Genomic DNA, 115,343 nt, shown 5'->3' with positions numbered 1-115,343 from the left:
GATAACTTGTACACTTGTATTACTTAATTTCATAACACCTTTTGCACCAGCACGTTTTAATGCTGCTTCATTTACTTGACCAGCATCTTTTACTTGTAAGCGTAGACGTGTTGCACAGTTATCAATAACTGTTAAGTTTTCTTTTCCGCCTAAAGCTGCTACGTAAGTTTCACCAATTGAACCTGCAACTGGTGCATCACCATCTTCAACTAACTCATCGTCATCTTCACGACCAGGAGTTTTTAAATCGAACTTCTTAATTAAGAAGTAGAATACTATGAAATAAATTGCTGCGTAAATTAAACCGATACCTGCTAGTAAGACTGGTTTTGTTGCAATACCGAAGTTTAAAGCATAATCGATTGCACCGGCACTAAATGAGAAACCATCATGAATGCCAAGTGATGTTGTAATGAATAAAGAAAGACCTGTTAGTACAGCATGAATACCATATAATACTGGTGATAAGAACATGAATGAGAATTCAATAGGCTCTGTAATACCAGTTAAGAATGAAGTTAATGCTAGACCAGCTAACATACCAGTAACTGCTTTACGCTTTTCTGGTTTAGCAGCTGCAATCATTGCGAAACATGCTGCTGGTAAACCGAACATCATAACTGGGAAGAAACCAGTCATAAACATACCTGCTGTTTTGTCACCTGCAAGGAAACGAGCAATATCACCATTAACAACATTACCTGCTGCATTTGTAAAGTCCCCAAATACAAACCAGAAGTATGTGTTCATTACGTGGTGTAAACCAATTGGGATTAATAAACGGTTTAATAAACCAAATAATCCTGAACCAATTGCACCTAAATTAACAATTCCATGAGCTAATGCATCAATACCATTTTGAATTGTTGGCCAAATTTGTGCAAATAGAATTCCTAATATCAGCATCACAACTGATGTAACAATTGGAACGAAACGTTTTCCAGCAAAGAAACCTAACCATTCTGGAAGTTTAATCTTATGGAATTTATTATAAAGAAGTCCTGCTATAACACCAACAATAATACCACCTAAAACTTTCATATCTACTTTAGTCGATAATTCAGCAGCCTTAGATACTTGTGTCATTGTATCTGCAAGCTTAGATGGATCTACATTTGCGCTATTACCTATTAAATCTTGGACTTTACCTAATTTACCTTGTAATTCAGCAGTTGAATACCCTTTGCTAAGTGCATCAATACTATTTTTCATAACAAGATAACCAATTGCACCTGCAAGACCTGCTGCACCACTACCATCCACTGAAAGACCGATTGCAATACCAATTGCAAAAATAAGTGCTAAGTTATCAAAAACTGCTGCGCCGGCCTGTGCCATAACAGGAATATCAAATACATCTGGTTGCCCTAAACGAAGCAATAATCCTGCTGCTGGTAGTACTGCGATCGGAAGCATTAACGCTTTACCAATACGTTGTAAAAACTGCAACATTTTAATTCCCCCTAATTAAATTTATGAAATCGTTATCATTATAAGTACGCTTTAGAAAACGCTTTCTATTACATAACCATAATAACATATAGTTGTATAGATGTGTAGTTTTTATTTCTGAACTTTTTATGGATAAATCTCCTATTTCCAAACTGTTATATAAAAGGAAAATTCTCCTTTTTAAAATACAGAATACTCGAAACGAAAGACCTATTATATCACATTGAACTTTCGTTTTATCATTCCACTTTTTCATGTTATTATTTATTTCCGAGCATATCGGGAAAAGTAAACTTAGTTAATTCAAAATAGGAGCGTTGGTACTATGCAGTGCATTGAAACAAACAACTTACAACAGTTGTTAGAACAAGTAAAACCATATACGAAAAAAGGCAAACTTGCTACTTATATCCCCGAACTAGGAAATGCAAATCCAGACGATTTAGGGATTGCCATTTTCCATAAAGAAACAGAATATATCCATGCAGGCAACTCACAAACACTATTTACTCTTCAAAGTATTTCCAAAGTAATTACACTTGCCCTTGCCCTTTTAGACCGTGGTGAAGAATATGTATTTTCTAAAGTTGGAATGGAACCAACGGGTGACCCATTTAATTCTATTATTAAGTTAGAAACGACAAGTCCGTCCAAACCCCTTAATCCAATGATAAATGCAGGAGCATTAGCTATTACAAGCATGTTAGCAGGAAAAGATAACGAGGAAAAAATGGAACGTATTCTTCACTTTGTACGTGAAATAACAGATAATCCTACTATTAATTATTCCTCTAAAGTTGCCGATTCAGAACTAGAGACAGCTTATCTAAACCGTTCACTTTGTTATTATATGAAACAAAACGGAATTATCGATTGTGATATTGAAGAACTTATGGATTTATATACTCGTCAATGCGCAGTTGAAGTAAACTGCATCGATTTAGCACGTATCGGCTTAATTTTTGCAATGGATGGATATGATCCATATAAAAAGAAACAAATCATCCCTAAACATATTACAAAAATTTGCAAAACATTTATGGTCACATGTGGTATGTATAACGAATCTGGTGAATTTGCAATTCGTGTTGGTATTCCTGCAAAAAGCGGTGTAGCCGGTGGTATTTTTGGCTGCGTAAAAGGAGACATGGGAATCGGTATTTTCGGACCAGCTTTAGATGCAAACGGAAATAGTATTGCTGGTTTTAAAATTCTTGAACTTCTTTCTGCTCAAGAAGGTTGGAGCATTTTTTAATCGCGAGTTATCCTGCTATACTAGCAGGATTTTTTATTTCGCCAAAACCTCAATTTTGTCAGTTATCAATCTTCTTATAAAAACAGTGCTGAAAGTTTCTCTATATCATGCATATTTGTTCCCCCCTCCTGAATAATATAGTACAACCTAGCGCTATATGTGGAGGTGTGAAAGATGAAACTAATATTTCAAATGGGAAAACAACCTGTTCTTGAAAAAACAATCCTTCTTTTTATATTGAGTATTGTAGAAAGCTTGAAGTTAAAAGTTGTTTCACTCGACGAAGCTCACCGATACATATTCAATTTAGAAGTACTTGAATTATTAATGGATCGGAACATCGATGATCAAGTACTTGAACTTATTCATTTCGGGATGGGACTTGAAGACATTTATCACGTGCTTCCTGAAGAACTTGAGCATACGATTGAGGAATTAAAATGGCTTTGCATTCAAGTATTAAGTGAGTACAGTATGCATGAAGAATCGGAACAATTAATTGAAGATATACGGTAAAAAAGCACCTATGTAGGTGCTTTTAATGTTTTTTTAAACTATTTTTATACGCCTCAATATTTACTGGTAGCTCTTCCTCTTCCAAAGTATGTTCATTTACATCTTTATGAATGAACGCACCTTTAGGTGGTTGATGATCATGCCCTTTTTTCTTATGATCAAATGCTTTCCCGCGTCCCATACAAATCCCCCTTTCTTAAAAGAAATCCGTATTAGTATGGAGAAAAGTACGTCGATATATGCAATCCTTTGCTGTATTTCCAAGGAAATACTCGAACCTTGTTTTCTACTCTCCTTACAACAACTGATCAATCCCAATAAGAATTAATAACACTCCTGCGATAACTGTCGCCCACTTTCCTAAGTATTCTGCTAAAAATCGTTTCCCTACATACGCAAAGCCACTAATACAAATAAAACTAAACACCCCTGAAATAGTTGCTGTAAGCCAAAGGTTCAAATTTGTTATCCCAGCATCAAATCCACCTGCAATATTATTAATAGACAACGCAATCCCTAATACAATTGCTTCTGAAAAACTAATTGTTTTAGAACCATCAAAATCTGCTTTTTCTGGATCACGTAAAATTCCCATAAGTACATTACCATCTTTAGAGCCTACGGTATTTCTTTGCCCCAAGAAAGGCTGGCACAAAATAAACACCCCGATTATCCCTAAAACGATTGCTCCAATCAGGTTTGCTGTAAACTCTGAAATAAATAACGCGATCCAGTTCCCAAAAAATCCAGCTAATAAAGTAAATAAAAACCCAAAAAATGCGATGATAAAATTGTTGAACCACGAAATTCTAATTTTACGAATGCCATATGCAATCCCAACACCTGCATTATCTAAATTAGAAGCAATCCCGATTAAAAAAATTGAAAATAGACCTGCCGTACTCATAAATAGCCACCCCTTTTCCTCACTTTTCCATGCATCTTATGAAAATGTTGAGCAACTGTGCCTGTCTGTTTCATATACATGTAATAAATGCTCAACATTTTTTCAACAATAAAAAGGAGTGCCTTCGCTATGCCTAAAGAAAATCCAAATGAGCGGCTTAGTAGATTAATAAAAAAACTTTTAAAAGAACGTGCCTTATCTATGCGCCAACTCGGAATGCTTACAAATATTGATCCCGCAACAATCTCAAGAATTATGAATGGTAAACAACCGCCAAAACAAAAACACCTACAAAAATTCGCAGAATGTCTGCAAGTTCCACCCCAATTGTTATTTGATGAAATGTATCCTGATTCTCCTCACATTAATAAAGAAAAGACGGATATGTACACATCTCTTGATACAATTCAGCAAACTCTGCAATCCTCTAACTTATTCGATTTCGACTACACAACAACCCGCGTAAAACAAGAACTTGAAAACTATGAACGATATGCTCAAACAACAGAAGGTGAAAAGCGCATTCATGAAAGTTTCGCGAGCAAGTTAGAACAAATTGATAGTGCTGGCCCTTTCATTGAACAATTAACAGATATGTATCAACAATTTTGCAATGAAACGATTCCAAAAGAAGAGCGTGCAGTTCTTGGTGGCGCATTACTGTATTTCATTTTATCGACAGATATTATTCCCGACTATCTCTTTCCAATTGGCTATTTAGATGATGCGATTGCTGTTGAATTAGCAAAAGAGAAATTAATGGAACTAAAGCGAAAGACATAGAAAAATAAAGAACTATTTCAGTTGTTTCTATTTAACTCTGAAATAGTTCACTAAAAAATCGTACAAGTATACATACCTGTACGATTTCAACATACTAATCTATTTTTTCATATGACACCATTCATATATAAATGCTGTTATTACTTTTGTAAATTCAATTAACTGCTCTACTTCTACTTTCTCATTTATTGAATGAGCTTCCTCTAATGTGCCTGGTCCGTAAATAACAGCCGGAATATGAAATTCACTAAACCAACCACCATCCGTTACCGTTGCAGACATATCTAAAATTGCGTTTTTAGAAAGAATTGATTCATGTACTGAGCTAAGCGTTTTTACAGCTGTATGTTCACTATCTATTTCTAAAGAAGGGAAAATTTCGCCACGATCCACAATCATTGATTCTCCGCCCCACTTAAATTGTGGTGGATTTTCACTTAGCCATGGATCGGCAGCTGCTACTTTACCGATATACTCTTCAATTTCTTTTATTATTTGTTCATGTGTTTCATTCGGATAAAAGTGCACTGTTATCCATAACCGGCACTCATCCGCAATAAAAGCTGCATGTCTTCCACCCTCAATAACAGCTGGATTAATTGTTGTTGTTCCAGACGGATAGCCTTCATATGTTTTCATAACTGCCCAATGACGCTCTAATTCTTGTAAACTTTGCACAATTTTCATCATTTTTTCAATTGCACTCGCTCCAAATAAACGTCCTCCAGCATGAATCATTTGCCTACGCGTTGCATCATGAAACGTTTGAGGGCTTTTCACAGTAATCCAGCCAGTAATTACGCCGCCCTGTCCTTGCATATGTAAATTACTCGTATCCACTACGACTGCAAAATCAGCATCATAACCTCTTTTGCAGCATTGAAGTGTACCAGCTTCTCCAACTTCTTCTCCAATTACGGATTGAAAGATTAAATCTCCAGGTAATTCAATACCAGCTTCTTGTAATAGCTGAATAGCAAATAGCGCTCCAGCTAGTCCCCCTTTCATATCAGCTGCACCACGTCCAACTAACCAACCATCTTTTATAAATGGCTCAAACGGATTTGTTTCCCACGCCTCATCTGCCGATACTTCAGCTACATCCATATGTCCATTAATAATAAGACTTTTATATGAGTCACTTTTTGCCCCTTTTTTCACACCAACAACGTTCGGATCATTAGGATATACATCCCATTTATCAACACTAAAATTTTGTTCTCTTAGAAACTCTGCAACAAATTGTTGTGCCTCATTTGTATTTCTCGCCGGCGGTGCTGGTGTTTCAAAACGAATTAAATTCTTTGTAAGCTCTAGTAACTCATCTTTTCGTAAATCAATCTGCTCTAATAGCTGTGAAACTTTTTTATTCATCGCTAATTCCCCTTTACATACGTAGTATGTTTCCAACTTTATTTTCACAAAAAAAGAGACTGTTTACAAATCTTACAGTCTCCAAATTAATTCATATTAGAAGCTCTCTACTTCCGTCGTATTTGTCTTTTCAATATGTTCTACTTTACGTGCCTTATTTCTTGTCGCACGGTAAAACAGTAAACAAACAATCATAAATGGAATTCCGCAATACAATGCCATTCTTTGCTCTGGAATAAAGGCCATACCAATAATTACTGTTACATTTAATACTAGTGCAAGCAGTGGTACGAATGGATACAGAGGTGTTTTAAATTTCAATTCTTTCACATCCCCGCCCTGCTTTATGTATGACCTCCTAGCTAATAAGTTAGATAGAGCAATAGATGCCCAAACTAATATCGCCCCGAACCCAGCAATAGAAAGTAGCCATAAATAAACTGTATCTTCCGCATAAATACCTGATAGTAATGAAAGGCAACCTACAATTGTACTTACAATCAATGCATAAATAGGAACACCGTTTTTAGATAACTTACCAAAAATCGGACTAATCATTCCTTGATTAGACATAGACCATAGCATACGAGAAGTTGCATATAATCCTGAATTCGCAACGGATAGAACCGCTGTAATGATAACAAAATTTATAATATCTGCTGCATAAGGAATACCAATTTTATCAAATACAACTACAAATGGACTTTCTATTACTCCTGCTTGTTGCCAAGGGAATAGTCCAGCAAGAATAAAAATAGATAGTACAAAGAAAACAAGTATACGCCAAACTGTATTGTTAATTGCCTTCGGGATTGTTTTCTCTGGATTTTCACTCTCACCTGCTGCAATACCGACTAGTTCCGTTCCTTGGAAAGAAAAATTAACTGCAATCATCGTAATTAAAATAGCTGATAATCCATTTGGGAACAATCCACCATAATCAGTAAAACTAGAGAACATCGGTGCTGGCTCATTTCCTTTCATATCTAGAAAACCAAACATTGCTGCCCCGCCCAAAATAATAAATGCAATGATCGTAATTACTTTAATACTTGCAAACCAAAATTCAACTTCCGCAAAACTTCTTGAAGATAACGCATTAATAGCAAAGAGGAGTAACGCAAACACTACGCACCAAATCCATGAAGGTACATCTGGAAACCATCGCTTCATTAAAATACTAACTGCAATTAGTTCAATCCCTATCGTAGCTGACCAGTTTAACCATGACATCCATCCAACTACATAACCCGCTGCAGGGGAAATATGCTTCGTAGCATACGTTTGATAAGATCCTGCGTCAGGCATTGCAACAGCTAACTCTCCAAGACAGAGCATCGTTAAATACATAACAAATCCTCCAACAAGATATGCTACAATCGCTCCTCCAGGCCCAGCTTCATGAATTGTATACCCAGATCCTAAAAAAAGACCGGTACCAATAACGCCTCCAAGTGCAATCATAAATATGTGCCTGCTTTTCAATTCTCTTTTTAATCCTTGATTTTGATTCATCATATAAATCCCCCCTTTTCACTTTGTAAACCCATTTAATGTAAGCGTTTTTAAAATTATTCACCGTAAAAATAATGATTTAAAAGAGCAAAAATACACGTCACTTACATTAATCACTGCCTGTTACTAAAAGGTCATCCCTTACTGTTATTAATAACTTTTGATCAGCAATAGCTTGTCCTTCTACTACTTCTAATGATTCAATATAACCACTGATCCCTATCTTAATTTCTACTTTCTGTTTATCTATTGTTTCAATTAATGCTAATTTCTCCCACTCATATACGTAAGAACTTTCCGTAACAAATAACTTCTCTACTTTCCCGTAACAAGGACTATACACGCATTCTATAACCGTCTTCACTTTATACACTCCTCCTTCTTATTAGTTGGTACTGAAACGTTGCATATCCCTCCTTTAGATATATCAATTATTATTTATGCAAAATGCGTACCAATCTCCAATTCCTATTTAAAATGAAGGTTTCTCAAAAAAAAAACTTCATAACCGCAAAATTTTTCTATCATTTCAGAGATTTTAAAAGGAAAATAGCAAAAAATTTTTGCGATTTTATAAGAATTTTAATAAAATTATAAAAAGTCAGTCTTCATAGGGTGGAATGAGGAGAAGATAATCTATGCGTACAGAAGAAATTAATTTAAAACAGATCATTGAAATGAATATGCTATATGAAACTTTACTCAATGAACTCGACATCGGAATTCATATTATTAATGAGGAAAGTAAGACGATTATCTATAACCGCAAAATGATGGAAATTGAATCAATGGAGCGCTCAGATGTGCTATATAAAAGTCCTTTAGAAGTATTCGCATTTGAGGAAAATAAAAATAGTACTCTTATAGAGGCATTAAAATTTGGAAAAACAAAGAAAAATATAAAACAAACGTATTTTAACAATAAAGGACAAGAAATTACAACGATTAACGATACTTTCCCTATAATAGAAAATGGAAAAATTAAAGGCGCTATTGAAATATCAAGAGAAATTAGTAACTTAAAGCAAACGATAAAAATAGGTCCTTCTCGAAAACAAAGCACTAAATTTACCTTTGATCACATAATTGGTGATTCTGAAGCCATTCAATCAATCATTACAGAAGGAAAAAGAGTAATTCGTACATCTTCCTCCATACTTCTAGTAGGAGAAACAGGCACTGGTAAAGAACTATTTGCACAAAGCATCCATAATGAAAGTCAGCGTTCAACAAAACCCTTTATTTCACAAAACTGTGCCGCTATACCTGATACCTTAATGGAAAGCCTACTATTTGGCACAAATCGAGGTGCCTTTACAGGAGCAATAGATAAATCAGGCTTATTCGAAGAAGCAAACGGAGGAACTTTGTTATTAGATGAAATCAATTCATTAAGCCCAATACTTCAAGCTAAGTTGCTGCGGGCTATACAAGAAAAAACAATACGAAGAATCGGAGGTACACACGAAAAAGAAATTGATGTTCGCATTATAGCAACTATCAATGAAGATCCCTTTGAAGCCATCGCACATAATCGATTAAGAGAAGACTTATATTACCGATTAAGCGTCGTTACTTTATGTCTTCCGCCTTTACGTGAAAGAAAAGAAGATATTCCAGCTCTTGTTCAGCACTTTATTGAAAAATATAATACTCAATTCGGGCTCAACGTAACCGATGTAGATGTAAATGTAAGAGAATTTTTCTATGCATACGATTGGCCTGGAAACGTACGGGAGTTGGAACATATAATTGAAGGTTCCATGAACTTGATAGAAGATGAAACCATCATTACAGCGTTTCATCTTCCTACTCGCTTTCGCGAACGAATAAAAACAGAATTCAATATGCAACATGCACTAACTACTCACAATACTGATGCACCTAAAACTTTAAAACACACAATAGAAAAAATGGAAAAGAACTACATTAACCAAATTCTTAAAGAGAATCATGGCAACATCTCACAAGCTGCAAAATTTTTAGGATTAAGTAGGCAAAACTTACAATATCGAATTAAAAAACTGCATTTACACATATGAAATAAACATGTCTCCAAGTGTAAAAATAAATTGGTAAAATATGTTATAATAAACATATAACATGCTAGAAAGGGGCTATATATATGAGTAATGATAAAAAATTAAAGTTATTACAATACTTATACTTTTTCCCTGCCATGCTCTGTATGATGTTATTCATTAATGCCGATGTAAGCAGCTCTCCTTATGCAAAGCTATTAGGAACAATTTTTGGCTCCTTTGCAGCTATTATGCTTGCTGCTTTTTGGAATTTGAAGATACGTATAAAAAACGAAAAATCTTCTTAATACTAAAAAAATCGAGCTACTTAGCCCGATTTTTTTATTTGCCATTAAAACTCAACATTCTCTAAATACAACCCACTTGCCTCAGCAAGACAATTAATTTGATTGCGCTGCTTTTCCTCTAAAATGTTTGGAATTGCTTCAACATCTAATTGTCCTAATCCAACTTCAATTAATGCCCCGACAATTTTTCTTACCATATTATGAAGGAAGCCGTTACCACTTACTCTAATTTGTACAAACCCTGCCTCTTCCATCACATCAAGTGTATATACTTCTCGAACCATGGATTTTTTCTTTGATTTCGCATTTGAAAAAGCAGTAAAGTCATGTGAACCAACTAAATGTTTTGCAGCTGCTTTCATGCTTTTCACATTTAATTTTTTATTCACATGCATGCTGTATTTACGCATAAATGGATTTGTATGCTCTTCATTCCAAATTTTATACAGATATGTTTTTGCTTTAGAATTGTAACGAGCATGGAAACGATCATGTACTTCTTCCACATTCGTAATGCTAATATCGTTAGGTAAATATTGATTTAAATATTTTTTCACTTTATGTTCCACTAACTTCTCATCACTTTGAAAGTTAGCAACTTGATTCAAAGCATGTACACCAGCGTCTGTTCTACTACAACCGATAATTTCAATTTCTTTTCCGACCATTTCAGATATGACACTTTCGATTTTTCCTTGAATTGTATTATCGTTATTACCGAGACGTTGCCATCCTTTAAAACGTGCGCCGTCGTACTGAATCGTTAATTTATAATTATGCATAATATTCTCCTTCATAGAAAATATTCCCTCATACCATGAGGGAATATTAATAAACTTTACTTTCTAACAAGCTTCACTACATTCTCAACATGCGCAGTATGCGGGAACATATCAACTGGTTGCACATACTCCACTTCATAGCTCTTCATTAATGCTTGTACATCACGTGCTAATGAAGAAGGATTACAAGACACGTACACAACTTGTTTCGGCTTCACTTTTAAAATTGTTTCCAGTAATTTATCATCGCAACCTGTACGTGGTGGGTCGACAACAATTACATCTGGACGCCATCCTTCTTTTACCCATTTCGGTAACCATTGTTCAGCTTTACCTGCTTCATATTTCGTATTTGTAAATCCGTGACGCTTTGCATTTTTTCTTGCATCTGCAATTGCTTCTGGAATTACATCCATACCACGTACTTCCGCTGCATCATTTGCAAGCCAAAGACCGATTGTACCAACACCACAGTACGCATCCACAATCTTCTCGTTTCCTGTTAACGCAGCTGCTTTTTTCGCTTCATTATACAAAACAACTGTTTGCTCTGGATTCAACTGGAAGAATGCACGTGCTGATAATTCAAATGATAAATCGCCAAGTGTTTCTTGAATGACTTCTTTTCCAGCTAATTTAAATGTTTTGTCGCCAAAAATAACAGATGTTTTACGCCAGTTTACATTTTGCATAATTGATTTAACCGCTGGCATCTGTTTTTGTACTTCTGCAATAAATTGTTCTTTATTTGGTAATTCTTCTTTTGTTGTAATAAGTGTAACTTGTACTTCCCCTGTTTGAACTGCAGTACGTGTTACAATTGTGCGTACTAAACCTTTTTGTTTTTTCTCATTGTAAATAGAAACATTTAATTTTTCTAAAATACGTCTTACAACTTTTGTCGCTTCATTCGTTGCTTTATGTTGAATCATACAGTGAGCGATATCAATTAACTGATGTGAGTTTTGTTTATATAGCCCTGTAATAACCTTTTCGTCTTTACGCCCCACTTGTAATTGACTCTTATTACGATAATGCCATGGATTTTCCATGCCAAGCGTTGGGCGAATTTTCTCTTCCATACTATTTTTCATGTACTTCTCAAATGCTTGTACAACGATATCACGCTTTTGATTCAATTGTTCTTTATAATCTAAATGTTGCAGCTGACAACCACCACACTCCTCATATACTGGACACGGTGCTTTCACACGATGCGGTGAAGCTTTACGAACTTTTTTCACTTTCGCTTCAGCGAAGCCACGCTGAATTTTCGTTGTTTCTGCAACAACTTCTTCTCCTGGTAATGCCCCTGGAATAAAAACAACTTGTCTCTTAAAATAACCAACGCCTTCTCCGTTAATCCCAAGACGTTTAATTGTCACAGGAAACGTTTGACCAACTTCCAACTTACTCTCATGTTGCTTTTGTATCATTATTACACCTCTACTCTATACTTTTCCATAAATATAACGCTGCATAACTGCAGTATGGTTCACACTCTTGTTTCACTTTTTCTAAAAATGCATCATCAGGTTTATCATCTAATTGAAATATACCTTGCACTGCACGCTGAATCCCAATGTCCGCTTTCGGGAACATATTTTTCCGTCCAAGCCCAAACATTAAAAAGTTTTGCACTGTCCATGCACCAATTCCCCTAATTGGCAACAATTGTGCTGAAATGTCTTCTTCCGTCCCATTTTCTATACTCGCTAAATTTAATGTACCACTGACAATACTTCGACCTAATCCTACTATATATTCAGCCTTTCGCTGACTAAACTTCTGCTCTCTCAATTCTTCTATTGAAATATTTGCTACTATTTCCGGAGTGGGGAAAAAGAATACACCGTTCTTCTCTGTTCCATACCGTTTCACAAATTGTTCTGTTAACACAGTAGCAAATTTCAAATTTATTTGTTGGTGAATGATACAGCGAAGCAGACAAGCAAAATAATCAAATTCTAAAATAATTGGAGTATAAGCATATGTTTCAAATAGTGGACGTAATGATGTGTTTAAAAAATGATTTTGTATATCTTGAAACGGTTCATTCCAATGAAAAATGGCCCTCATTCGTTTCATGACTTTCTCTGGATCTCCTGTCTGACTAGAAATCCAAAACTGTGGATTTTGAACAGTACCAATCCCTTGTAAGCGAACAACAACCTGTTCCTCGTCTATACAAAGCGGGATATAAATAACTTTCTCATCTAATTGAATGACGTTAAGAGGATCAAAAGATAAACGTTTTAATACTTCTTCAAAATGATACGGATACTCTAACGTAACATGTTCGCTCCACATACGTTTCCCCATCCTTTTTACACATCATTATAGCATGAGAAAACCGTAAGCATACATGCTTACGGTTGATTGCCTTTTACTAAGTCATCTAGACTTTTAAAATGATACCCTTTCTCGCGCAAATCATCAATGATTTTCGCAAGTGCTTCTGCATTATCTTTTGATATTGCATGAAGTAATAAAATAGATCCTGGATGAATCATCGTCATTACATTATTATGCGCATATTGCCATCCTCTTTGCTGATCCACTTTCCAATCCAAAAATGCAAGTGACCAAAATACATTATAATAGCCCATTTCTTTCGTAAGAGCTAACGTTCTTTCACTAAATACACCGCGCGGAGGACGTACATATTTCACTTCTTTTTGCCCAGTTACTTTTTTAATTTCTTCCGTTACACTCGTTAATTCTTCACGAAGTTTCTCATCATTTACCGCTGTAAAATCAGGATGACTCCAAGAATGGTTTCCAATAATATGTCCTTCATCCTTCATTCTTAACAATAAATCTTTTTGCGTTTTAATGTAATGCCCCGTTACAAAGAAAGTTGCTGGTACTTTTTTCTCTTTTAATACATCTAATATTTTCCCTGTGTATCCATTCTCATATCCATTATCAAATGTTAAATAAATATCTTTTTTCTTCGTATCTCCTAAATAAAACCCGCCATTTTTTTGTAATAAATCTGTATATAACTTTCCTGCATCTGGTACTGTTTCATTTTTAGGACGCGGGATTCCCCAGTTATGTGGAGTATTTGTATAAGCCAGTGCTGAAACTGGAACAAGTGCCATCATAATTGAAAAAATGAGACCGATATATAACCATTTATATTTCATAAATAGTCTCCTTTCCATATATAATCGTACTTGTAGTTTCTGTTGCTACGCATTCTTTCATGCTGAACATGTTTTTCTATATATACCAAAAAAATGCATCTCGAATCATTCGAGATGCATTTTTTATTTACTTAAATACTGGCTCTTTAAAGCTAGCTAATTTTTCAAGTGATGTTTTATCAACATCTGCATGTAAGCTATTACCATGAGAGTCCATCGTTACAACTGCTTTAAACCCGTCGATACGTAAATGCCACATTGCTTCTGGAATACCAAATTGTAAGAAATCAACATCTTTCACTTCTTTAATACATTCAGCATAATATTGCGCTGCACCACCGATTGCGTTTAAATATACACCGCCGTGTTCTTCTAAAGCCGCTAATGTTTTCGCACCCATACCGCCTTTTCCAATGACAGCGCGAATACCGAATTTCTTCATAATATCGCCTTGGTACGGTTCTTCACGAATACTTGTCGTTGGACCTGCCGCTTTAATTTGCCAATTGTCATTTTCATCTTTCACAACAACTGGACCACAGTGGTAAATAATTTGTCCATTTAAATCTACTGGACAATCATTATCCATTAAATGCTTATGGATTGCGTCACGACCTGTATACATCATGCCATTAATTGTTACAACATCACCAACGCGAAGTTCACGAATTTGCTCTTCTGTAATTGGTGCTTGTAATACAATCTCACGTTGCTCTGTTTTTTCTTGTACTTCATGCTGAAGTGTATCTTCCCCTTCTTGATATAGCCAATCCATAATGTCTCCTGTTTCAGGATGGATTTTCACACCAAGGCGACGATATGCCCAGCAATTATACGCAACAGATACATAGAAACTAGCTGGCAAACGATTATAGACGCCAATTTTACAACCAAGTAAAGTTGTTTCTCCGCCAAATCCCATCGTACCAATGCCCAGCTTATTCGCATTTTCTAATACGTACTCTTCAAGATGTTGTAACTCTGGTACTGGATTGACATCATCTAATGTACGGAATAATTGATTTTTTGCTAATTCATAACCTGATGTGCGGTCTCCCCCGATACCAACACCAATTACACCAGCGCTACATCCTTGCCCTTGTGCTTGATATACTGCATGAAGAAGGCATTTACGAATCCCTTCTAAATCACGGCCAGCTCGTCCAAGTCCTTCTAGTTCACATGGTAAGCTATATTGAATATTTTTATTCTCACAGCCACCACCTTTTAGGATTAAACGTGCATCAATATAATCTTTTTCCCATTGTTCAAACTTAATCACCGGTGTACCTGGTCCTAAATTATTTCCACTATTATCTCCAAAAAGAGAATCAACAGAATTGGGACGAAGTTTACCATCTTTTGTCGCCCGCTCAAGCGCATTATAGATAGCTTCCTTCAACTTTAATTGATTCACACCAACTGGTGTATAAATTTTAAACGTTGGCATCCCTGTATCTTGGCAAATCGGCGAGATGTTATCATCAGCCATTTTAATATTATTTGTAATTGTGCCAAGTGCCATCGCAGAACGAGTCCCTGCATTTTCTCGCTCTTTCGCTTGTTGAATCGCACGACGAACATCTTTCGGTAAGTTCGTTGACGTTTCAACAATTAGTTGATACATGCTTTCTTGAAGCTTTTCCATTGTTACTTCCCCCTCAATTGTGAACGCTACCAAAACGTTATGAGCTGAAAATTCAATTGTTATGCTCTTTAGCTATTTATTTGTTTCACGCTATTAGAGCATAAATGAAATTTTTCACAACTTGATTATACCTCTTTTTCTATCGTCCTTCTATTACCCGAACAGAAAAAGGCTACCAAATTGGAATTGGTAGCCTTTTTAATATATTATTCGTCTTTTTTAAATTGCTCACATTTTAATTCTAATTCATCTAACATTGCAAGAAGACGATCTACATCTTCTAATTCTACTTCTTCAGGTTCAATTGTATCAATTACTTCAATGAACATATTTAAACGTTCTTTTAAATATACTAATTGTGTATCTTTATCTTGAATTGCTTTTCCCATGAAGGCACTCTCCTTTTAATTCGAGTTGCTTTTATTATACCGCAAAAACGATTGCTATGGGCATGAAATTTCATCAATTTTGTCACAGTCATCCACTATAATGTAAGCCCTCTCTCTTTCCATGCTAAAAAGTTTCACTTTATAAAAAGCACATATTCTTCTATTATAGAGAATGGACAAATTGTTATTTCAATAGTCAAAGGAGTATTTCATATGACGATATCACAAAAAATGAAGCCGATTACTCCTTCTTACGATCCATGGGAAGCGTATATGGACCTTGAAGAGTACGGCAAACTACTATTAACAAATGTTGAATTTACAACGACGACGTTATGCAACATGCGCTGTGAGCATTGCGCTGTTGGTTACACGTTACAGCCGAAAGACCCAAATCCGCTTCCGATGGATCTTTTATTAAAACGATTAGATGAGATTCCTCATTTACGTTCTTTAAGTATTACTGGCGGCGAACCTATGCTTTCAAAAAAATCCGTCGACAACTATGTAACACCACTCTTAAAATATGCCCATGAACGAGGCGTTCGCACTCAAATCAACTCTAACTTAACTATAGATTTAGCACGTTACGAACAGATTATTCCTTATTTAGACGTATTGCATATCTCTCATAACTGGGGAACAATTGATGACTTCGTTGAAGGCGGATTTGCAATGATGGAGCGTAAGCCTACTTACGAACAACGTGCAAAATTATTCGAAAGAATGATTACAAATAGTAAGGCTCTATCAGATGCAGGTGTACTTGTATCGGCCGAAACAATGCTAAACAAAAGAACTCTACCACATATTGAACATATTCACCGCCAAATCGTCGAAGAGATGGGCTGTAAACGTCATGAAGTTCATCCAATGTATCCAAGTGACTTCGCGAGTAATCTAGAGATTTTAACAAAAGCTGAAATTCGTGATGCGATTGAACATTTACTAGAAATTCGCGATGAAAATGTATGGATGCTATTTGGAACTTTACCTTTCTATGCTTGTAGCGATGACGAAAAAGACATAGCTACATTTAAAAAATTGCAAGAGAGCAAAAATGTAACTGTTCGTAACGATCCAGATGGTCGTTCACGCTTAAATGTAAATATTTTTGATGGTAATATTATCGTTACTGATTTTGGTGATGTTCCACTTCTAGGAAACATACAAACAAACACATTACAAGAAGCGTATGAAAAATGGAGCGCTTCAAAAACAGCAAAATCATTAAGCTGTCACTGTCCTGCAGTAAAATGTCTTGGACCAAATGTTCTTGTAAAAAACAGCTACTATCCGACAGAAGATTTCTTATCAAAAACAGCAAACATTACATTATAAAAAAAACGTCAGCTTATAAGCTGACGTTTTTTTTGTTATTGCGAGTGAGAAGAAGAAATAAATTTAAAAAACAAATGATCATGAATTGGAATTGCCGCTCCAATTCCTTGAGAAGTAATATTTTTCACAACAAGTCTTTTTTGATTTCCCTTTAATACAAGATACACTTCTCCAAATGTTACTTTTCCCTTTTCATTTACTGCTGGTGTATAAGCGTATAAATATCCGAGTTGACTCGGACTAATATTATACACACGCTCATGTCCAGTACCATAACCAATAGTTGTTTTAAACGAAAGGGGCAATTGTACTTTTTCAAGCGCTTTGAGAAGCATCATTTTTTTCACATCTGCAGCATCTTTCATATCTGCTGTTAAATCGCCTTCAACCGTCTTTTGTGTTTCTTGCTTATAGCGAAGTGGATACAAACGGTCTCCTCCGCGATTATCATACACATTTCGATTCACTTGTTTATATTCCCAATTAATCGATGTGTCTACTGATTCATAATGTAAAGCCCATTGACCTAAATAAATTTTTGCCCGATACCCTACTGCAAGCGGAGCATTTGAAATTGTCGTTTCATTAAACATCCGAATTAAGTCTGGATTTTCAATTTTAATATTAGCCGTTTTCAATAGCTCTTGAGCAAATTTACTTGGTTGTAAACGTGGCAAATCTTGCGCATCATTTGGAAATGTATTGTCTTTTGAAATATTTAAAACAGATGAAGGCATTTTTGTTCCTACTGTTGTCTTTGCAAAACTCATGTTAGGAAATAATAAAATAAACGAGACCATAGTTGAAAGACATATGCTGTATACTCGTTTCACCTGTCTGGCTCCTTCCTATGTAGGTATATATACTACTTCGTTTATTGTTTTCTCTGAGTGCAATTGTTATGCCTATTTTTCATAATAAATAAAAACCAATTCCCATAATGACATACGCCGCTAGTAAAGTGCCACCTTCAAACCAGTTTGTATCTCCATCATTGGAAATCGCAATCGTTAAGAAAACGGCTGTAATCATAGACACAAGTTCTGGTATGGTAAATACTAAAGGCATCCTTTGCGCGAAGAACATAGATAGCAATACTAATACAGGAGCAACAAACATGGCGATTTGTAATGTAGAGCCTATTGCAATTTCGACTGCAATATTTACTTTATTTTTATAAGCCATAATAATTGCAGACGCATGTTCCGCTGCATTCCCAACAATTGCAACGATAATAACCCCTATAAATAACTCTGACCAGCCAAATGACTTTGCAACAGTTTCAAAAGTATGCACGAGTGCCTCTGACACATAAGCTACCGCTAGTGTTGCTATTGCTAAAATAAGGAGCGCCTTCCCTTTCGACCACTCTGGCTCTTCTTCATGCGCTACTTCGTCACTTTTATGTTGATATACACCACGGTGCGTAACTAACTTAAATAGTAATGCAGCAAGGTACATGATAATCATAATAATAGAAACACCTATACTTAATTGATACGTCTTGCCAGCGTCCATCTTCATTGAAAAGATCTCTGGAATAACAAAGGCCACAACAACAGCAAATATTAATAAAGCTGAATTATGCCTTGCATCATATACATTAAAACTTTGTCTTTTGTATTTAAGACCTCCAACAAAGAAAGATAACCCTCCTACCAATAATAAATTTCCAAGTACAGAACCGGTTAAAGAAGCTAACACCACTTCAATTAACCCTGCTTGAAGTGCAAAAATTGAAATGATAAGTTCAACAGCATTACCGAAAGTAGCATTTAATAATCCGCCTATTCTAGGACCAGAAACAATTGCTAGACTCTCTGTTGCTCTCCCCATAAAACCAGCTAATGCGATAATCGTAATACAATACACAGCGAACATAATTGTTTCTGGCCAATGAAGTATTTTTCCAAGTACAGATAGTGGTACACCTATAAGCGCTACTATAAGAAATATTTTATTAAACATGCTTTTCATCCTTCCATCGTATGTATTTCTCCTCAATATTATTATTATTCTTCTCCTAACTTGTCCGATTTCATCACAATTACGTTTAAAAAATCGGATTGAAGAAAACAGTATGAAAGATATTTAAATTATCTTGTTTAAACAGACAGAATTATAAATTGTGAAAAGGGGTTAAAATTATGCACTTAAAAGAAAAAATCGCAACTATTATTCAAGGTCAACGTATTGGTGTATTATCTACAGTACGAAATGAGAAACCTCATAGCGCCTTTATGATGTTTTTCCATGAAGATTTTGTACTATATGTTGCAACAGATCGACAATCAAAAAAGATAACAGATATTGAACAAAATCCTAATGTCCATGTACTACTCGGACGAGAAGGAAAAAAATTAGATGAAGATTATATTGAAGTTGAAGGGTTAGCTTCAATCGAGGAAGACTCAACATTAAAAAACAAGTTTTGGAATAATAGCTTAAAACGTTGGTTACTCGGTCCTGAAGACCCTAATTACGTATTGATCAAAATCAATCCCGACACAATTTATTACATTGATGGTGCGGGTACGACGGAGCCTGAGTTTTTACGACTATAAAATAAAACAAGCCCCCCCCTTAGGTGGGCTTGTTTTGTCGAAAAGTTCTTTTAAAAAAAATAATAAAATAGGTGGAACTTTCCAAAGATTCTGTTGTATAATAGCAGTAACTTAAATAAACTGTATTAAAACAGATTGGGAGGAGAAATAAAATTGATGAAGAGAGAAGAACGCAAAAATATGATTGAGTTTATTGAAAAGAAAAAAGGGATTGAGCGTGACGAATTATTGTTTATGACAGACGATGAAGTAGAACATATTTATAATGTAACGTACTTTTTATATGAGGAAATTGCAGAGTAGTATAATAATCCCCACCTTATTAAAAATATAAGGTGGGGATTATTTCGTTATTTAGCCCACTATTTACAGGCAGTAAAACTCCCACCTTAAAATTCAGGTGGAGCAAGAAGTTAAGTTGAAGTCGTGCTTCCTATAAAGCTCAATTGCTTCAACTTTATACATGAGAATCATTTTCATGTATAATACTGTAAGATTGGAGGAATTTTACTATGAGTTCGTGGCTCTTATTTGCACTATTATCAGCAATTGCTGCTGCCCTTGTATCGATTTTTGGAAAGTTTGGTTTAGACGGCATCGATGCAAACGTTGCAACAACAATTCGATCTATTATTATGGCATTATTTATGATAGGCGTTATTATCATACAAGGTAAATTTCAAAATATCGGCGACGTACTGCTAAATAAAAAAGCACTGCTATTTATCACATTAAGTGGGATTGCAGGTGCTTCTTCATGGCTATTTTATTTTCTTGCCCTCAAAACAGGAAAGGTTTCACAAGTAGCTCCTGTCGATAAATTAAGCGTCGTATTTTCTATCATTCTCGCTATGATTATCCTCGGTGAAAAGTTAAACTTTATGACCGGCGTTGGTGTAGTCTTTATTACAGCTGGTGTATTATTTATTGCTTTCAGCTAAAAAAACCGCTATTAGCGGTTTTTCTTTTTCTTTATGTACAACCATACAACACATGTAACAACTGCTGAAATTAATAAAATCCATATTCCATAATGATGTAAACTATACTCAACGAAGCGCCACTTCTCGCCTAATTTCCAGCCAAGCCCAATAAAAACACTTATCCAAATGAGCGCACCACCGTAAGCGTACAAACAAAAACGCCAAAGTGTCAAATTTGATACCCCAGCAAAATATGCTGTTAAATGACGTACGCCCGGTATAAAATAACCAATCATTAAAAGAAATGGCCCATATTTTTCAAATAAAATATGTGTTTTTTCAATGTGATGTTCTTTAATTCTAATTTTCGGCCCATATTTCTTTAAAACAGGGAGCCCAAGTTTTAAACCTAATATGTAGCTTAACGTGATCCCTAACATCGCACCAGCCATCCCACTTAAAAAAGCAGCAGTTCCTGACATAACTCCTTTTGAAACATTATAACCAACAAAGGTCAATAAAAACTCGTCTGGTATCGGTAATCCGACAATCCCACCAGCCAAAGCTATAACAATTCCAAAATAGCCATAATGCGCGATTAACTCGCCAATATGTTGTTCCATTCGGAAGACACATCCTATGCACGGTCGTTATTCCACATTGTACCCTTTCTATCTTTAAGGCAAACATGGTATACATATTCACTATACATTGTTTTTATAATGAACTCTACTTCTATTCTTTCCTTTAACAGAGATAAAGGAAAACTTTACTCAGTGGGAGTTTTGTTCATCCTCTACTAATTATTAACCTATGCCAATCTTGCTTTTACAGACATCCCGACTCCACATAACTCACTTACATTCACCAATTTTGAGATTAGATTCTTATTGCCCGCAAATAACCCGATAAAAAATAAAAATTCATATGCGTGTTTTTTTGTTACAATAAAGGAAAGTTACTTTTCGCAACGGTTTAACTCTCAAGAAAAATGATATATCTAGCAAAAACATAGTTTGGTCTATATAATGCAACTTCTACCTATTAAAAGAACATACACCCTTTTACATACAACATCATTTTTCTAAATTATACAGGGGGGAACGAACATGACCATTGAAAATCAATTTATTCAAAAAGTTTACTATAAAACATTTTTAACAGAAGAAACTTCTACTCCTGCATCGGAAATACTCGGTGAAGCATATATAAATGAATCTAAAAATGAATTCTCCAACATTTCTAATATTCGATTTGCTCAAGGTGAATTTTATTATCAAAATAAAGATTTTGAAGCAGCTATATTTAAATGGGAAAAAGTAAATAATGCTCTTGCACTTTGGGCGACAAAAAATATTGCAGATGCTTATTTTGAACTAGGATTCTTACCAAAGGCAGAAGAAATTTATCAATCTATTCAAACGGAAGATACGACTCTTACGATGGAGGTTTCCTTACAACTTCTTTCTCTTTATATCGAACAAGATCGTTTAGGACTCGCTTTTAAGACGATTAGTGAAGCTGTTGCATTCCAACCGGATTACCCAAATATTACTGCAATTGCACGTTCTTTCTATGAAAAACAAGAAGATTGGAACAACGCTATCGAACTAGCTGTTCAAGAAGGTATCCGAACACAATCTTTACACTGGTTTGATACGTTAATAACTTACATAAACAAAGGATTTACAAAAAACATTAAGCCTGAATATTTCTATGAGTCTTTAAAAGCTCTATATGCTGTTGATCAAGCTCAATTTAAAGAACTTGTTATTGCTCTTTGGAATAGCTATCAACATGAATCCTTATACCTTCCTTGGATTCAAAGTATTAATCATTTATTCTTGCATATTGAAACAGACAATAATGACGATTGGAATGAAATTTCTACTCGCTACCAAGAAACATACTTTGCATTAATTACCGGAAATCATTTTATGCATGAATTAAACGGACTTGTACCAAATCTATTAACAAATTGGTTCAGTTTAACGAAAGCAAAAGATTCTCTAGTTGTCTCTGCAGCAGTGTTAGCATGGAATGAAGTCTCACCTACAACTTTAGAATCATTACTCGTAAAAAGTGCTGGATCCTTACTTTCTAATACATCAGCTGAAGCAGATGTAAATATGGAAACAGTTTCTCATTTATTCGAAACAATCGCTGTATGGGCTGAGAAAAATGATGTAGATTTAAGTCATCAATTTACGCTACTCGTCCATGAACTATGTGATTTAAATGTCACACCAATACTAATAGCTGGAACTAGTGACCATGATAAAACATCATTTGTTAATTCAATATTAGGAGAGAACATCTTAACTGAAACTTTAACAACTCCTATTCTATTTAAAGACGCTAGTCAAACTGAAATAACAGAATTTACCGATTTAGATATAAGAAATATCCCTAACCTTGATGAATTCCATCAAATAACGGCTACATCTGCTCAGTCAGAACTTGAGAAAAAATGTATAGAAATTAAGCTACCAAGTAGGTTTTTAAGAAAAAATAAGTTTACATTTCTTATTACACCATCCATTCAAGGACAATTGGATAAAAACAATGCATACTTTGAATACTTACAAGCAGCAGATAGCCTTGTATACGTATTAAATTCTTCTTCACCATTGCATAGTCAAGAAATTGATACGTTAATTTATTTACGTGAACAAGTACCAAACTTACAAATTCACTTCGTATCACACACAAATAATACGACTACTAATGAAAAACTAATTAGTAAACTTAAAGTACATTTTCCAGATGCACAATTCTTCCCATACTCTCCTTCGCAAGAGAGTAGCCAGCAACTTGGAGATGTAACAGAATCTATTCTTTCTAATCTTGCAAAACGCGATATAGAAAAAGAACGTATAGAAAAGCTAATATGGTTTACGCAAAAGACAATTGCTTATCTCATAAATGAACGTGTGGAATTAGAAAATACATTAGTAAAATCCGTACGCTGGAATAAACACATCTCAGTGAAACTTACTGGATTTATTAATAACCTTACTGCTCTTGAAAAAGATAAAATTCGTTCTATTACCGAATCCTATCTTTTAACGAAAGAAGAAATTACACGAGATATACATTCTCAAATTCCTGAATTATTACAGAGCTGCTCTGATCTTGTTCAAGAAGATAGTGATTTCAAATTAGTTCATGAAGAATTAAATGCTGCAATGAATGAACGAGTTCAAAAGCATGTACAACAGGTACTTCTTCCTAAATTTACTGGGTCTATTCAAGAATGGATTGAAACAGCACATAATGAATTTATTCAAGCTCAAGCTTATTTAGATGAAATGAGTGAAACGTTTAATAAATTATATAAAGAAGAACGTATGAAACTTCCTTGCGATTTCAAATTATTAGATGATTGGAATCGAGATGTTGTACGAATGACAAATCGAATTACAGTAACGAACATCAATATTTTATTACGCTTTACACCGACACAGTTTTTCTTAAAAAGTGCCGGAAAATTATTTGGTAATATGCAAAAAAACCAATCTATGCTCGCCAACAAATATAAACAATATATTGAAACAGAAGACTATACAGAAATTGCTCACACAATTTCAAAACAATTCTTCCTTCAATTTGAAGTATTTGAAGGTGCATTAGAACGTGATATCATGATGTTCTTCAAAGATCCACTTAACATATTGAAACAAAATGTAGATGCAGCTCAACTTGAGATAAAGGAAGACGAGCAAACATTAGCAACGCTAAGAAGCAATCCAGAAACATATCATGATCCTTTGGCGTTATTTAAACTACAATTGCTACAACATAAATTCGTTTTAAGTACTACAAAGAAACATGAAGATATTTTTGTATCAAACGAATCTCCTACTGTTTAACAAAAAAACCAAGCAAACTAAAATTTGCTTGGTTTTTTACTTTATTATTTTCATATGTTCAAACGGATAATAAATGCCTGCTAACTTTCCTAACACATCTTCTCTATCAATAAAACCTAAACCATTTCTACTATCTTTACTTATTAAGCGATTATCTCCCATAACAAAAATCTTATTTTCGGGAACTGTAATTGGTCCAAAGTCCTCTGTTAAATTCATAAGTTTTTTTTCTGCTTGTTTTTTATTACTATCCAAATACTCTTCATCTTTCACTTCAGAATTTACATATAATTGATCATTTCTCATCTCAATTATATCTCCAGATAATCCAATCACTCTTTTGACATAAAAATTATCTGTTTTCACAACAATAATATCTTCTCTCCCATAGCTTTCAAATTGTTTTGCTAACTTATTAACAATCACCTTATCTCCATCTTGCAACGTTGGCCTCATAGATGCTCCTTTTACAGTCGTAGGGAAAAACACAAAAATTTTCGCCAAAAACACCAATAAACATGCAATTGCAATAGTTCCAAAGAATTCACGCCAACATTTTTTCTTTTGCATCATTTCACCATCTCATCATCTTTTTACTTTTATTATAAATAATACAACCGATATTTTTCTACAAAATTCTGAATTATAAAATTATAATATTAGAAATTTCAAAATGGTAATACTGATCAAATTAAACAAGCAAAAAAGATACTCTCAAAATAGTCTATCCACTATTTTGAGAGTATCTTTTTATAATCCCACATATACAATACACATTTGAGCAGCTACATATGTAAACCAAATCCAAAGTGGCTCATACTTTAATTTACGCCCTCCGATATCTGTCACGCCAATAATAAAATCAGAAATCACAAACAGTAAACCACCAAACGCTGGTATCCACCATATTCCTGTATTTTCATAATATAAGGCGAATGCAAAGCAAGCCATTCCTCCAACCCACAATCCGTAAATTAGAGCTCCTATCGTAAACAATTTATCCTGTTTATCATTTCGGATAAAGAAGAACCATCCTACAATTAGAAAGAGCCCATATACGAGTAAACCAATCCAAAAACCATTCCACGAAATTCCTGTTTGCAAAAATGCTTTTACATAAAAACAATGAGCAAGAGCGAAAGTAACCATCCCTCCAATTAACCTGTGACCAATTGGAATCAGCCCAGCCATAAACAAATCTCCCACAGTCGATAAAGTCATACCAAGTGCAACCCACGTACTATACTCTACAGATGGATCTTGTAACCATATCCAAATTGCACTACCTGTTAAAGAAAAACTAAGAATAAGACGGATTGCTAAAGGTAACGGCATATTATCTTTCGTTCTTTTTGTCTGCCGCATTGCATAAATTGCACCAATTAAAAAAAGAAGTATTTGCCCAATTAACACCACGTAAAGTAGATTCATAATATGTTCTCCTCAATAAATGCTTTTTGTATCTTTTTTCGTTACACTTAGTCTATTATCCTTTTTCTATAAAAAAAGAAGAACAGTACTGTTCTTCCATTGTAATCGCTTTTCTGCTTTCTATGCTACTTGTTTTTCTTTCTCTATTTTTTGCTTAGCTGGCGTCCGATTTACCACAATAATTCCCGCGGCTACACATGCTAAACCGAGTAACACAAATGAATGAATTGCTTCACCTAAAATCATGCTCGATAATAACACACCAAATACGGGTATAAAGAACATATACATAGATACTTTTCCAACCTTATTGTACTTCATAATTGTATTCCAAATGCAAAAACCAGCTGCAGATAAGAAAGATAAATAAATCAGCATAAGTAGTGCATGTAGACTAAATGTAAATGGCATGACTCCAACTTGTAAAGCCCCTATACATAATAATCCTATAGAACCAAACATCATTTGGTATGCTGTCATATAGCCAACATCTAATGTTTTACTACCTTCTTTTGCTAATATGTTTCCATATGAATACAGCATTGCTGCACTAAGAAGTAATAAGCTTCCGATTCCAAAATGAAATGATAAGCTACCATCACTCGGCACATTTACTAAAACGACGCCACAAAAACCAATCGATACCCCAATTATTTTTCTTATATTGAGAGCATCATCTTTATATAAAAAATGGGCGAGTAAAATTTGAAAGAATGATGATGTCCCTGAAATGATAGCTCCTTCAATTCCTGAACTATAACTCATTCCAATGTAAAAACAGATATATTGAAGAAACGTTTGGAATAAACCAATTTGTATTAACTGTTTCCCCGTTCCTTTTTTGAAGCTCATATCTTTTCCTAACACTTTAAAGAATAATAAGAGCATGACTCCAGATAACAAGAAACGATAACCGGCAAATAATATTTGTTCTCCAACTTCTTGTGGTTGAATTCCAAGTTCAGCATAACTTAACTTAATAAAAGGAAATGCGCTTCCCCATAAAAAAGTTGCTACTATTGCAGCAATAAATACGCCAATCGGATGGGTAAAAAATTTCTCTGTCTTCACTTGTTGTCTTCCTTTCCGACCTTTTTATGAACAATATTCATATATACCAAAGGAATTGCGAAAACACAAGTTTTCCGTTTATACTTGAAACAAAACCGTACCATCTCATAAAAACATATGATATACTATAGAATAATTACAACATAATAACTATTAAAAACAGATTCAACAGAAATGCTGCTATCCATTATGGATGGCAGCTTTCGTCGTTTTATAGGGGTTTCGATTTTGATTATTTTTCTCAATAAGAATTCGGAAGGAGCGAGTAGTAATGAACTCAGAAGTAAAAACGTTACACGCAAAAGAAACAATTTCTCATCCCTCTTTATGGGACACATTAAAAAAACATTATGAACTTGTATTTGCATTGGCATCTGGTATTTTTATTTTAGCTGGCTGGCTATTCACAAAGAACGATGCAATGAATGCAGGTATTACTTGCTATATCCTTGCTTATATAGTTGGTGGATATGCAAAAGCGAAAGAAGGAATTGAAGATACGATTGAAGAAAAAGAGCTAAATGTTGAAATGCTAATGCTCTTTGCAGCTATCGGTGCTGCAATTATTGGCTACTGGGCAGAAGGGGCTATTTTAATCTTCATCTTTGCGCTCAGCGGTGCTATGGAATCTTATACATTAAGTAAGAGCCAAAAAGAAATTTCCGCTCTTCTTGACTTACAACCCGAAGAAGCATTACGCATTTCCAACGGAACAGAGGAACGTATTCCTGTTGGAGAGTTACAAATTAACGACATTATTTTAATTAAACCAGGTGAACGTGTTCCTGCTGACGGTACGATTCATAACGGTGAAACAAATATCGATGAAGCAGCAATCACGGGAGAACCTATTCCAAATGAGAAAAGACATGGCGATGAAGTATTTGCAGGTACTGTAAATTTACGTGGTGCTATCGAAGTTAAAATTACGAAGCCGAGCGATCAAACATTATTCCAAAAGATTATCCGTCTCGTACAAAGTGCACAAAGTGAAAAATCACCATCACAACTATTCATCGAAAAGTTTGAAGGAACATACGTAAAAGGTGTACTACTCGTTGTTGCGCTTATGATGTTCGTTCCTCATTTCTTACTTGACTGGAGCTGGAATGAAACGTTTTATCGCGCTATGATCTTACTTGTAGTCGCATCTCCTTGTGCACTCGTTGCTGCCATTACACCAGCAACGTTATCTGCAATTTCTAACGGAGCAAGAAATGGAATTCTCTTTAAAGGTGGCATACATTTAGAACGCCTCGCTTCAGTAAAAGCAATCGCCTTTGATAAAACAGGAACATTAACAGAAGGAAAACCTACCGTAACAGATATATATGTTCGAGAAAATATGACAGAAAAAGAAGTACTTTCTATTACAGCATCAATTGAAAGTCACTCTACACATCCTTTGGCTGAATCTATTGTTAAATATGCACAACATGCGTACGACATTACATTAAAAAAACCAGAAAAGGTTGAAGATGTAACTGGTTTTGGGCTAAAAGGAATATTCGAAAACAACGCTTATAAAATAGGTAAAGCTGATTTTATCGGTGAAGAAACAAAAACATTTCATAATGGTATTTCTGCCTCACTTGAAAAGGAAGGTAAAACTGTCGTTTATATTAGTGATGAGGGAGGCATTCTTGGACTTATCGCTTTAAAAGATACGCTTCGCCAAGAAACAATAGCTGCTATTCGTGATTTACAAAGCATTGGTGTCGAAGCAATTATGATTACTGGAGATAATGAAGAAACAGCAAAAGCAATTGCCTCTGAAAGTAATATAAAGGAATATTACGCATCATGCTTACCAGAAACAAAAGTTGAAACGATTAAAAAGTTAAAAGAAAAATACGGTACAGTAGCAATGGTCGGAGACGGTATAAATGATGCACCTGCACTAGCTACTGCTAGCATTGGTGTCGCAATGGGAGAAGGAACAGATGTAGCTTTAGAAACTGCGGATGTTGTACTGATGAAGAACGAACTATCTCGTCTTTCTCAAGCAATCCGTCTATCAAAACGAATGAATCGTATTGTGAAGCAAAACGTAATCTTTTCGCTAGCCGTTATTGCCATGCTAATTTGTTCAAACTTCTTGCAATTTTTAGCTCTTCCATTCGGTGTTATTGGCCATGAAGGAAGTACGATTCTTGTCATTTTGAATGGCTTACGATTATTAAAAGGAAGCAAATAAAACGGGTCCCTCATAGAGGACCCGTTTTTTTTAATGATAGCTATTATGACCGTTCGCACTGCTACTCGTTTTATGCTTTGGATGCGAACTGCTCTTTTGTTTATTATTACTTTTATTATTATGGTTCTTTTTATTATTACTCATGAAATATCCCCCCTGTTCCTTTTTATTATGGAACAAGAGCTCATTATTCATTACGGGAATTATTGTCACCGGTTCTATAATGGTGGAGTAAACCATTAATTTCACCGCCAAGTAAAATTACCCATCCAGTTAAGTAAAACCATAACATTAAAATAATGATACCACCGAGACCACCATATGTATTGGCGTAATTCGCAAACTTATCTACATAATAAGCAAATGAGTACGATACCACAATCCATCCTACAGTAGCAAATAACGCCCCTGAAATAACTTCTCTTCTTTTTAACTTTCGATCTGGTGCAAATGTATATAAGAAACTAAACAAAGCAAATAGCACGAAGAAACTCGCTACTAATCGTGTAATGCTCCATACGAAAGAAAAGCTATCTGATAAACCGAGTGCTTTAAACACTGCTGCTCCAATAACTTGTCCGAATACCGGAACAATTAACGCAAAGACAATCATAAAAATAATAGCTAATGTAAACACAATTGATAACGCTCTTGTTGTAATAAAAGAACGTGTTTCCTTCACGTCATAAGCGCGGTTAAAAGCATTCATAACCGCATTAACACCATTTGAGGCAAACCATAACATGGATAATAAACCAAATGATAATAAACCACCATTTTGCTGGTTTACAACTTTATCTACATTTACCTCAATTAAGTTCATTGCATCATCTGGTACATAAACCTCTAATAAACTAAGCACATCCTCTGTTTGAATGGGAATAAATCCAAGAAGCGTAATTAAGAAAACGAGCCCAGGAAAAATTGCAAGCAAGAAGAAATAAGCGAGCTGTGCTGCCAAGCCCGCTACATCATCGCGCATCGTCCGGTCATATAAATCTTTACCAAACGAATAAGTACGATTTCTTCTCACCTTTTCTAAAATTTTTCTCATATATGTTTAAACGCTTTTCTTCTCTTCTTTATCTTGCTTTAACTCAATGTACGCTTCAGTTTTTTTTTCCACTGCATTTGAGTCTTTCATAAATAATTCACGCGCTTCTTTCATACCACCATCTTCAGCAACTATTGGCTCTTCTTCTACTTTCAACTCATCTACCTTTGGAGATACAGCTTGAATTTCAATCGTTTCTGGCTTTTCTTCTGGCTCAACTTTTTTCTTACTAAAAATTTCTTTCGTTTCTTTTAACGTCTCTACAACAGATGGCGTTAATTTTTTAATTTCTGCTACTTTCGCTTTTACCACATTGAAATCAGCAAGTTCGCGTCCTTTATCTGTAACAGTTTGCACTTTTTCTTTGATCTTTGCATTTTCGCCAATTTCAATCATCTTTGTTTTTGCTTTTTCTGCAGTATTTTTTACTTTTTCACGATTTTCTTTCTTCAACATAGATATAGCTACACCTGCAGCTACACCAATCGCAATGTTTCGAGCAATATTATTTTTCTTTGCCATATTCCTTCACCCTTTCATTTCTTATGTTAGAAAGTATTTCTTTCTAAGCTTCCTCATATTCCTTGTTCATTTCGAATGAAAGCTAATAGCTTTGCACACCCTTCTGTTACAAGGTCATATACTTCTTGGAAATTCCCTGTATAGTAAGGGTCGGGAACGTCTGTCCAGCCACCGTCTGGAACAAAATCGGACAGCCTACCAATATAGCCTCCAGTTTTACCTAAACTTTTTAAATCTGCTATATTCTTGTTGTCCATGGCAATAATATAATCAAACTTTGTTAAGTCTTCTTTTTCTACTTGCCTTGCTTTAATTCCTTCAAAAGTGACTGCATTTTCTTTTAAAATTTTTTGTGTTCCTTTATGTGGCGGATGGCCAACATGCCAATCTCCAGTTCCTGCAGAATCAATGACAATTTTCTCTTCAAGTCCCTCTTTTACGACAAGATTTCGAAAAATCGCTTCTGCCATCGGAGAACGGCAAATGTTCCCAAGACAAACAAACAATACTTGAACCATATTTTTGTTTCTTCCCTTCTTGGTGCATTTCTTAATATATACTTATAGTATAAACAACCAATTATTAAATATAAAGGAAATCCCTACTAATTTAATGGGATTGAAAAGATTCATTAACGAAAATGATAAAAAATGTTAAGATAGCCTTATGTTATTTTAAAGGGGGACACTTCGGTGGATTTATCCGTAAAGTCAGAAGAAAACGTTGAATACATGGTCGAAGCTATTAAAGAAAAATTACGTATGGTTAATGCTGGAGCGATGAGAGCTGCTAGTTTTAACGAAGAAATGTACGAAGATTTACGTGACATTTATGATCATGTTATGAAACGTGAAACATTCAGCATTAGTGAAATGCAAGCTATTACAGAAGAATTAGGTACATTAATTAAAAAGTAAAAAAGCCTCTCTTATATGAGGCTCTTTTTTATTTCCAACAAATTCATGACAACTCTTCTCTTTCCCTCAACCAACTGTAAAATATTGTACAATAGAAGTAGAACCTCACCTTAGATTTTTTCTCCATACATACTACTCACAAATAATAGCAACACTACCATTGCTAACTGTTTTTACTGGAGGTGCTTACTTATGAGCAATTGGTACAGTAAGACGAAAGATCAAACATTAATTGACCTAGAAACAAACGAACAACACGGTTTAACAGATGAAATTGTAAGTGAACGTTTAAAGCAATACGGTTCTAATGAATTAGCTACAAAACAAAAACGCACTTTATTGCAGCGTATTTTCGCCCAAATTAATGACGTCCTCGTATATGTCCTTATTATTGCAGCCCTTATTTCTGCCTTTGTAGGTGAATGGGCAGATGCAAGTATCATTGCGCTCGTTGTAGTTTTAAATGCTGTTATCGGTGTCGTCCAAGAATCGAAAGCAGAACAAGCCTTAGAGGCATTGAAAAAGATGGCGACACCTAAAGCTATCGTCAAGCGAGATGGTGAACTAAAAGAAATTCCATCTGAGCACGTCGTTCCAGGTGATATCGTTATGCTCGACGCCGGACGATATATCCCATGCGATTTACGCCTGATCGAAACCGCAAATTTAAAAGTTGAAGAATCTGCTCTAACTGGTGAATCTGTCCCTGTTGATAAAGATGCAATCTACCACCCTTCCATGCAAAGTGATGAGCAAGTACCACTCGGTGATCAAAAGAATATGGCCTTTATGTCTACTCTTGTTACATATGGACGAGGCGTCGGTGTTGCTGTTGAAACTGGAATGAACTCACAAATTGGTAAGATTGCTACCCTTTTACATGAAGCTGACGATGATATGACACCACTTCAAAAAAGCTTAGCACAAGTCGGAAAGTATTTAGGCTTTGTTGCTGTAGCTATTTGTATCGTGATGTTTCTCATAGGCTTTTTACAAGGACGAGATACACTAGAAATGTTTATGACTGCAATTAGTTTAGCCGTTGCAGCTATTCCAGAAGGTTTGCCAGCTATCGTTTCCATCGTTCTTGCAATTGGTGTGCAACGTATGATTAAACAAAACGTTATCATTCGGAAACTACCAGCTGTTGAAGCCCTCGGTTCTGTCACAATTATTTGTTCAGATAAAACAGGTACGTTAACGCAAAATAAAATGACCGTTACTCACTTTTATAGTGATAACACATACGATCGCTTAGAGAGTTTAAATGTAAATAATGATGCGCAACGTCTATTGTTAGAAAATATGGTGCTATGTAATGATGCGTCTTACAATAACGAATCACAAACGGGAGACCCGACTGAAATTGCTCTTCTCGTTGCCGGAACCACCTTTAATATGCAAAAAGATCATTTAGAAAAAATACATGAACGTGTTAACGAAGTACCTTTCGATTCAGATCGTAAAATGATGTCAACTGTACATACATACGATGAAAGCTACTATAGCATGACGAAAGGCGCTATTGATAAGCTCTTACCCCGATGTACCCATATTTTTAAAAACGGCAAAATCGAGATTTTAACTGATTCTGATAAAAATCAAATATTAAAAGCTGCCGGATCAATGTCTCAAGAAGCTTTAAGAGTACTTTCATTCGCATTTAAACAATACGATTCAAACGATGTGGATATAAATCATCTTGAAAAAAATCTTATCTTTATTGGTCTTGTCGGTATGATTGATCCACCACGAACTGAAGTGAAAGATTCAATTAAAGAATGTAAAAAAGCCGGTATTCGCACAGTTATGATTACTGGTGACCATAAAGATACCGCCTTTGCAATTGCCAAAGAACTTGGCATTGCTGAAGAAATATCGGAAATTATGATTGGAACTGAATTAGATAACGTTTCTGATACAGAACTAGCTAGCAAAATTAATCATTTAAATGTATTCGCTAGAGTCTCTCCTGAGCATAAAGTGAAAATTGTAAAGGCATTACGCGCGAAAGGAAATATCGTTTCTATGACTGGTGACGGTGTCAATGATGCACCATCTTTAAAGCAAGCTGATGTTGGCGTAGCGATGGGCATTACAGGAACAGACGTTGCAAAAGGGGCAGCAGATGTCGTGTTAACAGATGATAATTTCTCATCTATTGTGAAAGCCGTTGAAGAAGGTAGAAATATTTATCGTAACATAAAAAAATCAATTCTCTTCCTACTCTCTTGTAACTTCGGAGAAATTATCGCTTTATTTTTAGCGATTTTACTCGGCTGGGCAACACCACTACGACCTATTCATATTTTGTGGGTGAATTTAATTACAGATACACTGCCTGCATTATCACTTGGGGTTGATCCTGAAGATCCAGATGTGATGAAGGAAAAACCACGACATGCGAAAGAAAGCTTATTTAGTGGCAGCGTTCCTTTCCTGATTTTCAATGGAGTTATCATTGGACTTTTAACGCTAATAGCTTTTATCGCCGGAGCAAAATTCTATACTGGAGATACAAATTTATTCCCTCTTTTCCCAGAGCGAATTGATGACGATGCTCTATTACATGCTCAAACGATGGCATTTGTCGTTCTTAGTTTTTCTCAGCTCGTTCATTCATTTAACTTGCGTTCAAGAACGAAATCAATTTTTTCAATTGGGATCTTTACAAATAAATATTTAGTTTTCTCCCTTCTTATCGGTGTTCTTATGCAAGTTTGTATCATCTCCATCCCGCCCCTTGCAAATATATTCGGTGTACATGCATTAACGATGCGAGATTGGGGATTTGTTCTCTTATTAAGTATCATTCCACTTATTGTGAATGAGATTATTAAATTAGTGAAGAGAAACTAAAAGGCAATGAGGAATAGTCCTCATTGCCTTTTCATTTACCCCACTGATTAAAGTTTCACTTTATCCTTGTAATTCTTTTTTAATGTTCTCTGTTAATGTAGCCATACGTTTGCGGCTTTCTTCACGCTCACGCTTGTTTTGTTCTTCAATTTGTTGTGTTTCTTGCATACCTCTTGAAATAATGTTCCAAGTTTCCTCAAGTGTTTCCATCTTAATACTAGAAGAACCTGATAATCTCGCTACTTCTACACTTTGCGTTGCGATATTTTGTGCATTTTTCTTAAGTAATTCATTTGTACGACGATCCAGTTCAGCCATAGAATCTGCAACAAGTTTTTGACGCTTCGCATTTACCGCCTGAATGATACCATTTTTAAAGATAGGAATCGTTGTAATAAATGCTGTATTGATTTTACCAATTAATTTATTATTACCACGTTGAATCATACGAATTTGTGGTGCTGTAAGTAACGCAACCATACGTGCTTTTTCTAAATCATCAATACGCTGTTCTAAAATTTCAACAGAGTTTTTAAGCGACTCTAATTCAATACCTGCTAATTGATCATTATTACGTACACGCTCTTCATACATCGGAACTAACTCTGTATTTAAACGCTCTAATAACATTTCTCCTGCTACTACGTATTTTTCTAAGTCTAAATAATATTTTAAGTTTTGCTCATATAAACCATCTAACGTACCAATTGATTTTTTCATTTCATCTTGATACTTTGTAATTTCCACATACACTTTATCAATTTCACGGCCCATCGTTTGATATTTGCTAAAGATTTGTTCAATCATTTTATCCGCTTTTTTGAACATACGTGAGAAGAAACCGCTTTTCTCTTCCGCAAAGTCTTTGCTATCGAATCGGTCCATAATTTTACCAAGCTGTTTTAATAATTCACCAGAATCTTCTATCTTTGATAATGAAATCGTATGTAAAATTTGATCAGCAAAACGTGAAATTTCCATAGAAGGTTCTTTTCCAAGTTCAATTAATTCTAATTGATCTTTAATATCTACCGCATTATAAATACGTTGTACATCCGCATCTTGTCTAAGTTGTAAGCGAACATCTTGTGCTGTTTGTTCATTTAATTCTGTTTTCGGATCTAGTACGACTGGGTTATTCATATGGTATTCTCCCTTTCCTTATAAAAATGGACGAAATAGTCCTTTTATTGTTTGTGATAAATTTTTATAGGCTGATGAACCATGAAACTCAAGATCGAAATTAACCTCTTCAAGCCAATGTGAATCAAATGCCCCCGCTTCAATATACGGTTCAATATCGTTTCTTCCCGTTGGATTGAAATGGAATACATCTACTCCAATTTGATTCAAAAATAGTAATAAAACAGCGTCAGAACGAGTTAATTCTCCGCTCTTCTCATTATTAAATATAACAATTTTCGGTACATCTTGTGAATAATCAAATTTCTCAAGCTGTTCTAAAATATTGGGTGGTATTTGAGAAAGTTGTGCGAAAACATATAGCGCTACATCTTGTTTTGTCTCTTTCGCAATTGGTTTGCACATTTCACTTTCGCACGTATGGATAATCGCCTCTGCAATCCCATGCTGTAAACCTTCCGGTAAACGCTTATGCGGCCACCAATGGCTATTCATAATTAGATCAGGATGCAATTTTCCAGCTCGGTCCAATGCATCTCGATAATGATATTGGAAGTTTGCTTTTTGCTCTTTCGTAAACGGGAATGTATTAATTAATAAACTGTTATCAAATGATGTAACAGCCTTTAATCGTTGAAAATATTCTTTATCATTCTTTGAAACGCCTGATATTTTCGCAAATAAAGAAGGAATATAAATGTGTTTATTTTCAACAAAGAATGTCGGGCGTACAAACGCCTTTTCTTTCGTAATTAAAAAGAGTTCATCATATGTTGTTTTTAGTGTACGAGCTACAGGCGTATAGGAACGGAATTGCCACGGCTTGTACAGCAGTGAATTATCGTGGTGAAGTACTTGTTCAATTTCTTTCGAAGCTTGATACGCTACTGTTGCAACACGCTCACGGCGACGATCAGGGAATGGTTCAAGCGAAATGCGACTTGAATGAGATACAACAAAAGTTCTTCCCTCTTCATCAATATTTTCAAATCCATCTTTTCCTTCTGGGTGATAATAAAGCACATCACAACCGAGCATAATAAGAAAGTATAAGAAATATATACGGCTTTCCTGTGCATCACCGTACCAAATGATACGCGGCATTTGTTTCTTATAATTAATCGTAGACAACCACTTCGCTACGTAATTTTCGCTTAGTTTAATTATGTCGATTAAGAAACGACGGAAGCCTTCTGTCTTTAACGACTGATTATGTTGCTTCTCATATAATTTCAATAGTGAAATAAACGTCGTATGTATGTAATGCTGTAAATCAGGATTGTCTACTTTCGGTAAAAGTTGTTTCCCAGATAAGTGTGCAACTAGCCTATTTACTGTCAGACCATTTGGTGCTTCTTGATGTAATCCGAACACTTCTTGAATATGACGAAGCTTTTCCGAATCAATCACTTTGTTTAAATTTTGTTCGTGTAAAACTTCGATTCCTTTCGCTTCACTATAATCAAACAGTTCATTAAAATATTCATCTACATCATTAGGAACACCAAGGATTCGACATGCTATATAACTAAATTTCATCTCATTCTCTGTCAGCTCATATTGTGGGCGTTTTTCTAAAAGCGTTTCAAATTGCTTTAAATCTGATTCATCTTTTAATGCATATGGTTGAAGTGTAAAACGTGAAAACACAACAGTTCACCTCCAAAAACATTTACGTTTTTTCTAAGTCCTTCTTCTATTATAAACTATTTTTGGTTATAAAAAATGGGCGCTCGCAAAACGAGCAAACCCATTTCAATTATTTATTGTCTTCTTTAGTAGCTGCAACTTCTTCTCTAGCTTGTCCAGAATTCTTCATGTAGTGAAGTATAAATGTTGCTCCAAATGCTACAACTAAAATAATAAAGAATAGTGTATGACTAATCTCAATCTCGATTAAAGACAGTAACATTTTTGCTGCAATAATTAAGATTAAAATATATGCTGTCGTTTCAAGTTCTGGAATACGCTCTAACAATTTTAAGAATACACCAGCAATACCACGCATCATTAAAATACCTAGCATTCCGCCTAATAGTAAAATCCAAACTTCATTAGATACACCAAATGCAGCAAGTACGCTATCTACAGAGAATGCGATATCCATTAATTCAACCATCGCAACTGTTCCCCAGAAGACACCAAACATTCTAAAGAGAATACTATTTTGATTCATACCGTGAGCTTCGTCTTCTTCACTTGCACCTTTACGCTTATCAATAAAGTATTTTACTGATAACCAAGCAAGGTAAAGTGCACCAAGAAGTTTTACCCACCATAATTTAATTAAGAACATTCCGATTCCAATCGCAATAAAGCGGAACACATAAGCTCCAATAAGTCCATAGAATAATGCTTTTTTACGTTTTTCTTCCGGAAGATGTTTTACCATTACCGCTAACACAAGTGCGTTATCAGCAGATAATAATCCTTCAAGTACAACAAGTGTACCAATTAATCCCCAAGATACTGGATCCTGCAACACTTTAATCCACATGTCCAAGTCGAAAAACTGAGCATACGTATCAAGGATTCCTTGCAAAATACTCATCTTACCTTTATCCCCTATTCTTTGCTAGATTTATAGAAAGGTCAAAAAAAGGAAACGAATATCGTTTCCTTTCTATGCATCCAAGCCATACGCTCTTACAAGCGCACCTAAACCACCTTGGAATCCACTTCCTACTGCATTAAACTTCCACTGTCCATTATGACGGTATAATTCACAAAAGACAACTGCTGTTTCGATGGAGAAGTCTTCCCCTAAATCAAAACGAAGAACTTCTTCACTCGTTTCTTCATTCGCTAAACGAACGAACGCATTTCCTACTTGTCCAAAGTTTTGACTACGGCCTTCCGCATCATAAATCGTAACTGTAATAGCAATTCTGTGCACATCTGCTGGAACTTTCTTCAAATCCACAACAAGTTGCTCATCGTCACCTTCACCTTCACCTGTACGGTTATCTCCTGTATGTAAAACAGATCCACAAGGAGACTGTAAATTATTATAGAAGATAAAATCAGTTTCCTTCGTACATTTTCCGTTTGCATCTAATAAAAAGGCAGATGCATCTAAATCGAAATCGGCTCCGCCGTCATAAGATTTAATATCCCATCCAAGACCAATTACTGCTTTTGTTAAACCAGGGCTTGTCTTACCTAAATCGATTTTCTGGCCTTTTTGTAATTGAATAACCATCTATATTCACCTCTATATTTTTATCTTTAAAAATATATCCATCAGTAAACATACATTTCACCGATGGATATATAAATCAAATCTATTACTCTACATCTAAACCAAAGTTATTACATAGAGACGCTAATCCACCTTGGAATCCACTTCCGATTGCATTGAATTTCCAATCACCTGCATGACGATATAATTCACCTACTACTACGGCTGTTTCAATAGAGAAATCTTCTCCTAAATCGTAACGAATTAATTCTGCATTCTTTTCTTCATCAAGAATACGTACGAAAGAATTAGAAACTTGTCCGAAGTTTTGGCTACGGCCTTCTCCATCATAAATTGTAATTGTGAAACAAATACGTTCGATGTGAGCAGGAACATTTTTCAAATCTACTTTAATCGCTTCGTCATCGCCTTCACCTTCACCAGTGCGGTTATCTCCTAAATGCTCTACAGCACCATTCGCACCTTTTGGATTATTATAGAAAACGAAATCTTCAGCTCCTGAAACTTTACCATTCGCGCCTACTAAGAAAATACTAACATCTAAGTCGAAATCGTTTTGTCCGTCATAACGATTCGTGTCCCAACCAAGTCCTACAAGAACTTTCGAAAGACCTGGATTCGTTTTTGTTAAGTCTACCTTTTGTCCCTTTTTCAATGAAATTGATGCCATATACAATTCCTCCTCGGTTATTTTATTGATAACGTGATACAATCTCACTTAAGTTTTTATCTTGCGTGCCTTCTCCAACTGCTGAAAACTTCCATTCACTTCCGTGACGATACATTTCACCTGCAATTAGAGTTGTTTTGCCAGCATAATTATCCGATAAATTATAGCGTGCTAATTCTTCACCAGTTTGCGGGTTTTGAATACGAATATATGCATTACGAATCATCCCGAAATCTTGACGACGATTTACACAGTCATAAATATTTACAACGAATACTAAACGATTAATACGGCTTGGAACTTTATGTAATTCCACGAAAATTGTTTCGTCATCACCAGCGCCTTCACCTGTTAAATTATCTCCTGAATGAATAATACTACCACAAGTAGAAAGTTTATTTCCGAAGTAAACTAAATCATTTTTGTTTAAAAAACGATCTCCTTCTAACATAACAACAGATGCATCACAATCTACATTTGGTTTACTTCCAAATAATGAAGACAGAAATCCACCTGATTGCCCAATTGGATCCCAGCCTAAGCCAACCTGTAGTTTTGCTACTTTTGGTTGTCCTTTCGTTAAATCAATCTTTTGACCTTTTTCTAAAATAATAGGCATGAAGTTTCTCCCTTTCTACAAAGCATTTTCCAAATCGGAAAATATTGTATTCTTCTCTTATATTGTAGCATTATTTACCTAGCGATAAAAAGGATAAATTCTCAGTTATATGAAAACATTCATATAATTTACTTATAATGATGTAAGAAGTGGTAAATAGCACCAATCATTCCTGCACAATTACCGTTTTGTGCAAGTTCAATCTCACAATTATTATAAATCTCTTGATTTAAGTATTTACTGACCTCTTCTTTTACTTCTTTTAAAAACTCATTTCCTCTATCGGTAATTCCTCCACCAATAATAATCGTTTCTGGATTAAAAATATAAGCAAGATTACTAATTCCGATTGCCAAATGTTTAAAGAAGATCCCAACTGCTTGAGCAACTTCCCGATCTCCTTTATCATACAACTCGAAAATTCTTTTCCCATTCCACTCGCCTTTTCCTTTATATTTTCTTACAAGCCGAATTAATCCTGCAATCGAAGCAATCTCTTCAAACGTTTTTCCTTCTATTAACATATTCCCCCATTCACCAGCACTAAATGAATGTCCTCGGTACAATTTTCCATCTATAAAAATTGCTCCCCCAATCCCTGTTCCAAGGGTGAGCATAATAAAGTTATCTTTCTCTCTTCCACTACCATTCCACTTTTCTCCAAACGCTGCACAATTCACATCATTGTCAATCGATACTGGAACCTTTAATATCTCTTGCAATCTATCAATAATAGGAATAGTACTATATCCCGGAATATGATCCGCACCTCCCGTCACAATTCCTTTATTAATATCAACAATTCCCGCAGTGCTAATACCAATTCCGGCAATAGTATGTTCATTCATTATTTTTTTGGATACATATATAAGTTTTTGAATAATTTGTTCTCCGCCTAAATGAATTTCTGTTGCAACTGTTTGACGCTTTAATACTCTCCCTATTTCTGAAACAATACCATACTTAATTTGCGTACCGCCAATATCAAACGCTATATACTCTTTCATCTGCTGCCACTTCCTCTACCGTTATGAATGTAAATTCTCCCCCTCTACTATTTGTAGGAAATCTACATTAACTCTTTTCTGCTTTGACAAATACACCACCTTTTTCTATATATAGTTTTTTTTGCATAAAACTCTTTTTCCTAAGAAATATTACAAAGGGATGTATTTTAGATGGAACATTAATCTCTTAGGAGGAAAACCATGACGAAAATCTTCATTTTAGCATCAACACTCTCTTTATCTTTTTTTAGCGGTTTAAATATCGGTAATGCTGCAACTGAAAACTTCCAACCATTAACAAACGCTATTGTACAAAATAGCGATCATTTTGCAGAAGGAAACTCAAAGGATAATAATATACCTCCAGGAAATAACGGTTCTCAGGACGATACTGGTTCTGGTGACAATGGTTCTGGCGGTAACGGTTCTGGTGGCAATGGTTCCGGCGGTAACGGTTCTGGTGGCAGTGGCTCTGGTGGCAATGGTTCCGGCGGTAACGGTTCTGGTGGTAGTGGCTCTGACGGCAGCGGTTCCGGTGGCAATGGTTCTGGTGGCAACGGCTCTGGCGGCAGTGGCTCTGGTGACAACGGTTCTGGCGGTAACGGTTCTGGTGGCAGTGGCAATGGTTCTGGTGGCAACGGCTCTGGCGGCAGTGGCTCTGGTGACAACGGTTCTGGCGGTAATGGTTCTGGCGGCAATGGCTCTGGTGGCAATGGTTCCGGTGGCAACGGTTCTGGCGGCAATGGCTCTAGTGGCAATGGTTCTGGCGGTAACGGTTCTGGCGGCAATGGCTCTGGTGGCAATGGTTCCGGTGGCAACGGTTCTGGCGGCAATGGCTCTCAAGGCGGCAATCGTGTTAAAGGTGATAGCAGTTCTCAAGGGGGTAATGGCTCTCAAGGTGGCAATCGTGTTAAAGGCGATAGCAATTCTCAGGAGGGCAACGGTTCTCAAGGGGGTAATGTAAAAGGTAATACGAAAAAACAAGGTGATAAATTACCTAATACTGCAACGCATTACCCTATATCTATTTTAATGGGGCTTTCAACATTCCTAATTGGTATGTTACTGTTTATTCGTCGTAAAAACGTAAAATAAGAACAACATCCTTCCATCTAAAAAGTACATGAAATACTGTATAAAACTAAAAAGGACTTTGGATTACATTTTATTATGCAGCCCAAAGTCCTTTTATCACCTATCAGAAAAAGTATTAATACGCTTTTCCCCAATACACCATTTGTTTAGCTTCTTTACCACAACAAATACATTCTTCAGCTAAATGCTCTTGCTCAAAAGGCATACAACGTGAAGATACGCCAACTTCTTCTTTTAGTTTTTCTTCACAAGCTAATTCCCCGCACCACATTGCCTTAATAAAGCCTTGCTTTTCGTCAGCTATTTTTTTCATCTCTTCGAAATTTGTCGCAACATACGTATTCTCATCGCGAAATGCTTTTGCTTTATTAAATAAAGCAATATGAATTTCTTCAAGTAATGCTGGAATACGTTCTTCTAATTGATCCATTGGTACAAACTCTTTTTCCTTCGTATCTCTTCTTACAAGTACAACTTGATTCTTTTCAATATCTTTAGGGCCAACTTCTAATCGAATTGGAATCCCCTTCATTTCATACTCATTAAATTTCCAGCCTGGTGTTTTATTACTAGCATCTATTTTTACTCGTGCAACCTTTTGAATATGTGCTTGTAACTCTGTTGCTTTTGCTAAAACTCCTTCTTTATGCTGAGCAATTGGTACAATAACAACTTGCACTGGAGCGACTTTTGGTGGCATTACAAGTCCATTATTATCACTATGAACCATTATTAGCCCGCCTATCATTCTTGTTGATACACCCCAAGATGTTTGGTGCACATATTGCCACTTACCGTTACGATCTAAAAACTTAATATCAAATGCTTTAGAGAAATTCGTTCCAAAGTTATGAGAGGTTCCTGTTTGAAGTGCTTTTCCATCATGCATTAAACTTTCAATTGTATAAGTTGCCTTTGCTCCAGCAAACTTCTCTTTTTCTGTTTTTTGTCCTTTAATAACTGGTATTGCTAAATAATCCTCACAGAAAGAAGCATATAAGTTTAAAATATTTAATGTTTCAGCCTGCGATTCTTCTGCCGTTTCATGGATTGTATGACCCTCTTGCCATAAAAATTCAGTCGTACGAAGGAATGGCCTAGTTGTCTTCTCCCAACGAACTACTGAACACCACTGATTATATAACTTTGGCAAATCATTATAGGATTGCACAATTTTTGAAAAGTGCTCACAGAATAAAGTTTCAGATGTAGGACGTACACAAAGTCTTTCCGCTAACTTTTCATCTCCGCCATGCGTAACCCATGCTACTTCAGGAGCAAATCCTTCAACATGATCCTTCTCTTTTTGCAATAAACTCTCTGGGATAAACATTGGCATATATACATTTTCATGGCCAGTTTCTTTTAACTTCTCATCCATCACCTTCTGCATATTCTCCCATAAGGCATAACCATACGGACGTAAAATCATGCATCCTTTTACACTTGAATAATCAACAAGTTCGGCTTTTTTTACAATATCGGTATACCACTGCGCAAAGTCCTCTTCCATCTTCGTAATGGCTTGTACTTGTTCTTTTGCCATAGTCAGTCTTCCTCCTTCTAGAAAATACAAAAAAGCCCGCGTCCCTAAATAGGGACCGAGCTTTGTCGGCGTTACCACCCTGATTCATGCACAAAAATTGCGCATGCTCTCTTTTTGATAACGGGAAATTCCCGCTGCATATGCAGAACTCAAAGGCAGGTTCCATATTGCCTTTCTAAGAATCTTTCAGCCTGACGGATTCTCTCTCTGCTAAAAAGGTTGAACATGTACTAGTCCTTTTTCATCGTTATAACGAAATAAATTTGTTGATTATCATAATACAAATTCTTTTTTAAAACAATAGCTAATTTTCTTATTTTTATATATTCTTTTCATTTTTTGCAGTTTTATACGTAGCTTTTCCGCGTAATTTTCACAAGTTGATGTGCAATCATACCGATAAGTGTACCAAGTAGGACAAAGAAACCAATAAATCCATATCCCATTCCTTCCCACCCACCAATAACAATCATTGTAACGGGAAAGGACGCTAAGCAAAGAAGTATTAAACTAAGTGCAAATATAATATCGAACTGTTTGTCTGGAAACCGTTTCTTTAGTAAATATGAAATAGCAAATACAAGGATAATCGTGATTCCGCCAATGATGTAAAAGATACCAAATCCATCTAACCAATCCATAGTGTTTCCTCCTTCCATAGATTCCCTTATACTTAATTATATGTTTAATTTTTCTGAAAATAAATAATAAATTTTCACCTAAAAATATATTTTTATTACTAGGTATTAATAGTAATATATAAGAATAGGTTTTATATAATCAGGAGGGAACTTTATGGATAAAGCATTAACAAACCATGTCATTATTTTATCATTCGACTGTTTATCAGCTTTAGATTTTCCTATACTACAAAAACTACCTCATTTCCAATCTCTAATAAAAAAGGGCACGGTTGTCGAAAAAGTAGAACCAATTTATCCTTCTGTAACATATCCAAGCCACTCAACAATCGTAACCGGTAATTACCCTAACAAGCACGGTGTTGTTAGCAATACGTTACTTCAACCAGGGCGTGAATCACCTGATTGGCATTGGTACCGAAAATCAATAAAAGGAACAACATTGTATGATGAAGCGCGCAAAGCAAATTTAACGACAGCTGCCCTTCTATGGCCTGTTACTGGAAGAGCGAATATTGATTACAATTTACCAGAAATTTTCCCCAATAGACCTTGGCAAAATCAAGTGTTAGTTTCCTTATTTAGCGGTAGCCCACTATACCAATTAGATTTAAATCGTCGTTTCGGCCATATAAGAAATGGTTTATCACAACCAGAACTGGATGATTTCGTCCTCGCCTCTGCTGTGCATACAATCCAGACGAAAAAGCCTAATGTCATGTTTGTACATTTCACCGATTTAGACACACAAAGACACTATCACGGCTTTGAATCTAACGGAACAATAGCTGCTATCCAGAGACACGACGAACGTCTAGGGAAAATTATTCAAGCACTAAAAGAAAGTGACTTATACGAAGAAAGTACAATTATTGCCCTTGGTGATCATAGCGCTTTAAGTGAAAACAAATCCATCCAATTAAATGTGCTATTCCATCAAAGAGGACTTATATCTCTTAATAAAAAAGGAAAATTAGTAGACTGGAAAGCCTATTGCCAAAGTTGCGACGGCTCTGCCTATGTATATGTAAAGGACAAAAATGATACGGATACAATTCGGGAGGTACAACTACTCCTTGAAGAACTACTTCAAAATAAACAAAACGGAATTGAATTTATACTTCATGATGAAGCTGCCAAAGACTGCGGTGCAGACGGTAATTGTTTATTCATGTTAGAAGCACGAGAAGGGTATTATTTCACTGAAAACTATACAGGAGATTTTATAAAAGAAATTACCGAAAAAGATGTTACGCCTAGTAAAAAATATACATTTGGTACGCATGGATACTCTCCAACAAAACCTAACTATGAAACAATTTTTATCGCTGCTGGGAAAGGAATAAAAAGTGGCGTTACCGTCCCGTATATGAGACTTATTGATGAGGGCCCAACTATCGCTAGACTACTCGGTTTACACTTAGGTGAAACAGACGGATCAATTGTAGAGGATTTACTCCAATTGTAAAGAACTGTGTATATATGTAAAAGTTATGTAAAATTCATCATTGTTTCTCTTTTTATAATTTTTATTTTTGTACACTGTTAGTAAAACAAATTTGAGGGGGAACATTATATGAAAAAAATGTCCAGACAAGAAAAAAGCTGGATATTATACGATTGGGCGAACTCCGTATATTCGCTCGTCATTACAACTGCATTATTTCCAATTTACTTTAAAGCAGCTGCAAAAGAAGCGGGTTTATCTGGGGCAACTTCAACAGCATATTGGGGATATGCAAACTCATTCGCAACACTTTTAATTTCTATACTTGCTCCTATTCTTGGCACAGTTGCTGATTATAAAGGATTTAAAAAACGTTTTTTCACATTCTTCTTTGGACTCGGTATCGTATTTACAAGTATGTTAGCAGTCGTTCCAACCTCTCAGTGGTACTTATTGCTAGGGTGCTATATGCTCGCCTTAATCGGCTTTGCTGGAGCAAACATTTTTTATGATGCATTTTTAGTAGATGTCACTTCTGAAGATAGAATGGATCGAATTTCTACGAGAGGTTTCGCTTTAGGCTATATTGGGAGTACTATTCCATTTATCGGTTGTATCACTCTTATCATTCTTGCTCAAAAAGGAACTATCCCTTTATCAGTTGGCATTGCTAGTCAAATTTCATTCGCGATAACAGCTCTTTGGTGGGGGTTATTTACAATTCCAATGCTAAAAAACGTAGAGCAAACGCACTATATTGAACGTCATCCAAGACCTATTAGAATGAGCTTCAAACGCCTTGCTGATACTTTTAAAAATATTAAAGAATATAAAACTGTATTTATGTTTCTAATCGCTTACTTTTTCTATATTGACGGAGTCGATACGATTATTACTATGTCTACCGCTTACGGAACCGATCTCGGTATTAGTGCAACGAATCTATTAATCATATTATTTGTAACACAAATTGTCGCTTGTCCATTTGCTTTACTATATGGAAAACTATCTGAAACATTTACTGGTAAAAAAATGTTATATGTCGGTATCATTATTTATATCATTATTTGCACATATGCTTATTTCTTAAAAACGACACTTGATTTTTGGATTTTAGCAATGTTAGTTGCTACATCTCAAGGTGGTATTCAAGCACTAAGTCGTTCATACTTTGCAAAACTAGTACCTAAAGAATCTGCAAATGAATTCTTCGGATTTTATAATATATTTGGCAAGTTTGCCGCGATTATGGGTCCAGTATTAGTCGGTGTTACAACCCAATTAACAGGAAAAACAAACGCTGGTGTTCTTAGTATTATTGTTCTGTTTATTATCGGAGGATTTTTACTAACTAGAGTTCCAGAAAATAATACATCCGTTACACCACCTAGTCCAAAGACTAAAACGCTATAAGAAAAGATCCTCTTCTCATAAGAAGAGGATCTTTTTTATTTTTAAAGGTGCGACTTATAATGAACGACTCTACTGCTTGTACAAAAATAATTTATCAACAGTTGTTCCTAATACTTCAGCTAAACGGAATGCTAACGCTAAACTTGGATCATATTTATTATTCTCAATTGCATTTATCGTTTGTCTAGAAACCTTACATTTATCAGCTAATGCGCCTTGTGAAATATTATTTTCAGTGCGTAATTCATAGATTTGATTTTTCACACCATTGCTCCTAACCTGTAAAATCGTTTTTACAACATCAGTATATAATTGGCTCATATAGTTGTCAAAAGTTCCTCAAAGAAAAAGGGAGCAATATTGCTCCCTTACAATAGTTATTTCGAAGCTAACGAATTTGTTAGTGCCTCTTTATTAGCAACATCTTCTTTTTTTATTTGCATACGTAGAACTGGCCCTATCGCTAATAAAATAAGTGCCATTGCTATACAAAACACAGTAACTAGTGAAGTTAGTTCCTTTAATCCTCCAGCTAGTGAAGTTCCAATTAGCATTGCCCCCATAAACAGTGGTAAAATCGTCCCATTTACTCTTCCAACCATATTTTCTGGTACAAGTTGAATCATAAGCGTACCGACAACAATATTAACACAAGCTAAACAAATACCTGTTCCAAACCTCATGAAACTAGTAATCCAAAATGATGTAGATAGCCCTTCTACTAAAAATGACATTGCTAATATGCCCATACCGAATACAAACATTTTTTTCGGATTCACTTTTGAAGCGAAAATTGCAGCAACAATACCACCAATTAACATACCTATTCCATCAGCTGCAGCTAAATATTGAACTGCTTCCTTTTCCATTCCAAGGCGTTCTATTACAAGAAACACCTCTAATGGAGTTGTTAATCCAACAGCTAAGCCTATAATGGTGAAAGTGATCGTAATCATACGTAAATTTTTCGTATGAAGAACATACTTCCAACCTTCTTTTATATCATTTTTTAATGAATCTCTCGCCACTTGCTCTTTTTCAACCCATTTTGGTAAAAATGAAAGGGCGATAGCAGATAACAAAAATAAAATGATTAAGCTATATAGTGACGTAAATAAACCAAGTTGTGTATACACAAGCGATCCTAACACTGGTCCAAAAATCAGAAATAATGACTGTAATGTTTGGTTAAATGCAATTGCATTTGCTACCTCTTCTTCTTTTACATAGCGCTTAAATATGCGCGAAGATGAGGGCTGAGAAAACTGGCCTACAATCGCGGAAATGAGTGTTGCAAAAAATATAGCCTGCCAATAATCCAGCTTTAACAACAGGACAATTCCTATAATAGACAGTACACTTAATACATCTCCAGCGACCATTGTTCTTTTCGGATTCCAACGATCAGCTAGCGCACCACCGATAAACGAGAAAATAAAAATAGGTGCATATTCCATAACTGATAACAAAGAAACAGAAACCGGATCATTATTCGTTCGCTCCATTATGAAATATAAAAGAGCCATATTTCTGATCCAAATTGCAAATTGTTGTAAAATATCAGATGCCATAACGAGCATAAATGCTCGGTTTTTAAATAAAGCGTTCATTTTCATCCCCCTTTTATAAACCGACCGTTCGGTCTATTTTATTTTGTAAGAAAAGCAACTGACCTATTATTCAGCTGCCATTCCTTTTAACAATACATCTATTGCCTTTTTATAAATACGCTTCAACTCTTTATAATCTAGCTCGTAGTAAAGTACTCCAAGCCCTGATAATAATCCATTCACAATATACATAAGATCACGAGTATTATCTTCACGGAACTCTCCAGACTGTATACCTGCTTCAATTAATTTCTCAAACATAACATATGATTCTCTAGTTAAAGCTAATAGTTCCTCCAAAATCTCTTTACTTACAACTTGACTCATAGAGAATTCCTCTATTGCATTTGAAATTGGTTGCTGTATGTCCTCTACATGATATTCCGCGAGACCATATAGTTTTTCAGTACTAGTGCTATACAACTTCTCTTTTTCATTCCATTTTTCAAGCCAATCATACGTATGCTGTTTCACTACAAATAAAAATAATTCTTCTTTACTTTTAAAGTGATAATAAATACTTCCTTTACTTCGCTCTGTAATTTCACAAATCTCTTCCATAGATGTAGCTGCGTAGCCCTTCTGTGAAAATAGACTTTCTGCTTTGTATGCAATTTCTTTCTTTATCTCTTCTGCGCTTCTTCTCATATTCACACCTCTTTAAACCGACCGTTCAGTCTAATAATAACAAATCAAAAACCTCTATCGCAAGAGGCTATATTCCTTATTTAAGAAAACGTACTTTCAAACCAAGTTCGAATCATATGTATTGTTCCAAATTTAAATGCTAATTTAACAAGAAATACGCCTCCCGCAGCTAATAAAAATAACACTACTTTCCCCTTATTTTTCACTTTCGGTTCCCTTTTCATTTCCATTCCCCTTAGTATGTTAAAAATATTAATCAAACGTTTGTTTAACTGTGTTTATGTATATGTAAGCCGACTAATCAAACGTTTGTTTAAAAAGAAATACGCCTATATAAGGCGCATTTTCATCAATCCCCACCGCCACCGCAGCTTCCTCCGCTATCTCCCCCAAAAGAGCCTCCACAATCATGTGAACCGCCATCATGCGAGCTATCATTATCCGATCCAGCAAAGAAAAATAATGGTGATGAGCTGTTAGATGAGTTATGTATGTTATTTTGTTTCGCCAAGTTCACCTTCTTTTTGTTCGATCGAACTGCTGTTACGATTATTCCAACTACAACAAATAATAGTATGACAATAATAAATCCCATATAAAAGCCTCCCCTATTCCTCGAATAATTGAATGATTCTCTCTAGATTTTCAAGTGAAATGAAGCGTGATTCACGAAGAATTTCTTTTCCATTATGAAATAATAAAATTGTTGGCCCTGTAAATACTCCATATCGCCCCGCAATCTCTTGCATGTCTTGTAGTAATATTTCTATTTTCTCTACGTAATCATAATTTTCTAATACGCAATTTACTTTTCTTAGCATAACATCACAAACACCACAATTTTCCGTTTTAATAAACAGAAGTACCAATTGTTGTTCTTCGATATAGGTCGCTAATTCTTCTATCGTTTTAAATGTAGTCATCTTATCCCTCTTAGCGTAATTTACGAAATAATTTGCCTTGATACATACGAAAAGCTGAACTATCTTTAATCTTTCTCTTTTCCATTACCTGCTGAAAACGAAGAGTTTTTGCTGTTAACTCTTCTCGTAATTTCTTTCTCTCTTCTTCATCATAACAGCAAGCAATTAAATCCTCTATTTTTAATATATCTTTTTGTAGTTCCATTTCTGGTGGAATCATTCCCGCATTTTTTAAAATTTTATAACTCATTCTAAGTTCTGGAGGTACCATTGAAAGATCTTCTAATTGTAGTGGTTTTCCTTTTCCCGGAAGATAATCAAGATCACCATTCCGTATTGCTTGTCGAATTTTTTCTTCAGCAATGTTCAAAAACACATCCACACTATTCCCTCCTATACATATTTTTACTATTATTTTACATGATATTTCCTTATCTTTCTACGTCTTTAATAATTGGCTCCATACAATTTTTTCTCAAATTTATTTATAATGAGCTTTTTCTTCCCATACCAATCTTTCGTTTTCATATATAGTTTGTATTCAAGCCTTTTTGTATTGAGAAAGTCTTTTTCAACTTAATAAAGCGTTTACACTAAATCTTACATTTGTTACGATTTAATCACCCCCAGCTCCCTTGTATAGACTTCGTGATGTCTGATCATTTTATCTAGACGTTTCATACGTCTAGATTCATTTTGGTTTATTGGCGTATGCCTTTAAATATATCTTTTATTTTGAAAGGAGAAATGGCTATGAGGTCTCAAAAATTCACACTGCTATTACTATCTCTACTACTTTTCTTACCTCTTTTTCTCACAAATTTTATTACTCCAAATCTCGCATTAGCAGATTCACCAAAGCAAAGTCAAAAAATTGTTGGGTACTTTCCTTCGTGGGGCGTTTACGGACGTAATTATCAAGTTGCTGACATTGATGCATCAAAGCTTACTCACCTTAACTATGCTTTCGCGGATATTTGTTGGAATGGAAAACATGGAAACCCTTCTACTCATCCTGATAATCCAAATAAACAAACGTGGAACTGTAAAGAATCTGGTGTACCATTGCAAAATAAAGAGGTTCCTAATGGTACTCTCGTACTCGGTGAACCATGGGCTGATGTTACCAAATCGTATCCTGGCTCAGGGACAACTTGGGAAGATTGCGATAAATATGCCCGTTGCGGAAATTTCGGGGAACTAAAACGATTAAAAGCTAAATATCCTCACTTAAAAACAATTATTTCCGTTGGTGGCTGGACTTGGTCTAACCGCTTTTCTGATATGGCCGCTGATGAAAAAACAAGAAAAGTATTTGCTGAATCTACAGTAGCTTTTCTTCGCGCATATGGGTTTGATGGCGTAGATTTAGACTGGGAATATCCGGGCGTTGAAACGATTCCTGGTGGTAGTTATCGTCCTGAAGATAAACAAAATTTCACTCTCCTTCTTCAAGATGTCCGAAATGCTTTGAATAAAGCAGGTGCTGAAGATGGCAAACAATATTTACTAACAATCGCTTCAGGCGCAAGCCAACGCTACGCTGATCATACAGAGCTAAAGAAAATTTCTCAAATACTCGATTGGATTAATATTATGACATATGATTTCCACGGCGGATGGGAAGCTACTTCTAATCATAATGCAGCTCTATATAAGGATCCAAATGACCCAGCAGCAAATACGAATTTTTACGTAGATGGTGCTATAAATGTTTATACAAATGAAGGTGTTCCAGTCGATAAACTAGTATTAGGCGTACCCTTTTACGGACGTGGCTGGAAAAGTTGTGGCAAAGAAAATAACGGACAATATCAACCTTGCAAACCAGGTAGTGATGGGAAACTTGCTTCTAAAGGTACTTGGGATGATTATTCTACCGGTGACACAGGTGTGTATGATTACGGTGATTTAGCAGCCAATTACGTTAATAAAAATGGTTTTGTACGCTACTGGAATGACACAGCTAAAGTACCTTATTTATATAATGCAACTACAGGCACATTTATTAGCTACGATGACAATGAATCTATGAAATACAAAACAGACTATATAAAGACGAAAGGTTTAAGTGGAGCAATGTTTTGGGAACTAAGCGGAGATTGCCGTACAAGTCCAAAATATAGTTGCAGTGGTCCAAAATTACTTGATACGCTAGTAAAAGAATTACTTGGTGGACCTATTAGTCAAAAAGATACTGAGCCACCAACGAATGTTAAAAACGTTGTAGTTACGAATAAAAATTCAAACTCAGTTCAATTAAACTGGACTGCATCTACTGATAACGTAGGAGTTATGGCATATGAAATTACTGCTGGAGAAGAGAAATGGAGTACAACAACAAATAGCATTACAATTAAAAACTTAAAACCTAATACGGAATACACATTTTCAATAATTGCCAAAGATGCTGCTGGAAATAAATCACAACCTACCGCTCTTACTGTCAAAACGGATGAAGCTAATACGACACCTCCTGATGGAAATGGTACTGCTACATTTTCAGTCACTTCGAATTGGGGCAGCGGTTATAACTTCTCGATTATAATCAAAAATAATGGAACGACTCCTATTAAAAATTGGAAATTAGAATTTGATTATAGCGGTAATTTAACACAAGTTTGGGATTCTAAAATTAGTAGTAAAACAAATAATCATTATGTAATTACGAACGCAGGATGGAATGGTGAAATTCCTCCTGGTGGATTTATTACAATTGGCGGTGCAGGAACAGGTAATCCTGCCGAACTTTTAAATACCGTCATTAGCGAAAACTAGACGTAATATCCATTAATTAATTCACTAAAGTTTGAATTTAGGTTTGAGCAATACCTCCTAAATTCAAACTTTTAATTTTACGAAAAATCAAAAATATCATAATAACCTATTATAATTATATTTAATTTCTAATATGAAGTTTATATGAAGTTCATTTGAATTTTACATGAATTTCCTTTAATTTCTATTGTCTTCCTATAATATCCATATTATCCTTTACATAAAGGAATTATTTTCATTCCATTTTGAACTATCTATATATATAAAGAAAGATAGTCACCTGTTAGGGAAAGGCTTTCGTATTATAAATATAACAAAAGAAAAAGCACGCTTATAAGCGCACCATAAGAGTGCTTCTTCATACAATTCTCATGTAAGAGTTCTCGAAAATCATGTTAATCACAAAGAAAAGGCATTAGCTCCTAAAAGCTAATGCCTTTTCTTTATTCATATTGTTCAGTATTCCAATCTTCTATATTCCATACTTTTGTTATCCACGATTCATAGAAAGAAGGTCCATGTGAGACAATTAAAACCGTTCCTTTGTATTGTTGTAACGCTTCCTGTAAAGCCATCTTAGTTTCTACATCCAAATGATTAGTCGGTTCGTCTAAAATTAAAACATCAGCTTTTTCTATTTTTTCATATAAGGAGCTAACACACTTAAAATCTCTTCTTTATCCTTTTTTAATTCGAGTGATGTTAACATATCCATCGTTCTCGGCCTAGGTAATTTCACTTGTACCTCGCCAACTATTGACGCTGGTCTTTGAGATAAAATAAATACGCGATCTGAAAGCAAGATTGCCTCATCTAAGTCATGTGTCACCATAACGATTGTTTGCTTTTCTTGATGCCAAGAGTTTAAAAGCCAGCTATGTACTTCCATTTTTGTAAATGCATCTAATTTACCAAAAGGCTCATCAAGCAGCATAATTGGCTTTTCACATAAATATGTGCGCAGAAAACTAATTCTTTGACGCATACCACCAGATAATTCATCTGGATAATGGTCTGCATATTCATCTAGTTCGAACTGCTTTAATGCTTCCATTCCTTCTGTCAGCCTTTGTTTTTTCGGCTTTCCTTCAATTTCTAACGGAAGAACGATATTTTGCAAAGCTGATCGCCACGGTAGTAATAAATCTTGTTGTGGCATATAACTAACAACATCTTGCTCTTGTACTTGCTTATCGTTATACGTTACGTTCCCGCTTGTTGGTTTTTCAACATTTGCAATCATGTTTAATAATGTGCTTTTCCCGCAACCACTCGGTCCTACAAAGGAAACAAACTCTCCCTCTTGTATAGAGGCACTAATATTCTCTAATACATTCTTTCCGTCGAAAGATTTCACTATATTTTTTATTTGTAATCCGCTCATTTTTCACTTGGAAGGAATTCATTTGTAAAAGCATCTTTTACATCGATTTTCTTTTTAATAACTTTGTTGTCATATAAGAAATTCATGTAATTCGTCCAAATTTCTTCCTTCTGTACTCCCCATGCTTTAGCATCATCTTGATACTTCGTACTTAACCATTTTTGGCTTTCTTGAACTAAATCTTTATTTACATCTGGAACAGCTTTAATTAAAATATCAGCAGCCTCTTTCGGTTCCTTAATTGCAAAATTATAACCTTCTGTCGTTGCACTCATAAACTTTTTCACAAAGTCTTTATCTTGCTTCGTATGTTTTTCACTCGTAATAATAACAGGACTATAGAAATCAAGCGCTGGATCTAAGTCCTTCACCATAATCGTATTTAACTCTTTTCCTTGGCGCTTCGCTTCAATACCATCCCAACCGTAATAAATCCATTCGAAATCTGCATCACGACCGATTGATTTAAAGAAATCTGTTTGTCCTAAGATGATTTTTTCAACTTTATTAAAATCAGCTTGATGTTTATCCATAATCGTCTTTAATGTCGCTTCTTCCGCTGGTCCTCCCCAGCCGCCGTAACGTTTACCTTCAAAATCTTTCGGTGACGTCATATTATCTTTCTTAAGCGATGCAAACGCTGAAGTGTTATGCTGAATAATCGCTCCTACAGATACAACAGGAATTCCTTCCACACGAGCTAACGTTACATTTTCTTGTGCGCTTATTGCGAAGTCTGCTTTTCCTGATGCTATCATTTGCTCTGCTGTTACATTGTCACCTGGTTGAATAATTTCTACATCTAATCCTTGCTTTTTGTAATAATCTTTCGTTTGCGCTACATACAAGCCAGTATGATTCGTATTTGGAAACCAATCTAATACTACTTTTACTTTTTGATCTTTACTTGCACTTTCTTCTTTCTTCGCCGGATTACATCCAGCCACACCTACCGCTACTAAGGCAGCTAACATAACTTTCAAACCTTTTTTCATTTTCTGCCGTCCTTTCTATATATCCATGGTGCTGTTATTCTTGCCATAAACTCTACGATAAAATACAGGCATAATGTCACCATAACGATGATTGCTGCAACACCAAATACTCGGGCAGTCAAAAAGGATTTTGTAGCCCTCGTAAGCATAACGCCTAATCCTTCACTTGCACCGAGCCATTCTCCGATAATTGCCCCCATTACGCTATATGTAACTGCAATTTTTAAACCTGAGAAAAAGTATGGAAGCACTGCTGGAAATTTTACTTTCTGGTAAACTTGCCATTTTGTCGCCTTCATTGTTTGTAACAGTTTCAACATGTTTTTATCTACTGTTTGAAAACCTTCTAAAATACTAAGCGCAATTGGGAAGAAACAAACGAGTATTACGACCATTACTTTCGGCAACATCCCATATCCAAACCAAATAATAAATAGCGGTGCAAGTACAACAATTGGAATTGTTTGCGAAATAACGAGCAATGGATTTATTAAAATACGAAATAACGGTATAACGTCCATAATAATTGCGATGCTCGTCCCCAATAAAATTGCAAAGAATAGTCCAATTATAACTTCCTGCAGTGTTTGCATCGTATTTGGTAATAGTAAATCTTTCATCCCAATTAATTCTTGAACAATGGCAGAAGGCTTTGGTAAAATCCACGGTTCGATTTTAAATAATGAAACAGATCCTTCCCATATCGCAATGAGAAGGATAAGCCAAATAGTTGTAATAAGTTTAGATTGCTTCTGGTTTTGCATATTCATCACGGTACTTCCAAACCTTTTCATCTATCGTTACACCAGTGCTTGGACGATAATGGATTTTAATAGAAGTAATCACTTCTTCTGCTCCAGCATCGACGCAAGCTTGTTGCGCACGTTTAACGACATCAAGAAGTACATCTAATTCTCCTTCCAAAGTTGTTTCCATTGCTCCTACTTCATAACGAACTCCCGATTGTTGCACAACTTCAATTGCTTTATCGACAACAGAATATACATCTTTCGTTTTTGCTTGTGGTACTACTGAAAATGACATTGTAACTTGTTGTGACATAATAAAATCCCCCTTATAAAAATAAATTTCAAAAATAAGAAAAGGCTTTCCTACTGCGTAGGAAAGCCTTGTATGCAAGTTATTACAGAATAACATATGCTACATCACTTTAAGTAACTCCCTACGCTGGCATTATCCAGATCAGGTTGAGGGTCGATGTTTACTTACATCCTCTCAGCCAATTGGCTCCCCGGTCCTTAATTCGTTTTCATTGTAGCATGATTTATTTTATTGAACAAACAAAAGCATGCATAATCATTTCATTATTTTTGGAAAATAACCAACTTTTTCACCATGAGCTAATAACTGCTGAATAAATTCTTTATTAATTGCTGGTACTATCAATTCTTTTTTCTTAATCCATTTATTCGTTCTACGCGTACCCATTACAATTTCAGATTGCTGCGCTCCATCTCCTGCAACTTGAGAAGCAATTAACTCTGCTATTACTTCATTTCCCTTCGCTAATGCAAGTCCGGTATTTACATATTCTGAAAGTGGAACCATTTCAAGATTGTATCCACACTCTCCAATTAGCTGTATAAATTGTTCAAACTCAATTTGATGTGGATGACAAATATGTAACGTCTCTCCTATAATTTGCGCATCTTGCAAATACGATACAATTGATTTACTAGCAAAATCAATTGGTGTGAAATCAACTTTCCACTTCACATTTGGTGCTTTCCCAATTAATAGCATTGTTTTAATAAGACGATAAAATGCGTTTCCTTCAATATTTTGTTGGAACGAACCTGTTTCTGAATGACATGCTAAATTACCTGCACGATAAATATTTCCGCGCAAACCATTTTTCATTGCTTCACGAACAATGTTTTCCGCTTGTAGTTTACTATTTGAATATACATTCTCTAAGTCTACACTGTAATTAAAATCACCAGTTTTCATGTATGTATCCCATTGATCTACCGCTAATTCTAACGGGATACCAATTGTAGAAATAAAATGGAATGTAGCACCTTTCTCCGCTAATGCTAGCATACGGCTAGTTCCTTGGACATTTATATTTTCAAATTGTTTTACATCCCCAAAATGTCTTACATCTGCACCGCAATGAATTATCGTATCCATCTTAGAACTGATGAACATAAATTCTTCTTCGCTCATCCCAAGATACTCTTCTCCCAGATCACCAGCTACGGCCTGTATACGCTGTAACCATTCTTCACATACATCATTAAAGTAGCCTGTTAATGTATCTATAATTCTTTGCTGCACATCTTTAGTTGGTCTTACTAAACAATAAATAGTAGCAGCTGTATCTCTCAACAATTCATATAATATGTGTGATCCTAAATAACCAGTAGCTCCTGTTAAAAAGACATTTGAAATCTGGTTTTCTTCCAAAACGTTTGCATACGTGATAGTATCTGGTTCGTGAATCACTTTATATTCACGAAATACTTCTTCTTTCTCTACTTTTACTTCTCGCTCAATTCGAGCTAATCCATATATCGTTCTTTCTTTAAAGAAATCTTGAATTGTTAAATGTGAGAAATCTTCTTTTAACAATGTTAAGACTCGTAATACTTTTAATGAATGTCCACCAATTGTAAAGAAATCATCATGCACTCCAACTTTTGAAATTCCTAATACTTCCGCCCAGGCGTTCGCTATTTGTTTTTCTGCTTTATTAGAAGGTGCAACATATTCTTGTAGACGAACCGGTTCATACTTTTCTTCTAACTGAGCTAACTTCTTAACATCAATCTTTTTATTAGGTGTAAGTGGTAATTCATTAATATAAATTAGTTTAGATGGCACCATATAATCTGGTAATTGCTCTTGTAACTGATAAACTAATTCTGGTATTTCTTTTTTATTTAAAGTTGTATAGAACGCGATTAAATATTGGCTACCTTCCTTACTCTTCTTAGCAAAAACAGCATTTTCTTTTATATTATGATTTTGAGAAATTTTACTTTGGATTTCGCCTAGTTCAATACGATGTCCTCTAATTTTTACTTGATCATCTTTCCGATGTAAAAACTCTATATTTCCATCCTCTAGCAACTTAACGATATCACCTGTTTTATATATATTAACTATAGGATTAAAGGGGTTCGGAATAAAAGCTTCAATTGTTTTATTAGGCTTATTAAAATACCCTTTTGCTAATCCCACTGAATCTATATATAATTCACCAGGTACACCAATTGGACAAAGATTCATATTCTCATCCAAAATCATAACTTGATAATTAGCACATGGTTTACCAATGGGAATACTCGCAACATCCTCATTTAACCGACTAGGTATTTTATAGGTTGTCGTCACTACAGTACATTCTGTCGGTCCGTATACATTATGAATTTCAACATTTGTACCTATTCTTTCTCTCCACAATTTAATAACCTCTACAGGCAACATTTCACCGCCAATCGCAATTCTTTTTAGGGAAGCTAGCTTATATATATCTTCTTCTGCCAAATAAGTTGCTACTTGTCGAACAAAAATTGTTGCTAATGCCAAGATTGAAGTTGCTTTCACTTTATAGATTGCATTTGCAAATGCTTCTACAGACAATCGCTCTTCCTCTAATAGTACATATAAGTTTCCTCCACAGAATAAAGAAGCAAATGACTCCCATACAGAAGCATCGAAACTAAAGGAAGGAAATTGGGCAAATACATCCTCTTCTGTCAATTCATATTGCTTTTTCATCCAAGTATACAGATTAACAACGCCTCTATGTGCTAACATTGTTCCCTTTGGATTCCCTGTTGAACCAGATGTATAAATCATATAAGCTACATCATCACAATGAATAGACAACTTTACATCTGTATCTTCATAAGTTTCACTATCATACATTGAAACTGTTTGAACCCCATCACATGTTATAGGCGTCTCTTTCATCAATATAACTTTCGCTTGGCTATCTTGAATAATGTACTGTATTCTACTTTCCGGATAATCTGGATCAATCGGAACATACGCTGCACCAGCTTTTAATATAGCTACCATACTTACTACTGTGTCTATGCTACGTTTCATAAATATTCCAACATAGTCTCCTAACTGGACGCCGTTTTTAATTAACATACGAGCTATTTGATTACTTTTTTTATTTAGCTCCTCATAAGTTAAAGTACCTTCCCTTGAAGATAAAGCTATACGATTTGGAAATTGAGTAACAGTATTATAGAACATATCGACGATACTTTTCTCAGGATATACTGCTGTCGTATCATTCACTTGACTATAAAGTGCCATCTCGGCCTCTGTAATAATATTAAAATCATTTATATGATTATTCTTATTTTGTGATTTATTAATTAAAACACCTTGTATTTGTTGTGCATAACGAGTAATCGTTGTCTCTTTCCAATTAACACTATTAAATATTATTTCTACACTTTGCATATTTTTACTAAATACAAATTGTAATGTATTCGTGTCTTGTAGCTCATAATATGTTTCACCAATAATAATAGGTGACATTTCATATAACGTATTACCGTTTTGAAACTCTTCTATTTCTTCCTCATTCATTTCTTTAATTTGCTCCAGTTGCTCTTCAATTTGTAAATTTAAACTTTCATAGGAGAGAAAATTAGAAACTTCAATAGTAATCGGAAATAAACTTCCTCTTACATGATAAAGCACGACAATATGTTTTTCTTTAGAAATATGATATAACCACGTTGCAGTCGCTCCTATTAAATCTACAATGTGAGTCAAATTTGAAAACAGTTCCGTTTTCCTTTTTATCCTAAGTTCTGTTCCTTGCACATCTTTAGGTATTTTAATACTTCCTTCTACTTTTCCTAAAAATTCTTTTACCATCTCATTATAAGAAATTGCTAATTTCATATTTATGTAAATTCCTCTCTTAAATATAATAAAGGTGTGAAAATTCACACCTTTTTCATCCCTTATTAAAGAGCAGATTCGTTCAATTCATAATCAGTAGCGGAGATACCCCCTTGATTAGAATTGAACTTTCTCCTTATTCGCTTTTAAACTCACCAATAAGCTCTTGTAATTCCTGAGAAAGCCAACTTAAAGAAGTCGCTAATTCTGCAATATCTTGTACTGATATTTCTTGCTCTTTCATGCTTTCTTCAACATTACTACTGCTGTTGGCATAAGTATTTGCAATATGTGATAATTCATTTACGACTTGAACGATATTCTGGCTATTTTGTAAAATATCACTCGAATTACCAGAAACAGCTTTTACTTGATCTGTAACAGATTGCGCTGATTTTGAGATTTTTTCAAAGAAATCACCGCTACTTTGAACAAGCGAAATTCCAGTTTCTACTTCTCTTGAACCTTTTTGCATGGAAACTACAGCATCTTCTGTCTCAGCTTGTGTTTCACCAATTAATTTCGCTATATCTTTAGCAGACGCTTCTGTTTGTTCTGCTAATTTTCGTACTTCATCAGCAACAACTGCAAACCCTCTTCCAGCTGCTCCAGCACGTGAAGCCTCAATAGAAGCATTTAAAGCTAATAAATTTGTTTGATTTGAAATACCTGTAATTACAGTTACGATATCACTAATTTCTTTTGACCTTGTTTCTAACGAATAAATGATGGAAGATAAATCTTGTACTGCATTTTGGATTAAACTCATTTGATTAATAATTTGTCCAATCACTTCATTACCTTCAATTGAATGTTGTTCCATACCTTCAGAAGCAACCGCAACTTGTTTTGCAGCCCCAGTTATTTCTTCTACCTTATCTTCCATTCCATGTACAATTCCTAAACATTGTTGTACTGAAGTTTTTTGAGACTGTGCCCCTACTCTTAAACCTTCAATAGAACTTGCAATCTCTTGAACTGCCATGCTATTTTCCTCTGTACTCGCCGACAATTCTTGTGAAGAAGAAGAAACTTGCTCAGCAGTTTGCCTTACTTTATCTATAATCCCTTTAAATTTTTCAATCGTGTTATTGAAATAAACATTAATAATTCCAATATCATCTGGTCTTTCTTTTAATTTAATACTTAAGTCACCTTCACCAATTTTACGTAACCCTTCTCGTAAATCTTTTAATGGAGCTAACGAGTGACGCACGATAAAGAATTGAGTAATAGTCGCAATTGCTAATGAAATAATGATAAAGAGTAAGCCCTGTATCATAAACTTCTCTTTTGTAATAGGAACAATGGAAGCATCTAAGTCAGCCGCAATAATTGCAACAATATTGTTTTCTCCATCTGTAATTGGTTCTAATATTGTCACCCACGAACCTATTTCATCTTCATATACTTCTGTCATTTGAGCCTTTTTCGTATCAATCACTTTATCGTATGCCTTCATCCAATGAGCGGGTTGTTCATAATAATCTCCCGGCTTTATAGGAAACGCATTTGTTAACTCTGTAGTCAAACCAACGAGTTGTAATTCTCGCTTTTCATTCGGCTTTGCTCCTGTAACATACGTTTGTCCAACGCTTTTCAATTCTTTTGACACTTCATCTAATTTCTCTGTTAACTTTTCTTTTTTCACTTTTTCGGCTGTAGGATCTTTCGCCATGTCTCTAACTAATTCTACATCCAGTTTTTTCAATACTATTTCTCCTGTTTCAATAGACTGCCTTTCAAATAAAGACATCATACTATTTTGAAACATATTGAAACTTAATGCACCCATACTTCCAACAAGTGTCAAAATAACTAATACGGTTAATAAGACGTTCTTTTGAAGGAACGATAACTTATGCCAATATTTTTTCATTAATATCCACCTTCCTTAATCAACACAAACAAAAAAACAAAATATATGGATATTTTGTTTGAAAATGTTTCTCAATATGTTCGAGAATAAAAAAAAGCCAATGTAAAAGCATTGGCCAAGACCAACCCTATCCGTCCGGTAACTGGCTAGCGTAGCCTTTCGACCTTAGCTCCTGTAGTTTTGCGTCCTCATGTTTCCATCAGTTTGCCTTTCTCGCTGAACGAGTTGAACGATATGGGAGTTCTATGAGAATTAATTTATTCTCTTTCAAAGATTACAACATATAAATCAAAATGTCTACTTATTTAGAGATATAAATACAAATTTTTAATGCATTGCTTTTTCAAAATAATTTCAAAAAGTACGTGAATGTTACTTTTTTTGTGTTATATAATAAAAAATGTATAAATAACAAGGATTTCTTCGGGTATTTATTTAATTTTCATTCAAATTAAACTATTCGAATATATCTTAACTAATGAATTTCGGAGGTAGTTTATCATGTTTTGGCTACAATTTCTTACCTTGTTACTCTGTATTTTTATTGGTGCACGCCTAGGCGGAGTTGGTTTAGGAGTAATGGGTGGAGTTGGTATGGCAATACTCGTTTTTGTCTTCCACCTACAACCAACCGCGCCTCCTATCGATGTAATGCTTATGATTTTGGCAGTAATTACAGCTGCTGGTGCTTTGCAAGCTGCTGGAGGAATGGACTATCTTGTTCATCTAGCTGAAAAAGCATTGCGAAAAAATCCAAAGCGTATTACTTTTTTTGCTCCAATTGTTACTTATTTATTCACACTATGTGCAGGTACTGGTCACGTTGCCTATTCTGTACTTCCTGTTATTGCAGAAGTCTCTCGTGAATCAGGGATTAGACCGGAACGCCCAATGTCGATTGCCGTAATCGCTTCTCAGCAAGCAATTACAGCTAGTCCAATTTCAGCTGCCACAGTTGCTCTTTTAGCAATGTTAGCTGACTATAAAATCACTTTATTAGATATTTTAAAAGTGAGTATTCCTTCTACTTTCATTGCTTGTATGTTAGCAGCATTTGTTGCTAGTAAGATGGGAAAAGAATTAAATGAAGACCCTGAATACTTAAAACGATTAAAAGAAGGAATGATTCCTAAGCTTGAAGAGAAAAAAGAATTTGTAGGTGTAAAGGGCGCAAAATTATCAGTTATCCTTTTCCTTGTAGGAACCTTCCTTGTTGTACTTCTTGGTTCATTTGAAGCACTTCGTCCAGGATGGATAGTTGATGGGAAGTTAGCCCGTCTTTCCATGCCGAACACAATTGAGATGGTTATGTTAACTATCGCGGCTCTTATTATTATTTTCTGTAAACCAAATGTAGAAAGCATTGTGTCTGGTAACGTCTTTAAAGCAGGAGCAACAGCAGTTGTTGCAATTTTCGGTATCGCTTGGATGGGAGATACTTTCTTTAATGGAAACTTAAATATGATTCAAGGATCTATTCAGCATTTAGTAACAAGTGCGCCTTGGCTATTTGCCATCGCACTATTCATTCTATCTATTTTACTGTACAGCCAAGCAGCAACAGTACGTGCCTTAATGCCACTTGGACTATCCCTTGGTATTCCACCAGCGCTACTGATTGCGATGTTCCCTGCAGTAAATGGATATTTCTTCATTCCGAACTATGGAACAATCGTTGCTGCCATTAACTTTGACCGTACCGGTACAACAGGTATTGGTAAATACGTATTAAATCATAGCTTTATGATTCCAGGCTTAATTGCAACATTTACTTCTATCGGAATTGGAATGCTCTTAATTTCAATTATGTTTTAAAGAAAAAGCACAAACCTTTATTTAAAAAGGTTTGTGCTTTTTTAATCAAACTTTTGTTTAAATTTTTTGGGCAGTCTACTTCTCGATGTAGCACTTAAAATACTACATGTCCTTTTCTACAAACTTCGCTTTACTTCTTCAGCTAATTTTCTCGTACTTTCATACGTAGATTCAGCTAAACTAATTGCTGAAATAACTGAAACACCGTCCGCACCCGCTTCTATAACTGCCGCTGTATTTTCAATTGTAATCCCACCAATACCAACGATTGGCACTGTAATTCCTTGTTCTCTAAAATAAGCTAATCCTTTCGTTCCTTGAACCGCTTTCGTATCTTTTTTCGTACTCGTTGGGAAAATAGGTCCAACGCCTAAATAATCTGCTCCGTTTTCGATTGCAAAGCGTGCTTCTTCAATTGTATGAGCAGATACACCGATAATTTTATCTCCCATTTTTTCACGAACCGATGTAATTCCTTCATCATCTTGCCCTACATGAACACCATCTGCATCTAATTCAATGGCTAATTCTACATCATCATTTACAATGAAAGGAACACTATATTCCTTACAAAGCGTCTGCAATTCTTTTGCAAAGCGCACTCTATCTCCTCCGATTAAAGAACCTTCCCCCTTCTCGCGAAACTGAAAAAGTGTCACTCCACCATCTAATGCTTCTTTCAATACAGCTAAAGGATCCCTCGTGCAGTTATTACTTCCCATAATAAAATACACTTGCAATAGCTTAGACATTTTATCTATTTCAATGCGTGCCATTTCTTTCACTCCCTCTTACTCTAACTCCTCAATCTTTCCATACTTCTCAATATCACTAGAAGTAGTATTCGCTAACTGATTTAAAAATTCAATTTGGAAACTACCAGGTCCCTTTTCCACGGTCTTAGCAGCTGCCAGTTCCGAAGCTACACCATAAAACGTTAATGCTGCTACTGCCGCTTTTACATAATCTTTTTCCACTGCTACAAATGCTCCTATTACAGAAGTTAGTAAACAACCTGTTCCCGTAACTTTCGTTAAAATAGGGTGACCATTTCGAATAACAATAGTTCTCTCTCCATCTGTAACAACATCTTCTTTTCCAGTAATGACCGCAACTGTATTTAGTTCATCTGCTGCCTGCCTTGCAATACTTACAACATTGCCATTTCCAGTACCAGCGTCTACCCCTTTAATTTCCCATTTCTCATTAATAACATTTGCTATTTCAGCTGCATTTCCGCGGATAATTGCTAACTCAATTTCAGCCGGAATATGTCTCGCAACTTCTGTTCGATACGAAGTTGCTCCTGCACCAACTGGATCAAATAGTACTGGCACATTGTTCGCATTTGCTGATTTACCCGCGAGTAACATCGCTTCTACTTCTTCAGGACGAAGTGTCCCCATATTTAATACTAACGCTCCAGCAATGCTAGCCATTTCTGCTACTTCTTCTTTCGCATACGCCATTACAGGCGATGCCCCAAGTGCCAACAAACCGTTAGCAGTAAAATTTGTTACAACAACATTTGTAATATTATGAACAAGCGGATTAGATTCTCTCACCAAATCCACTACTTTACTAATTTCTTTCATATTCATCCTTTTCATCTCCTAACTATAATGATGGGAGATACACAAAAAGACACTTTGCGCGTACGCAAAGTGCCTGAATATGTGCTTTTACACTCTCCCTACGCTGGCATTATCCAACAGGTTCAAATGGTCAATGACGGACTAGTAGCCATACTCTCAGTTTGTATCCACAAACTCCCATGTGTTTCTTATTCATCTACTTCAAAGTCTACTCTTATTCTAGTAAAATAACAAGTTCTTTACTTTTCTATTTGATATAGAGGCAACTGATAAAGTGAAACTTTAATCAGTTGGGATTTTGTTAACTCCATTAAAAACAGCTGAAATATGGAGCGAAACTGAATCTCAAGAAGATGTATGCTATATTTAACTTATGGAAATTTGAAAGGATGTTTTTAATATGTCAAAAAGCGTTGTAATCGCTGAAAAACCTTCCGTTGCACGAGATATTGCTCGTGTACTGAAGTGTGATAAAAAAGGAAACGGCTATCTTGAAGGTAGTAAATATATTGTAACTTGGGCTTTAGGTCATCTCGTTACATTAGCAGATCCAGAAAGTTATGATGTGAAATATAAAAAGTGGAATTTAGAAGATTTACCGATGCTACCTGAGCGTTTGAAATTAACGGTTATTAAACAAACTGGTAAACAATTTAATGCTGTAAAAAGTCAGCTACTTAGAAAAGATGTAAATGAAATTATTGTAGCAACAGACGCTGGACGTGAAGGGGAATTAGTCGCACGCTGGATTATCGATAAAGTTAAGCTAAATAAACCAATCAAACGTTTATGGATTTCTTCTGTAACCGATAAAGCAATTAAAGATGGTTTTGCAAATTTAAAACCAGGTAAAGCCTATGACAATTTATACGCTTCAGCAGTTGCGCGTTCAGAAGCTGACTGGTATATCGGTCTTAATGCAACTCGTGCTTTAACGACTCGCTTTAATGCCCAGTTAAATTGCGGCCGTGTACAAACCCCTACTGTTGCTATGATTGCTAGTCGTGAGGATGAAATAAAGAACTTCAAAGCACAAACTTACTACGGCATCGAAGCTCAAACAATGGAGAAGCTCAAACTTACTTGGCAAGATGCAAATGGCAATAGCCGTAGTTTTAATAAAGAAAAAATCGATGGTATTGTAAAAAGTTTAGATAAACAAAATGCTACTGTTGTGGAAATTGATAAGAAACAGAAGAAGTCATTCTCTCCTGGTCTTTACGATTTAACTGAATTGCAACGTGATGCAAATAAAAAGTTCGGTTACTCTGCTAAAGAAACATTAAATATTATGCAAAAATTGTATGAACAGCATAAAGTACTAACGTACCCTCGTACAGATTCACGCTACATTTCATCTGATATCGTTGGAACACTTCCAGAACGTCTAAAAGCATGTGGTGTTGGAGAATACCGTCCCTTCGCACATAAAGTATTACAAAAGCCTATCAAACCTAACAAATCATTTGTTGATGATAGTAAAGTAAGCGATCATCATGCGATTATTCCAACAGAAGGATACGTTAACTTCTCAGCATTCACAGATAAAGAACGCAAAATTTATGATTTAGTTGTAAAACGTTTCTTAGCTGTTTTATTCCCAGCATTCGAATACGAACAACTAACGTTACGCACAAAGGTCGGCAATGAAACATTCATTGCACGCGGAAAAACGATTTTACATGCTGGTTGGAAGGAAGTATACGAAAATCGATTTGAAGACGATGATGTAACTGATGACGTAAAAGAGCAGATTCTACCTCACATTGAAAAGGGCGATACATTAACTGTAAAGTTACTTATGCAAACATCAGGTCAAACGAAAGCACCTGCACGCTTTAATGAAGCAACTTTACTTTCAGCAATGGAGAATCCTACAAAATATATGGATACGCAAAATAAACAACTTGCTGATACGTTAAAATCGACTGGTGGATTAGGTACTGTAGCGACACGTGCAGATATTATCGACAAACTTTTCAATTCTTTCTTAATTGAAAAACGTGGTAAAGATATTCACATTACATCAAAAGGTCGTCAATTACTTGATTTAGTACCAGAAGAATTAAAATCACCTACACTAACTGGTGAGTGGGAACAAAAACTTGAAGCAATTGCAAAAGGAAAATTAAAGAAAGAAGTATTCATTTCGGAAATGAAGAACTATACGAAAGAAATTGTTTCTGAAATTAAATCGAGTGATAAAAAATATAAACATGACAACATTTCAACGAAGTCTTGTCCAGACTGCGGTAAACCAATGCTAGAAGTAAACGGCAAAAAGGGAAAAATGCTCGTATGCCAAGATCGTGAATGTGGTCATCGTAAAAATGTATCTCGTACAACAAACGCTCGCTGTCCGCAATGTAAGAAGAAACTAGAATTACGTGGTGAGGGTGCAGGCCAAATTTTCGCATGTAAATGTGGCTATCGTGAGAAATTATCAACATTCCAAGAACGACGTAAAAAAGAATCTGGAAACAAAGCCGATAAACGCGACGTTCAAAAATATATGAAACAACAGAAAAAAGAAGAAGAACCATTAAATAACCCATTCGCAGAAGCATTAAAAAAATTAAAATTTGATTAAACAAAAAGGTTCCTACCTCTATCGGTAGGAACCTTTTATTTTAGTGAATGATTTTACTTCCTTTTGCATTCTCAACAAATTTTTCACTTGATTTGTTAATTGGTGTTTTCAGTAATAACGCAGCAACAATCATAACTACTACGAAAGCACTTAACACAAGTAAATCTCGTGTTACGATATCCCAAAGCATTCCGCCAACTGTTTCACGAATTGCGCTAATTGCGTATGTGAATGGTAAGAACGGATAAATCGCTTGGAAGAACGCTGGTGTCATTTGGATTGGGAATGTTCCGCCCGATCCTGCTACTTGTAGTACAAGTAAAATGATCGCCATCGATTTCCCAACGTTTCCGAAAATAGAAACGAGTGAGTATACGATACAAACGAAGACTCCACCAATAAATAAACTAAATAACACAAACCAGAACTTATCGACTACGTACGTACCGAGTAAGAATATATCTCCCATCGATACGATAAACGCTTGTGAAAGACCTATCGTTAAGAATGTTAATAAACGTCCGAAGTAAATTTCATGGCTCTTATAATTCGCGCCCTCTTCGTGTACTTCTACCGTTAATAATGAAACCATTAATAATGCGCCTACCCATAATGCAAGCACTGTATAGAATGGTGACATCGCTGAACCGTAGTTCGGCATCGCAAATAATTTATTTTCTTTTAAATTTACTGGATTCGCAAAGTAATCACTTTGCTTTTCAACATCATTTTTCAATAAGCGTATAATGTCTTTTAAATCCTCTTCAGATTCAAAATCACGAATTTTATCTGCTAATTCTTTAATCTTTTTCTCAGTAGCTGGCATTTCAGCTTTAATGTCTGCTAATTTCTTTTTACCATCTACTAAACCTTTTGATGAATCTTCTAGTAATTTTTTAACATCTGGAAGCTTTTTGTCTGCCTCTTTTAAAATTTGAGATGTGTTTTTAGACATCTCTTTTGTGCGAGCAATTGCTGCATTGAAATTTGGAGTGATTTCTGAGTCATATTTAGCTAAAATGTCACCAATTTGGCCCGAAACACTTTTAGACACTTGATTAATACTTTCAATAACATCAGCTGCTGGTTTTTGACCTTTATTAATAGCGTCAATTCCTTTATCAGTTAACTCCATTCCTTTTTGCAAACCATCTTTTGCTTTATTTAACTTAGAAATTGTGCCATTAAGATTTTTATCACTATTCACATCAGCTAACACTTTATTTGTACTTTCCAGAACTGGAATCATGTCATTAACTAAATTCCAACTTGCTTTGAACTGCCCATTCAAATCATTTAAGGCTACTTTTGTAGAATCTAATCCATTAACACCTTTGTTACTTAAGTCTTCTCTTGCTTTTTCAAGCTCTGTTTTTAATCTGCTGTAATCATTTACAGCTTTATCATATTTTTCTCTACCACTGTCTAATGCTTCATTTGTTTGGTTTACTAACTCATTTGCTTTTTTGATATCTTGATTTAAATTACCTCTTAGTTGCTGAGCATCTTCTTTTACATTTTCAGCTGTGTTTTTCAATTGCTCAGCTGTGCTTACTGCTTTTTCGAAATCTGCTACAAACGTAGCATTATAATCTGCTTCTGCTTGATTTACCAAGTTATTTATTGCATCTAACTTTTTATTAGCAGCGTCTCTTACATCTTGTTTCACTTCTTGTCCTGTACCAATAATATTGGCAATATCTTTAACGCCACCATTTGCATTTTCAATAGCTGATTTAAGGTTTGTTAATTTTTCTATTCTCTTTTGGAAGAATTCTTTTCCAAAATCAGTTGATGCAGACTCTTTAAATTTAGTAAAGACATCAATTAAATATGAAACACTATCTGCACGACCTTGCAGCGTCTCAGAAACCTTATTAAGATCTTGCTTCGCTTTTTCCGGATCAAAATTACCATTTTGCAACCCGTTTATAACACCTTGTGCATAAGTTGTTCCGACACGTATCGAACTAAAAACATTATTTACAGTTTGATTAATATTTTTAGCAATATTTTTATACCCCTCACCATTCACTTGCGGTAACGCTGGAATTTCTGGGATTTGTGGTACTTGCGGAATAGTTATATTAGGCAACACTGGGAATTTAGCTGGATCTGGAAGTGTCAGATTAGAATCAAATGATGGATTTTTTAAGAAATCCGTAATTGCCGCCGCACCATCTAAACCTTTTTGCATTACCATTAAATTATTCTTAATAGTTCCTGGGGCACGTTGCAATGTTTCATCATTTCTCGCAAAGAATTTATCTAAATTCCCTAACGCTTCTTGCCCATCATTCATAACACTCTCTACAACTGGCAACTCTTTTTGCGCTACTTTCACAACATCTTCTGCTCGAGTTGCATCATCTAACGCCTTATCCATAAGTGTATTCATTTCTGGGAACTGCGCTTCTAACTTAAAGACAAGATCTTTTACTTTCTCGATACTTGGTAAGTTTGTTTCTAAATCGATTCCAAGGTCATTGAAGATTTTAAAAATCTCACCGTTTGCTGTTTTTACAAAGTTTTTACTAATTTCTTCTGTAATACCTGATGCACCTTTTGCTGTAATCTTCGGTGCAATCGCGTTTACTTTTTCATTCACATAGTAATCCAGTTCTGGTTTTTTAGGATTTTCATCCAGAACAGTTGCAATTTTTTCAGAGAAATCTTTTGGAATCGTAATACTTGCATAATAATCTCCACGCTCAACTCCGTAAATTGCTTGTTTTTCATCTACAAATTTCCAGCCAAGATTTTTGTTTTTCTTAAGGGAGTCTACAATCTCTTTCCCGATATTAATATCTTTTCCTCTTAAATTAGAACCTGCATCTTGGTTAGAAACTGCAATGGGAACCTCTTTTGTATTTCCATATGGATCCCAAGAAGCTTTAATGTTAAACCATGCATATAACGATGGTAAAATCATTAATCCTAAAACAATAACAATTGCAGCCCAATGTTTGGCTACATTCCGTAAATCTGTCTTATAAATACGCCAAATCTGTTTCATAGAAGTTATCACCTAATTATATATTTTTCCTTCTTTAGAAAATGATACATACATTTTGCAATTATATCACTTTCTACATCGTGTATTAACCAAAAACGTACTATTTTTTCCCATTAACTTTCACTTACTTCATTATATAACGAAGTGAGTCAAAGTATGAATACAAAATGACCAAATCGGTTTTACATTCAATAATAACAAATATATATGAAATGTCATAAAAAATACAAGTATTTTCTCTTGGAAATACTTGTATTCCTAAAAAAAATCCTCACAGCTTTTATTCTCTGTGAGGATTTCTTCTATTATATATCCAATTGAACCTCTACACCGAAATGATCTGAAATTACATTTCTGTTTGTACCATTAAAAATAACTTTTGAAGAATGAACTTTTTTACTTTGGTTACACAATATTAGATCGATTCGCAAATTATGTTTATTTTCATCCCAACCAGCAATCTCACCTTGGACAGTCGTTCCTTCATCCTTCTCTATTGCTAATTCATATGTGTCATACAACCCTTTTTGCATCATATACTCATAACCTTCGCCTTTCAATCGAGCATTGTTATTAAAATCCCCCATTAAGAAGGCGAGCTTATTGCTATCTACACGCTCCATCAAACGATCGACTTGACCTTTGAATGACTCTTCTTCATCATTCCACCAACCGAGATGACAAGAGTAAAACGTTATATCCTTACCATTATAAGCAATTGTTGTACTTACAATTTTACGCGTTTTCCAATACGTTGTATCCTCGTTTTCTGAAATGAAGAACGTATCTTCTTTTATAATATTATGCTTCGTTATAATTGCTAATCCTTCTTCGTACACATCATAACCAATATGAGAGAAATCCCAAGTAATATTGTAATCTTTTACATGTAGCGCTTTTAACTCTTCTAATAGTAAAAGTCCAAAATTATCTTTTTTCTTGTTACCGCATACATTTTCAGCTTGTATGGACTGACTTACTTCTTGCAATGCGATGACATCGTACTCTTCTTCTTGAATTACTTTAGCAAGGTATTGTATCTTTTCTATTTGATTCTCTTCTTGCCAAGAATGACAGTTTAAAGTTAGCAATTTCATATTATTACGCACCTAACATATCTTGAATGTCTGACTTTAATACGTCAGCTTTCGGACCATATACCGCTTGTACACCTTTGTCTTTTACAATAAGCCCTAAAGCACCATTTTGTTTCCACTGTGCTTCTGGTGCAACAACATTTAAATCTTTTACTGTTACACGTAAGCGCGTCATACAAGCATCTACGTCAGCAATATTTTCTTTTCCACCTAATAAATCGATAACTTTTGTTGCTAATGAACCGTCTTGTACATTTCCTGTTCCTTCTGATGCCTCATCTTCATTATCAATATAGTTACCTGCACGCCCTGGTGTTGGTAAGTTGAATTTTTTAATTAAGAAATTAAATAGTGTAAAGTTAAGACCGAAGAACACTAATGAAACAATAACAAAGTTGATTAAGTCTCTTGTTAAACCTGCGTTAACCATCATTGGTGTACGAGTAATTAACTCAATAAATCCAAATGCATGAACACGTAAGTTAATTAAATCAGCTAGTGCGAATGCAAGTCCTGTTGTAATAGCATATACAACATATAATACTGGAGCAATAAACATGAACATGAATTCAATTGGTTCTGTTACACCTGTTAAGAATACTGCTAATGCTGCTGATAAAAACATTGGTTTATATTTTGCACGCTTTTCTTTATCAACGTTACGGAACATCGCAAATGCAATCCCCATTAACGCTGCTGTTGAGCCGATAACTTGTCCAGCTTTGAAACGAGCTGGTACAACATTATTTAATAAATCGTTATATGCCTTCGTATCTCCATTTGCTAATAAATTATTTAAATCTGTAATCCATGCAAGCCATAATGGATCTTGTCCTGCTACAACTTGTCCAACTTTTGAACCAGTTAGCATCGTATATGTTCCGCCTAGCTCTGTATAGTTCATCGGAATCGTTAACATATGGTGTAAACCAAATGGTAATAATAAACGCTCTAACGTTCCATATACAAACGGTGCAACAACTGGTGCACTATCTTTTGAAGCTGCAATCCAGCGACCAAATTCATTTAACCCACTTTGGATGAATGGCCATAGAAGTGATAATACAATCGCAGTAACTGTAGACCAAAGAATTACAACGAATGGTACAAATCGTTTTCCATTAAAGAATGCTAATGCCTGTGGCAGTTTATTATAGTTATAATATTTGTTATATAAAGTAGCTCCTAAGAAACCTGTGATAATCCCTACGAACACTCCCATGTTTAATGCAGGTGCACCAAGTACAGAAGTAAAGTAATCTTTTACAATTAAATCTCCCGCTATTACTGAAGAAACTTTCGCTTTTGAATCCGCTAACATTTCAGCGTTTACCCCAAATATAGCTCCTGTAATTCGGTTTGTTAAGACGAATGCTAATAGCGCTGCAAATGCACCACCTGCGCGATCTTTCGCCCAAGATCCCCCAATTGCTACTGCGAATAAGATGTGTAGATTTGTAATGATTGCCCAACCGATGTCTTCCATTACGCGAGCGATTGTATGAACTGCGTTAACATCCCCAGCAGACATACCAATTAACTTACCGATGGAAATCATTAAACCAGCTGCTGGCATTACGGCTACAACAACTAATAACGCTTTCCCGAACTTTTGCCAAAAATCAAAAGACGTAATTTTCATCTGTTCTTCCTCCCCTTTATTTATAAAAACATAATGATTTAAATTATAATTTCTGTTCCCTTTATGAAAACGATTCCTTATGTTACTTTATTTTTATCTTTACGCAACCGTTTTCATAAATCTATTTTAATAAAAGCGTTTTCACTTTGCAATAGAAATTTATTTTTTTTCATAAAAAAAGATGCTCAAAGAGCATCCTTTTTTATTATGAAATGCGATAAACCCTTGTTTCATAAGGCTTTAAAGCAATTGTTGTTACTTCTTCATGTTCCGCAACTTCATAGTTATTTAAAAGCAAACGTTTGCGTTCTAGTGCAAATGAACCCTCATTATACACAGCTTCCTCTTTTGAGATATTACTAATTACAATGACTTTTTCATCCTGTAACGTACGTGTATATGCATAAATTTGTGGATCGTCTTCTAAAAGTAAATCATACGTACCATAGTTCAGTACATCGTGCTCTTTTTTCAGGGCAATCATTTTCTTATAGAAATTGAAAATAGACTTTTCTTCATTTTTTTGCTTTTCAACATTAATTTCTTTGTAATTTGGATTCATGCTAAACCAAGGTGTACTTGTTGTGAAACCAGCATTCATCTCATCATTCCACTGCATAGGTGTACGTGAATTATCGCGGCAAGAAGCCCATATAATCTCCATCATATCTTGATGTGGTACGCCCTCTGCAATTTTCTCGCGATATAAATTTTTAATTGCTACATCATCGTAATCTTCAATATTTGGTAACTGAACATTTGTCATACCAATTTCTTGGCCTTGATAAATAAAAGGTGTACCGTGCATAAAGAAATACATCGCCCCTAGAGCTGTTGCACTTTCACGCCAATATTGTTTATCATCTCCCCATGTTGAAACGATACGTGGTTTATCGTGATTCTCAATATATAAAGCGTTCCATCCTTTATTTTCTAATCCTTTTTGCCATTTCGTTAATACTTTTTTCAATCCTACAACATCGAGGTCTTTCTTCTTCTCTGCATCCCATAAACTTAAATGTTCAAATTGGAATACCATATTGAACTTACCTTGCTCTTCTCCAACCCAAAGCTCAGCATCTTCAATCTTAACACCATTTGCTTCACCAACAGTCATAATATCGTACTTAGAGAATGTATTTTCTTTTAGCTCTTCTAATAAAGGTTGAATACCTTTCACATTCATATGTTTATCAAAAGATGGCACATATTTTAACCCTTTTGGATTTGGCATATCCTTGAGGCCTTCTTCTTTTTTAATATGACTGATCGCATCAACGCGGAAACCATCAATACCTTTATCAAGCCACCAATTAACCGTATCGTATAGTACTTCGCGAACTTCTTTATTCTCCCAGTTTAAATCTGGTTGTTTACGTGAGAATAAATGTAAATAATATTGTTCTGTTTCTTCATCATATTCCCATGCCGAACCATTAAAAATACTTTCCCAGTTGTTTGGCTCCGCACCATCTTTACCATCATGCCAAATATACCAATCACGCTTCGGATTATCTTTAGATGAACGTGATTCAATAAACCATGGATGTTCATCACTCGTATGATTAATAACTAAATCAATAATAAGCTTCATATCACGCTTATGAACTTCATCTAGTAAAGCATCAAAGTCTGCCATTGTACCAAACTCATCCATAATATCTTGATAATCACTAATATCATAACCATTATCATCATTAGGCGACTTATACATTGGACAAATCCAAATTACATCTATACCTAAATCTTTTAAATAATCCAGTTTTGCAATAATACCTTGTAAATCTCCAATACCATCACCATTTGAATCCATAAAGCTTCGTGGATAAATTTGATAAGCAACCGCTTCTTTCCACCATGTCTTATTCATAGTCATTCTCTCCTTTTGCATCCCATCGGAAATTTTATGCAAACGTTTTCGTAACACTATCATAACAAAATATGAACAGTTTGCAACTGTTTTCATTGAACTCTATGTAGATTCTTTATTCTTATGCTTTATTTATTTCTCACAAAGGTAAATCTCATTCTTCACCTCTCCTTGTCCACGCGTATTACAGACATTTTTCATATATTAATAAAAAACTCTGATTATTTTAGAAAGGAGTAATAAATTGAAGCAAACAAAATTAACAGGTCGTATCGTTGTTCCCACAGATCCTGACTACGACGTAGCCCGAATGAATTTAAATTTAAGTATTCCAAAACTCCCTTGTATTATTGTTTTTTGTCAAAATAACAAGGATGTCTGTAACGCCTTAAAATGGGCACGTGAACGTCATATACCATTTCGGTTAAGAAGTGGACGTCATAGCTATGAAAATTTTTCTCTTTTAAATAGAGGACTTATTATTGATGTGAGTGAAATGCATCGCATTACTGTTAATACAGAGAAATTAACAGCAACAATTGAGGCTGGTGCAAATCTTGGCACTGTTTATAAAGAACTTTGGAATTACGGTGTTACAATTCCTGCTGGTACAAGTGCAAGCGTTGGAGTTGTTGGATTAGCACTTGGCGGTGGTATTGGTATGCTTTCGCGCTTATTTGGATTAACATGTGATCAATTAATGGAAGTGGAAATGGTACAAGCGTGTGGAAAATTTGGTGCAAAACTCATTCGTGCAAATGAACAAGAAAACTCTAACCTTTTTTGGGCATGCCGTGGTGGCGGTGGTGGAAACTTCGGAATTGTCACTTCCTTAACTTTTCGAGTCCACCCAATAAAAAATGTATCAATTTTCTCAATTACATGGGAATGGGAAGACTTTATTGCTGCATTTCAAGCGTGGCAAAACTGGGCACCTTATATAGATGAACGTCTCACTTCATCGATCGAATTATTCGCCAAGCAACGAAATAAAATTGAAGCACAAGGCGAGTTTGTCGGTTCTCCCTCTGAACTCCATTCCCTATTATCCCCTCTTCTTGAAACTGGTAGCCCCTCTCTCTTTATAGAAGAAGTTCCTTATATAAAGGCTGTTGAATTTTTTAATGGAGGTAACATCCCTGAAAATTTTAAGCGCTCTGGTTCCTATGTCTATAAACCTATTCCCCTTAAAGGCATTCAAATCATGCAATCCTTTCTTTCTCATGCACCAAATAAAGATGCTAGTATTTGGCATCAATCGCTCATAGGTGCTGTTGAAAATATTTCGCCGAATGAAACGGCTTATTTTCATCGTAAAGCAATTATTGCTCAAGAATACATTACCTCTTGGAAATGCGATGATGAAGAAAATCGAAATATACGCTGGGTTAAAGGTTTACGAGAAAGCTTAGATCCTTATACACTAGGTGACTATGTGAACTGGCCCGATATCGACATTAAAAATTGGCAAACTAGTTATTATGGCTCTAACTTTCACAGATTACGTAAAGTAAAAACCATGTATGATCCTTGTGATGTTTTTCATTTCCAACAAAGTATTCCTCCTTTTCATACGTGAAAAAAGGGGATAACATAAAAAAATCATCCAATATACCGTTACCTCGCAGTATGTTGGATGATTCAAGTTGATTTTCTATATCGTTTCAAATTCTTGCTCCTACTCATAAACTTTTACTTACAGATTAATTGTATTTCGTATCATTTTCATGCAATGAATGTAATTTAATATTTGGTACTTTATCTTTTTCAATACCTCTATTATAAGAAACAGGAACTTGAAATTCAAATTGCTTTGTCTCATGTTTTTGTAAATAGACTGGTTTCGGTACTGGATAGCTTTTTGAATTCTCGTTTGCATTATCATATAAAACAACTTTTAATGCTTGTGAATGATTACGATAATTTTTTAAAGTAACAATGCACTTCGGTTGGATATTCTCTCCATTTTTCTCCATTCTACACTGGCTATCTTCTTTTTTATATTCTATTGCTTCTACCCCTGTTTTTCCTGCATAATACCATGTTTTATTCAATGTCTGGAGGATTGTATTTAAAATAAACGGCATCATTACAATCAAAATACTAGTACCTACTACTTTTATTTTATTCATTTTTCTAAATGTACTAGACTCCTTTTTTCCTAGCCATTTTAAAAATAATATAAATGCAATTACATGTAGTATGAAAGAAACAATCAATATATTTGAGACTTTATAATCCATATAAACATACGTATGTATCGGAATCTTATAGACATTGAATAGTTTTTCCCCAATTAATTCATTATCATTTGGAATTTTTAATAATAACAAAACCCCTATACTGTAACAAATAGCTACTAATCGATCATACTCAATACGAATCATTCTTTCTCCCCTTCACTTTGTATTTTATTATCGATTTTAGCTATTATTACCATACTATACAATCTTTTTATAGAGGATAACGTAAAAAAGTTCCTTATAAATATAAAGAACCTTATTAATATACACTATGAATTAAAAAATCAATATACAATTTTCACATAGAGATTTCTTCAAAATATGTTGGATCATGTATTGTAATTTTTTTATCTAAAATTGTAACAATGCTATCATTTTTTAATTGTTTTAATACGCTGCTAACTGTCTCTCGAGATGTTCCAGATATTTTGGATATTTCAATTGTTGTAAGTGGACATGAAATTACAATCTTTTCTCCACTCTGTTCTCCTAAATCCTGCATTAAATAATTTAACGTTTGGATAACACGATCTTGTGCATTAGGAATTGTAATATTTTGCACTCGATTTTCGTTCAATTTTAATATAGATGATAATTGCTGAACAACGTACATCAATTGTGTTCTGCTGGACTTTACCATATCTTCAAAGATTACCGTTGGAATATAATATACCTCCACATCCGTCATTGCTTCTGCTGTATAGTTATATCCTCTGTCTGTAAACATACCACCATAAGGAAAAATAGAATACCGCTTTACATAGTCATCGTATAATAAGTTCCCATTTTGATTAACCCGCTCTAACTTTACAAAACCATCTAACATGAAGTAAATTCTTTCCCTTGAATCCCCTTCTAAAAATAAAAATTGACCTTTTTTATAAGTTCGCCAATAAACAAACTCTGTTAAGCCTTTCAATTTTTTTTCTGTTAAATGAGCAAATAATTCGAACTGCTTTAAGTCTTTCACTACGTTCCGTCTATTCATAAAATTCCCTCTCTCTTGCTGTATGTTGGAGCGAAAAATCAAGAAAGCGTATTCAATTTGAATTTTATCATAATTAACTTGTATATTCAGATTTCATCATGAAAACTTTATGAACAATGAGTACAAAAAATATTAATAAATAAAAAGAATGAAGTTATTAACCTCATTCTTTTTTTACTACTAAGTAGCGTACATAATAATTTAAACATACATGCATACATTCTGTTTTGAAATAATAGTACCGGCTTTTTCTTCTAGTGCTTCATATACTTTTTCTAAAGACGTAATAATCGTTTTTCTTTTTGGATTTGTATTAACAAAATTAATAGCAGCTTCGATTTTTGGAAGCATGCTTCCCGCAGCAAATTGTTGTTCTTCAATATATTCTTCTAATTGATTCACTGTGACATGCTCTAATTTTTTTTGATTCGGTTGATTATAATTTACATACACATAATCAACTGCAGTTAAAATAACGAGCGTATCGGCATCTACTAATTCTGCTAATTTCTGCGCAGCGAAATCTTTATCGATAACCGCTTCAGTTCCTTTTAACCCTTCTTCAGAATCAATTACTGGAATTCCACCTCCGCCCACAGCTATCACTATGTTTCCATCTTCGACCAAAGAATTAATCACTTTATGTTCATGAATACTTACAGGCTTCGGTGATGGAACAACACGTCTCCATCCTCTACCAGCATCTTCTTTAAACACTGCTTTTGTTTCATCCATTAATTTTCTGGCCTCTTCTTCTGTATAAAAAGGACCAATTGGTTTAGTTGGATTTTTAAATGCCTCATCTTTTTTATCCACAACAACACGTGTTATAACCGTTGCTACATCTTTGTTTATATTCCGTTTTTTCAATGCCTTTTCAATTGCATTTTCCATCCAATATCCAATCATCCCTTGGCTCATTGCCCCACAAGTATCTAATGGCATTGCAGGTGTCTTTTCCGTTTCTGCAGCTTTTTGCTGTAATAAAATATTCCCCACTTGTGGGCCATTTCCATGCGCAATTACTATATCCACATCATTTTCCATTATTTTCACAAGTTGTTCTGCCGTTTTTTCCAACGCTTCTTGCTGCGCTCCCGCAGTAGCTTCTCCAGACTGTATCGCATTTCCCCCTAGTGCAACTACAATTTTTCTTCGTGCCATATTCCAGCCCTCCAGTTGATTTCGCTTTCACAGCGCTTTATAAAGTAATACTGCCTGTAATTAATCCATAAATCGCAAAGAATGCTAAAGCACCAATTGCTACGGATGATGCTAATTCCACTCGAGTAAATATTTGCTTCGAACTCTTTTGCTTTTGAACATTGTAAAAAATAAAAATACCTGGCGCATATAAAGTCATTGTTAATAATAAATACTCTAAACCGGCTGCATAAACTAACCACACGCCATAAATACTTGCGATCAAGCCAATTATTATATTTTTATTTCGATCTGCTTCTTCAGACTTTAAGCTATGCTTCAGTTGATAAAATGCTGAAAAAGCATATGGGATTAAAATAGCTGAAGATGCTAAAGAGAATGCAAAGTTATACGCCTGATCAGAAACGACGAATGTTAACAAGAATATTTGTATTAAACCATTTGTTATCCATAATGAATTTACTGGAGCCTTATTTTTATTTTCTTTTGCGAACCATTTTGGAAATACTCCATCTTTAGCCGCTAAATATGGAATTTCAGAAGCGAGCAAAGTCCAACCTAACCAAGCACCTAATACAGAGATGACTAAACCTAAATTAATAAAGATAGCACCCCATTTTCCAACAACACTTTCAAACAAATAAGCCATAGCCGGATTTTTCAAACCTGCAATGTCTGCTTGCTGCATAAGTCCAAGAGACAATAATGTGATTAAAATGTAAATGATGAGTGTACCAATTAAGCCAATAACGGTTGCTTTCCCTACATCACTTCTATTTTTTGCTCGACTGGATAAAACAACAGCCCCTTCTACCCCAATAAATACCCATAAAGTTACAAGCATTGTACTTTTAACTTGGCTGCCAACTGCTCCCCATGAAAAAGAACCAGTTTGCCCCCAAAATCCATCTAAGAACGTATCAATATGAAACGCAAAGATTCCTATGACAATAAATACAAATACAGGTACTAATTTTGCGATTGTAGTTACTAAATTCACAAGGGCTGCTGATTGAACTCCACGTAAAATTAACATGTGAACACACCATAATAATACGCTTGCACCAATAATGGATTCTACATTTTGACCGCCTTCAAAGATCGGGAAGAAATATCCTAATGAAGAAAACAATAATGTACCGTAAGCTACATTCCCAAGCCAAGCAGATAGCCAGTATCCCCACGCACTATTAAACCCCATAAAATTACCAAACCCTGCTTTTGCATAGCTAAAAATACCACCATCTAAATCTGGCCGTTTTACAGTTAGATTTTGAAAAGATAATCCGAGTGCGATCATCCCAATTCCTGTTATAACCCAGCCAATAATAATGGCTCCAGCACCAGCACCTTTTGCCATATCACTCGCTAAATTAAAGGCTCCACCGCCAATCATAGACCCAACTACAAGAGCCGTTAGTGTAAACAACCCTAATTTCTTATCTTCACCCATTCCACTCACCTCTCTTTAATTGCAATAACAATACAAAAGCAATAGTGAATGATAGTGTCTAAAGGAGGAGAAAGAAGAAAGGAAGACTCCCTTTCTTCTTTACTCCATGTTTCCTAAAGTAGCTGCCATAACCGCTTTAATTGTATGCATTCTATTTTCAGCTTGATCAAATACTTTTGAATGTTTACTGCGGAATACTTCGTCAGTTACCTCCATTTCTTTCAACCCATATTTCTCATAAACTTCTTCGCCATACATCGTTTCAACATCATGAAATGCAGGTAAACAATGTAAGAAAATCACGTTTTCATTCCCTGTTGCTTTAATCATTTTCATATTTACTTGATAAGGTTTCAATAACTCGACACGTTCAGCAAATTTTTCTTCTTCCCCCATAGACACCCATACATCTGTATAAATTACATCTGCATTCGCAACAGCTTCTTCCACATTACTTGTTATCATTACTTGTTCATTATATTTTTTTGCTAAATCAATTACTTCTTGTGCAGGCCATAAAGATTCCGGTGTACAAATACGTACATCCATTCCAACGATTGCTCCACCAACTAGTAAGCTATTAGCAACATTATTTCGCCCATCGCCAACGTAAACGAGCTTCACATTTTTCAATTTCCCTATATGTTCTCTAATTGTTAATAAATCTGCTAGTGTTTGTGTTGGATGCCACATATCTGTTAATCCATTCCAAACTGGCACACCAGAATTTTGTGCTAAAGATTCTACAGTTTCATGATTAAATCCACGAAACTCAATTCCGTCAAACATACGCCCTAACACTTTTGCTGTATCCTCTACAGATTCTTTTTTCCCAAGTTGAATATCACCTTTCCCTAAATATTCAGGATTTGCCCCTAAATCTGTACATGCTACTGTAAATGCACAACGCGTACGAGTAGAAGTTTTTTCAAATAAGAGCGCTACATTTTTACCTTCTAAATAATGATGCGGGATACCGTTTTTCTTTTTCTCTTTTAATTCTGCTGCCAAATCTAGAAAATATAACAATTCTTCTTGTGTAAAATCTTTTTCTGCTAGAAAGCTTCTTCCTTTTAAATTTGGTCTAGTCATTAACATAATTCATCCCTACTTTCTCCGTTATTTATACTAAATATCTTTACGAACAATTGGCATACTCATGCAACGTGGACCCCCACGACCACGAGATAATTCCGAACTTAGCACCTCAATCACTTCTATACCGTGTTCACGTAATAACGTATTAGATACATAGTTACGATCATATGTAACAACTACACCTGGCGCAATTGCTAATGTGTTCGAGCCATCATTCCATTGTTCACGAGCAGAAGCAATTACATCTCCTCCTCCACATGGAATAAGAACTAATTCACTTAAGCCTAATACCTCTTTTAATGCTTCCATTAAAGAAGTACGATGTGTAATTTTAAGAGTTTCCTCATCTGATCCTTTTTCTAAAATATAAATATTCATATTCCCTTTTGGCCCTTGAATGGCTGGGTGAATTGTAAACTTGTCATAATCAACCATTGTAAATACTGTATCTAAATGCATAAATGCTCGACATTTTGGAATTTCTATTGCTAACACTTTCTTAATTTTATTTTGTCGGCTAAAGAGATTTTTAGCTAAACGTTCAATTGCTTTAGCTGAAGTACGAGCAGATACTCCAATCGCAATTGTTTCTTCATTTAAAATTAGCTCGTCGCCACCTTCAATCGGAAATTTATAATCACGATCTAACCAGATTGGTACATTATGTTTTGCAAATCTTGGATGATATTTAATGATGTACTCCATGAATAATGATTCACGTCTACGCGCTGGTTCTCTCATCTTATTTATCGTTAAGCCATCGCCCACGCTAGCTGCTGGATCACGAGTAAAATATAAATTAGGCATTGGATCTAAGTAAAACGGATAGTGATCTTCCATTAATTCATATAAATGTGTCTTCTTACTTGTTTCAATTTCGTTTTTCCGTACACCGCCCATAATTTTTTGAATTAATTCTTCATTTGAAAAGGAAAGTAAATATTCTTTTAAAGTTTGATGTGCAACATTTACGTCGGCCTGTCCTTCTTTTAAAATACGATCAACAAATTCTTCTCGAAGTTTTTTATCTACTAACGCCTCAGCGGCTAGTTTTTCTAAATAAAGAACTTCAACACCCCGATTGCGTAACGTTTGTGCAAAATAATCATGCTCTTTTTGAATAATTGGTAAGTATGGAATATCGTCAAATAATAATTGCTGCAAATAATCTGGCGTCAAGTTTTCCACTTCTTTACCCGGTCGTTTTAATAAAACCGTTTGTAATTCCCCAATTTCTGAAGTAACATGTATCGGATGTTTCATTTGTTGTACCTCCTTTTAAATATGTTTGATGTCTTACAAGTACATAATAAATGCTCTGTACTTTCATCTTTGTGAAAGCATCCACATTATCATTGTGAAATATTAAACAAGTTATTTTTTTAAAATCATACGAATATGTATTTTTATAACAAACTATCTTGCTTTCTCAATAAAAAATACATATATTACGCATATATGTTGAATATTTAACTTCCGTATTTAAACAAAAATCCTGTTTTTAATTTTATTAAAAACAGGATTTTTGCATCTAAATAATTAAATTTAATCTTTCTTCTATAATCTCCCTATCTGATTTCGACTGTGAAATTATAAGGCATGTATCATTTCCACATATACATCCTATTTTTTCTTTCCAATCTAACTCATCAAATAAAACACCAATAACATGTGCATTACCAGGTAATGTTTTAATAACCATTAATTGATCTACACAATCAATTTTTACAACAACTTCTCGTAATTTTTTCTTTAACTTTATATCAGTTTGTAAATGCTCTTCTGAGAAAACTTTATATATCATTAATCCTTCTTGAGAAGGTACCTTCGTTAAGTTTAACTCACGAATATCGCGAGAAACCGTAGCTTGTGTTACTAATACATCTTTTTTTGCTAACAATTCTACTAATCTTTCTTGCTTATCTATTTCATACTCCTTTACAAATTGTTTAATTAACCGTTGTCTTTTTTCTTTTTTCATAAAAGACACCCCTTTTAATATTATAGCTCGCTATAATTTTCATCCGAAAGGGACAGAAAAGAATGTTGCGGAAACGTTCATAGTTTAACTGTAAATATTAAATCAAGCTAAATAAAAAAGAGAAGAACAATATTCTGTTCTTCCTTTTACATTGAAAATCGTTCAATTGTTTGTTTCAAATCAGTTGCTTGCTTCTCTAAATCCTTTAATAATTGATCGATTACTATCATATTTTTAGATTGTTGTAGCGTCACACGTGCTACTTCTTGCGAACCAGCTGACGTTTCTTCAGCAATTGCTGCTACAGCTTTTGTTTGTGCTCCTGTTTGATGAATGTGGCTCACTTGTTCATTCATATAACTACTAATTTGCTGAGTTGCATCGGCTACTTCCATAACACTTGATGACATTTCTTTTAAAATTAATTCCGTAGCTTCCCCACGTTTCGCCTCTTCTTTAGCTATTTTCACTTGTTCTGTCATTTTCATTGCAACTTGTTGTACTTCATCTTGCATATTCCGTAATAACTGCGATATGTTTCTTGCAGAATGATCACTTTCATCAGCAAGTTTACGTACTTCTTCCGCAACAACCGCAAAGCCTCTTCCATGCTCTCCTGCGCGAGCTGCCTCAATAGAAGCATTTAGTGCTAATAAATTCGTTTGGCTAGCAATTGCACTCACAACAGACACAATATGTTCTACTTGTTTCATTCGTTCTTCTAACTTCTGTACATTTTGCATTGAATCTTCATTTTCTTTTGCCAATGTTTGAATACCTTGAATTAAAGACGTAAAGACACGAGTACTATGCCCTAAAGCTTCAACCATTTCTGAAGACAATGTATCAGACTGCTTCGCTTTTTCTTCTACTTCACTTGCAATAGAAGTCGTTGTATCAACAGCAGAAACAATTGCTTGAATTGATGCCGCTGATTGCTCAGCGCCTGAAGAAATCTCTGCAAGTGTCTCAGATACACCTTGCGCTTGTCTCGTTGCTTCGCCTGTTTGTTTTCTAATCTGCTGTACTTGATTATTTGTATACGAAAATGTTGTATCAATATTTTTTACCATGCCCCTTAAGTTTCCTAACATCATATTAAATGCAACACTTAAAGATTTAATTTCATCATCTGTCTTCGGTAATGGAACATCTTCACGAATATCACCCTCAGCTGCTTTTCTTGCCGCTTCCTCTAACTTGCGAAGCGGTTTAATTAAAAATACGGCTGCTCCATATGCTAAAATTCCAGACCATACTACCCCTAATAACATAACGATAATATTATATACAGTTTGACTTACATAACTTTGAAAATAATCGTATATCACGTAAATAAAAAATATACTTGTTGAATATGTAATGAAAGCTAAAACTGTAGTGAATAGCATAAGTTGTGTACGTAATCCAAAAGAAAATGTTTTTCTTTCTTTTTCCATCTTCCCTTTCCCCCTTTTTATAAGCAATATAAATACTACCTATATATTATTATCCATATTTTCATTATAGAAGGATATAGAGATTTTAAAAATCATTATTTCTTTGAATATCAAATTGCACGAAAAAAATAAAGGATTCTGACAATTTATGACTAATAACAGAAATACAGGGCAACATTTGTAAAATATATTTTTAACTGGGGGTTTTGTATGATTCAAGTTCGAAATCTAGTAAAATCATTCGGTTCACTTGATGTGTTAAAAGGAATTGATTTAGAAGTAAAAGAAAAAGAAGTTGTTGTTTTAATTGGTGCCAGTGGTTCTGGTAAAAGTACATTACTTCGCTGTCTTAACTTTTTAGAAATGTACGATGAAGGCGAAATTCACTTACAAGGTGAGCGAATTGATCCAAAGCATTCAAATTTAAATAAAGTCCGTGAAAATGTCGGTATGGTTTTTCAGCACTTTAACCTCTTTCCTCATATGACCTCACTAGAAAACATCATAGAAGCACCTATTCACGTAAAAAAATTAGAGAAAGCAAATGCACAGGATATTGGAAATCAACTTCTCCAAAAAGTCGGCCTTCAAGATAAAGCGGATGTAACTCCTCATCTTCTTTCAGGTGGTCAAAAACAGCGCATTGCCATTGCACGAGCTCTTGCAATGAGCCCTAAGATTATGCTATTTGATGAGCCTACCTCAGCTTTAGACCCTGAACTTGTTGGAGAAGTATTGCAAGTTATGAAAGAACTTGCTGAAGAAGGGATGACAATGGTTATTGTTACTCATGAAATGAATTTCGCAAAAGATGTAGCTGATCGCGTCATCTTTATGGACGATGGAAAGATTGTAGAAGATGCTCCGCCAGTACAATTCTTTTCAGCTCCATCACATGAACGGGCAAAACAATTTTTACGCAACGTTTTATAATGTAACTTTTGTTTCAAACGAAAAGGAATACATTCATACGGTGCACAACTAATCATCCAAATAAAATATTTCAATAACATACTAAAAAACTATCCGTATGATCAATATATAGGAGGGGTTTTATGAAAAGAAAACTATTAACCATTGTTGCGAGCATTACACTATGTACATCCTTCATACTAGGAGCTTGTAGCAAAGAAAGCTCTACTACTTCATCAAATAGTGAAAAAGAATTTCGCTATGCGATGAGTGGATTATACAAACCTTTTAACTATAAAGAAAATGACGGCAAACTTGTCGGCTTTGATGTAGAAATCGGTGAAGCTCTTGCTAAAAAGATGAACATGAAGGCTACGCCCGTTACAAACCCATGGGAAACGCTGATTCAAGGTCTTCAAGCGAAGAAATATGATGTAATACTGGGTAGTATGGCAATTACAGAGGAGCGCTTAAAAGCTGTTAGTTTCTCAAATCCGTACTATCGCTCTGGCGCCCAAATTTTTGTGGCTAAAAAGAATACCGCTATCTCTTCTCCAGAAGATTTAAAAGGTAAGAAAATTGGTGTTGTAAAAGCTAGTACCTTTAAAAATCTTGTTGCAAAATATACAGATCAAATCACAGAATATGACAGCGATATTACTGCTCTTATGGACTTAGAGCCTGGGCGTGTTGACGCAGTAATTACGGATCAAATGGTTGGTCTACGTATGATAAAAGAAGGAAAATCGAAGATAAAAGAAGCCGGAAAACCATTAAATCTTGATGAAATGGGAATTGCTATTCGCAAAGATGATAAAGAAATGGTTGAGAAAGTAAATAAAGCGTTAGATGAAATCATTAAAGATGGTACGTATGAAAAGATCAGTAAAAAATGGTTCGGGCGTAATATTCTCGGTGAAGAGGAAAAAACGAAGTAAGTAAGTTAGCCATTCAAAAGATTTATAAACAATGCCCCACTGATTAAATGTTCATTTTATGTGGGGCATTTCATTCTCTACTAAAATCTATACAATATGAGGTGAAACGCATGTTTGAAATTTTTATCTCTTCCTATCCCACACTCTTAAAGGCTACTATTGTCACATTACAATTAACATTAACTTCCCTAGTACTCGGTTCATTAATTGGATTATTATTCGCTTTCTTTCGAATCTCTAACAATAAAGTTTTAAATAGTATCGCTCATGTCTACATTGCTATTATTCGTGGTACACCTTTAATTGTTCAAATTGCCATTCTCTATTTTGGAATTACATCCGTTGTTGTTTTCACCCCTTTTTGGGCAGGTGCAATCGCTTTAGCAATTCATAACGGAGCATATATTACGGAAATTTTCCGTGGATCTATTCAATCCGTTGACCGGGGACAATTAGAAGCAGCTCGCTCTTTAGGCATGCCTTATCCTTTAGCTATGCGACGAATTATATTACCACAAGCATTTCGTCTGTCTCTTCCTCCTCTAGGAAACCAATTTATTATCGGATTAAAAGATTCTTCACTTGTTGCTTATGTAGGAATGTCCGAATTATGGGGTTCAGGTTTATCAATTGCAGCAGGTAATTTCCAACAATTAGATACTTACATAATCGTTGGTGCATACTATCTCATACTTGTTCTTCTATTTACTTATTTTGTTAATCTTTTAGAAAAACGACTACAACGAAAAGAAACTAACTCCGTCCAAGTCCATAAAAGGAACAAAAAGGAAGTTTCTTTATAAGAAAAAGCAAGCCTGAGATGGCTTGCTTTTTCATTGCAAAAATATATTAATTTTTACTGATTTACTTTTTTAATACTCTTTTCTTCTTCTATATGTTCCTCACGATATGAAATATTATGAGGATCTAGTCCATTTCCTAAAGAACCATAGAAATGCTCTCTATGCGGATCCACTAATTCACTTCCTTGATAATACACACGTGGTGTATTCCATAGCGCTGCCAAAGCTTTTGTCATCGGCATCTCATGATAGCGTTCCGGCCACATTTCTTTAATCTTCTCTTTTACTAACGGATAGTATTTAGAACTCATAGCGGGAAACAGATGATGTTCTGTATGATATGAGAAATTGAAATGTAAAACGTCTACCCAGCGCGGCACTGTTACTGACAAACAGTTTGCTAACGGATCATTTACTGGAACAATTGGATTTAAGCGGTGATTTGTTGCGATATATGCCATTACAATAAAGTTAGCAATTAACAACGGAATGACATATGCAAATAACCATTTTCCAGGTCCCATAATAAACAATAAACTAATCCAAACTGTCCAAGGCAAAAGAAGTTGAAGCCATACAGATTTTTGATTGGATGACTTGAACTCTTTTATAAAATGAAAGAACATTCGAGTCGAATGCAATGTAAATTGAATTGTTAGTGACAGAAAACTAAAGAATGAACGTACATGTAAAGGCATACGATATACCCAACTCAAAAACTTACTCTTCTTAAGTTTCTCAAGTGTCGGCCATGCATCTGGATCATTCTCTTCATGCTGTGTATGAACATGATGCGTTGCATTATGCCACTTTCTCCAAAGCTTTGGCCCTGTTGATAATGGCATAAATGCAATCGCGCCTAAGAAGTCACGAAGCCATGCCTTTCTTACAACAGTTCCATGTAAAATTTCATGCCCTAAAAATCCTAGTGAAGCAAAACATAATCCAAGAACAATCGCAATTCCTAGATTCGCCCACACATTCAATTCAAATACACCAATCGATATTAACCCCGCCAATGCCACAAGCAAATAAGCCAGTCCACCAAATAAACGAGTAGGCACTGGTTTAAATGCTTTTTTCGGCAAATGTGGTGATACACGTGCTGCATACCACCCAAACGTATGAAGCTCCTTCATCCTTTTGCTCCTTTCTTATGCCGCGCCTTGCGCAACTTACATATATCAATTCTTGCTTCCAGATTGATTTTACTAGATGATCCAAAAAGCATCTATTATAAGGAAAATATACTCACTCTATCGTCACTTATTTTTCGCTTTTATTATCAATGAAAAACATTTCTCTTTTTACTCTCTATCAACCTTTCCACATGATGAATCATAACAATAGAATTTCTATATTGTCAACACCTTTTATGACCTAGTAATAAAAGGTGGTTATATTTTTATAATCATACTTTATTTCACTAAAGAAAATGTATAGATTCCATAAGGATTTACCCACTATATATAGACATTTTCTTAAACGCCATAGACTCTATCTCATTCAATAACTCCCTATGTAATCAACAAACAGAATCACTTGAATTTAGTTTTATATAAATCCTACTACATCATAATGCCCCACCTAATTAATTATATTAAAATAATTTATAACCTCTTTTAATAAAAATAGACTACTTCTAAAACAACACACATGAATTTCATATAATATGGAAATATTAAAAGGAAAATTGTTCTAAAATCAGGAGGTTTCCGCAATGACAAGTGATACATTTCCACAACTGCCGCTATCTTATTGGATTGAATCTACTCAGTTTCCTACTTTCCCTCGTTTATCCGAAAATATAAAGACGAAAGTTGCTATTATCGGTGCTGGTATTACAGGTATTACTACTGCCTATTTACTTGCAAAAGAAGGCATCGATGTTGTTTTAATTGATTCTGGTCGTATTTTAAATGGAACGACTGGGCATACAACAGCGAAAGTAACAGCACAACATGATCTTATTTATGATGAATTAATAAATCATTTCGGTGTAGAAAAGGCCCTGCTTTACTATGAATCAAATAATCAGGCTCTACAATTCATAAATAAAACTGTTCAAACATATAAAATCGACTGTAATTTCTCAAATGAAGATTCATATTTATATACAACTACTGATAACGGATTAAGAAATTTATCGAAAGAATATGAAGCTTATCAAAAATTAAATATACCTTGTGACTATGTTCAATCTCTATCGATTCCTATTCCAGTACAATCTGCGCTTGTAATGAAAAATCAAGCACAATTCCATCCCCTTCTTTATTTAAAAACACTTTTAGAAAAGTTTGTGGAGATGGGCGGAAAGGTCTACGAACAAACAACAGCTATGGATGTGGAAAAGGGCGATTATTCACAAATAATTACAAAAGAGGGCCATCATATCACTTGTGAATATGTCGTCTCTTGTTCACATTTTCCTTTTTATGATGCGAATAGCTTTTTCTTTACGCGAATGTACGCAGAACGCTCCTACGCTCTTGCAATAAAAGCAAAAACGGAGTATCCAGGTGGCATGTATTTAAGTATTGATGATCCAAAGCGCTCCTTACGCTATATAACAAACAATGGAGAAAAATTAATTTTGATTGGCGGAGAGAGTCATAAAACAGGTCAGGGAATAAATACGATGCTTCATTATGAAGCACTCTATTCTTTTGCTGAAGCCACTTTTGGAATAGATGAAGTTCCTTATAGATGGTCAGCACAAGATTTAATTACTCTAGATAAGCTTCCTTATATCGGACATATTAACGAAAGAAATCCAAATATATTTGTTGCAACTGGATATCGCAAATGGGGAATGACAACTGGAACTGCTGCCGCTCACCTACTGAAGGACTCCATCCTAAAAGTTCACAGTCCCTATAAAGAACTGTATGCACCATCACGCTTCCATGCAAATCCAGATATAAAAACGTTCCTCTCCCAAAACATTGATGTTGCGAAACATTTAATTGCAGGAAAGATTGAAACCGCATTACGTAAGCCAGAAGATCTCGAAGTTGGTGAAGGATCTGTCGTACATGTTAACGGTAAACGAGCAGGTGCTTATAAGGACAAAGAAGGAAAATTACATATCGTCGATACAACTTGTACACATCTCGGCTGTGAAATTGAATGGAATAATGGTGATTGTACTTGGGATTGCCCTTGCCATGGTTCTCGTTTTTCAATTGAGGGAGACGTTCTTGAAGGCCCAGCAGACCAACCGTTAAAACGAGTTGATAATGAGTAAACAAATAAAGAAGTTCAACAAAATTACTGTTGAACTTCTTTATTTGTTATAAACCCTTTTCAGATAAAATTCGACACAAGGAGGAAAATATTAACATTAAATAAAATAATATATTCATCTACAAATTAAAAGGGGTGAATATTATGCAACCTTCAGCTCCACCTCATCTAGAATCTACAGAAACTATCTTTCCAAGCTCTATTACAAAACTTGTTGTTTTTATTTGTTGGCTAGCCATTTTAGCTGATGGATATGATTTAGGTATTTACGGTGCCGTTCTACCAAAGCTCCTAGAAGACAAAAGCTGGGCGCTATCACCAGCGCATGCTGGTACAATTGCAAGCTATGCTTTATTTGGGATGTTTATTGGAGCTATTCTAGTTGGAACGATTACAGATCTAATTGGGCGTAAATGGACGCTTATATGCTGTTTAGCACTTTTTTCTATCACAATGGGTTTAGCGGCTATCGCTCCTTCTCCTGAGTTATTTGGATTATCTCGATTTATAGGAGGAATCGGATTAGGCGGTGTTATCCCAACAGCTTCAGCACTTACTGTTGAATATTCACCAAAAAAAAGGCAATCTTTTATTTATGCTCTTATGTTTACTGGCTATCCTTTAGGTATCGTGTTAGGTGCTATTTTGTCCATGCTTATGTTAGAAGATTTCGGATGGAGAATTATGTTTGGTATCGGAATGATTCCACTACTCCTCATTCCTTTCATTATTCGCTATTTACCCGAGTCCATTCAATTTTTATTATCAAGTAATCGCCAAGAAGAAGTGAACCAAATTCTTAATCGTTTTCAAATTGAATTTCATGTAAAAAATAAAACTCATCAAGACCCATCTACTATACGAAAGAAAAATGGATTTTTTACTTTATTCTCAAAAGAATACATAAAAGCAACGCTACTTTTTTGGATCACTTATATAATGGGAATGTTTTTAATATATGGTTTAAACACTTGGTTACCACAGATGATGCGCCAGGCAGGATATCCTCTTGGGTCTAGTCTGTCATTTCTACTTATGCTAAATATTACCGCAGCTATCGGCGCATTATTCGCTGGAGCAATTGCTGATCGTATAGGAGCAAAAATTGTTATTAGCATCTCTTATCTTATGGCAGCCATATGTATCGGACTATTAACAATCAAACCATCTGTTACAATCATTTATCTTTTAATTGGCCTTGCTGGTATTGGATCAGTCGGTATTACTCAAATATTAAATGCATATGTAACACAATACTTCCCATCACATATCCGAGCTACCTCCTTAGGCTGGGGACTGGGGCTTGGCCGAGTTGGTGCAATTGCTGGCCCAATTCTCGTCGGTATTATTATGACAATGCAATATGACTTAGCATGGAATTTTTACTTATTCTCCTTTGCAGGTTTTATCGCAGCTATATCTGTTTTCTTCATTCCTACAAAATAAAAAGAGCACAAACTTACTTGTGCTCTTTTTCATATGCTTCAAACAACATATCTCGAAACAATGTATTTAAACTCTCAATATCGATTCCTGATCCCTTTTCAATTCCTTTTACATATTGCTGATAGTAATGAATTTGTTCTTCTAAAAATTGATTTAGCACCTTAATTTTCAATCCAACATCTAATTCAGTACCTGCTTTTTTCTTTATTAACAACTTTTCAATTTCATCTAATACGCTACGTTCTAATGATAATTCTGTAATTAATCGGTCAAATTCTACAGGAGGTAAAGTCGTTTTCTCTTCTAGCCACTTACAAGCTAAAATGGGGCGTAATACATAAAAGTACTTTTTCAGCTTTACATTCTCACCTTGCAAAAATTCACGATAATTTTTCGACGCCATATGTAAATAATGATATATCGTTGCTTTTGGATCAAAATTCTTCTCACTCATCTGTTGAAGTAGTTCTGGAAAATTAGAGTTTTTCGAATAAAAAATTGGTGATCGAATCCACTCAAGTAAAGCAGGATTCGACTTCGCGAATAGTTGCAACGCCTTTTTAATATCCCAACCACTTATATCTAAATCATCACTAATTGGATATTCAATTACATCTCGTTTGTCATGAATTGATAAATACCATTCTACCGGATGTATATAAACAAACCTAACATCATAATCGCTATCTTTCGATGGAAACCCCCAAGCACGACTCCCTGATTCCACCGCAAATAAAATTTTTACATCATTCTCTTTTTCAATTCTTTCTAACTCCAACTCGATTTTCTCTCTCATTTCATAACATCTCCATTTTTTGATTATTTCCTTGGAAATTCGACAATACACTATTAATTTTACTACATACTAAAAAAACTGTCAGAAATTACTGACAGCCTAATGAAACGTCTATTGTTGCTGTTCAATTACAGTAGCAGCAATTCGTTCAAACTCTTTTTGAATCTCCTCTTTATATGCATCTACTATTGAAAAATCCATAGCAGCAATATAAATTCGTTCTAATTTATCACGAACCGATTTTGCTTTCGCTAAGAAAGACATCGCCTCATTCATTTTTGCTTTATATTGAATGGAAACATCACGAATTTCCTTCGCATATTTCTCATCCGTCCCTGGCGTAACAATAAGGGCATACATATCAATAATTTCATCACCCTCGCGACTTGGAAAATATTCATGTGGTGCGGTGCTATCAAAAATTGCAAATCCTAATTCTCTTACGATAACCATATCAAGACTATTCGGGTCAAATCCGCAATGATATACTTCAACTTCAAACCCTTTTTCTTCAGCTGCCTTAGCTAACTTTTTGAGCATCGTTGATTTTCCAGAGCCTGGGCGCCCTTTTATGAAATAACGATGTGGTAACCCTTCTGTTAAATTAGGAACAAAATCAACTGCTCCTTTCGGTGTAGCAGCTCCTAAAAAACGATGTTTTACAAGCGATTGTCTCCCGCTTTTATCTGCAAATAATTTCTGGATTAGCTGATTGGTTAGTTCATTTGCTTTATTAAAATCTATATTATCAATATATATCTTCTCCCACTCATCATGTATAACCAATGCCTCTTTAAAACGTGCGTAAGCAGACTGAAAAGCTTTGCTTGCTTCTGAAACAAATCTTTCAATTTCTAACTTCTGCTTTCTTAGTTTATCTGAGTCCCAAGCAATTCCTAAATTTATATACTCTTCAACAACTCCTGGCATTTTTGGCTCAATAACATGCGGTGATGTCCCATCAACAATTCCTACTTTTAATTGTGGGATAATTACACCATCAACCGATTTATTATCAGAAGAACAATGTAAAAATTCAATATCATATCCTTTTTCAATCCATTCACGACCTATTGCCTTTATTAAAGAAGATTTTCCCGTTCCTGGGCCACCCTTTAAGATAAATAATCTGTCTAATCCTTTTAAATTCTCTTCGTATAAATTGTGAAATCCCCTAGCTGTATTACCACCAGCATAATAATTTAATACATTTCCTGTCACTGCACTCACTCCTTCGCAGCATTCTATTTACATAAGCTACAATATGCAAGCAGCTTTATTTGGGTGAATACCTATTTTGTATTGCACGCAAAAAGGAAATGAATTACAATTTAACTATCGGAAAATTCCGATTTTAAAAACTGAATACTTCTTTATCAAGAGAGGCAGAGGGACCGGCCCTTTGAAGCCCAGCAACCTCAGTTTATACAAACTGAATAGGTGCTAATTCCTGCAAAATGCAATGCATTTTGGAAGATAAAACTCAACTAGCATGTAAAGCTCATCTTTCTTGATACTGAAGGATGAGCTTTTTATTATTTGAAAAACATATATTGGAGGTATGTAAAATGAAAGTAATTGATTTATCACAAACATTTGAAAATAATATGTCTCAATTTCCTGGAACACCTAAAATACAACTAGAAGCTGTTACAAGTGTTGAAGAATCAGGCTATCAAGTTACAGATTTTCATTCTGTCGTTCATGTTGGCACGCATTGTGATGCTCCTGCGCATTTTATTTCAGGCGCAACGACCATCGATCAATTACCGCTGGATCAATTTGTAGGTGAAGCTGTTCTTATTGATGTAACTCATGTACAAGAACGAAAACTACCTAAAGAAGTACTGCACGATGCTGATATAAAAGAAGGAGATATTGTTATTTTCCATTCCAATCTATCTACTAAATGGAACACGGAGGCGTATGAGAAAGAAGCTTTTTATCTTTCTGAAGAATTAGCCGAGGAACTAGTACAATTAAAAGTAAAATCTGTCGGTTTAGATTTTATTTCTCCTGATGAGGTAACGACAGAAACATCACCAATTCATCACATACTACTTGGGAATAATATTTATTTAATCGAAAACTTAACAAACTTAGATGCCATTCACACGAAACGTTTCTTCTTCTCAGCAGCACCTTTAAAAATTAAAGATAGCGACGGTGCTTTTGCAAGAGCATTTGCTGTAATTTTTTAAACAAACTATACAAAAAAGCAAAGATCATCATTGACCTTTGCTTCTATTTTTTTTATTTAAATTAAGAAAGAATTGCTCAACATGAGGACGTAACCAAGCTAAATAATCCTTCTCTTTCTTCTTTGTACAAGCTATTTCTTCCCCATCTACCATTTCAACAAGTTCTAGTTCTAACAGTTGCTTCGTGAATGCTAACATATTCACTTCTTCGGATGGATACTCTTCTTTTAATTTCTCCTCAATTTCCCCCAATAAAAAACCGTCACGCATCATTGCCAATGCATCAATCCAAAGTGGCGGCATTTCATATTTTTCTCCTGTAATTGTGTCTTTTACAGTATAATTCTTTTGCTCTTTTCGAAATTGAATCGTGTGTAAACATACAGTCGAATTTAATGTTAATTCCATCATACCACCTCTTTCATAATATCTGCATAGAAAAAAGGATGCGTGTGCACCCCTTCTTATCTTTTCATAACACTACTGAACCGCTACATGAGCAATCAATCTCATGTCGATATTTTCCTCCATTATAAACGAAGTATTTTATAAAAAAAACCCTTCTTGAAACATTTTATAAAATGTTTATATTTACACAACAAGAACACTTTTCTGAAAAATCTTTTCTCCCAATACATTAAAAGGTCGGCAAAAAAATTTCTACTTTCGTTCCTACTCCTACACTACTTTGGATCGTGATACTCCCTTGATGTTCCTTAATAATTTTATATGTAATCATTAATCCAAGTCCTGTACCAGTCTCCTTTGTTGTGTAAAACGCCTTGCCAATTTTTTCTAACTTCTCATTCTCTATACCAAATCCTTGGTCTTCAACAGAAATACACAAATGTCCTTGCGTTTTTTGATATGCACGGATATGAATTTCTCCACCCTCTGGCATTGACTCTATTCCATTTTTAATGATATTTAATAACACTTGTTTTAATTGCTTATCATCACCGTTTATAGCCGGTAAATTCCCATCTACTTGTAAATGACATTTAACTCTATATTGCGTTGCATAACTTTCCATTAGATGCACAACATATAGAAGGATGTCTCGTATATTACACCTTTCATAATTTGTTGGCTTTGGTTTTCCTAACAACATCAATTCACTAACAAATCCATTGACTCTTTCAATTTCTTGTAGCATAATGTCGTAGCTCATCGTATCAGTTGGATTTCTTTCTTTTTGCATTTGCGTAAACCCTTTTAACGCTGTTAACGGATTTCGAATTTCATGAGCAATTGTTGTAGACATAGTCCCAATCACAGCTAAATTTTCCGTCTCTTTCATATTGTTCATCATTTCAACCACTGTTCTTACATAAGATTGAAATCGTTTTAATAAAGAATGTGAAATAATGAAATAAAATACACATAAAACAAGTGGAATTATCACTTTTAAATCTTGTAATAGCAATGTGAAAAATACGTACTTTCCAATTACACTAAAGGACACTAAATAAAAGTATTTTCTATTCACGAAAACTGGGGCAAATAAAATTAATAACATTTCTACCATACTGCCATGTTCAAAAGGTCTATCCGTTCGCAAATAAATCATTAAATTATTCACAAGATTGATAAACATGTACCCAAATAAAAATAAATATTTTACAGAATATACATACCCTCTTTTTTGAAGATATATAGAAATAGGAAATAATGCTATTACAAATATAGGCACACCTATCCCAAGACTACCTTCTGGCCAACCTACCGCTGTTCCACTAATATTCATAGCAGGATATACAAAATAATATATAGCGTCATATAAAAAGAATATAATATAAAATAATAATATAAATACCTTTAAGGCTCTTCTTTCTTCATAAATCAAGCTCTTGTATTTATTCATATAAAAACTCCCCTTGATCGATACAAAAAACTTTCATTGTTATCTCCTTAAAGTATAAGTATGAAATTGCTTTCAGGGCAATATTTAACCTTATAATACTGAAAGGAAGGAGATCTCTCCTTCCTTTTGGTAACAACTTACATCCATCTTACCCTGTCATGTAACAATCCATCCGTAAAATTATTATGCCCCATTACAAAATCCTTCATATATAAATTTAAATACTCACCGTACTTACTTTCTGTGTTTAATAACAACTCCTCGACGTAATAAGCACCTTGTTCAAATTGATCTAAAAGTAAACTGGACAAGCCCGCATAAATCCCGCACCCTACCTGAAAATACGTTGCATTCGTTTTATATTTACGAAAAACTTGGCTACTATTCATCACATTATACATATATGTCTCACTATTTTCATAAACGAGTAACACACCGACCAAGTCCTCTCCAGCAACCTCTTCTTCCGCTGGATTAAACACTTTACGATTCCAGTTCCATAAATCTTCTACTTGATCTAAGTTCTGTCTAATTATATTTGTTGTATACTCATTAATTCGATAAAGAAAACCAACTTCCATATTGAAGTTTTTCCCTAAAATTAATACTTCCTCATGTGGCATTAAACAACCATAGAATTCTTTTTCTCCTAACTTCACTTTATACTCTGAAGAATATACATCTTCATAAAAGTAAAGAGGACGATGATGACTCATATACATCGGATAACTCCAGATCGCTTCATCTAAAAATCGCTCTACTGCCCATGAAGCATAAAGTGTATGTGGCTTTATAAGTGCTGTATCATTCAAAAATGATGTGTCATGTTCTACAATATAACATGCTCTTGGCCTTTCATTTGGTCGTTCCTTCATAAGCTCAACAACCATCCATTGAACAACACCTGGATTCATACCTGAACCTATAATCGCTTTTGTATTTGTAAATTTCTCTTTCTCCTTCTCAAACCTTGTATATCTTTCCGTAAGCTGAAAGCCAATTAAGCTATCGTCCTGATCTACTGCCTCATTTTCCAAGGCTGAGTTAATATAACAAATTCCTAGTTCATTACAGCAGCTTAATACTCTAATTGTATCTGCCCCTGAAACATCAATCACAACACTCGTTCTTTTTTCTTTTAAATGTTGTTTAAATTCCACTACATTTTGAAGGTTTATTTCATATAAATATAATTGACCTTTCAGATTCGAAAACAACTCATCATAATAAGTCCTATCTTTTTGTTTTATATCCACCAAATGAAATTTGGCATTCTTTAATACTTCATAAATTGGATCTTTTTCATTTGCTATCGCTTGATTTAAAATTGCTAAAACTGCTTTTGCTGCTCCACCAGCACTACCAAGCAATGTAATTGATAACGAATTAGGAAACTGCTCCACAAACAAAACCCCTTTAATAAATTAGTTGAGCAGCTCCTCCTCAAAAAATAAATTGAATATATAATAAGATAGCTCGTACACAATGTTTATAAGTTAGTGCAAAGTTACCTTTTAAAAAATCACACTATACTATGCTTATATTCAATTCATTTTCCCCTCATCTCCAAATTAAACTAAAACAAATAGGCTCGACCTTTTCTTCTGCATATAAAAGAAAAAGCCAGCCCTTCCAACTAATCTACGGACAATGGACGGATTTTACATGTTGAATATTCACATACATTTTTGCATCACGTGCTTTTGATATTTCAATATGACCTTCATCAATTTTCGCCATTTTTCCAATTTTATTGGACTCCTCACCTAAATCAAACACCATAATTTTCCCAGTCATTTTAATAAGCTGTTCTTCAAATGTTCTAGCTAATGTAATATTTAACGGATTTACGGGGAGTTCATTTTTATTGAGGGCATACGGTACTTGGTTTTCTTTATACGGAATTAACCATTTTAAATGCTTTAAAGATATATATACCGTTTTATAAACCGGACTATAAAAAACAATATAGTCGTTCATCACACTTGTAACATAACCATGTATTGGAGCATTTCCTGCTACATAAACTTCTGTAAAAATCCCTTTAGAAGTACTTAATACTTTTCTCAAAGAAATTGAAGGGGATTCCCTCTTAATTACAGAATCAACATCTGGTTTTAGTATGTCTTCGTCATGTGGTCTTAAAAATTTATAGTATTGTACATGATATAAAGATATATATACATAGTCTTGTCCATTGTAAAGAACAATAATGTCATTTCCTACGTCTATTAATATACCTTTAAACCTTTTTTCACCGATTAATTTAACATATATATTTTCCCCAATACTTTTGTTTAACTCATTCATCTATATCCTCCTTCCTATGAATTTCAGCTTTCCTATCTTCCGTTTCAAAAAAATAATCAGGGCAATGTTCTGTCTTAATAGTAAGTAATTCCTTTTCATACTATCGAAATAAGAAATTGTTCTTCTCTTTCCCTCATAATGCCCCTCTTATTTATTAAACATTATTCATCTTCATTCTTTTTACATTTCACTACTTGACTCACACTCTTAATATGATAATTAATGATATAAATAACTTCATCACCGTTTACTAGCGTAATACATTCTTCATGCACTTCACTTAATAGGCCTTCTACACACTCTGGGCCGCCACGGTTAATCTTTACCCACTTATACTTCAAGTCACGTAATACATCGACGAAAGTATCATCATCAGAGCAGAAACATGAAACATAGCCATCGCCACATTTACTTTCTTTCACTTTCTTAACTAGACTCTTCACATGTTTCAATTGGTAATATACTAATTCACCAAGAGGAAGTTGTAATGTAAGGTAATCTCTTCCTAACGATACAAGTACCCCCACTCGACTCTCTGGTCCACGAAGATTTACTTTTACAGTCTCACCGACTAAGCCTTTAATTTGTTCACAGCATAATATACTTTCCAAATTTGTATCCTCCTTTCTTATTATCTTCCTCTTCTTGACTGTCTTTGTGCGCGAGCTCGACCTGAATCATTACTTTCACTTTCGCTTTCACTTTCGCTTTCTTCGCTCTCTCTACAAGGTACTGTTACACTCTTAATATGAGATACTGCAACTAATATAACTTCTTCTTTTACAATTAGTGTCACAAATTCACAAGAAACATCTTGTAAAATACCTTCAACTTTCTCTGGGCCACCACGATTAATTTTCACCCAGCAATATTTGAAGCTTTGAAGTAACTTTTCAAAGTCATCTTCACATTCACATTCCAACCATCTGCAATCATCTACTTTACAATCTTTCACATTTTTTGTAATACTTTTCAGATGACGAATCTGATAGTAATAGAGCTCTCCTTTTTCATTCTTTAATACAAAGTAATCCGAACATACAGCGACTATTGTCCCTTTTTGAGATTCTGGACCACCCCTGTTTACTCTCACAAAAGATCCAATTAAGTCTTTCAGAAAATCACAATGAAATAAACTCACGAGAAAACCCCTTCCATTAATTTATAAGCTTTTGCACTGATAGTATATGTATCTGTACAGGTTACGTTCTCTATGTTTGTCCTAGCTAGAAAAAAATATGCTTTTAACATGGTAGACTACTACCTATCAAAATTTGAAGAAAGGCTAAGAACTCCTTATGTTTTTGATATCTTCAAACAAAAAATCCCTTATGAATATACATTTCTGCATATCTTCATAAGGGATTTTCCATAGTTTAATCTTCGTCTTTAACATCCATATCTTCTGGAATTGGTTCGTTCAATATTTCTTCCACTAATTGCTTATATTTCTCCATTTGTTCTAAATGTGTATTAAATTGTTCTTTATTTACTAAATATTGCTCTCCATCGAATAGCGCACGAATTTTCTTTTGCTGAATTAACTCTTCAATATACGATTTTGGTAAATTCAAATACTCCGCAGTCTCTTCTACTGTTATATACAATGCGTTCATTCCTTTATTATTTTTTCATCTATACTGTATCTTACTTTACTTTATTTTTGTAAACAAATAAAAAAGATTTTGTAAATGCAGTTCAAAAAGCAGGTAGATGCATTCCATATATTGTATAGTATTATATAGTAAGAATTTTTTAAATATAGAATGGTATTACCCATTTACACAAAGGAGAGTTAACATATGGCTACTCGTCACATCATTACAATGTTAGAAAAAACACTACAAGTTGAAACAGAAAACACAATTTCTCATTTGAATGTATCTTTATCTGATCGTTTTCTTTCTCAAAGCACAGCAATACATGAAAACAATTGTTATCATACAATTGGTGAATGGTACAAAAATCATTTCTTATTCCAACAAGATGATTTCCTTTGGGCTAAATATGCCTTCTATGACGCATATTGTGAAGCCATCCAAAAACAAGGTCATCTTACAAAACGCGTCCGTCAAATATTAGAATCATTGGCTCGAAAACATGGAAAACAATATATTGCTTCTATACTAAATATGCCATTTCCTAATGAACGCGCTAAAGGGACAGCTTAATTTAGCCATGTTCTGCGTAAGCAAAACATAGCTAAATTGTTTTCTAAGATGCTTTACCAATAAAAATGTTCATATCATATGAACTGATGAAACCGGTGTCATTATAATGATTGAAAATATAGTAAACAGGAAAACCCCCACGTACATCTCTCATCCATTTGAATAGAGAAGTATGTGGGGGTATACTTGTTCCTTATTATTTTATCATCTGCTTAATCAGTTCGCGATTTCTCTTCTTAAATACTTCATTATGAGAAGAAACCATTCCGTACTCACTTGCATCTGGTTGGATAAATTGCTTTGCTTTATTCACAGCATTTCCAGCATCTTGGAATGCACCTGCAATTAAGTGTAGTTTCCCTTCGTGCTTTAAAATATCTCCAGCAGCATATAATCCATCTACTGAAGACTCACTATTTGCATTACCTGCAATATAATAATTATCTATAATTGCAACGTCTAACTCACTATTTTCTAATAATGTAATGTCGCGTTCATATCCATGATTAATAATAACTTCATCAATAGGTAAGTGAGAAACCTCACCTGTTTCATGATTTGTTAATTCTACATATTCGATCGCTTCATGATTATCACCAGCAATTAATTTTGTAATCGATGTATTAAAGAAACACTCCGCTGAGCTGTTCATAAGTTGTTTTACTTGTGCTTCATGACCAGATAATTCTTCTTTTCTATAGGTTACATACACTTTTTTCGCAATTGGTTCCAATTCATTTGCCCAATCAACAGCAGAATTGCCTCCACCGGAAATAATAACTGTTTTACCTTTGAAACGCTTTAAAGATTTAACTGTATAATTTAAATTCGATACTTCAAATCGCTCAGCACCTTCAATAGATAACTTTTGCGGTTTCAATATACCACTTCCTGTTGCGACGATAACTGTTTTTGAAAAGTGTTCTTCGCCAGTACTTGTTTTTAATGTAAAAGTACCATCTTGATTACGAATAATCGATTCTACTTTTGTATCTAATACAACTTCCGGCTTAAATGTTAACCCTTGCTGTACAAGTTGTTCAATTAACTTATCACCTGTAACTGGCAATAGTCCTCCTACATCCCAAATCATTTTTTCCGGATACACATGTATTTTTCCACCTAAATGTGGTTGAAATTCTATTATTTTTGTTTTCATTTCTCTGAGTCCACTATAAAAAGCTGAATAAAGCCCTGCAGGTCCTCCGCCTATCACGGTTACATCAAACAATTCTTCTCGATTCATTCGTGCTCACTCCTCAGCTATTAATCATTGATTATCATTCTCAATAAAATATAACCTGTTTCCGCAAAATTTACAATCAAAATTACTATTGACAATACACCTATATAAAATTATATTATTTAAAGAATCAATAGTGATAATCATTATCATTTTGTTAATAATTAGCAAATTTGAGATTACATCTTCTTTTATTAATATGGTTAATACTATATTATAAAATCTCATATTCAAGATTTTTAATAAATCATTTTGCTTTACCACTACTCTTTCAAAAAGATTGCAGTTAAATAAATTATTGTATACACATATCATCTATGTTAAAGGAGAAAGACGATGAAAAAGTTATTTATTTCACTAACAGTTCTTTTCGTTCTTGTTATGAGTGCTTGTAGCAATGGCTCTACAGACAAAAAGAACGATGCAAAAGGTAGTAAATCAGAAACAATTACATACCAATCTGAAAATGGTAAAGTAGAAGTTCCTGCAAATCCAAAACGCGTTGTTGTACTATCATCATTCGCTGGTAACGTAATGTCATTAGGTGTAAATCTTGTTGGGGTAGATTCATGGTCTAAACAAAACCCACGTTTTGATAGCAAACTTAAAGATGTTGCTGAAGTATCTGATGAAAATGTTGAAAAAATCGCTGAACTAAATCCAGATTTAATCATCGGTTTATCAAATGTTAAAAATGTCGATAAGTTAAAGAAAATCGCGCCTACTGTAACATACACTTACGGAAAAGTTGATTACTTAACACAGCATTTAGAAATCGGTAAGTTATTAAATAAAGAAAAAGAAGCAAAAACTTGGGTTGATGACTTCAAGAAACGTGCACAAGAAGCTGGTAAAGAAATTAAAGCAAAAATCGGTGAAGATGCAACAGTTTCTGTTGTAGAAAACTTCAACAAACAGCTTTATGTATACGGCGAGAACTGGGGCCGTGGAACAGAAATCCTGTACCAAGAAATGAAATTAAAAATGCCTGAAAAAGTAAAAGAAAAAGCATTAAAAGAAGGTTACTACGCATTATCTACTGAGGTATTACCTGAATTTGCTGGTGATTACTTAATCGTAAGTAAAAACAAAGATACTGATAACTCATTCCAAGAGACAGAATCATATAAAAACATCCCAGCAGTAAAAAATAATCGCGTATATGAAGCAAACATGATGGAATTCTATTTCAATGATCCACTTACATTAGATTTCCAACTAGACTTCTTCAAGAAGAGCTTTCTTGGTAAATAATACAAACATGAGGAATTCTTAATTTAAGAATTCCTCTTCCTTTATTCTATGAACAGAAAAGATGTGAAACGAATGACAAAAGATCATGACAATCCACGTTCTATAGCTTTTACATACAAACTAATTTTAAGCTTAATTGCATTCTTTCTTATTTTTATGGTTGCAATGGTATTAGGTGCTGCAGATACTTCGATAAAAGATGTATGGTTAGCACTCACTTCCTCCGCTAAAGGAGACAAAATATCTATTATTCGAGAAATACGTTTACCACGTGAAGTTGCTGCTATTTTTGTAGGAGCTGGATTAGCCGTTTCTGGGGCAATTATGCAAGGATTAACACGAAATCCACTTGCGGATCCTGGATTATTAGGGCTATCTGGTGGAGCAAATGCTGCGCTTGCACTGACACTTGCTTTCAACCCTTCCATCAGCTATCTTTACTTAACATTAGCTTGCTTTATCGGTGCGGCAATTGGCGCAATTATGGTATTTGGAATTGGTATGGTGAAAAAAGGCGGCCTTTCTCCTCTTCGAATTGTATTAGCAGGCGCTGCAGTTTCAGCATTTCTACTCGCAATTTCAGAAGGAATCGGCATTTACTTTAAAATTTCACAAGATGTATCACTTTGGACTGCTGGGGGCGTAATTGGAACAACTTGGAGCCAATTAAAAATTATTATTCCAGTCATTTCAATTAGTATCTTTATCGCTATCTTACTAGCAAAAAAATTGACAGTTCTTAGTTTCAGTGAGGAAGTGGCTATTGGACTAGGTCAAAAAATTATTGTTATTAAAACTATTTTATTTATCATTATTATCTTACTTGCAGGTGCATCTGTAGCGCTTGTTGGAAATATGGCATTTATCGGCTTAATGGTACCTCACATGGTACGCCCAATTGTCGGTCCAGATTACCGATTTGTTATACCGATGTCAGCAATTGCTGGAGCTTCCTTTATGCTACTTGCAGATACAATCGGACGTACTATTAACGCTCCATACGAAACACCAGTTGCGGCAATTGTTGCGATTGTAGGGTTACCATTCTTCCTATTCATTGTACGTAAAGGAGGAAAAACATTCTCATGATGCAATCTATTTTAAGAAAACAGCGTCTCATTATACTCGCTTTACTTATAGTAATCATCACAACCATTGTAGTTGGAATGGGACTTGGTTCAGCGTCTTTATCTTATGATCGACTACTCCCAACATTAATGGGGCAAGGGACTTTTAAAGAGGAGTTTGTTTTATACTCTTTAAGACTACCTAGAATTGTCATTACATTATTAGCTGGTATGGCTCTCGCTTTATCAGGGGCTATTCTGCAAGGAATTACCCGAAATGATTTAGCTGAACCTGGTATTCTTGGTATTAACTCTGGGGCCGGTGTTGCTGTTGCTATTTTCTTTTTATACTTTCCAATAGATGTAGGTTCATTTCTTTACTTACTACCTGTAGTTGGATTTATCGGAGCATTTCTGACAGCTGTTCTAATTTACGTATTTTCATATAGTAAATCAACTGGACTTCAACCAATCCGATTAACATTAACCGGTATCGGTTTTGCATTTGCACTATCTGGAACGATGATTGTCCTTATTTCATCCGCGGATCGTATGAAAGTAGACTTTATTTCAAAATGGATTGCCGGAAATATTTGGGGAGATGACTGGATCTTCGTTTTAGCAATGCTCCCATGGTTAATCGTATTCATTCCGTTTATTTTCTATAAAGCAAATCGATTAAACATTTTAGCATTAAACGAACCAGTCGCAATTGGCGTTGGAATTGAAATTGAAAAAGAACGCAGGTACTTATTAGTTGCAGCCGTTGCACTTGCAGCTGCAGCTGTTTCCGTAACAGGAGGAATTAGCTTTATCGGATTAATGGCTCCTCATATTGCGAAATCTTTAGTAGGTCCAAGACATCAAATTTTCATGCCTATCGCCCTTTTAATCGGCGGATGGCTATTATTATTAGCAGATACAATCGGACGAAATATCGTTGATCCTAATGGCATTCCAGCAGGTATTGTCGTTGCTTTAATTGGGGCTCCTTACTTTATGTATTTGTTGCTTAAGAAAGCGTAAAAGACACCCTCAAGATCTTTTCTTGAGGGTGTCTTTGTTTCATTCTACTGCTGCCCATACCCTTCAAACTTCTTCGCCAAATTCTCCATCTCATCTTCTGGCAATAGCTTTGGTTCCCCAATGCTTTTCGTTTGATAATAAATTTGAGCACAAAACTCAATCTCTTCTGCAACAGTAAACGCCATTTTTATATTATTTGCACCAGCAATTAAACCGTGATTTGCAAGTAGCACAGCTCGGCGATCAATCATGCCTTCAAAAGCAGCATCCGCTAATTGCTTCGTACCAAATGTTTCATACGGCGCACAGCGGACATTCGGGCCTGCAAAAGCAATTAAATATGACACAGCCGGAAGCTCCCATCCTAATGACGCAATCGTCTTCGCGTAAGGAGAATGTGTATGCACAAGCGCATTTATATCTTCACGCTTCCTATAGTAAATAAGGTGCATATCTAATTCACTTGATGGTTTTCTCTCTCCTTCTACTACTTCACCATCTAGGTTTAATATAACTACATCTTCAGGCTTTGTTTCATAATACTCTAAACCACTTGGGCTAATCGCAACAAGACCTTGTTCACGATTAAAGATACTAATATTACCGCCCGTTCCCTTTGTTAAACCACTAGAAATCATTTTCTTTCCATACGCTACAATTTCTTCTCTTTCTTTTTGTAATAACATATACATCCCCCTAAGTATGAAGCTTATGATGACTGACTTTTACATTTATCTACTTATTGAAATAGCTTTTTTAAATTCTCCGTAAACGGTGCCTTTACAATCCCTTTTTCTGTAATAATCGCTGTTACATTTTCATGTGGAGTAACATCAAATGCTGGATTATATACTTTACTTTCTGTCGGAGCTGAATATTGTCCGAAACGATTAATCACTTCAGAAGCATCTCTTTCTTCAATCGGAATTTCTTTTCCTGTCGATGTCTTTAAATCAATTGTCGGCGTTGGTGCCGCTACATAAAACGGAATGTTGTAGTATTTCGCTAAAATAGATACGCCTAATGTTCCAATTTTATTTGCTATATCACCGTTCGCTGCCACACGGTCGCATCCAACAATTACAGCGTCAATCTTCCCTTGTGACATGACCATAGCCGCCATATTATCCGTAATGACAGTAACATCAATTCCCGCTCGCTGTAGTTCTAATGCCGTTAACGTTGACCCTTGTAATCTTGGACGTGTTTCATCCGAAAAGATTTTTAAGTCCCATCCTTTTTCTTTCGCTAAGTACATTGGAGCCGTCGCAGTACCATACTTAGTCGTCGCTAACGCACCAGCATTACAATGTGTTAATACTCCCATTCCATCATGGAATAATGTTAATGCATGTTCTCCAATTTGACGGTTAATTTCTTCATCTTCTCTATGAATCTCTTTTGCCTCTTCTAGTAATCTATTTTTCAGCTGTGAGATTGATAAATGAATATTATCTGTCGCTACACTTTCCATTCTTTCAAGTGCCCAAAATAAATTTACGGCAGTCGGTCTTGATGTCGCCAAGTATGTACATACCTTTCTTACTTCATCCATAAATCCTTCTTCCGTACTTTCAGCAAATTCCTTTATCCCTAAATACACTCCATAAGCTGCTGAAACACCAATCGCTGGTGCACCTCGTACTTTCATTACTTGAATGGCATCCCACACACTTTCAGCTGTTTTAAAAGATTCATAAACAATTTCATTCGGTAATAACGTTTGATCTAATAAAACTAAAGAATCATCTTTCCACTGAATTGGTATTAATTGCTCTTCCATCATATTCTCCCCTTACTCCGCGTAGTGCATTGACTGTTCTTTTAACGTTTCTACAAAACTTGTACCCGTTCTATATTGATTCGCTCGTAAAATAAAACTCTTCGCTACTTTAAGACAAATTCGCTCCGCTCTAGCACGTGCTTCCTCATTCTCAATACAAGTAATATCTTTTACTTTCGCTAATCCAACAATACGGCGGATTAATTCAAGACCTGTCACTGCAGCTGTATCCTCTAATACAGATTGTAAATAGGCTTCGTTAAAGCCTTCTTCCTTCGCCATAATCTCGGTCACATGAATATCCCAAGCATCTAAAAACTTCTTCTTAAATAAATCAATTACCTCTACCATCGTAGTTTGTAACCAATCCATATACGTATCTTTCTCAGCTCCAGGTAGCATCGTTGCATCTGCATTCACCCAAGCAAACATTAAATTCGCCATTACATTCCCGACGTCATATCCCATAGGTCCATAAAAAGCAAACTCAGGATCAATAACCTTTGTAGAATCATCTCTTACAAAAACAGAACCAGTATGTAAATCACCATGAATAAGCGCCTGTGCATTCGTCATAAAAGAAAATTTACGTTTCGCTACTTCCATCCGAAGCTCTTTATCACTATAAATATGCTCCCTAATCCATCCCTCATTTAAAGGAAATAACTCATTACGCTTATTATGATTTGTAAATGGTTCTGAATATACGAGGTCCTCTGTAATCTCACATAATTCAGGATTTATATAATTCTTCACAAGTTCCTTCTTCTCTTTATGATTCATTACAACATCCGATGTTAATAAAAGTGTATTTACCATAAAAGTAGTTAAGTCGTCAGCAAGCCGCGGAAATATTTGATGATTTATAAGTGCTGTACGTAATATTGTGTGATTCGATAAATCTTCCATTACGCAACAGTTCATCACACTATCAAATAAATACACCTTAGGAACAAGTCCAGGTGCTAACTCATCCTCTAACTGCAAAACATCTGATTCTATGCGAATACGATTCGTCGACAACTTAAACTCATCTGAAATGCGAGCTGTATCCCCAGCTTGCTTTACGATGACAGACATGTTCTCTTTTTCATCCCAAACGCGGAACACATAATTTAAATTGCCATCACCTATTTCTTTACACTTTAGCCCCTTTGCATGTTCAAACTTAGATAATTTCTCTTTCACATATGCAATCACATCTTTAGCTTCCATTAAAAAATACTTTGTGAACTTAGACATGGTTTCCCCTCCACACCAATTGTAAGCGTTTTCTAAAAGCTATAAAAAATAATAGGTTGAATTTTTTCATCCTATAAATATGTATTCTTCTTTTTGAAAGGTATATCTAGGTTTTATTATATCTCGTTAGCACTTTGAGTCAATATTTCTAACTATCATCGTAATATACTTCCTAATTATATATTCGAGATGACAAAAATTGTTCAAAAAGATTTCAATTCATTTTATTTTATTTATCGCACAATTCTTTGTAAAATAGAAATAAGCAGTTCCTTTTCAAATACATAACTTCTAAGAAATATTTCCTTCCTAAGAATTTACACTTACACCATATCTCTAACATACACACTACTCTTTCAAACAATCATTGAAAATTTATAAACTTAAAGTTACCTTTCCATTCCCTGTTAGCCTTAATTGAGAATAAATATTAATTAAATCGGTATAAAGTTGGTTTATTCTCTTGACAAAATAACCACTTCTATATGATAATTAATATCGAATTAGAATTATTATAGTTAATTAAAAAATATATTTTATGAGCACACTATTTTTTGATGCTCAAAACCAACATTTAGGAGGAATTTTAATATGTTATTAATCGGCACAGAAGTAAAACCGTTTAAAGCTAATGCTTACCATAATGGAGAATTTATCCAAGTTACTGACGAAAGTTTAAAAGGAAAATGGAGTGTAGTTTGTTTCTACCCAGCTGACTTCACATTCGTTTGCCCAACTGAACTTGAAGACTTACAAAACCAATACGCAACTCTAAAAGACTTAGGCGTTGAAGTATACTCTGTATCTACAGACACTCACTTCACTCACAAAGCATGGCATGATAGCTCAGAAACTATCGGCAAAATCGAGTACATCATGATTGGTGACCCAACTCGCACAATCACTACAAACTTCAACGTTTTAATGGAAGAAGAAGGTCTTGCTGCTCGTGGTACATTCATCATCGATCCAGACGGCGTTATCCAATCTATGGAAATCAATGCTGACGGTATCGGCCGTGACGCAAGCATTCTTGTTAACAAAATTAAAGCTGCTCAATACGTACGTAACAACCCAGGTGAAGTTTGCCCAGCTAAATGGCAAGAGGGTTCTGCAACACTTAAACCAAGCCTTGACCTTGTAGGCAAAATCTAAGGAGTTCGATCAAAATGATACTAGATGCAGATATAAAAACACAACTATCCCAATACCTTCAATTAATGGAGAACGATATTTTACTTAAAGTAAGCGCAGGAGACGATAACGTATCTAAAGATATGTTAGCTCTAGTAGACGAATTAGCTACTATGTCATCTAAGATTACAGTAGAAAAAGTTGAATTAGAGAGAACACCAAGCTTTAGCGTAAACCGCCCTGGTGAAAACACTGGTGTCGTATTCGCTGGTATTCCATTAGGACACGAATTTACATCATTAGTGTTAGCTTTACTACAAGTAAGTGGACGCGCTCCAAAAGTTGAACAAAAATTAATCGATCAAATTAAAAACATTCAAGGCGAATATCATTTTGAATCTTATATCAGCCTAAGTTGTCATAACTGTCCTGATGTTGTACAAGCTCTTAACGTAATGAGCGTTCTTAACCCTGGTATTACACATACTATGATTGATGGCGCTGCATTCAAAGAGGAAGTAGAAAGCAAAGACATTATGGCAGTACCAACTGTTTACCTAAACGGCGAATCTTTCGGAAGCGGTCGTATGACACTTGAAGAAATTTTAGCTAAAATGGGTAACGGTCCAGATGCATCAGAGCTTTCTGATAAAGATCCATACGATGTTCTTGTTGTTGGTGGCGGCCCTGCTGGTGCAAGTGCAGCAATTTACGCAGCACGTAAAGGCATCCGCACTGGTATCGTTGCTGAGCGCTTCGGTGGTCAAGTAATGGATACTATGGGCATTGAGAACTTCATCAGCGTGAAAAAGACTGAAGGTCCTAAGCTAGTAGCAAGCCTTGAAGAGCACGTAAAAGAATACGACATCGATGTAATGAATCTACAACGTGCGAAACGTTTAGAGAAAAAAGAACTTATTGAAGTGGAACTTGAAAACGGCGCTATTCTGAAAAGTAAGAGCGTAATCGTTTCTACAGGTGCTCGCTGGCGTAATGTTGGCGTACCAGGTGAAGCTGAGTTCAAAAATAAAGGTGTAGCATATTGCCCACACTGTGACGGTCCATTATTCACTGGAAAAGACGTAGCAGTTATCGGCGGAGGTAACTCTGGTATTGAAGCAGCTATCGACTTAGCAGGTATCGTTAAGCACGTAACTGTTCTTGAATTCATGCCAGAATTAAAAGCTGATGCTGTATTACAAGAGCGTCTTAACAGCTTACCAAACGTAACTGTTCTGAAAAACGTTCAAACGAAAGAAATCACTGGTACTGATAAAGTAAACGGTATTTCTTACATCGATCGTGAAACTGAAGAAGTTCATCACGTTGAATTACAAGGTGTATTCGTACAAATCGGTCTTGTGCCAAACACAGACTGGTTAGGCGAAACAGTTGAACGCGTTCGCGGTGAAATCGTAACAGACAAGCACGGCGCTACAAACGTACCAGGAGTGTTTGCTGCAGGTGACTGTACAAATAATCCGTACAAACAAATCATCATCTCTATGGGTTCAGGTGCAAACGCAGCTTTAGGTGCATTTGATTACTTAATCCGTAACTAATAAAAAAACAGGTGCCTTGGCACCTGTTTTTTTATTACCCTAATGTATAAACTAAAAACCTCTCATTCCCATTCTTCTCATAAGCACCTGACAATCTAACTTCTTTCTTCAGCTCAAACGCAGTCTGATTTTCTAAGAAGAAAATATAGTCCTCAGAAGGATAATATAAAATAATATCTACTTCTCTCCCCGTTTCTTCTACTGAAAGCAAAATGTTATTTACTACATTCATAAACACTTGCACAGAAAACGGATTAAAGAAATAAAACCTATTATCATGTGGATCAATCTCATATTCCTGCGCTAAACAACATTCAAATCGAATTTTGTCTTTACTGTTTCTTACCTTTCGGGCATAACGATTAAGATTATCCATCGCTTCTTTATAAAACTCTTCATTCATTTCAATTCCAACCGCTGAAGCACTACACTTATGGTGCATATAAAAGTTTAACCGCCCTTTTCCGCACCCAAAGTCTACAATTCGGTCGCTACTTCGTATTTCATATTGATTCAATAACTCATCTAACCCGCTATACGGTGTCGGTTCATAGCGATGATAATGCATAGACTTGTTAAACCCTTTTTGCTCACCGACTGTTTTTATATGTAAAACTGCATCGTAATATTGTTCGTTCATTCGTTTTCTCCTATTAAAAAATGGTACTTATTATTATACACCATGTACTGGAGGCTCATTTTTCATCAAATTAATAGGTACGTGAAATTATATTAACGATTTTCTTAATATATCTATCGTAACTTCAAATATATCAACGATTTTCTCAATATATCTATCATAACTCAAAATATATCAACGGTTTTTCAAATATATCGATTTGCCGACAATTCACGACAAAAAAACAGGAGCTCTCTAGCCCCTGTCTTCTAACACTTTCAATATAGTTTGTTTCAATATTTCTACCCCATCCATAATACAACTATGGTCAAACCTCATATACGGATGGTGTAATCCAGGTTGTAGGTCTGCTCCTAGTCCAAGCATGACAGCTTTTAAATGTGGTCTTTTCACTGTATAGTAATGGAAATCATCGCTTCCTGTCGTATAGAGAGGCCCTGTGCATCTCTCTTCCCCATACACTTCGAGAATACCTTTACGCATAAAGCGCTCTGCTTCTTCGGAAACCTCTGCTCCTGGTGCAAGATCCATCCATTCGTATGAAGTTTTTGATCCCATCGATGCAGCTGATTCTATTACATGCTCAATCTTTTTCTTTAATTCTTCTAATAGTATATTACTCTCTGCTCTTACATCTAAACTGAAATGACCATTTCCCGGAATAATATTTAAATTATCACCACCAGCTTGGCATCTCGTCATTTTTACTGAATAAGAACTTTGCGGTGGCAGCCAAATATTTTTCAAACCGATATTAATCATGGAAATGACATCAATTGCATTCACACCTTGATGTGGTCTTGCCCCGTGTGCATCCTCCCCATGAATCATACCCTCTAAAAATCCTGCTGCTCCATGACGAATAGATGGGGCTGCTTGTTTCAAAGATAGTTCTTCAATTGGTCTTAGATGGACGCCAAATAAGAAATCAGCATCATCTACAGCACCTTTCTCCACCATCT

The 115,343-nt window shown here is 35.0% G+C and carries 104 protein-coding genes, 4 pseudogenes, 4 riboswitches and 1 other annotated feature (2 of these 113 cut by a window edge); of the genes and pseudogenes, 32 read left to right on the top strand and 76 right to left on the bottom strand.

The window, feature by feature from the left end; genetic code table 11:
• Together nagE and ACZDYH_RS22625 are read right to left on the bottom strand one after the other, a co-directional pair.
• Positions 1 to 1,452, bottom strand: the 5' portion of a protein-coding gene (gene nagE / locus ACZDYH_RS22630) for an N-acetylglucosamine-specific PTS transporter subunit IIBC (RefSeq protein ID WP_000938900.1). 51 nt of this gene lie to the left of the window's left edge; 1,452 of the gene's 1,503 nt are visible here — the first part of the coding sequence; the start codon lies at positions 1,450 to 1,452; its stop codon lies beyond the left edge, outside the window.
• Between the two features lie 141 nt (positions 1,453 to 1,593).
• Positions 1,594 to 1,708, bottom strand: a pseudogene (locus tag ACZDYH_RS22625) (transcriptional regulator).
• Positions 1,709 to 1,777: 69 nt separating this feature from the next.
• Here ACZDYH_RS22625 and glsA point away from each other — a divergent pair.
• On the top strand, positions 1,778 to 2,707 hold the full coding sequence (glsA, locus tag ACZDYH_RS22620) for a glutaminase A (RefSeq protein WP_001149850.1): 930 nt from the start codon (positions 1,778 to 1,780) through the stop codon (positions 2,705 to 2,707).
• A gap of 174 nt (positions 2,708 to 2,881) precedes the next feature.
• A complete protein-coding gene (locus ACZDYH_RS22615) occupies positions 2,882 to 3,223 on the top strand; it encodes a DUF3969 family protein (protein ID WP_000766604.1) in 342 nt (113 codons plus the stop codon).
• A 22-nt stretch (positions 3,224 to 3,245) separates the two neighbouring features.
• Here ACZDYH_RS22615 and ACZDYH_RS22610 read toward each other — a convergent pair whose 3' ends face one another.
• Positions 3,246 to 3,404 (bottom strand): hypothetical protein, encoded by a 159-nt coding sequence (locus ACZDYH_RS22610; RefSeq protein WP_000532409.1) that lies wholly within the window; start codon positions 3,402 to 3,404, stop codon positions 3,246 to 3,248.
• A 114-nt stretch (positions 3,405 to 3,518) separates the two neighbouring features.
• Positions 3,519 to 4,130, bottom strand: a complete 612-nt coding sequence (ytaF, locus tag ACZDYH_RS22605; protein ID WP_000100724.1) for a sporulation membrane protein YtaF — start codon at positions 4,128 to 4,130, stop codon at positions 3,519 to 3,521.
• Between the two features lie 129 nt (positions 4,131 to 4,259).
• On the opposite strand from ytaF, the gene ACZDYH_RS22600 reads away from it, so the two are divergent.
• Entirely contained in the window at positions 4,260 to 4,913 is a 654-nt protein-coding gene (locus ACZDYH_RS22600; protein ID WP_001123718.1) for a helix-turn-helix domain-containing protein, read from the top strand.
• Between the two features lie 99 nt (positions 4,914 to 5,012).
• On the opposite strand, the gene ACZDYH_RS22595 is transcribed toward ACZDYH_RS22600, so the two are convergent.
• The 3 genes from ACZDYH_RS22595 to ACZDYH_RS22585 all read right to left on the bottom strand — a co-directional run bounded on the left by ACZDYH_RS22595 (position 5,013) and on the right by ACZDYH_RS22585 (position 8,166).
• A complete protein-coding gene (locus ACZDYH_RS22595; protein WP_100617805.1) occupies positions 5,013 to 6,335 on the bottom strand; it encodes an acetylornithine deacetylase in 1,323 nt (440 codons plus the stop codon).
• A 48-nt stretch (positions 6,336 to 6,383) separates the two neighbouring features.
• Positions 6,384 to 7,805: an amino acid permease gene (locus tag ACZDYH_RS22590; protein ID WP_000981860.1), complete on the bottom strand. Its 1,422-nt coding sequence runs from the start codon at positions 7,803 to 7,805 to the stop codon at positions 6,384 to 6,386.
• A 106-nt stretch (positions 7,806 to 7,911) separates the two neighbouring features.
• Complete coding sequence (locus ACZDYH_RS22585; protein ID WP_000859480.1) at positions 7,912 to 8,166, bottom strand: biotin/lipoyl attachment domain-containing protein; 255 nt, start codon at positions 8,164 to 8,166, stop codon at positions 7,912 to 7,914.
• Positions 8,167 to 8,440: 274 nt separating this feature from the next.
• Here ACZDYH_RS22585 and ACZDYH_RS22580 point away from each other — a divergent pair, with 274 nt between their 5' ends.
• Both ACZDYH_RS22580 and ACZDYH_RS22575 read left to right on the top strand, forming a co-directional pair.
• Positions 8,441 to 9,844: a sigma-54 interaction domain-containing protein gene (locus tag ACZDYH_RS22580; protein ID WP_088362197.1), complete on the top strand. Its 1,404-nt coding sequence runs from the start codon at positions 8,441 to 8,443 to the stop codon at positions 9,842 to 9,844.
• Positions 9,845 to 9,927: 83 nt separating this feature from the next.
• Positions 9,928 to 10,131, top strand: a complete 204-nt coding sequence (locus tag ACZDYH_RS22575; protein WP_000063860.1) for a hypothetical protein — start codon at positions 9,928 to 9,930, stop codon at positions 10,129 to 10,131.
• A gap of 44 nt (positions 10,132 to 10,175) precedes the next feature.
• Here the strand turns inward: ACZDYH_RS22575 and truA are convergent, their stop codons facing one another.
• From truA to ACZDYH_RS22545, 6 genes are all read right to left on the bottom strand, one after another.
• The gene (gene truA / locus ACZDYH_RS22570) at positions 10,176 to 10,913 is read right to left on the bottom strand and encodes a tRNA pseudouridine(38-40) synthase TruA (RefSeq protein WP_000553119.1); all 738 of its coding nucleotides are present in this window, start codon (positions 10,911 to 10,913) and stop codon (positions 10,176 to 10,178) included.
• Positions 10,914 to 10,969: 56 nt separating this feature from the next.
• Complete coding sequence (gene rlmD / locus ACZDYH_RS22565; protein ID WP_000615206.1) at positions 10,970 to 12,349, bottom strand: 23S rRNA (uracil(1939)-C(5))-methyltransferase RlmD; 1,380 nt, start codon at positions 12,347 to 12,349, stop codon at positions 10,970 to 10,972.
• Between the two features lie 10 nt (positions 12,350 to 12,359).
• A complete protein-coding gene (locus ACZDYH_RS22560) occupies positions 12,360 to 13,223 on the bottom strand; it encodes a DNA-3-methyladenine glycosylase family protein (protein ID WP_000269422.1) in 864 nt (287 codons plus the stop codon).
• 59 nt (positions 13,224 to 13,282) lie between these two features.
• The gene (gene pdaA, locus ACZDYH_RS22555; protein WP_000875956.1) at positions 13,283 to 14,065 is read right to left on the bottom strand and encodes a delta-lactam-biosynthetic de-N-acetylase; all 783 of its coding nucleotides are present in this window, start codon (positions 14,063 to 14,065) and stop codon (positions 13,283 to 13,285) included.
• Between the two features lie 127 nt (positions 14,066 to 14,192).
• Entirely contained in the window at positions 14,193 to 15,713 is a 1,521-nt protein-coding gene (fumA, locus tag ACZDYH_RS22550) for a class I fumarate hydratase (RefSeq protein ID WP_000413523.1), read from the bottom strand.
• A gap of 206 nt (positions 15,714 to 15,919) precedes the next feature.
• Positions 15,920 to 16,102, bottom strand: coding sequence for an SE1561 family protein (locus ACZDYH_RS22545; RefSeq protein ID WP_000513558.1), 183 nt, complete (start codon positions 16,100 to 16,102; stop codon positions 15,920 to 15,922).
• 213 nt (positions 16,103 to 16,315) lie between these two features.
• On the opposite strand from ACZDYH_RS22545, the gene yfkAB reads away from it, so the two are divergent.
• The gene (gene yfkAB / locus ACZDYH_RS22540; RefSeq protein WP_016125372.1) at positions 16,316 to 17,443 is read left to right on the top strand and encodes a radical SAM/CxCxxxxC motif protein YfkAB; all 1,128 of its coding nucleotides are present in this window, start codon (positions 16,316 to 16,318) and stop codon (positions 17,441 to 17,443) included.
• 35 nt (positions 17,444 to 17,478) lie between these two features.
• Here yfkAB and ACZDYH_RS22535 read toward each other — a convergent pair whose 3' ends face one another.
• Together ACZDYH_RS22535 and cax are read right to left on the bottom strand one after the other, a co-directional pair.
• On the bottom strand, positions 17,479 to 18,276 hold the full coding sequence (locus ACZDYH_RS22535) for a YfkD famly protein (RefSeq protein WP_002083605.1): 798 nt from the start codon (positions 18,274 to 18,276) through the stop codon (positions 17,479 to 17,481).
• A gap of 79 nt (positions 18,277 to 18,355) precedes the next feature.
• On the bottom strand, positions 18,356 to 19,411 hold the full coding sequence (gene cax, locus ACZDYH_RS22530; protein WP_157673953.1) for a calcium/proton exchanger: 1,056 nt from the start codon (positions 19,409 to 19,411) through the stop codon (positions 18,356 to 18,358).
• A 179-nt stretch (positions 19,412 to 19,590) separates the two neighbouring features.
• Between cax and ACZDYH_RS22525 the strand changes: the two genes are divergently transcribed.
• The 3 genes from ACZDYH_RS22525 to ACZDYH_RS22515 all read left to right on the top strand — a co-directional run bounded on the left by ACZDYH_RS22525 (position 19,591) and on the right by ACZDYH_RS22515 (position 20,948).
• Positions 19,591 to 20,007, top strand: coding sequence for a pyridoxamine 5'-phosphate oxidase family protein (locus ACZDYH_RS22525; protein ID WP_088362196.1), 417 nt, complete (start codon positions 19,591 to 19,593; stop codon positions 20,005 to 20,007).
• Between the two features lie 156 nt (positions 20,008 to 20,163).
• A complete protein-coding gene (locus ACZDYH_RS22520) occupies positions 20,164 to 20,310 on the top strand; it encodes a BH0509 family protein (protein ID WP_000817786.1) in 147 nt (48 codons plus the stop codon).
• A 209-nt stretch (positions 20,311 to 20,519) separates the two neighbouring features.
• A complete protein-coding gene (locus ACZDYH_RS22515; RefSeq protein ID WP_000100295.1) occupies positions 20,520 to 20,948 on the top strand; it encodes an EamA family transporter in 429 nt (142 codons plus the stop codon).
• An 11-nt stretch (positions 20,949 to 20,959) separates the two neighbouring features.
• Here the strand turns inward: ACZDYH_RS22515 and ACZDYH_RS22510 are convergent, their stop codons facing one another.
• A complete protein-coding gene (locus tag ACZDYH_RS22510; RefSeq protein WP_000434878.1) occupies positions 20,960 to 21,553 on the bottom strand; it encodes a DedA family protein in 594 nt (197 codons plus the stop codon).
• Between the two features lie 486 nt (positions 21,554 to 22,039).
• Here ACZDYH_RS22510 and ACZDYH_RS22505 point away from each other — a divergent pair, with 486 nt between their 5' ends.
• A complete protein-coding gene (locus ACZDYH_RS22505) occupies positions 22,040 to 24,802 on the top strand; it encodes a tetratricopeptide repeat protein (RefSeq protein WP_048535054.1) in 2,763 nt (920 codons plus the stop codon).
• Between the two features lie 36 nt (positions 24,803 to 24,838).
• On the opposite strand, the gene lepB is transcribed toward ACZDYH_RS22505, so the two are convergent.
• The 3 genes from lepB to ACZDYH_RS22490 all read right to left on the bottom strand — a co-directional run bounded on the left by lepB (position 24,839) and on the right by ACZDYH_RS22490 (position 27,304).
• On the bottom strand, positions 24,839 to 25,375 hold the full coding sequence (lepB, locus tag ACZDYH_RS22500) for a signal peptidase I (RefSeq protein WP_041183968.1): 537 nt from the start codon (positions 25,373 to 25,375) through the stop codon (positions 24,839 to 24,841).
• Positions 25,376 to 25,552: 177 nt separating this feature from the next.
• Positions 25,553 to 26,233, bottom strand: a complete 681-nt coding sequence (locus tag ACZDYH_RS22495) for a lysoplasmalogenase (RefSeq protein ID WP_001051080.1) — start codon at positions 26,231 to 26,233, stop codon at positions 25,553 to 25,555.
• Positions 26,234 to 26,353: 120 nt separating this feature from the next.
• A complete protein-coding gene (locus ACZDYH_RS22490; RefSeq protein ID WP_000845697.1) occupies positions 26,354 to 27,304 on the bottom strand; it encodes a DMT family transporter in 951 nt (316 codons plus the stop codon).
• A gap of 271 nt (positions 27,305 to 27,575) precedes the next feature.
• Here ACZDYH_RS22490 and ACZDYH_RS22485 point away from each other — a divergent pair, with 271 nt between their 5' ends.
• Positions 27,576 to 29,501 (top strand): heavy metal translocating P-type ATPase, encoded by a 1,926-nt coding sequence (locus ACZDYH_RS22485; protein ID WP_006927450.1) that lies wholly within the window; start codon positions 27,576 to 27,578, stop codon positions 29,499 to 29,501.
• A 187-nt stretch (positions 29,502 to 29,688) separates the two neighbouring features.
• On the opposite strand, the gene ACZDYH_RS22480 is transcribed toward ACZDYH_RS22485, so the two are convergent.
• Genes ACZDYH_RS22480 through ACZDYH_RS22470 form a run of 3 tightly spaced genes read right to left on the bottom strand, consistent with a single transcriptional unit; the run spans position 29,689 to position 31,595 of the window.
• Positions 29,689 to 30,555 carry a YihY/virulence factor BrkB family protein gene (locus ACZDYH_RS22480; RefSeq protein WP_001226536.1) on the bottom strand — a complete coding sequence of 289 codons (867 nt, stop codon included), beginning with the start codon at positions 30,553 to 30,555 and terminating at the stop codon, positions 29,689 to 29,691.
• Between the two features lie 6 nt (positions 30,556 to 30,561).
• A complete protein-coding gene (locus ACZDYH_RS22475) occupies positions 30,562 to 31,077 on the bottom strand; it encodes a DUF4075 domain-containing protein (protein ID WP_088362195.1) in 516 nt (171 codons plus the stop codon).
• Between the two features lie 53 nt (positions 31,078 to 31,130).
• A complete protein-coding gene (locus ACZDYH_RS22470) occupies positions 31,131 to 31,595 on the bottom strand; it encodes a low molecular weight protein-tyrosine-phosphatase (RefSeq protein WP_000250916.1) in 465 nt (154 codons plus the stop codon).
• 174 nt (positions 31,596 to 31,769) lie between these two features.
• Here ACZDYH_RS22470 and ACZDYH_RS22465 point away from each other — a divergent pair, with 174 nt between their 5' ends.
• Together ACZDYH_RS22465 and ACZDYH_RS22460 are read left to right on the top strand one after the other, a co-directional pair.
• Positions 31,770 to 31,994 carry a DUF1128 domain-containing protein gene (locus ACZDYH_RS22465; RefSeq protein ID WP_000366196.1) on the top strand — a complete coding sequence of 75 codons (225 nt, stop codon included), beginning with the start codon at positions 31,770 to 31,772 and terminating at the stop codon, positions 31,992 to 31,994.
• A 192-nt stretch (positions 31,995 to 32,186) separates the two neighbouring features.
• The gene (locus ACZDYH_RS22460; protein ID WP_088362194.1) at positions 32,187 to 34,853 is read left to right on the top strand and encodes a cation-translocating P-type ATPase; all 2,667 of its coding nucleotides are present in this window, start codon (positions 32,187 to 32,189) and stop codon (positions 34,851 to 34,853) included.
• 60 nt (positions 34,854 to 34,913) lie between these two features.
• Here the strand turns inward: ACZDYH_RS22460 and ACZDYH_RS22455 are convergent, their stop codons facing one another.
• The 7 genes from ACZDYH_RS22455 to ACZDYH_RS22425 all read right to left on the bottom strand — a co-directional run bounded on the left by ACZDYH_RS22455 (position 34,914) and on the right by ACZDYH_RS22425 (position 41,494).
• Positions 34,914 to 35,996 carry a toxic anion resistance protein gene (locus ACZDYH_RS22455; protein WP_474887207.1) on the bottom strand — a complete coding sequence of 361 codons (1,083 nt, stop codon included), beginning with the start codon at positions 35,994 to 35,996 and terminating at the stop codon, positions 34,914 to 34,916.
• Between the two features lie 18 nt (positions 35,997 to 36,014).
• The gene (locus ACZDYH_RS22450; RefSeq protein WP_434713397.1) at positions 36,015 to 37,646 is read right to left on the bottom strand and encodes a YceG family protein; all 1,632 of its coding nucleotides are present in this window, start codon (positions 37,644 to 37,646) and stop codon (positions 36,015 to 36,017) included.
• Positions 37,647 to 37,755: 109 nt separating this feature from the next.
• Positions 37,756 to 38,547, bottom strand: a complete 792-nt coding sequence (locus tag ACZDYH_RS22445; RefSeq protein ID WP_000025704.1) for a TerC family protein — start codon at positions 38,545 to 38,547, stop codon at positions 37,756 to 37,758.
• Positions 38,548 to 38,619: 72 nt separating this feature from the next.
• Entirely contained in the window at positions 38,620 to 39,198 is a 579-nt protein-coding gene (locus ACZDYH_RS22440; protein WP_000236643.1) for a TerD family protein, read from the bottom strand.
• Between the two features lie 85 nt (positions 39,199 to 39,283).
• Positions 39,284 to 39,868 (bottom strand): TerD family protein, encoded by a 585-nt coding sequence (locus ACZDYH_RS22435; protein WP_000146726.1) that lies wholly within the window; start codon positions 39,866 to 39,868, stop codon positions 39,284 to 39,286.
• A gap of 22 nt (positions 39,869 to 39,890) precedes the next feature.
• Positions 39,891 to 40,487 carry a TerD family protein gene (locus ACZDYH_RS22430; RefSeq protein ID WP_001121586.1) on the bottom strand — a complete coding sequence of 199 codons (597 nt, stop codon included), beginning with the start codon at positions 40,485 to 40,487 and terminating at the stop codon, positions 39,891 to 39,893.
• Positions 40,488 to 40,615: 128 nt separating this feature from the next.
• Positions 40,616 to 41,494, bottom strand: a complete 879-nt coding sequence (locus tag ACZDYH_RS22425) for an ROK family protein (protein ID WP_349561582.1) — start codon at positions 41,492 to 41,494, stop codon at positions 40,616 to 40,618.
• Positions 41,495 to 41,695: 201 nt separating this feature from the next.
• On the opposite strand from ACZDYH_RS22425, the gene ACZDYH_RS22420 reads away from it, so the two are divergent.
• Positions 41,696 to 42,589, top strand: coding sequence for an LPXTG cell wall anchor domain-containing protein (locus ACZDYH_RS22420; protein WP_474887203.1), 894 nt, complete (start codon positions 41,696 to 41,698; stop codon positions 42,587 to 42,589).
• 115 nt (positions 42,590 to 42,704) lie between these two features.
• Here ACZDYH_RS22420 and proS read toward each other — a convergent pair whose 3' ends face one another.
• A complete protein-coding gene (proS, locus tag ACZDYH_RS22415) occupies positions 42,705 to 44,135 on the bottom strand; it encodes a proline--tRNA ligase (protein ID WP_001040985.1) in 1,431 nt (476 codons plus the stop codon).
• A 47-nt stretch (positions 44,136 to 44,182) separates the two neighbouring features.
• Positions 44,183 to 44,389 (bottom strand) — a binding site (T-box leader).
• Positions 44,390 to 44,482: 93 nt separating this feature from the next.
• The gene (locus ACZDYH_RS22410) at positions 44,483 to 44,776 is read right to left on the bottom strand and encodes a YesK-like family protein (protein WP_000383850.1); all 294 of its coding nucleotides are present in this window, start codon (positions 44,774 to 44,776) and stop codon (positions 44,483 to 44,485) included.
• Positions 44,777 to 44,930: 154 nt separating this feature from the next.
• Here ACZDYH_RS22410 and ACZDYH_RS22405 point away from each other — a divergent pair, with 154 nt between their 5' ends.
• Positions 44,931 to 46,244, top strand: a complete 1,314-nt coding sequence (locus ACZDYH_RS22405) for an alkaline phosphatase family protein (protein ID WP_102956413.1) — start codon at positions 44,931 to 44,933, stop codon at positions 46,242 to 46,244.
• Between the two features lie 108 nt (positions 46,245 to 46,352).
• Complete coding sequence (locus ACZDYH_RS22400; protein ID WP_000738816.1) at positions 46,353 to 47,636, top strand: MFS transporter; 1,284 nt, start codon at positions 46,353 to 46,355, stop codon at positions 47,634 to 47,636.
• 69 nt (positions 47,637 to 47,705) lie between these two features.
• On the opposite strand, the gene ACZDYH_RS22395 is transcribed toward ACZDYH_RS22400, so the two are convergent.
• The 7 genes from ACZDYH_RS22395 to ACZDYH_RS22365 all read right to left on the bottom strand — a co-directional run bounded on the left by ACZDYH_RS22395 (position 47,706) and on the right by ACZDYH_RS22365 (position 51,199).
• The gene (locus ACZDYH_RS22395; protein ID WP_002023181.1) at positions 47,706 to 47,957 is read right to left on the bottom strand and encodes a helix-turn-helix transcriptional regulator; all 252 of its coding nucleotides are present in this window, start codon (positions 47,955 to 47,957) and stop codon (positions 47,706 to 47,708) included.
• Positions 47,958 to 48,013: 56 nt separating this feature from the next.
• Positions 48,014 to 49,246, bottom strand: coding sequence for an MFS transporter (locus ACZDYH_RS22390; protein ID WP_102956415.1), 1,233 nt, complete (start codon positions 49,244 to 49,246; stop codon positions 48,014 to 48,016).
• 66 nt (positions 49,247 to 49,312) lie between these two features.
• Positions 49,313 to 49,894 carry a TetR/AcrR family transcriptional regulator gene (locus tag ACZDYH_RS22385; protein WP_001254439.1) on the bottom strand — a complete coding sequence of 194 codons (582 nt, stop codon included), beginning with the start codon at positions 49,892 to 49,894 and terminating at the stop codon, positions 49,313 to 49,315.
• Positions 49,895 to 49,974: 80 nt separating this feature from the next.
• Positions 49,975 to 50,118: a hypothetical protein gene (locus tag ACZDYH_RS22380; RefSeq protein ID WP_000817981.1), complete on the bottom strand. Its 144-nt coding sequence runs from the start codon at positions 50,116 to 50,118 to the stop codon at positions 49,975 to 49,977.
• A 125-nt stretch (positions 50,119 to 50,243) separates the two neighbouring features.
• Positions 50,244 to 50,489, bottom strand: coding sequence for a hypothetical protein (locus tag ACZDYH_RS22375; RefSeq protein ID WP_000505774.1), 246 nt, complete (start codon positions 50,487 to 50,489; stop codon positions 50,244 to 50,246).
• 13 nt (positions 50,490 to 50,502) lie between these two features.
• Positions 50,503 to 50,817, bottom strand: a complete 315-nt coding sequence (locus ACZDYH_RS22370) for a thioredoxin family protein (protein ID WP_000206515.1) — start codon at positions 50,815 to 50,817, stop codon at positions 50,503 to 50,505.
• Between the two features lie 10 nt (positions 50,818 to 50,827).
• Positions 50,828 to 51,199, bottom strand: coding sequence for a DnaJ family domain-containing protein (locus ACZDYH_RS22365; RefSeq protein WP_000382376.1), 372 nt, complete (start codon positions 51,197 to 51,199; stop codon positions 50,828 to 50,830).
• A gap of 371 nt (positions 51,200 to 51,570) precedes the next feature.
• Here ACZDYH_RS22365 and ACZDYH_RS22360 point away from each other — a divergent pair, with 371 nt between their 5' ends.
• Complete coding sequence (locus ACZDYH_RS22360; protein ID WP_474887198.1) at positions 51,571 to 53,595, top strand: glycosyl hydrolase family 18 protein; 2,025 nt, start codon at positions 51,571 to 51,573, stop codon at positions 53,593 to 53,595.
• Positions 53,596 to 54,038: 443 nt separating this feature from the next.
• On the opposite strand, the pseudogene ACZDYH_RS22355 reads toward ACZDYH_RS22360, so the two are convergent.
• The 7 genes and pseudogenes from ACZDYH_RS22355 to ACZDYH_RS22325 form a co-directional block, all read right to left on the bottom strand.
• A pseudogene (locus ACZDYH_RS22355) lies at positions 54,039 to 54,233 on the bottom strand (P-loop NTPase family protein); the annotation flags it as partial.
• Positions 54,230 to 54,979 (bottom strand): ABC transporter ATP-binding protein, encoded by a 750-nt coding sequence (locus ACZDYH_RS22350; RefSeq protein WP_000016084.1) that lies wholly within the window; start codon positions 54,977 to 54,979, stop codon positions 54,230 to 54,232. The gene ACZDYH_RS22350 and the pseudogene ACZDYH_RS22355, both read right to left, overlap by 4 nt.
• Positions 54,976 to 55,974 carry an ABC transporter substrate-binding protein gene (locus tag ACZDYH_RS22345; protein ID WP_000715573.1) on the bottom strand — a complete coding sequence of 333 codons (999 nt, stop codon included), beginning with the start codon at positions 55,972 to 55,974 and terminating at the stop codon, positions 54,976 to 54,978. Before ACZDYH_RS22345 ends, ACZDYH_RS22350 begins: the two co-directional genes overlap by 4 nt.
• On the bottom strand, positions 55,971 to 56,744 hold the full coding sequence (locus tag ACZDYH_RS22340) for an ABC transporter permease (protein WP_001057166.1): 774 nt from the start codon (positions 56,742 to 56,744) through the stop codon (positions 55,971 to 55,973). Before ACZDYH_RS22340 ends, ACZDYH_RS22345 begins: the two co-directional genes overlap by 4 nt.
• The gene (locus ACZDYH_RS22335; RefSeq protein WP_000082906.1) at positions 56,716 to 57,036 is read right to left on the bottom strand and encodes an MTH1187 family thiamine-binding protein; all 321 of its coding nucleotides are present in this window, start codon (positions 57,034 to 57,036) and stop codon (positions 56,716 to 56,718) included. Before ACZDYH_RS22335 ends, ACZDYH_RS22340 begins: the two co-directional genes overlap by 29 nt.
• Positions 57,037 to 57,137: 101 nt before the next feature.
• Positions 57,138 to 57,239, bottom strand: a riboswitch (TPP riboswitch).
• A 52-nt stretch (positions 57,240 to 57,291) separates the two neighbouring features.
• Positions 57,292 to 60,873 (bottom strand): non-ribosomal peptide synthetase family protein, encoded by a 3,582-nt coding sequence (locus tag ACZDYH_RS22330; protein ID WP_139849612.1) that lies wholly within the window; start codon positions 60,871 to 60,873, stop codon positions 57,292 to 57,294.
• 136 nt (positions 60,874 to 61,009) lie between these two features.
• Positions 61,010 to 62,752, bottom strand: a complete 1,743-nt coding sequence (locus tag ACZDYH_RS22325) for a methyl-accepting chemotaxis protein (RefSeq protein ID WP_000761083.1) — start codon at positions 62,750 to 62,752, stop codon at positions 61,010 to 61,012.
• A 134-nt stretch (positions 62,753 to 62,886) separates the two neighbouring features.
• Positions 62,887 to 62,971: riboswitch (cyclic di-GMP riboswitch) on the bottom strand.
• A 282-nt stretch (positions 62,972 to 63,253) separates the two neighbouring features.
• Here ACZDYH_RS22325 and ACZDYH_RS22320 point away from each other — a divergent pair.
• The gene (locus ACZDYH_RS22320) at positions 63,254 to 64,567 is read left to right on the top strand and encodes an anaerobic C4-dicarboxylate transporter family protein (RefSeq protein WP_000498704.1); all 1,314 of its coding nucleotides are present in this window, start codon (positions 63,254 to 63,256) and stop codon (positions 64,565 to 64,567) included.
• Between the two features lie 116 nt (positions 64,568 to 64,683).
• Here ACZDYH_RS22320 and thiE read toward each other — a convergent pair whose 3' ends face one another.
• A complete protein-coding gene (gene thiE / locus ACZDYH_RS22315; RefSeq protein ID WP_025710030.1) occupies positions 64,684 to 65,343 on the bottom strand; it encodes a thiamine phosphate synthase in 660 nt (219 codons plus the stop codon).
• Between the two features lie 15 nt (positions 65,344 to 65,358).
• Positions 65,359 to 66,168 carry a hydroxyethylthiazole kinase gene (thiM, locus tag ACZDYH_RS22310; RefSeq protein ID WP_001056096.1) on the bottom strand — a complete coding sequence of 270 codons (810 nt, stop codon included), beginning with the start codon at positions 66,166 to 66,168 and terminating at the stop codon, positions 65,359 to 65,361.
• A 72-nt stretch (positions 66,169 to 66,240) separates the two neighbouring features.
• A riboswitch (TPP riboswitch) is annotated at positions 66,241 to 66,353 on the bottom strand.
• A gap of 209 nt (positions 66,354 to 66,562) precedes the next feature.
• Here thiM and topB point away from each other — a divergent pair.
• The gene (topB, locus tag ACZDYH_RS22305) at positions 66,563 to 68,752 is read left to right on the top strand and encodes a DNA topoisomerase III (protein ID WP_086408066.1); all 2,190 of its coding nucleotides are present in this window, start codon (positions 66,563 to 66,565) and stop codon (positions 68,750 to 68,752) included.
• A gap of 40 nt (positions 68,753 to 68,792) precedes the next feature.
• Here the strand turns inward: topB and ACZDYH_RS22300 are convergent, their stop codons facing one another.
• The 4 genes from ACZDYH_RS22300 to ACZDYH_RS22285 form a co-directional block, all read right to left on the bottom strand.
• Positions 68,793 to 71,768: a YhgE/Pip domain-containing protein gene (locus ACZDYH_RS22300; protein ID WP_000810093.1), complete on the bottom strand. Its 2,976-nt coding sequence runs from the start codon at positions 71,766 to 71,768 to the stop codon at positions 68,793 to 68,795.
• Positions 71,769 to 72,073: 305 nt separating this feature from the next.
• Positions 72,074 to 72,865 (bottom strand): endonuclease/exonuclease/phosphatase family protein, encoded by a 792-nt coding sequence (locus tag ACZDYH_RS22295; RefSeq protein WP_000771997.1) that lies wholly within the window; start codon positions 72,863 to 72,865, stop codon positions 72,074 to 72,076.
• Between the two features lie 4 nt (positions 72,866 to 72,869).
• Positions 72,870 to 74,507: a PTS transporter subunit IIBC gene (locus ACZDYH_RS22290; protein WP_048656946.1), complete on the bottom strand. Its 1,638-nt coding sequence runs from the start codon at positions 74,505 to 74,507 to the stop codon at positions 72,870 to 72,872.
• A 205-nt stretch (positions 74,508 to 74,712) separates the two neighbouring features.
• Positions 74,713 to 76,377, bottom strand: a complete 1,665-nt coding sequence (locus ACZDYH_RS22285; protein ID WP_001044710.1) for a glycoside hydrolase family 13 protein — start codon at positions 76,375 to 76,377, stop codon at positions 74,713 to 74,715.
• Positions 76,378 to 76,621: 244 nt separating this feature from the next.
• On the opposite strand from ACZDYH_RS22285, the gene ACZDYH_RS22280 reads away from it, so the two are divergent.
• The gene (locus tag ACZDYH_RS22280; RefSeq protein WP_000814898.1) at positions 76,622 to 77,956 is read left to right on the top strand and encodes an FAD-binding oxidoreductase; all 1,335 of its coding nucleotides are present in this window, start codon (positions 76,622 to 76,624) and stop codon (positions 77,954 to 77,956) included.
• Between the two features lie 124 nt (positions 77,957 to 78,080).
• Here the strand turns inward: ACZDYH_RS22280 and ACZDYH_RS22275 are convergent, their stop codons facing one another.
• The 9 genes and pseudogenes from ACZDYH_RS22275 to ACZDYH_RS22235 form a co-directional block, all read right to left on the bottom strand.
• The gene (locus tag ACZDYH_RS22275) at positions 78,081 to 78,764 is read right to left on the bottom strand and encodes a hypothetical protein (RefSeq protein WP_000619186.1); all 684 of its coding nucleotides are present in this window, start codon (positions 78,762 to 78,764) and stop codon (positions 78,081 to 78,083) included.
• Between the two features lie 154 nt (positions 78,765 to 78,918).
• Positions 78,919 to 79,608 carry a Crp/Fnr family transcriptional regulator gene (locus tag ACZDYH_RS22270; protein WP_001081905.1) on the bottom strand — a complete coding sequence of 230 codons (690 nt, stop codon included), beginning with the start codon at positions 79,606 to 79,608 and terminating at the stop codon, positions 78,919 to 78,921.
• Positions 79,609 to 79,809: 201 nt separating this feature from the next.
• Positions 79,810 to 80,772: a carbamate kinase gene (gene arcC, locus ACZDYH_RS22265; RefSeq protein ID WP_000113951.1), complete on the bottom strand. Its 963-nt coding sequence runs from the start codon at positions 80,770 to 80,772 to the stop codon at positions 79,810 to 79,812.
• Between the two features lie 37 nt (positions 80,773 to 80,809).
• Complete coding sequence (gene arcD, locus ACZDYH_RS22260) at positions 80,810 to 82,225, bottom strand: arginine-ornithine antiporter (RefSeq protein WP_000503412.1); 1,416 nt, start codon at positions 82,223 to 82,225, stop codon at positions 80,810 to 80,812.
• A 99-nt stretch (positions 82,226 to 82,324) separates the two neighbouring features.
• Entirely contained in the window at positions 82,325 to 83,323 is a 999-nt protein-coding gene (gene argF, locus ACZDYH_RS22255; RefSeq protein WP_000930289.1) for an ornithine carbamoyltransferase, read from the bottom strand.
• Between the two features lie 30 nt (positions 83,324 to 83,353).
• A complete protein-coding gene (arcA, locus tag ACZDYH_RS22250; protein WP_000682331.1) occupies positions 83,354 to 84,586 on the bottom strand; it encodes an arginine deiminase in 1,233 nt (410 codons plus the stop codon).
• A gap of 268 nt (positions 84,587 to 84,854) precedes the next feature.
• Positions 84,855 to 85,304 (bottom strand): arginine repressor, encoded by a 450-nt coding sequence (gene argR / locus ACZDYH_RS22245; RefSeq protein ID WP_000711826.1) that lies wholly within the window; start codon positions 85,302 to 85,304, stop codon positions 84,855 to 84,857.
• A gap of 146 nt (positions 85,305 to 85,450) precedes the next feature.
• A pseudogene (locus ACZDYH_RS22240) lies at positions 85,451 to 86,023 on the bottom strand (methyl-accepting chemotaxis protein); the annotation flags it as partial.
• Between the two features lie 369 nt (positions 86,024 to 86,392).
• Positions 86,393 to 86,578: pseudogene (locus tag ACZDYH_RS22235) on the bottom strand (HAMP domain-containing protein); the annotation flags it as partial.
• A gap of 375 nt (positions 86,579 to 86,953) precedes the next feature.
• Here ACZDYH_RS22235 and ACZDYH_RS22230 point away from each other — a divergent pair.
• From ACZDYH_RS22230 to ACZDYH_RS22220, 3 genes are all read left to right on the top strand, one after another.
• Positions 86,954 to 87,676 (top strand): amino acid ABC transporter ATP-binding protein, encoded by a 723-nt coding sequence (locus tag ACZDYH_RS22230; protein WP_000616927.1) that lies wholly within the window; start codon positions 86,954 to 86,956, stop codon positions 87,674 to 87,676.
• Between the two features lie 122 nt (positions 87,677 to 87,798).
• On the top strand, positions 87,799 to 88,593 hold the full coding sequence (locus ACZDYH_RS22225) for an ABC transporter substrate-binding protein (protein ID WP_000823765.1): 795 nt from the start codon (positions 87,799 to 87,801) through the stop codon (positions 88,591 to 88,593).
• A 47-nt stretch (positions 88,594 to 88,640) separates the two neighbouring features.
• Positions 88,641 to 89,396: an amino acid ABC transporter permease gene (locus ACZDYH_RS22220; RefSeq protein ID WP_002025246.1), complete on the top strand. Its 756-nt coding sequence runs from the start codon at positions 88,641 to 88,643 to the stop codon at positions 89,394 to 89,396.
• A gap of 53 nt (positions 89,397 to 89,449) precedes the next feature.
• On the opposite strand, the gene desB is transcribed toward ACZDYH_RS22220, so the two are convergent.
• Positions 89,450 to 90,535 (bottom strand): Delta(10) desaturase DesB, encoded by a 1,086-nt coding sequence (gene desB, locus ACZDYH_RS22215; RefSeq protein WP_000661226.1) that lies wholly within the window; start codon positions 90,533 to 90,535, stop codon positions 89,450 to 89,452.
• Positions 90,536 to 91,116: 581 nt separating this feature from the next.
• On the opposite strand from desB, the gene ACZDYH_RS22210 reads away from it, so the two are divergent.
• Together ACZDYH_RS22210 and ACZDYH_RS22205 are read left to right on the top strand one after the other, a co-directional pair.
• A complete protein-coding gene (locus tag ACZDYH_RS22210) occupies positions 91,117 to 92,643 on the top strand; it encodes an FAD-dependent oxidoreductase (RefSeq protein ID WP_474887189.1) in 1,527 nt (508 codons plus the stop codon).
• A gap of 143 nt (positions 92,644 to 92,786) precedes the next feature.
• Complete coding sequence (locus ACZDYH_RS22205; protein WP_088859363.1) at positions 92,787 to 94,088, top strand: MFS transporter; 1,302 nt, start codon at positions 92,787 to 92,789, stop codon at positions 94,086 to 94,088.
• A gap of 13 nt (positions 94,089 to 94,101) precedes the next feature.
• Here ACZDYH_RS22205 and ACZDYH_RS22200 read toward each other — a convergent pair whose 3' ends face one another.
• Both ACZDYH_RS22200 and ACZDYH_RS22195 read right to left on the bottom strand, forming a co-directional pair.
• On the bottom strand, positions 94,102 to 94,884 hold the full coding sequence (locus ACZDYH_RS22200; protein WP_001208237.1) for a nucleotidyltransferase domain-containing protein: 783 nt from the start codon (positions 94,882 to 94,884) through the stop codon (positions 94,102 to 94,104).
• Positions 94,885 to 94,995: 111 nt separating this feature from the next.
• Positions 94,996 to 96,105 (bottom strand): PRK06851 family protein, encoded by a 1,110-nt coding sequence (locus ACZDYH_RS22195; protein WP_000147465.1) that lies wholly within the window; start codon positions 96,103 to 96,105, stop codon positions 94,996 to 94,998.
• A gap of 149 nt (positions 96,106 to 96,254) precedes the next feature.
• Positions 96,255 to 96,367, top strand: a riboswitch (SAM riboswitch).
• A gap of 85 nt (positions 96,368 to 96,452) precedes the next feature.
• Between ACZDYH_RS22195 and ACZDYH_RS22190 the strand changes: the two genes are divergently transcribed.
• Complete coding sequence (locus ACZDYH_RS22190) at positions 96,453 to 97,085, top strand: cyclase family protein (protein WP_000862983.1); 633 nt, start codon at positions 96,453 to 96,455, stop codon at positions 97,083 to 97,085.
• Positions 97,086 to 97,112: 27 nt separating this feature from the next.
• Here ACZDYH_RS22190 and ACZDYH_RS22185 read toward each other — a convergent pair whose 3' ends face one another.
• From ACZDYH_RS22185 to ACZDYH_RS22155, 7 genes are all read right to left on the bottom strand, one after another.
• Positions 97,113 to 97,493, bottom strand: coding sequence for a hypothetical protein (locus tag ACZDYH_RS22185; RefSeq protein WP_000424119.1), 381 nt, complete (start codon positions 97,491 to 97,493; stop codon positions 97,113 to 97,115).
• 229 nt (positions 97,494 to 97,722) lie between these two features.
• Positions 97,723 to 98,949: an ATP-binding protein gene (locus ACZDYH_RS22180; RefSeq protein ID WP_001046103.1), complete on the bottom strand. Its 1,227-nt coding sequence runs from the start codon at positions 98,947 to 98,949 to the stop codon at positions 97,723 to 97,725.
• A 137-nt stretch (positions 98,950 to 99,086) separates the two neighbouring features.
• Entirely contained in the window at positions 99,087 to 100,352 is a 1,266-nt protein-coding gene (locus ACZDYH_RS22175) for an S-adenosylmethionine decarboxylase related protein (protein ID WP_474887184.1), read from the bottom strand.
• A gap of 238 nt (positions 100,353 to 100,590) precedes the next feature.
• Positions 100,591 to 101,259 carry an LSm family protein gene (locus tag ACZDYH_RS22170; protein WP_001004268.1) on the bottom strand — a complete coding sequence of 223 codons (669 nt, stop codon included), beginning with the start codon at positions 101,257 to 101,259 and terminating at the stop codon, positions 100,591 to 100,593.
• 161 nt (positions 101,260 to 101,420) lie between these two features.
• Positions 101,421 to 101,870: a hypothetical protein gene (locus ACZDYH_RS22165; RefSeq protein ID WP_000443836.1), complete on the bottom strand. Its 450-nt coding sequence runs from the start codon at positions 101,868 to 101,870 to the stop codon at positions 101,421 to 101,423.
• 20 nt (positions 101,871 to 101,890) lie between these two features.
• Positions 101,891 to 102,400 carry a spore coat protein gene (locus ACZDYH_RS22160; RefSeq protein WP_071740540.1) on the bottom strand — a complete coding sequence of 170 codons (510 nt, stop codon included), beginning with the start codon at positions 102,398 to 102,400 and terminating at the stop codon, positions 101,891 to 101,893.
• Between the two features lie 235 nt (positions 102,401 to 102,635).
• Positions 102,636 to 102,875 (bottom strand): helix-turn-helix domain-containing protein, encoded by a 240-nt coding sequence (locus ACZDYH_RS22155; RefSeq protein ID WP_001998970.1) that lies wholly within the window; start codon positions 102,873 to 102,875, stop codon positions 102,636 to 102,638.
• 186 nt (positions 102,876 to 103,061) lie between these two features.
• Here ACZDYH_RS22155 and ACZDYH_RS22150 point away from each other — a divergent pair, with 186 nt between their 5' ends.
• A complete protein-coding gene (locus ACZDYH_RS22150) occupies positions 103,062 to 103,430 on the top strand; it encodes a hypothetical protein (protein WP_016121517.1) in 369 nt (122 codons plus the stop codon).
• Between the two features lie 196 nt (positions 103,431 to 103,626).
• On the opposite strand, the gene ACZDYH_RS22145 is transcribed toward ACZDYH_RS22150, so the two are convergent.
• Complete coding sequence (locus ACZDYH_RS22145) at positions 103,627 to 104,676, bottom strand: NAD(P)/FAD-dependent oxidoreductase (RefSeq protein ID WP_001078267.1); 1,050 nt, start codon at positions 104,674 to 104,676, stop codon at positions 103,627 to 103,629.
• 333 nt (positions 104,677 to 105,009) lie between these two features.
• On the opposite strand from ACZDYH_RS22145, the gene ACZDYH_RS22140 reads away from it, so the two are divergent.
• Genes ACZDYH_RS22140 through ACZDYH_RS22130 form a run of 3 tightly spaced genes read left to right on the top strand, consistent with a single transcriptional unit; the run spans position 105,010 to position 108,020 of the window.
• Positions 105,010 to 105,927 carry an iron-hydroxamate ABC transporter substrate-binding protein gene (locus tag ACZDYH_RS22140; RefSeq protein WP_000732579.1) on the top strand — a complete coding sequence of 306 codons (918 nt, stop codon included), beginning with the start codon at positions 105,010 to 105,012 and terminating at the stop codon, positions 105,925 to 105,927.
• Between the two features lie 48 nt (positions 105,928 to 105,975).
• On the top strand, positions 105,976 to 107,016 hold the full coding sequence (locus ACZDYH_RS22135) for a FecCD family ABC transporter permease (RefSeq protein WP_002025239.1): 1,041 nt from the start codon (positions 105,976 to 105,978) through the stop codon (positions 107,014 to 107,016).
• On the top strand, positions 107,013 to 108,020 hold the full coding sequence (locus tag ACZDYH_RS22130) for a FecCD family ABC transporter permease (RefSeq protein ID WP_000983753.1): 1,008 nt from the start codon (positions 107,013 to 107,015) through the stop codon (positions 108,018 to 108,020). The genes ACZDYH_RS22135 and ACZDYH_RS22130 overlap by 4 nt, the downstream gene beginning before the upstream one ends.
• A gap of 44 nt (positions 108,021 to 108,064) precedes the next feature.
• On the opposite strand, the gene ACZDYH_RS22125 is transcribed toward ACZDYH_RS22130, so the two are convergent.
• The 3 genes from ACZDYH_RS22125 to mtnK are packed head-to-tail and all read right to left on the bottom strand — an operon-like array spanning position 108,065 to position 111,045.
• Positions 108,065 to 108,706, bottom strand: coding sequence for an L-fuculose-phosphate aldolase (locus ACZDYH_RS22125; RefSeq protein WP_000926554.1), 642 nt, complete (start codon positions 108,704 to 108,706; stop codon positions 108,065 to 108,067).
• A gap of 53 nt (positions 108,707 to 108,759) precedes the next feature.
• Positions 108,760 to 109,806, bottom strand: a complete 1,047-nt coding sequence (mtnA, locus tag ACZDYH_RS22120) for an S-methyl-5-thioribose-1-phosphate isomerase (RefSeq protein WP_012593139.1) — start codon at positions 109,804 to 109,806, stop codon at positions 108,760 to 108,762.
• A 9-nt stretch (positions 109,807 to 109,815) separates the two neighbouring features.
• Positions 109,816 to 111,045 (bottom strand): S-methyl-5-thioribose kinase, encoded by a 1,230-nt coding sequence (gene mtnK, locus ACZDYH_RS22115; protein ID WP_000033223.1) that lies wholly within the window; start codon positions 111,043 to 111,045, stop codon positions 109,816 to 109,818.
• Positions 111,046 to 111,636: 591 nt separating this feature from the next.
• Between mtnK and ahpC the strand changes: the two genes are divergently transcribed.
• Both ahpC and ahpF read left to right on the top strand, forming a co-directional pair.
• Positions 111,637 to 112,200, top strand: coding sequence for an alkyl hydroperoxide reductase subunit C (gene ahpC, locus ACZDYH_RS22110; RefSeq protein WP_000924420.1), 564 nt, complete (start codon positions 111,637 to 111,639; stop codon positions 112,198 to 112,200).
• A 14-nt stretch (positions 112,201 to 112,214) separates the two neighbouring features.
• Positions 112,215 to 113,741 carry an alkyl hydroperoxide reductase subunit F gene (gene ahpF / locus ACZDYH_RS22105; protein ID WP_000599508.1) on the top strand — a complete coding sequence of 509 codons (1,527 nt, stop codon included), beginning with the start codon at positions 112,215 to 112,217 and terminating at the stop codon, positions 113,739 to 113,741.
• Positions 113,742 to 113,775: 34 nt separating this feature from the next.
• Here ahpF and ACZDYH_RS22100 read toward each other — a convergent pair whose 3' ends face one another.
• Positions 113,776 to 114,381: an SAM-dependent methyltransferase gene (locus tag ACZDYH_RS22100; RefSeq protein ID WP_016121511.1), complete on the bottom strand. Its 606-nt coding sequence runs from the start codon at positions 114,379 to 114,381 to the stop codon at positions 113,776 to 113,778.
• Positions 114,382 to 114,615: 234 nt separating this feature from the next.
• Positions 114,616 to 115,343: the 3' portion of a M20 peptidase aminoacylase family protein gene (locus ACZDYH_RS22095; protein ID WP_044307360.1), read on the bottom strand. Its footprint extends 388 nt past the window's final position; only the last 728 of its 1,116 coding nucleotides appear in the window; the start codon falls outside the window, past its right edge; its stop codon occupies positions 114,616 to 114,618.

This window comes from Bacillus sp. EB V-12, assembly GCF_056158125.1.
This window is presented reverse-complemented; position numbering and strand designations above follow the sequence as displayed.

What these genes read in the sequence shown, in the direction of transcription:
- glsA (WP_001149850.1), top strand. Translation starts at nt 1,778, where the DNA reads ATGCAGTGCATTGAAACAAACAACTTACAACAGTTGTTAGAACAAGTA.
- ACZDYH_RS22615 (WP_000766604.1), top strand. Translation starts at nt 2,882, where the DNA reads ATGAAACTAATATTTCAAATGGGAAAACAACCTGTTCTTGAAAAAACA.
- ACZDYH_RS22610 (WP_000532409.1), bottom strand. Translation starts at nt 3,404, where the DNA reads ATGGGACGCGGGAAAGCATTTGATCATAAGAAAAAAGGGCATGATCAT.
- ytaF (WP_000100724.1), bottom strand. Translation starts at nt 4,130, where the DNA reads ATGAGTACGGCAGGTCTATTTTCAATTTTTTTAATCGGGATTGCTTCT.
- ACZDYH_RS22600 (WP_001123718.1), top strand. Translation starts at nt 4,260, where the DNA reads ATGCCTAAAGAAAATCCAAATGAGCGGCTTAGTAGATTAATAAAAAAA.
- ACZDYH_RS22590 (WP_000981860.1), bottom strand. Translation starts at nt 7,805, where the DNA reads ATGATGAATCAAAATCAAGGATTAAAAAGAGAATTGAAAAGCAGGCAC.
- ACZDYH_RS22580 (WP_088362197.1), top strand. Translation starts at nt 8,441, where the DNA reads ATGCGTACAGAAGAAATTAATTTAAAACAGATCATTGAAATGAATATG.
- ACZDYH_RS22575 (WP_000063860.1), top strand. Translation starts at nt 9,928, where the DNA reads ATGAGTAATGATAAAAAATTAAAGTTATTACAATACTTATACTTTTTC.
- truA (WP_000553119.1), bottom strand. Translation starts at nt 10,913, where the DNA reads ATGCATAATTATAAATTAACGATTCAGTACGACGGCGCACGTTTTAAA.
- rlmD (WP_000615206.1), bottom strand. Translation starts at nt 12,349, where the DNA reads ATGATACAAAAGCAACATGAGAGTAAGTTGGAAGTTGGTCAAACGTTT.
- ACZDYH_RS22560 (WP_000269422.1), bottom strand. Translation starts at nt 13,223, where the DNA reads ATGTGGAGCGAACATGTTACGTTAGAGTATCCGTATCATTTTGAAGAA.
- pdaA (WP_000875956.1), bottom strand. Translation starts at nt 14,065, where the DNA reads ATGAAATATAAATGGTTATATATCGGTCTCATTTTTTCAATTATGATG.
- fumA (WP_000413523.1), bottom strand. Translation starts at nt 15,713, where the DNA reads ATGGAAAAGCTTCAAGAAAGCATGTATCAACTAATTGTTGAAACGTCA.
- ACZDYH_RS22545 (WP_000513558.1), bottom strand. Translation starts at nt 16,102, where the DNA reads ATGGGAAAAGCAATTCAAGATAAAGATACACAATTAGTATATTTAAAA.
- yfkAB (WP_016125372.1), top strand. Translation starts at nt 16,316, where the DNA reads ATGACGATATCACAAAAAATGAAGCCGATTACTCCTTCTTACGATCCA.
- cax (WP_157673953.1), bottom strand. Translation starts at nt 19,411, where the DNA reads ATGTTTAATAAAATATTTCTTATAGTAGCGCTTATAGGTGTACCACTA.
- ACZDYH_RS22525 (WP_088362196.1), top strand. Translation starts at nt 19,591, where the DNA reads ATGCACTTAAAAGAAAAAATCGCAACTATTATTCAAGGTCAACGTATT.
- ACZDYH_RS22520 (WP_000817786.1), top strand. Translation starts at nt 20,164, where the DNA reads ATGAAGAGAGAAGAACGCAAAAATATGATTGAGTTTATTGAAAAGAAA.
- ACZDYH_RS22515 (WP_000100295.1), top strand. Translation starts at nt 20,520, where the DNA reads ATGAGTTCGTGGCTCTTATTTGCACTATTATCAGCAATTGCTGCTGCC.
- ACZDYH_RS22510 (WP_000434878.1), bottom strand. Translation starts at nt 21,553, where the DNA reads ATGGAACAACATATTGGCGAGTTAATCGCGCATTATGGCTATTTTGGA.
- ACZDYH_RS22505 (WP_048535054.1), top strand. Translation starts at nt 22,040, where the DNA reads ATGACCATTGAAAATCAATTTATTCAAAAAGTTTACTATAAAACATTT.
- lepB (WP_041183968.1), bottom strand. Translation starts at nt 25,375, where the DNA reads ATGATGCAAAAGAAAAAATGTTGGCGTGAATTCTTTGGAACTATTGCA.
- ACZDYH_RS22495 (WP_001051080.1), bottom strand. Translation starts at nt 26,233, where the DNA reads ATGAATCTACTTTACGTGGTGTTAATTGGGCAAATACTTCTTTTTTTA.
- ACZDYH_RS22485 (WP_006927450.1), top strand. Translation starts at nt 27,576, where the DNA reads ATGAACTCAGAAGTAAAAACGTTACACGCAAAAGAAACAATTTCTCAT.
- ACZDYH_RS22480 (WP_001226536.1), bottom strand. Translation starts at nt 30,555, where the DNA reads ATGAGAAAAATTTTAGAAAAGGTGAGAAGAAATCGTACTTATTCGTTT.
- ACZDYH_RS22475 (WP_088362195.1), bottom strand. Translation starts at nt 31,077, where the DNA reads ATGGCAAAGAAAAATAATATTGCTCGAAACATTGCGATTGGTGTAGCT.
- ACZDYH_RS22470 (WP_000250916.1), bottom strand. Translation starts at nt 31,595, where the DNA reads ATGGTTCAAGTATTGTTTGTTTGTCTTGGGAACATTTGCCGTTCTCCG.
- ACZDYH_RS22460 (WP_088362194.1), top strand. Translation starts at nt 32,187, where the DNA reads ATGAGCAATTGGTACAGTAAGACGAAAGATCAAACATTAATTGACCTA.
- ACZDYH_RS22455 (WP_474887207.1), bottom strand. Translation starts at nt 35,996, where the DNA reads ATGAATAACCCAGTCGTACTAGATCCGAAAACAGAATTAAATGAACAA.
- ACZDYH_RS22445 (WP_000025704.1), bottom strand. Translation starts at nt 38,547, where the DNA reads ATGAGTATTTTGCAAGGAATCCTTGATACGTATGCTCAGTTTTTCGAC.
- ACZDYH_RS22440 (WP_000236643.1), bottom strand. Translation starts at nt 39,198, where the DNA reads ATGGTTATTCAATTACAAAAAGGCCAGAAAATCGATTTAGGTAAGACA.
- ACZDYH_RS22435 (WP_000146726.1), bottom strand. Translation starts at nt 39,868, where the DNA reads ATGGCATCAATTTCATTGAAAAAGGGACAAAAGGTAGACTTAACAAAA.
- ACZDYH_RS22430 (WP_001121586.1), bottom strand. Translation starts at nt 40,487, where the DNA reads ATGCCTATTATTTTAGAAAAAGGTCAAAAGATTGATTTAACGAAAGGA.
- ACZDYH_RS22425 (WP_349561582.1), bottom strand. Translation starts at nt 41,494, where the DNA reads ATGAAAGAGTATATAGCGTTTGATATTGGCGGTACGCAAATTAAGTAT.
- ACZDYH_RS22420 (WP_474887203.1), top strand. Translation starts at nt 41,696, where the DNA reads ATGACGAAAATCTTCATTTTAGCATCAACACTCTCTTTATCTTTTTTT.
- proS (WP_001040985.1), bottom strand. Translation starts at nt 44,135, where the DNA reads ATGGCAAAAGAACAAGTACAAGCCATTACGAAGATGGAAGAGGACTTT.
- ACZDYH_RS22410 (WP_000383850.1), bottom strand. Translation starts at nt 44,776, where the DNA reads ATGGATTGGTTAGATGGATTTGGTATCTTTTACATCATTGGCGGAATC.
- ACZDYH_RS22405 (WP_102956413.1), top strand. Translation starts at nt 44,931, where the DNA reads ATGGATAAAGCATTAACAAACCATGTCATTATTTTATCATTCGACTGT.
- ACZDYH_RS22400 (WP_000738816.1), top strand. Translation starts at nt 46,353, where the DNA reads ATGAAAAAAATGTCCAGACAAGAAAAAAGCTGGATATTATACGATTGG.
- ACZDYH_RS22395 (WP_002023181.1), bottom strand. Translation starts at nt 47,957, where the DNA reads ATGAGCCAATTATATACTGATGTTGTAAAAACGATTTTACAGGTTAGG.
- ACZDYH_RS22390 (WP_102956415.1), bottom strand. Translation starts at nt 49,246, where the DNA reads ATGAACGCTTTATTTAAAAACCGAGCATTTATGCTCGTTATGGCATCT.
- ACZDYH_RS22385 (WP_001254439.1), bottom strand. Translation starts at nt 49,894, where the DNA reads ATGAGAAGAAGCGCAGAAGAGATAAAGAAAGAAATTGCATACAAAGCA.
- ACZDYH_RS22380 (WP_000817981.1), bottom strand. Translation starts at nt 50,118, where the DNA reads ATGAAAAGGGAACCGAAAGTGAAAAATAAGGGGAAAGTAGTGTTATTT.
- ACZDYH_RS22375 (WP_000505774.1), bottom strand. Translation starts at nt 50,489, where the DNA reads ATGGGATTTATTATTGTCATACTATTATTTGTTGTAGTTGGAATAATC.
- ACZDYH_RS22370 (WP_000206515.1), bottom strand. Translation starts at nt 50,817, where the DNA reads ATGACTACATTTAAAACGATAGAAGAATTAGCGACCTATATCGAAGAA.
- ACZDYH_RS22360 (WP_474887198.1), top strand. Translation starts at nt 51,571, where the DNA reads ATGAGGTCTCAAAAATTCACACTGCTATTACTATCTCTACTACTTTTC.
- ACZDYH_RS22350 (WP_000016084.1), bottom strand. Translation starts at nt 54,979, where the DNA reads ATGAGCGGATTACAAATAAAAAATATAGTGAAATCTTTCGACGGAAAG.
- ACZDYH_RS22345 (WP_000715573.1), bottom strand. Translation starts at nt 55,974, where the DNA reads ATGAAAAAAGGTTTGAAAGTTATGTTAGCTGCCTTAGTAGCGGTAGGT.
- ACZDYH_RS22340 (WP_001057166.1), bottom strand. Translation starts at nt 56,744, where the DNA reads ATGAATATGCAAAACCAGAAGCAATCTAAACTTATTACAACTATTTGG.
- ACZDYH_RS22335 (WP_000082906.1), bottom strand. Translation starts at nt 57,036, where the DNA reads ATGTCACAACAAGTTACAATGTCATTTTCAGTAGTACCACAAGCAAAA.
- ACZDYH_RS22330 (WP_139849612.1), bottom strand. Translation starts at nt 60,873, where the DNA reads ATGAAATTAGCAATTTCTTATAATGAGATGGTAAAAGAATTTTTAGGA.
- ACZDYH_RS22325 (WP_000761083.1), bottom strand. Translation starts at nt 62,752, where the DNA reads ATGAAAAAATATTGGCATAAGTTATCGTTCCTTCAAAAGAACGTCTTA.
- ACZDYH_RS22320 (WP_000498704.1), top strand. Translation starts at nt 63,254, where the DNA reads ATGTTTTGGCTACAATTTCTTACCTTGTTACTCTGTATTTTTATTGGT.
- thiE (WP_025710030.1), bottom strand. Translation starts at nt 65,343, where the DNA reads ATGGCACGCATTGAAATAGATAAAATGTCTAAGCTATTGCAAGTGTAT.
- thiM (WP_001056096.1), bottom strand. Translation starts at nt 66,168, where the DNA reads ATGAATATGAAAGAAATTAGTAAAGTAGTGGATTTGGTGAGAGAATCT.
- topB (WP_086408066.1), top strand. Translation starts at nt 66,563, where the DNA reads ATGTCAAAAAGCGTTGTAATCGCTGAAAAACCTTCCGTTGCACGAGAT.
- ACZDYH_RS22300 (WP_000810093.1), bottom strand. Translation starts at nt 71,768, where the DNA reads ATGAAACAGATTTGGCGTATTTATAAGACAGATTTACGGAATGTAGCC.
- ACZDYH_RS22295 (WP_000771997.1), bottom strand. Translation starts at nt 72,865, where the DNA reads ATGAAATTGCTAACTTTAAACTGTCATTCTTGGCAAGAAGAGAATCAA.
- ACZDYH_RS22290 (WP_048656946.1), bottom strand. Translation starts at nt 74,507, where the DNA reads ATGAAAATTACGTCTTTTGATTTTTGGCAAAAGTTCGGGAAAGCGTTA.
- ACZDYH_RS22285 (WP_001044710.1), bottom strand. Translation starts at nt 76,377, where the DNA reads ATGAATAAGACATGGTGGAAAGAAGCGGTTGCTTATCAAATTTATCCA.
- ACZDYH_RS22275 (WP_000619186.1), bottom strand. Translation starts at nt 78,764, where the DNA reads ATGATTCGTATTGAGTATGATCGATTAGTAGCTATTTGTTACAGTATA.
- ACZDYH_RS22270 (WP_001081905.1), bottom strand. Translation starts at nt 79,608, where the DNA reads ATGAATAGACGGAACGTAGTGAAAGACTTAAAGCAGTTCGAATTATTT.
- arcC (WP_000113951.1), bottom strand. Translation starts at nt 80,772, where the DNA reads ATGGCACGAAGAAAAATTGTAGTTGCACTAGGGGGAAATGCGATACAG.
- arcD (WP_000503412.1), bottom strand. Translation starts at nt 82,225, where the DNA reads ATGGGTGAAGATAAGAAATTAGGGTTGTTTACACTAACGGCTCTTGTA.
- argF (WP_000930289.1), bottom strand. Translation starts at nt 83,323, where the DNA reads ATGTTAATGACTAGACCAAATTTAAAAGGAAGAAGCTTTCTAGCAGAA.
- arcA (WP_000682331.1), bottom strand. Translation starts at nt 84,586, where the DNA reads ATGAAACATCCGATACATGTTACTTCAGAAATTGGGGAATTACAAACG.
- argR (WP_000711826.1), bottom strand. Translation starts at nt 85,304, where the DNA reads ATGAAAAAAGAAAAAAGACAACGGTTAATTAAACAATTTGTAAAGGAG.
- ACZDYH_RS22230 (WP_000616927.1), top strand. Translation starts at nt 86,954, where the DNA reads ATGATTCAAGTTCGAAATCTAGTAAAATCATTCGGTTCACTTGATGTG.
- ACZDYH_RS22225 (WP_000823765.1), top strand. Translation starts at nt 87,799, where the DNA reads ATGAAAAGAAAACTATTAACCATTGTTGCGAGCATTACACTATGTACA.
- ACZDYH_RS22220 (WP_002025246.1), top strand. Translation starts at nt 88,641, where the DNA reads ATGTTCATTTTATGTGGGGCATTTCATTCTCTACTAAAATCTATACAA.
- desB (WP_000661226.1), bottom strand. Translation starts at nt 90,535, where the DNA reads ATGAAGGAGCTTCATACGTTTGGGTGGTATGCAGCACGTGTATCACCA.
- ACZDYH_RS22210 (WP_474887189.1), top strand. Translation starts at nt 91,117, where the DNA reads ATGACAAGTGATACATTTCCACAACTGCCGCTATCTTATTGGATTGAA.
- ACZDYH_RS22205 (WP_088859363.1), top strand. Translation starts at nt 92,787, where the DNA reads ATGCAACCTTCAGCTCCACCTCATCTAGAATCTACAGAAACTATCTTT.
- ACZDYH_RS22200 (WP_001208237.1), bottom strand. Translation starts at nt 94,884, where the DNA reads ATGAGAGAGAAAATCGAGTTGGAGTTAGAAAGAATTGAAAAAGAGAAT.
- ACZDYH_RS22190 (WP_000862983.1), top strand. Translation starts at nt 96,453, where the DNA reads ATGAAAGTAATTGATTTATCACAAACATTTGAAAATAATATGTCTCAA.
- ACZDYH_RS22185 (WP_000424119.1), bottom strand. Translation starts at nt 97,493, where the DNA reads ATGGAATTAACATTAAATTCGACTGTATGTTTACACACGATTCAATTT.
- ACZDYH_RS22180 (WP_001046103.1), bottom strand. Translation starts at nt 98,949, where the DNA reads ATGAATAAATACAAGAGCTTGATTTATGAAGAAAGAAGAGCCTTAAAG.
- ACZDYH_RS22170 (WP_001004268.1), bottom strand. Translation starts at nt 101,259, where the DNA reads ATGAATGAGTTAAACAAAAGTATTGGGGAAAATATATATGTTAAATTA.
- ACZDYH_RS22155 (WP_001998970.1), bottom strand. Translation starts at nt 102,875, where the DNA reads ATGAACGCATTGTATATAACAGTAGAAGAGACTGCGGAGTATTTGAAT.
- ACZDYH_RS22150 (WP_016121517.1), top strand. Translation starts at nt 103,062, where the DNA reads ATGGCTACTCGTCACATCATTACAATGTTAGAAAAAACACTACAAGTT.
- ACZDYH_RS22145 (WP_001078267.1), bottom strand. Translation starts at nt 104,676, where the DNA reads ATGAATCGAGAAGAATTGTTTGATGTAACCGTGATAGGCGGAGGACCT.
- ACZDYH_RS22140 (WP_000732579.1), top strand. Translation starts at nt 105,010, where the DNA reads ATGAAAAAGTTATTTATTTCACTAACAGTTCTTTTCGTTCTTGTTATG.
- ACZDYH_RS22135 (WP_002025239.1), top strand. Translation starts at nt 105,976, where the DNA reads ATGAACAGAAAAGATGTGAAACGAATGACAAAAGATCATGACAATCCA.
- ACZDYH_RS22130 (WP_000983753.1), top strand. Translation starts at nt 107,013, where the DNA reads ATGATGCAATCTATTTTAAGAAAACAGCGTCTCATTATACTCGCTTTA.
- ACZDYH_RS22125 (WP_000926554.1), bottom strand. Translation starts at nt 108,706, where the DNA reads ATGTTATTACAAAAAGAAAGAGAAGAAATTGTAGCGTATGGAAAGAAA.
- mtnA (WP_012593139.1), bottom strand. Translation starts at nt 109,806, where the DNA reads ATGATGGAAGAGCAATTAATACCAATTCAGTGGAAAGATGATTCTTTA.
- mtnK (WP_000033223.1), bottom strand. Translation starts at nt 111,045, where the DNA reads ATGTCTAAGTTCACAAAGTATTTTTTAATGGAAGCTAAAGATGTGATT.
- ahpC (WP_000924420.1), top strand. Translation starts at nt 111,637, where the DNA reads ATGTTATTAATCGGCACAGAAGTAAAACCGTTTAAAGCTAATGCTTAC.
- ahpF (WP_000599508.1), top strand. Translation starts at nt 112,215, where the DNA reads ATGATACTAGATGCAGATATAAAAACACAACTATCCCAATACCTTCAA.
- ACZDYH_RS22100 (WP_016121511.1), bottom strand. Translation starts at nt 114,381, where the DNA reads ATGAACGAACAATATTACGATGCAGTTTTACATATAAAAACAGTCGGT.